This is a genomic window from Rhizobium sp. N731, assembly GCF_001664145.1.
Taxonomy (GTDB): domain Bacteria; phylum Pseudomonadota; class Alphaproteobacteria; order Rhizobiales; family Rhizobiaceae; genus Rhizobium; species Rhizobium esperanzae.
This window is the reverse complement of the sequence record NZ_CP013601.1, coordinates 3,760,068-3,872,865: the sequence shown is the minus strand read 5'-3', so window position 1 is coordinate 3,872,865 and position 112,798 is coordinate 3,760,068. Positions and strand designations below refer to the sequence as shown.

Here is a 112,798-nt window from a genome sequence, read left to right as displayed (position 1 = left end):
GTTCGCCGAGCGCGATCGGTGTCGAGGTATGGTTGACGATATCGCGCAACGCTTCCTTGTTCTCCGACAGCACCGGCTCCTCGATGAACATCAGCTTGTAGGGCTCGAGCTCCTTGGCGAGCACCTTGGCCATCGGCTTGTGCACGCGGCCGTGGAAATCGACGCCGATGCCGGTATGCGGGCCGATCGCCTCACGGATGGCGGCGATGGTCTCGACTGCCCTTTCCACCTTCTCGTTGGTGTCGACGATCTGCATTTCCTCGCAGCCGTTGAGCTTGATCGCCTTGAAGCCGCGGGCGACTACGTCTCTGGCATTGTTGGCGACGTCGGAAGGACGGTCGCCGCCGATCCAGGAATAGACTTTGATGCGGTCGCGGAGCTGGCCGCCGAGCAGGGAATGGATCGGCTGACCGAGCGCCTTGCCCTTGATATCCCAGAGCGCCTGGTCGATGCCGGAGATCGCGCTCATATGGGCCGCGCCGCCGCGATAGAAACCGCCGCGATACATCACCGTCCAATGGTCCTCGATCAGGAAGGGGTTCTTGCCGATCAGGTAATCCGCAAGTTCGTGGACGGCGGCCTCGACGGTCAGCGCGCGGCCCTCGACGACCGGTTCGCCCCAGCCGACGATGCCTTCGTCGGTCTCGACCTTCAGGAACAGCCAGCGCGGCGGAACGATATAGGTGGTGAGTTTGGTGATCTTCATCTTAGGTCTTAATCTCTTCTCGGATTTGCGATGGGACAGCGCGTCCACGGCTTTTCGTGATTGATCATTTCGTCCTGCCGATCGCCTTCTCTGCGGCGGCAAGGTCGCGTACCGCAAGATCGAGCATACGATTAGCGCATTCCCTCGCGCCTGCCTTGTCGCGCATGCGCAAGGCCTCGACCAGCTCGCCATGAACGAGCACCGCATCCTCCCGGTTTTCGACGGCGATGTTGGACGCATGCAGTGCATATTTCAGGGCAGCATGGATGGCGCTGGACAAACGCCGGAACACCTGGTTGTGGCTGGCGGTCAGCAGCACCGTATGAAACATCACGTCGGCGTCGGTGAAGCTTTCCGGATCGCCTGCGCTGTCGCGCATCTGCCGCCAGGCCTTATCGAGATCGGCGATCTCCTGGGCGCCGGCGCGTTCGGCGGCATATTCGGCGGCTGCCGGTTCTATGGTGCGCCGGGCTTCGAGAATGCATCCCAAAAGATCGAAGTCTTTGATGTAAGGCCCCATCCAGTCGAGCACCTCGGCATCCAGTATGTTCCATTCATCCCGATCGCAAACGGTCGTTCCGACCCGCGGCTTGCCACGGACAAGCCCCTTGGATTCCAACACTTTCAGCGATTCGCGAATGACGGTGCGGCTGACTCCGTAGAGTTCGCAGAGGTCGTTCTCGCGCGGCAGCGGCGAGCCCGAGGGATAGCGGTCCGCGCAGATGTCCTGAGCGATGGCCGCCGTCACGTTGCGGCGTACGCGCGGGCGGCGTTCGCTGCCGGAGCTTTCCATTCGGCCTTGTTCCTCAGTCGATTCCAACTTCACCTCTCCGCGCTCTCTCCCAGGCCAGCAACCGAACCTGATTAACCGAATTCGATCCAGTTTGCGACGGGTCCATCCGTCTCTCGCCGCTATCCTATTATTCTAATCATCATACATTGGCAATTGACTGGTATGATGATTTAACATAACTCATTGGGCGCTGCCTGGGAGGCAGTTGCTCGATTTCAGAGTTTTAGGGAGAGAGACATGCGCTTGTTCAAAGCAGCTATTCTGGCTGGCACTTTCGCCATTCTGACAGCCGGCTCGGCATTTTCCGCAGACGTCAAGATCGGTTTCATCGTCAAGCAGCCGGAAGAGCCCTGGTTCCAGGACGAATGGAAATTCGCCGACCAGGCCGCCAAGGAAAAAGGCTTCACCGTCGTCAAGATCGGCGCCGAAGATGGCGAGAAGGTCCAGTCGGCGATCGACAATCTCGGCGCGCAGGGCGCGCAGGGTTTCATCATCTGCACGCCCGACGTCAAGCTCGGTCCCGGCATTGTCGCCAAGGCGGAAGCCAACCAGCTGAAGCTGATGACGGTCGACGACCGCCTCGTCAGCGCCGACGGCAAGCCGCTGGAAGACGTGCCGCACATGGGCATTTCGGCCACCAAGATCGGCGAGGCCGTCGGACAGGCGATCGTCGACGAAATCAAGAAGCGCGGCTGGGACATGAATAACGTCGGCGCGATCCGGGTTTCCTACGATCAGCTGCCGACCGCCGTCGATCGCGTCGAAGGTGCGATCTCGGTCCTGAAGTCTGCCGGGTTCCCGGCCGAGAACATCTATGATGCGCCGCAGGCGAAGACGGATACCGAGGCAGCACTCAACGCGGCCACCACCGTCCTCAACAAGCATGCCGACGTGAAATACTGGGTGGCTTTCGGCCTCAACGACGAAGCCGTTCTCGGCGCCGTCCGCGCTTCGGAATCGGTCGGCATTCCGGCTACCAACGTGATCGGCGTCGGCATCGGCGGCGCGGAATCGGCGATCAATGAGTTCAAGAAGCCGGTCGCGACGGGCTTCTTCGGCACCGTCATCATCTCGCCGAAGCGTCACGGTTATGAAACGGCGCTCAACATGTACGACTGGATCGCCAACGACAAGGAGCCTGAAAAGCTGACGCTGACCTCCGGCTCGCTGGCGCTGCGCGGCGATTACGAGAAGGTCCGCAAGGATCTTGGCATCGAGTGATCATGCTTCCAAAATGATCAACCTCCGGCGGCCGCTCCGCGTGCCGCTGGATCCTTGTCGGCGGAGCGGCGATGGCGTTTCTCGAATTCAAACATATCTCCAAGGGTTATCCCGGCGTGCAGGCGCTGTCGGACGTCTCCTTCGCGGTCGAGAAGGGCGCCGTCCACGGCCTGATGGGTGAGAACGGCGCGGGCAAATCGACGCTGATCCGCGTATTGTCAGGCGATCAGGCCGCCGATGCCGGCAACATTCTCATCGATGGCGAAGAACAGAATTATGCCTCGGTGCGCGACGCATTCCATGCCGGCGTCATCGTCATCCATCAGGAACTGCAGCTCGTTCCGGAGCTGACGGTGGCCGAAAACCTCTGGCTTGGCCGCTTCCCCGGGAAGGGCGGAGTGATTAATGCAAAAACATTGATCGAGACGGTGCGATCGAAACTCGAAGAGATCGGCATCGATGTCGATCCGTCGGCCAAGGTCGCCTCGCTCTCGATAGGGGCGCGGCAGATGGTCGAGATCGCCAAGGCGGTGATGCTCGAGGCGCGGGTGATCGCGCTCGACGAGCCGACCTCCTCGCTTTCCTCGCGCGAAAGCGAAATTCTGTTTTCGCTCATCGACAGGCTGAAGGCGAAGGGAACGGTCATTCTCTACGTCTCGCACCGCCTCGACGAGATTTTTCGGCTTTGCGACAGCCTGACCGTGCTCCGTGACGGCAGGCTTGCCGCCCATCATCCTCGGATCGCCGAGACGACGCGCGAGCAGATCATTGCCGAAATGGTCGGGCGCGAGATCAGCAATGTCTGGGGATGGCGTGAGCGCCCGCTCGGCGGCGTCAGGCTCGAGGTCAAGGGCCTGTCGGGGCCGCGGCTGCGTATGCCAATCAGTTTTTCCGTCCGCCAAGGCGAGATTCTCGGCTTCTTCGGCCTGATCGGCGCCGGCCGCAGCGAGATGGCGCGACTGCTTTACGGCGCCGACAACAGACATCGGGGCGAGGTTACGATCGACGGCGTTGCCGTTTCGCCGAGCAATCCGAAAGCGGCTATCAGCGCCGGCATGGTGCTCTGCCCGGAGGACCGCAAGTTCGACGGCATCGTCCAGGGCCGATCGATCGAAGAGAATATCGCGATCTCGTCGCGCCGGCATTTTTCGCCCTTCGGCATATTGAACCCGAAGAAGGAGGCGGCGCTGGCCGATCAGTTCATTGCCCGGCTGCGGGTGCGCACGCCGTCGCGCAAGCAGGACATCATCAATCTCTCCGGCGGCAACCAGCAGAAAGTCATCCTTGGCCGCTGGCTCTCCGAGCAGGGCATCAAGGTTCTCGTGATCGACGAGCCGACGCGCGGCATCGACGTCGGGGCGAAGTCGGAAATCTATGAAATCCTTTATGAGCTGGCGGCCGGCGGCATGGCGATCGTGGTGATCTCAAGCGAGCTGCCCGAGGTCATGGGCATCTCCGATCGCATCATGGTGATGTGTCAGGGCAGGGTGGCAGCCAATGTCGCCCGCCCGGATTTCGACGAGCGCAGCATCCTGACGGCGGCACTCCCCGACAAGAACGCCGCGGGCATCATTTAAGACTGGGAACACGGACGATGACTTCGTTGAAAAAAATCCTTCTGGGCGAACAGGGGCTGGTGGTGATTTTCGCCGCCGCCTTCGTGATCGTCTCCCTCTTCGTTCCGAATTTCCTGACCGAGCGGAACATGCTGGGGCTGCTGCAATCGGTCGTCACGATCGGCATCGTCGCCTGCACAATGATGTTCTGCCTGGCGTCCCGCGATTTCGATCTTTCGGTCGGATCGATCGTCGCTTTCTCCGGCATGGCCGCGGTGATGGTCTCGAACGCGACAGGCTCCATTCCCGTCGGTTTGCTGGCCGCCCTGCTCTGCGGCGCCGTCGTCGGTTTCGTCAATGGCATCGTCATCGCCCGGTTCCGCATCAATGCGCTGATCACGACGCTTGCGACCATGCAGATCGTGCGCGGCCTGGCGCTGATCGCTTCGGACGGCCGCGCGGTCGGCATCAACGATCCGGCTTTCTACCAGCTTGCGTTGTCGCGATTCCTCACCGTGCCGACGCCGATCTGGATCATGCTCATCCTTTTCTTCTTTTTCGGCTTCGTGCTCAACCGCACCGTTTTCGGCAAGAACACGCTGGCGATCGGCGGCAATCCCGAAGCTTCGCGGCTTGCCGGCGTCAACGTCGTCACCATGCGGATCTGGATCTTTGCCCTGCAGGGTCTCGTCTGCGGCATTGCCGGCATCCTGCTTGCCTCGCGCATCACTTCCGGCCAGCCGAATGCGGCGACGGGGCTCGAACTCTCGGTGATTTCGGCCTGCGTCCTCGGCGGCGTTTCGCTGGCCGGCGGCCGGGCGGCAATGAGCGGTGTCATCGTCGGGGTGCTGATCATGGGCATTGCCGAAAACGTTATGAACCTGCTGAATATTCAGGCATTCTATCAGTATGTCGTGCGCGGGCTGATCCTGCTGATCGCCGTGTTGCTCGACAATTTGAGATCTTCGGCTGCGGGGCGACGCGGATGAGCCATGAGCGGGCAGGGGACGAAATCGAACTGAGGCACGGCGACCTCGCCGTTCGGGTCAGCCGCCGGGGTGCTGCCGTCACCGCCGCGACCTATCGGGAGACGCCCTTTCTCGTCGCGGCCGGCGGGCCGGATGGTGTTATGGCGAATTTTGCGATGGTGCCGTTCGGCAATCGTGTGGAAGGCAATGCCATGTCCTTTGCCGGACGTGCCTATACCTTCCAGCCGAATACTTCCGATCCGCTCTATCGGCACGGCGACGGCTGGCTCGGCTTCTGGCAGCTGGAAGAGGCCAGCGTGGAGCATGCGAAGTTCTCCTTTTCCCGCATCGCCGACAAGGTTTCACCTTATGCCTATCTGACCCGGCAGCAGATCCGTGTCGCCGGCGATAGCCTGGTGCTGACGCTTTCCGTGGAAAACCAGGGCGAAACCACACTTCCCTTCGGATTGGGTCAACATCCTTTCTTTGTTCGGACGCCGGAGACGAGGCTGACGATTGCGGCCGACCGCTACTGGAACGAGCGACTCGACCATCTTCCCGATGTGCCCGGCCCTGTGCCTGACGATTTCGATTTCAGGTCCGGCAAACTGTTGCCGCAGAAATGGATGAACAATGCCTTCGAGGGCTGGAACAGGCGGGCGACAATCGCCTGGCCGGAGCTAGGAATTCAGGCGGCGCTGAAAGCCGAGGGTGCGCTTGACCGCTTCATGCTCTATATGCCGACCGACCGGAACGACTGCTTCTGTCTCGAGCCGATGAGCCACCTTCCGAACGGCCATCACCTGCCCGAATTCGGCGGGCTGACGCCGCTTGCGCCGGGTGAAGCCTTTGCCGGCAAGATGACGATCGATCTGTCGGCGCTGCCGCTTCCATCGGAGGGGAGATAGATGAGCGATCGCCTGCAGGGCAAAAATATTCTGATCACCGGCGCTGCGCAGGGTATCGGCCTTGCGATCGCCAGGGCATTCCTCAGGGAGAATGCTGCGGTCTATCTCGTCGATCGCGATGGAGCGCTGCTGGCGCAGGCAGCGGCAGAACTCGCAAGCACCGGCGGCCAGGTTGGTTATCTGCCGGCCGACATAACCGATGCCGGGACGATCACCAGGGCGGTTGCTCATGCGAACGACGAGATCGGCCCATTGAATGCGCTCGTCAACAATGCCGGGGTCAATGTCTTTGCCGAACCGCTCCATACGACCGACGAGGAGTGGAGCCGCTGCTTCGATATCAATCTGAAGGGAGCATGGAATTGCTGCAAGGCGGTGCTGCCCGGGTTTATCGAGCGCGGCGGCGGCGTCATCCTCAACATTGCCTCCACGCACGCCTTCACGATCATTCCGCACACCTTTCCCTATCCGCTGGCCAAACATGCGCTGCTCGGCATGACGAAATCCCTGGGGCTGGAGTACGCGCCCCGCAATATCCGGGTCAACGCTCTGGCGCCGGGCTATGTCTCGACGCAGAAGGTGATCGACTATTGGAACAGCTTCCCCGATCCTGAGGCCGCCAAGGCCGAGACGATGAAGCTGCATCCCGGCGGGCGGATCGCAACGCCGGAAGAGATCGCCATGGCGGCGGTGTTCATGATCTCCGACGAATGCCCGTTCATGAACGCCACCTGCCTGACGATCGACGGCGGTCTCAGCGTGCAGCAGCATCCCGCCTGAAAGGGCTTTCTATTCCGCCGATTTTTACGAGCCTGTCGTCTTCTCAGGATAGAGCGTTATATTGTCTCGCGGGGAGCCTATCCAATCTCCCTCAGGCATGGAGCGGCGCCCTGCCGCTTCCTCAAAACCATCGAAACAGGAGGACGGCATGCAGATCAATCGCACGGCTTCGGCTCATTGGAGCGGCGGTCTCAAGGACGGCAAGGGCCTGATCTCGACTCAGAGCGGCGCCCTGACAGACTATCCCTACGGCTTTGCCAGCCGCTTCGAAGGTATTCCCGGCACCAACCCGGAAGAGCTGATCGGTGCTGCCCATGCCGGCTGCTTCACCATGGCGCTGTCGCTCATCCTCGGCGAAGCCGGTTTCACCGCCGAGCATATGGAAACCTCGGCCAAGGTGACGCTCGAAAGCGTCGAGGGTGGCTTCGCCGTCACTGCCATCCATCTTTCACTTTCCGGCCGCATCCCCGGTGCCGATGAGGCGACCTTCACCGAGCTGGCCAATAAGGCGAAGGCCGGCTGCCCGATTTCCAAGGCGCTCGCCGCCGTTCCGATCACGCTCGACGTCAAGCTCGCCTGATTTTTCTGCTGTCGCCGACGAAGTGCCGCGCGTCTGACGTCGCGGCACTTTCAATTGTGGCCGACGCTCATCGTCACATCATTTAGAATTCACCACGCTCAGCCGCTCGTGCAACGCAGGCGGCATTGACAAATGACGCCTGATATTTTATGAATGACGAAATTCGAAAATCGTCAGTCGTAACCCGAGGCACCAAAACTCATGAACGACATCGCGGAAAATACGCTCGACGTCACGCGGCAGGAGAATGTCACGCGCATTCTCGACGCGGCCGAGCGGCTGTTCCGTCACTACGGCTACAGCAAGACGACGGTGGCCGACATCGCCCGCGATCTCGGCATGTCTCCCGCCAATATCTATCGTTTCTTCGCCTCCAAGGTGGAAATCCATCAGGCGCTTTGTGGGCGCATGCTCACGACCTGCTATCAGCTTGCTTATGACATCCGCCACCAACCGCTCAGCGCCAGCGAGCGGCTGCGCCTCTATGTCGAGACCCAGTATCAATGGACGATGGATACGATGCTCGACGAGATGAAGGTGCACGAGATGATCGTGGTCGCGATCGAGCGCGACTGGCATGTCATCGAAAAACATATCGATCGCGTTCATGATCTCATTGCCGAAATCATCGCCGAAGGCATCGCCACCGGCGAATTCGCCGAGCAGGACCCGGTCGTCGCCTCGCGCTGTTTCGGCGCGGCGACGATCAATCTCTGTCATCCGCAGATGGTGGCGCAATGTCTTGCCAAAACCAACCGCGCAAGCGTCGACGAACTGATCGACTACGTCATCAGGGCGCTCAAGAAATAACCGACGGCAGCCGTCGTCGATCCCCCGAAACATTCCAGGAGTGCGGAAGATGTTTTCGCTCAAGACCCTCAGCAATCGCATGCCGTCCGTTGCCAGCCTCGCGCTCGTCGGCGCCATCGGCATCGGCCTTTCCGCCTGCTCGGAGGAAAAAGCTGAGGTCAAGGAAGTCATCCGGCCGGTGAAGGTCGTCGAAATCGCCAAGGCCGATGATACGCGCAAGCTCGATTATTCAGGGTCGGTCAAGGCGCGAACGGAGATGAACCTCGGCTTCCGGGTGGCGGGCAAGATCACCGAGCGTCTCGTCGATATTGGTGATCGGGTGACGCCCGGCGACGTTCTCGCCCGCGTCGACGCCACCGACTATCAGCTCGCGGTCAAGACGGCGGAGGCCAATCTCGCAGCCGCGGAAAGGGGCGTCGAAACCGCCGATCTCGCCAACAAGCGCGCCGAGCAGCTGTTCGACAAGAGCGTCGCCCCGAAGTCGCAGCTCGAACAGGCCGCGCTCAGCCATGACCAGGCGATCTCGCAGCGCGACGCAGCGCTCTCGGCGCTGGACCAGGCGAAGAACCAGGTGAGCTATACCGAGCTCAAGGCCGGGCAGAACGGCATCGTGACATCGATCAATGCCGATATCGGCCAGGTCGTCGGCTCCGGCAGCCCCGTCGTCACCGTTGCCGTCGACGGCGAGAAGGAAGTGCAGATCGCGGTTCCGGAAAACGACATTGCCGAATTCAAGCCCGGCAAAACCGTCAAGGCCAGTTTCTGGGCGGACGACAGGCTGGTGCTCGACGGCAAGGTGCGGGAGGTTTCCGGCAGCGCCGACCAGCAGTCGCGCACCTTTGCAGTTCGCGTGAGCCTGCCGAACGATCCTCGCGTGTTGCTCGGCATGACCGCGACGATCGAAGCCGATGTCAACAACGATAACAGCTATGTCTCGATCCCGCTCACCGCGCTGGCCGAGAAGGACGGCAAGCAAATGGTCTGGACGGTCGACCGCGACACGGCGATGGTACATGGCCGCGATATCAAGGTCGCCGATTTCACCGGCGACGGCGTGCATGTGACCGAGGGCCTCGATAGCGGCGATCTCGTCGTTGCCGCCGGCACCCAGTTCATGAGCGAGAACCTGAAGGTGAAGGTGCCGGATCAGCAATCGGCCCTGGTTGATACGGATCAGACCGTGCGCTGACCGCGTCGAAAGGAAACAAGACCATGGACGCAAACACCGAGAAGCGGCCCTTCAATCTATCGCGCTGGGCGATCGGACATCCGAGCATCGCGCGCTTCCTCTTCGGACTGATCATCATCACCGGTGTGCTCGGCCTGATGCGCATGGGCCAGCGCGAGGATCCCGAATTCACCTTCCGCGTCATGGTCGTGCAGGCGATCTGGCCAGGCGCTTCCATCCAGGAAATGGAAGATCAAGTCGTCAACAAGATCGAGCGCAAGCTGCAGGAGACGCCGCATATCGACTGGGTCAAGTCCTATACGCGGGCGGGCAGCGCCATCATCACCCTGCAGGTCAAGGGCGACACGAATTCGAAGGACGTGGCGGATGCCTTCTACCAGGTGCGCAAGAAGGTCGGTGACATCTCCAGCGAACTGCCGCAGGGGCTGCTCGGTCCCTATTTCAACGACGAATTCGGCGATACTTTCATCACGCTGCATTCGATCAGCGGTGAGGGTTATTCCTATCCAGAACTGAAGAAATTCGCGATCCAGGCGCGCGACATGCTGCTGACGACACCGGGCGTCGAGAAGGCCGTCATCATCGGCGACCAGCCTGAGAAGATCTATATCGACGTCTCGTCCAAGGCGCTTGCCGAGCGCGGCCTGACGATCCTCGACCTGCAGAACGCCATCAAGGGCCAGAACAATGTCGATCCGGCAGGCTCGGTCGATACCGGCCTGCGCTCGGTGCGCATTTCGGTCGAAGGCGACATGAAGAAGGTGGCCGATATCCGCGATCTCAGCCTTCGCGCCGGCGGCCAGGTGACCCGCCTTGGCGATATCGCCACCGTCAGTTCCGGGCTCGAGGATCCCTACCAGCGCAAGTACCGTTTCAACGGCCATGACAGCGTTCAGGTCGGCGTCGTCATGGCCAAAGGCTTCAACGTCACCGACGTCGGCAAGGGCGTCGAGGCAACCTATCAGCGCTTCGAAGAAGCACTGCCTTACGGTGTTGCGGTCGACCAGATCGCCAACCAGCCCGACGTGGTGACGGACGCGATCAGCGAATTCATGCATGCACTCGGCGAAGCTCTTGTCATCGTGCTTGTTGTCTCGTTCCTGTCGATCGGCTGGCGCTCTGGCCTCGTCATTGCCATCGCCATTCCGCTCGTGCTCGCCGCCACTTTCGCGCTGATGTACGAACTGGGCATCGACCTGCAGCGCATCTCGCTCGGCGCGCTGATCATTGCGCTCGGTCTGCTGGTCGACGATGCGATGATCGTCGTCGAAATGATGGAGCGAAAGCTGGAGGAGGGGCTTGTCAAGATCGAGGCGGCAAGTTTTGCCTATTCCTCGACCGCCTTCCCGATGCTGACTGGCACACTCATCACCACGGCCGGTTTTATTCCCGTCGGTTTCGCCGCATCGACCGCGGGCGAATATGTGCGCTCGCTGTTCTACGTCGTCGGCATCGCGCTTGTTACCTCGTGGTTCGTCGCGGTCTATTTCACGCCGTGGCTCGGCTACATGATCCTCAAGCAGCGCCATCATGCCGGCGAGCATCACGATGCTTTCGACACCCGCTTTTACCGCCGGCTGCGCGGTACGGTCGGCTGGGCGGTTCGCCATCGGGTCATCGTCCTGCTGTTGACGCTCGGGACCTTCGTTACCAGCCTCTGGGCCTTCCAGTTCATTCCGCAGAATTTCTTCCCGCAGTCGTCGCGGCCTGAGATTCTCGTCGATCTGTGGCTGCCCGAGGGCACCAGCATTAAAGAAGTCGAGGTGCAGGCAAAGGCGCTCGAAGCGAAGATGATGGATGATCCCGACAAGCGGTTCATCGCCACCTATATCGGCGAAGGCGCACCGCGCTTCTTCCTGCCGCTCGATCAGCAGCTGCGCAATCCGAATTTCGCCCAGCTGCTCGTCATGGCCAAGGACGAACCGGCGCGCGAACGCTTGATCGTCAAGCTGCGCACCATTCTTGCCGAAGACTTCCCATCGATCCGCGGCAAGGTCGACCGCCTGTTCCTCGGTCCGCCCACTGGCTGGCCGGTGCAGATGCGCATCATGGGACCTGACCGCCAGGAGGTGCGAGCGATCGCCGATCAGGTGAAGGCGCGGTTTACGGCCAACCCGATGCTCGGAGCCATCCACGACGACTGGCTGGAGCCGGTGCCGGCGATGAAACTGGTGATCGACCAGGATCGCGCCCGGGCGCTTGGTGTGACCTCGCAGCGCGTGCGTCAGATGCTGCAAACCGCCATGTCCGGGGCGCCGCTCGACGATTTCCGTGACGGCGAGGAGACGGTCTCGATCGTCGTCCGCGAGCCGGACGCCAGCCGCTCGCTGCTGTCGGCGGTGAATTCCGTCTATGTCCCGACGGATTTCGGCGGCTTCGTGCCGGTCTCGCAGGTCGCCAAGGTCGTGCCCGTGATGGAGCAGGGCATCGAATGGCGGCGCGACCGGCTGCCGACGATCACCGTGCGCGCGACGCTGCCCGATGGCGTGCAGCCGAACGACGTCGTGATGAAGATGTATGCCGACATGAAGGACCTGCGCGACAGTCTGCCGGCCGGCTATAATGTCGAGGTCCAGGGCGGCGCCGAGGATGCGGCGGAAAGCCAGATGTCGATCGCCGCCAAGGCGCCGATCATGCTCGCCGTCATCATCGTGCTGCTGATGGTGCAGCTGCAGCATTTCGGCAAGGCGATGCTGGTGCTCGCCACCGGGCCGCTCGGCATCATCGGGGCGGCGGCCGCCCTGCTGATCAGCGGCGCGCCTTTCGGCTTCGTGGCGATCCTCGGCGTCATCGCGCTGCTCGGCATCATCATGCGCAATTCGATCATCCTGGTCGACCAGATCGACCAGGACATCAAGGCCGGCATGCACCGGCAGGAAGCGATCGTCGGTGCGGCCGTTCGGCGTTTCCGGCCGATCATGCTGACGGCGCTGACCGCCGTGCTGGCGCTGATCCCGATCTCGCGCGGCGTCTTCTGGGGTCCGCTCGCCTTCGCAATGATGGGCGGCATCCTGGTTGCGACAGTGCTCACCATTCTGGTTCTGCCCGCCGGTTACGCCCTTTTCTTCGGCCGCGAGCCGAAGGCAAAGGACGAGCCAGGCCGGGATGCCGACGCCATCCAGGAAGAGGCGGATGACAGAGATCCGCCGGCGTTGGCAGCCGAGTGAGGACGGCGCGGCGAAAGCCGCGCCGTTTTCCTTGCAAGTCGCAATCTCGCGAATTCTCATCATTGTCCGCTTCGCCTCGACTCGCGCCGATTCCATTGCTGCCTGGAAAAAGCTAAGCTTTTGAAAGCACGCCGGGGCGCTAACGTGATCTCGGCCGTCCATTGACAGCGGAGGCGCGACCATGGCCGATTATCGTCTGGAAACAAGCTGGCGCCCCGTCGAAAGCAGTTTCGGGCGCTTGACTTTCACGCTCTTTAATCTTTCAGCCGAGCCGCTTTCCGGCTTCTCGCTCGCCTATACGTCGGAGACGCGGGTTGCCGACAAATATGTCTGCGATGGTGGCAGCCTGATGCGACAAGTCGCGCATCTGCATGAGTTCCGGCCGCCAGACGGGCTGAGCGTGCCGCCGGGTGGCCACTGGCGGTTCACCGTAGAGGGGCTGACCCGAGAACCGAAACATGTGACATCAGGGGTCAAATCGGCCTATCTGACACTTGGCGACGGGCGCCATGTTCCTGTCGGTTTCGGCGATCTCCTTCTCGAAGGCCGGGATGGCGGCATTTCGCCGCCGCTTCTGCCGCCGGGCCGGGTGGAGGAGCCTTATTCGCTGCTGCCCTGGCCGCTGGCGCTCGCGCTGAAGTCGGGAGAGCTGCCGGTCGTTCTTTATCCGGCCGAGAGCACACGACCCGAAGCGGTCAAGGCATTGTCCCTGGTTCTTTCGCTTTACCAGCGGCTCTATCCGGCCGAAAACGTGCCGTTCTCGCTCTGCGGCGTAAAGGGCGGGCGCGCTATTCGTTTCGTCACCGAATCATCGATCGCTGCGCTCGCCTATGAAATGCGATTTACCGCGCATGAGGTCGTGCTCTCCAGCGCGGATGCGACGGGTCGGCACTATGGCCTGATCAGTCTGGCGCATCTTATGCACGGCGCGCATGCCGATCGGGAGAGCTTCAGATTTCCTGATTTCGGCACGATCGCCGACCAGCCCCGTTATGACTGGCGCGGCTGCCATCTCGATGCGGCCAGACAGTTCCATCCGGTGGCTGACGTCATGCGGCTGATCGATATCCTCGCCTGGAACAAGCTCAACATCTTCCATTGGCATCTGACCGACGACGAAGCCTGGCGGCTGGAGATCAAGGCCTATCCCCAGCTTACGGAGATCGGCGCGCGGCATGGCCCGGACGAGGTGCTCGTGCCGCAGCTTGGTGACGGGGCGGAACCGCGCTCCGGCCATTACACGCAGGAGGACGTCAGGCGGATCGTCGCGCATGCCGCCGCGCTACATATCGAGGTAGTGCCGGAAATCGACGTTCCCGGCCACAGCACCGCGACGCTGTTCTCGCTGCCCGCGCTCGTCGACGGGCAGGAGGCGCCGGACAGCTATCGCGCCGTCCAGGGTTATCTCAACAATGCCCTCAATCCGGCGGTCGAATTCACCTATGAATTTCTCGGCAAGGTGTTCGACGAGATGGTCACGCTGTTTCCCGGTGAATATATTCATATCGGCGGCGACGAGGTCGCAAGTGGCGCCTGGCTTTCGTCGCCGCTTTGCAAGGCGCTGATGGAGCGGGAGAAAATTGCCGGCACGGCCGAGCTGCAATCCTATTTCCTGAAACGGATCAAGGCCATGTTGTCGGCGCGCGGCAAGAAGCTCGCCGGCTGGAACGAGGTCTCATATGGTGGCGGCATCGACCGCGACGGCACTTTGCTGATGGCTTGGGAAAAGTCCGCTGTCGGCATCGCGCTGGCGCAGCAAGGCTATGATGTGGTGATGACGCCGGGCCAAGCCTATTATCTCGACATGGCGCAGGCGGAAGCCTGGGATGAGCCCGGTGCGAGCTGGGCGGGCCACGCACCGCCGGAACATACCTATGCTTACGAGGCCGAGGGCGAGTTGTCGGAAGCATTGCGGGACAGGATGCGTGGGGTTCAGGCCTGCATCTGGACCGAAAATTTCCTTTCTCGCGCCTACTTCAACCGGCTGGTCTTCCCGCGCCTTCCGGCAGTCGCCGAAGCCGGATGGACGCCGTTGGAACGCAAAGACTGGAACCGGTTCGCAGCGATCGTGCGGATGTGGCCGGTGCTTTAGGATGCAGCGGCATCGGCTTTCAGTCCCAGCAGGGCTGCGCCGATCAGGCCGGGTTCGATGCGGCATTCGCTCGGCACCACCAGCGGACGGTCGAACTTGCGCAGGATGCGGGTACGCACCGCCTGGTCGAGCTCGGCGAGCAGCGGCGCGACATTGGAAAGCCCGCCGCCGACCGGCACGATGGTCGCGCCTGTTATGTTGACCGTCAGGGCGAGCGGCGAGGCGACGAGATCGACATAGACGTCGATGGTGCGCGTCGCCTTCTCCTCGCCGCGCCGCCACTGATCGATGATCTCTTCGCTCGCACGGTCGAGATCATGCAGCGTCTTGTGCAGGCGCTCCAGGCCGCGGGCGCCGCCGACGGTGTCGACACAGCCCTTCTGGCCGCAGCCGCAGGCATAGGCGGGAATGGCGACGGGCGGATTGCCGGCCGCCGATGCGATGATCGGGCCATGACCCCATTCGCCGGCAAAACCTCCGGCTTCGTTGACGAGGCGCCCGTCGGCGACCAGGCCGCCGCCGACGCCGGTGCCGAGGATGGCGCCGAACACGATACGGTGGCCGCGGCCGGCGCCGAGACCGGCTTCAGCCATGGCGAAACAGTCAGCGTCATTGGCGATCAAAACAGGCAGAGCAAGTTCGGCTTCGAGGTCGGCTGCGAGCGTGCGGCCGTGGATGCAGGGAATGTTGGCGCAGGTCAGCCGCTGGGTATCGGGATCGACGACGCCGGCGATCGACAGAGCAACGCGGCTCGGCTGTTCGCCGATTTCGGCGATGATGTCGCGCAGGGTCTCGACGAAAGCGGCAAAATCATCCTTCGGCGTCGGCCGGCGGCCGAGGGGGACGATGTCTGTCTCGGAGCGGGCGATGCCGCCCTTGATGGCGGAGCCGCCGATATCGAATGAAATAATCATTGCCTGCCTGCCGTTGCTCTGGCCTTCAGCGTCTGCTCGCACTGTTGGCCAAGAATTACAAGCCTTGATGCATCTGCCTGCCATGGGCTTGCGGCGCAAAGGAGCGATGGTCGAACGCAAATAGCCGCCGACAGGTCTTCTCATTGATTTCCTATCCCTTAAGTCATTCAATTGGCATATTGCGCGGCCAAACTCGGACCCTGCACTTCCATCATCTACCGGTATCATGAGCATCGAAAACGCCGATTCCAACAGACGCAGAAGACCCCGTCCGCCACGTCCCAAAGGCCGCCGCCTCTCAGCGGTCCTGCGGCAGCTGGCAGGCGACCGAAGCCGGGAGTGGATTTCGATCGGCGATCTGTTCGAGACGATGGGTGACAGGGCGATCAGTGCGCTGATGCTGATCTTCGCGCTGCCGAACGCCTTTCCCACCCCGCCCGGCACCTCGGCCGTGCTCGGCGCGCCATTGGTTTTTCTGGCGGTGCAATTGACCTTCGGGCTGAAACCCTGGCTGCCGAAGGCGATCGCAAACCGTTCGATGCGGCGGGAAGACTTCGAGACCATTGTCGGCCGCATCCACCGCTGGCTCGCCTGGGCGGAGCGCATGCTGAAGCCGCGGCTTGCGATCTTCGCCGAGCCGCCGGCGGAATATTTCGCCGGCCTTGCCTGTCTGCTGCTTTCGATCGTGCTCGTTCTGCCGGTTCCGCTCGGCAACATCCTGCCGGCAATCACCATTTCGGTGTTCGCTTTCGGCATTATGGGCCGTGACGGGCTCTTCGCGCTCATCGGCTTTATCATGACGACCGTGTCGCTCGTCATTGCCGGCAGTGTGATTTACGGTCTCGCCAAGGCGTCGATTTATTTCGTCATGCAATGGTTCGCCTGAGCGGTGGCGTCAACAGGCTCGACATTTTCGGGAATTTTGTTTTGATCTGGCGCATAGAGACTCACATCAAGCCGGCGGCGGCAAGCCGGCTCATTTTGCGCGGTAGGCAGTAGATGGCAAAAAGATCAGAGACCCCTGCACGGCTCGACGATGCAGCCCGTGCCGGCTGGCTTTATTACGTCGCCGGACGCACGCAGGATGAAATCGCTGCCGCGATGGGCATCTCGCGGCAATCGGCGCAGCGGCTGGTGTCGCTTGCGGTCGCCGAGCGTCTGATCAAAGTGCGGCTCGACCATCCGATCGCTGCCTGCCTCGAGCTTGCCAACCAGCTGCGGCGAAAATTCGGGCTGAAACATGTGGAGGTGGTGCCGAGCGATGCGGGTTCCTCGTCGACCACCGTCGGCATCGCCGAGGCGGGTGCGGCCGAGATCGAGCGCTGGCTGAAGCGGCCGGAACCGATCGTGCTGGCGGTCGGCACCGGCCGCACGCTGAAGGCGGCGGTCGATCAGCTTCCGGCGATCGAATGTCCCAATCACCGGATCGTCTCGTTGACCGGCAATATCGCGCCGGACGGTTCGGCCGCCTATTACAACGTCATCTTCAGCATGGCGGATGCGGTCAAGGCGCGGCACTATCCGATGCCGCTGCCGGTGCTCGTCACCTCGGCCGAAGAACGGGAGCTGCTGCATGGCCAGCAACTGGTGCGCTCGACGCTCGACATGAGCGCGCAGGCAGACGTCACCTTCGTCGGCATCGGCGAGCTCGGCATCGACGGGCCCCTCTGCGTCGACGGCTTTCTCGAGAAGGACGAAATGATGGAGCTTATGCGTGGGGGCGCCGTCGGTGAAATCTGCGGCTGGATCTTCGATGTCGACGGCAAGCTGCTCGACAACCCGATCAACGAGCGCGTCGCCTCGGCGCCGATCCCGTCCCGCGAGGCATCGATGGTCATCGGGCTCGCCAAAGGCAAACGCAAATTCAAGGCGATCAGAGCCGCCGTCGTCGGCCATCAAATCAACGCGCTGATCACCGACGAAGAGACGGCCGAATTTTTGCTCAAAAGCTGAGCAAAAAATATCGCAATTAAATCAAAAGGAAGACCGTTGTCTTCGGCATCGCAGCAACGATTGCCGATTGACTTTTTTCATGGAGTGGTGAGTAATTGCTCATGAGCAAAGCGAATGCTCACATCTCGTCTTCTGGGAGGAAGATATGACATTGAGAACTTTCCTGCTGGGCGCCTGCTCAGCACTGGCGTTTGCCGGCATGGCTTCGGCCGAGACGCTGACAATCGCGACCGTCAACAACGGCGACATGATCCGGATGCAGAAGCTGACGGATGATTTCAAGGCGAAGAATCCCGGCATCGACCTCGAATGGGTCACCCTCGAAGAGAACGTGCTGCGCCAGAAGGTCACGACCGACATCGCGACCAAGGGCGGCCAGTACGACGTTCTGACGATCGGCACCTATGAAGTTCCGATCTGGGCAAAACAGGGCTGGCTGCTGCCGCTCGACAATCTCGGCGCCAATTATGACGTCGACGACCTGCTGCCGGCGATCCGCAGCGGCCTGACCGTGGACGGCAAGCTCTATGCGGCGCCATTCTACGGCGAAAGCTCGATGGTGATGTACCGCAAGGACCTGTTCGACGCCGTCGGGCTGAAGATGCCCGACGCCCCGACCTGGGATTTCATCGCGGACGCAGCCCGCAAGGTCACCAACAAGGACAAGGAAATCTACGGCATCTGCCTGCGTGGAAAGGCCGGCTGGGGCGAGAACATGGCGTTCCTCACGGCCATGTCTAATTCCTTCGGCGCGCGCTGGTTCGACGAAAAGTGGAAGCCGCAGTTCGATCAGCCTGAGTGGAAGGACACTTTGGACTTCTACGTCAAGCTGATGAAGGATGCCGGCCCTCCGGGCGCCTCCTCCAACGGCTTCAACGAGAACCTGGCGCTCTTCCAGACCGGCAAGTGCGGCATGTGGATCGACGCAACGGTTGCCGCTTCCTTCGTCGCCGATCCGAAGCAGTCGCAGGTCGCCGATAAGGTCGGCTTTGCGCTCGCCCCGGACAAGGGCCTCGGCAAGCGTGGCAACTGGCTCTGGGCCTGGAGCCTCGCCGTCCCGGCAGGCTCGCAGAAGGTCGAAGCTGCCGAGAAGTTTGTCGCCTGGGCGACGAGCAAGGAATACACCAATCTCGTCGCCGAGAAGGAAGGCTGGCTGAACGCACCTCCGGGCACCCGCAAGTCGCTCTATGCGAACGCGGACTACCAGAAGGCGGCTTCGTTCGCCAAGATGACGCTCGACTCGATCAACTCGGCCGATCCGACCAAGCCGACCGTCAAGCCGGTCCCCTATGTCGGCGTTCAGTTCGTGGCGATCCCGGAATTCCAGGGTATCGGGACGGCTGTGGGCCAGCAGTTCTCGGCAGCCCTTGCCGGCCAGATTTCGGTCGATCAGGCGTTAAAGAGCGCACAGCAGCTGGCAACCCGGGAAATGACCAAGGCCGGCTACATTAAATAAACCTCCTGAGAAGAGGCGGATCCTTGACAATCCGCCCCTCTGGGCCGCCGATTGCCCAACCGCATCGGCGGCCTCTTTCCCAGATTAAAGCTGCCTTGCGGCCGCTCCCTGCATCAGATCAGATCGGTGATTGCCATGGCAACAACACATACTCGCTCCGCGGCGCGCCTGATGATTGCGCCCTCCGTGCTGTTCCTCTTTGCGTGGATGATCGTCCCGCTCGCGATGACGATCTATTTCTCGCTGCTGAACTACAATCTGCTCAGCCCCGGCATGGAGAGCTTTGTCGGCCTGCTGAACTACGAATATTTCCTGTCCGATCCGGCCTTCATCGCCGCGCTGATCAATACGCTGCTGCTTGTTGCCGGCGTTCTTGTCGTCACCGTCGTCGGCGGCATCGCCTTTGCACTGCTGCTCGACCAGCCGATGTACGGCCAGGGCATCGTGCGCATCCTTGTCATCGCGCCGTTTTTCGTCATGCCGACAGTGGCTGCACTCGTCTGGAAGAACATGTTCATGAACCCGGTCAACGGCCTGTTTGCGCATCTTGCGAAGGCGCTCGGCCTGCAGCCGATCGACTGGCTGGCGAATGCGCCGCTGGTTTCCGTCATCCTCATCGTCGCCTGGCAATGGCTGCCCTTCGCCACCCTCATCCTGTTGACGGCGCTGCAGTCGCTCGACGAGGAGCAGAAGGAGGCGGCTGAAATGGACGGCGCCGGCGCGATCTCGAAATTCATTTACATCATCCTGCCGCACATGGCGCGCGCCATCACCGTGGTGATCCTGATCCAGACGATCTTCCTGCTTTCGGTCTTCGCCGAAATCCTCGTCACCACCAATGGCGGACCCGGCACCGACAGCACCAACCTCACCTATCTCGTCTATGCGCAGGCGCTCCTGCAGTTCGATATCGGCGGCGCTTCGGCGGGCGGCATCGTCGCGGTCGTGCTTGCCAATATCGTCGCGATCTTCCTCGTTCGCCTCGTCGGCAAGAATCTGGAGGCTTGAGATGGCCAGAAAAGTCACAACGCAGCACAAGGTCATCGTCACCGCGATTGCCTGGACGCTCGGCATCCTGATCTTCTTCCCGATCCTCTGGACCTTCCTGACCAGCTTCAAGTCGGAAGCCGACGCCATCGCCTCGCCGCCGCAGTTCCTGTTCTTCCACTGGACGACGGAGAACTATGCGGAAGTGCAGAGCCGCTCGAACTATCTCAGCCACTTCATGAACTCGGTGGTCATTTCCTTCGGCTCGACGCTGATCGGACTGGTCATCGCCATTCCGGCCGCCTGGGCGATGGCCTTCGCGCCCACCAAGCGGACCAAGGATGTGCTGATGTGGATGCTCTCGACCAAGATGATGCCGCCTGTGGGCGCGCTGATCCCGATCTATCTGATGTTCCGCAATTCGGGTCTGCTCGACACACGTATCGGGCTGGTGATCGTGCTGACGCTGATCAATCTGCCGATCATCGTCTGGATGCTCTACACCTATTTCAAGGAAATCCCCGGCGAGATTCTCGAGGCGGCCCGCATGGACGGGGCGTCGCTGATGAAGGAGATCGTCTACGTGCTGACGCCGATGGCGGTGCCCGGCATCGCCTCGACACTGCTTCTCAACATCATCCTTGCCTGGAACGAGGCGTTCTGGACGCTCAACCTCACCGCCTCCAAGGCGGCGCCGCTGACCGCCTTCATCGCCTCCTATTCCAGCCCGGAAGGCCTGTTCTACGCCAAGCTCTCGGCGGCATCGACGATGGCGATCGCGCCGATCCTGATCCTCGGCTGGTTCAGCCAGAAACAACTCGTCCGCGGCCTGACCTTCGGCGCAGTGAAATAAGAAAAGGGAGACAAACATGGGCAGCATTACCCTTCAGAAGGTTTCCAAGGTCTTCGGCGAAGCCAAGGTCATCCCCTCGATCGATCTCGACATCAGGGACGGCGAATTCGTCGTCTTCGTCGGTCCATCCGGCTGCGGCAAGTCCACGCTGCTGAGATTGATCGCCGGCCTCGAGGACGTGTCCGGCGGCAAGATCGTCATCGACGGCAAGGACGCCACGGAAAAAGCGCCGTCGGAACGTGGCCTTGCCATGGTGTTCCAGTCCTATGCGCTTTATCCGCATATGAGCGTGCGCAACAACATCGCCTTTCCGCTGAAGATGGCGGGCGTCGACAAGGCGGAAATCGACCGCAAGGTGACCGACGCCGCCCGCGTGTTGAACCTGACCGACTATCTCGAGCGCAAGCCGCGCCAGCTTTCCGGCGGTCAGCGCCAGCGCGTCGCCATCGGCCGCGCCATCGTGCGCCAGCCTTCGGCCTTCCTCTTCGACGAACCGTTGTCGAACCTCGACGCGGCGCTGCGCGTCAACATGCGCCTCGAAATCAGCGAGTTGCACCAGCAGCTGAAGACGACGATGATCTATGTCACCCATGACCAGGTCGAGGCCATGACCATGGCCGACAAGATCGTCGTGCTGAACAGGGGCAATATCGAGCAGGTCGGCTCGCCGCTCGAGCTTTACAGCCGCCCGCGCAATCTTTTCGTCGCCGGCTTCATCGGTTCGCCGAAGATGAATTTCATCAAGGGCCAGAACGCGGCCGAGCTCGGCGCGCATACGATCGGCATCCGCCCAGAACATATCCTGCTGTCGATGGAGAGCGGCGACTGGAAGGGCAGGGTCGTGGTCGCCGAGCATCTCGGCTCCGATACCTTCCTGCATATCGAAATCGAGGGGATCGGCATGCTGACGGCGCGCGGCAGCGGCGATTTTGCCGCCAAGGCGGGCGATACCGTCTACCTGACACCGGACCGGTCGCGCATTCACAAATTCAACGAGGGCGGTCTTGCGATCTGAGCAGGCGGCCGGCTGGGGGCAGGCATGCGAGCCGGGCGATGGCGCCCGGCCGTCTCGGCAAGACCTTCAAGAGGACTGAAACATGACGTGCAAATTATCGCTGGCAACGCTTTCGGACGCGGCGCTCACTGCCGCAATCCCTTCCTATGACAGGGCGTCGCTGAAAGCCGGCATCGTGCACTTCGGCGTCGGCAACTTCCACCGCGCGCATCAGGCGATCTATCTCGACGATCTCTTCAATCAGGGCGCCGATCACGACTGGGCAATTATCGGTGCCGGCGTTCTGCTATCGGATGCCGCCATGCGCGAGAAGCTTGCGGCGCAGGATTTCCTGACGACGGTGGTGGAGCAGGACAACAACAAGACGGCGGCGCGGGTCACCGCCCCGATGATCGACATTCTGCCGGTCGGCAATCCCGCCGCCGTCATCGCCAGGCTTGCCGATCCCGAGATCCGCATCGTCTCGCTGACCATCACCGAGGGCGGTTATTTTATCGATGCTTCAGGCACGTTCAATCCGGCCCATCCTGCTATCGCCGCCGATGGACAAAATCCCGGTGCGCCGAAGACGGTCTTCGGTCTGATCGTTGCCGGCCTGAAGGCGCGCAAGGACAAGGGCATCGGACCCTTCACCGTGATGTCTTGCGACAACATTCCTCATAATGGCGTCGTCACCGCCAATGCCGTGATCGGCACGGCAGCCCTTTCGGATGCCGCCCTTGCCGACTGGATCCGGGCCAACGTCGCTTTCCCAAACGCGATGGTCGACCGCATTACGCCGGCGACCGGACAGCGGGAGATCGATTTCCTCAGGGACAATTTCGGTATCGAGGACAATTGGCCGGTTTATTGCGAAGAATTCAAGCAGTGGGTGCTCGAAGACAAGTTCACGGCCGGCCGCCCGGCCTTGGAAAAGGTCGGCGTAACCTTTGTTCCGGATGTCACGCCCTACGAGCATATGAAGATCCGCATCCTCAACGGCGGACATGCCGCGATCGCCTATCCGGCGGCGCTGATGGACATTCATTTCGTGCATGACGCCATGGAAGATCCGCTGATCCGGGCTTTCCTGGCCAAGCTCGAGAAGGACGAGATCATTCCGATCGTGCCGCCGGTGCCGAATACCTCGCTGACGGATTATTTTGCTCTCATCGAGCATCGGCTTCTCAATCCGAAGATCGCCGACACCATCCCGCGTCTGGCGCAGGACGGCTCGAACCGCCAGCCGAAATTCATCCTGCCGTCGACGCTCGACAATCTGCGCCAGGGCAGGGACGTCATCGGCCTGGCGCTGGTCTCGGCGCTCTGGTGCCGTTATTTCGCCGGCAAGACCGACAGCGGCAAGGATATCGTCTTCAACGACGCCAGCGCCGAGCGCCTGCACGCGGCGGCGCTGAAGGCAAAGGACGATCCGTCGGCCTTCCTCGTCTTCGATGATATTTTCGGCGAGGTGGCGAAATCGGACCTTTTCCGAAAACGTTTCGCTCGTGCTCTTAAAACCTTGTGGGAAAAGGGCACGCGGGAAACGCTACAGCTCTATCTCGACGGCAAGCTCGCAGTGTAAGGGAATGCGGGTGGCGGCATCGGCTGGCCATCCAATCACGTCTTGCGGACGAAGCGGGACAATCATGCGTCCGAATTGAAGTCAGGTTGGGTCTTTCATGGCTGATGCTGAACCACGGCTGGTCATTTTCGATTGCGACGGCGTGCTCGTCGACAGCGAACCGATCTCGATCAGCGTACTCGTCCGGGCGATGAGCGATCTCGGGGTTTCAATCACCGAAGACCAGGCCTATGAGCGCTTCCTCGGCCGCAGCCTGGCAACCCTCATCGATACGCTCGAAATCGAGTTCAATATTCACGCCGGCGAGGAATTCCTCGAGCGCATCCGCACCGATCTCTACGCGCGGTTCCGCACCGAGCTGAAGCCGATAGACGGCATCGCGGCGACGATAGACGGGCTCGGCATTCCCTGTTGTGTCGCTTCTTCAAGCCAGATGGAGCGAATCCGGCTGTCGCTGTCCATCACCGGACTTCTCGACAGGCTCCCCGACATCTTCAGCGCGACGATGGTCAAGCGCGGGAAACCCGCGCCCGATCTCTTCCTCCACGCGGCGCGGCAGATGCATGTCGAGCCCGGATCCTGCCTTGTCATCGAGGACAGTCCGGCTGGCATTGCCGCCGCCAAGGCGGCGGGCATGACGGTCTTTGCCTTCACCGGCGGATCGCATGCGAATTTCGCTGGATACCGCGCCGAACTCGACCGACTTTCGCCTGATGTGGTGTTTGACGCCATGCCGGATTTGATACACCTTGTCCGCAACCATAAGCTGGACGGGACTGCGATTTGATGCGTGATCATGTGGTTGCGGTGGATGTCGGCACCGGCAGTGCGCGCGCCGGCGTCTTCGATGCCAGCGGCAGTCTGCTGGCCAAGGCCGAACATCCGATCGTCATGAACCGGCCGCGTGAAAACCACGCTGAGCACGATTCCGAAGACATCTGGTCGGCCGCCTGTACGGCGGTGCGCAGGGCGATGGAGCAATCCGGTATCGCTGCCGCCTCGGTCGGAGCAATCGGCTTCGACGCGACCTGTTCGCTCGTCGTCCGCGACGTCGAAGGCCGGCAGATCAGTGTGTCCACAACAGGCGAGCGGCGTTTCGACACCATCGTGTGGCTCGATCATCGGGCGCTGAAGGAAGCCGACTTCTGCACGGCGACGGAGCACAGGGTGCTCGAACATTCCGGCCACGTCATGTCGCCGGAAATGGAAATGCCGAAACTGATGTGGCTGAAGAAGAAGCTGCCGGCGACGTGGGAAAAGGCGGGCTATTTCTTCGATCTCGCCGATTTCATGACCTGGAAATCAACTGGGTCGACTGCTCGTTCTCGTTGCACGCTGACGGCAAAATGGAACTATCTCGCCCATCTCGAAAAGGGATGGCAGCAGGATTTCCTGCAGCGGATCGGGCTCGACGATCTTCAGGCCCGCGGCGGGCTGCCGGACGAGACTGTGCAGGTCGGCGGCAGTATAGGCCGGCTGACGGCCGATGCGGCCGAGGCGCTGGGGCTGACAACGGAGTGCCATGTCTCCGCGGGAATGATCGACGCCTATGCCGGGGCACTCGGGGCGCTCGGCGGTTATGCCGCCGATCCCGTAACACGCGAGCGCCAGCTGGCACTGATCGCTGGAACATCGAGCTGCATCGTCGCCTTCTCGCAAGAGTGCAAGCCGAGCCACGGCATGTGGGGGCCTTATTACGAGGTTGTCTTCCCGCAGTCCTGGCTGGTCGAGGCCGGGCAATCTGCGACCGGTGCGCTGCTCGACCATATCGTGCGCATGCATGCGGCCGGCGGTGAGCCGACGGCGGCGCTGCACCGGAAGATCGTCGCGCGCATCGCCGAATTGCGGGCAGAGGAGGGCGATGTTTTCGGCGAGCGGATTTTTGTGCTGCCGGATTTTCACGGCAATCGCTCGCCGCTTGCCGATCCGCATGCCGTCGGTGTGATCAGCGGGCTGACGCTCGACACCTCCTTCGACGGGCTCTGCGCGCTCTATTGGCGGTCGGCGGTGGCGATCGCTCTCGGCATCCGCCATATCCTGGAGACGATGAAGGAATATGGCTACGTGCCCGATACGCTGCATATCGCCGGCGGACACGTCAAGAACCCGGTGCTGATGGAACTCTATAGCGACGCCACCGGCTGTAAGGTCGTGGTGCCGAAGATGAACGAGGCGGTGCTGCTGGGCACGGCGATTGCGGCATCAGTGGCCTGCGGCCTGCATGAGGATCTGGCGGCAGCCGGCGAGGCGATGTATCCGGGCGGCGACGAACGGCTTCCCGACAAGGCGAAACAGGCGCTTTACGACCGCGACTACCGCCGTCTTCTGACCATGCATCGGCACCGTGCCGAACTGGAAGCGATGTTCTGAAAGCTCACATCTAGTGGTTTGCGGTTTCACCGAGCACGGTCGCAAATTCCAGCATGCGGCGGCGGCGGAGGGCTGCCTCCTCTCCGACTTCGAGAATGACGGATTCGGACAGGCAATCGAGCAGCGCGATCAGCGGCGGAAGATTGTCGAGATCAGGGGCGCGTGCCGGCGGCAAGGACAGCATGACGTTTGACTGATCTGCCATCCAGTCTGCTTGCTGAGGCGAAATCAGCACGACCTTGTAGCCGTAGCGCCGGGCGGTTCTGGCAAGCAGCCGTGCCTTGGCGAAACGGCGGCAGTCGATGATGACGAGCAAAGCGTCGTCGACGGCCTGCCGGGCGAAGAGTTCGGCAAAACGGTTGTCGGTGGCATCGAGCGTGCGAACACCATCACGGGCTTGCGTCAGCCGCTGGCAGAAATGATTGGCAAGGCTTGCGAGCCGCGCATGCGTGGCGATCGATACTTCGCGGGCCGTGCTGATCAGGCGGACGGCTTCGGCCCAAAGCGGCTGCGCCGTCAGATGATAGATGTGATGCAAGGCCTGGATCTGCTCGGCAACCAGCACGGCAAGCGGCTTGCCCTCCGCGGCGTCCGCGTGCAGTTCGCTCATGGCGCTCTGCAGCTGCGCTGGCGATGTGGTCACGGTCTCGCGAATTTCCACCTTGACGCTGTCCAAACCCTGGTAGCCGAGCGCGCGGAGGAAGCGCCCGACGGTCATCGGCGAGAGATCCAGCCTGTCGGCGACAGATGCTGCCGTCTCAAACGGCAGGTCGTTCAGGTGCTCGGAGAAATATTTCGCAATGCGACGCTCGGCCGGTGTGCCGCTTTTTACGTATTGCCTGAGTTTGTGCACAAAGTCTTCCACATCAGCCTCCCCGTATTTCCTCAGAGGCGTTCCGTGGATGCGCTAACGCGCCCCTTTGTCTTTGCAACTATTTTCGGAAGCTGCTTCTCAGGCTCGTATTTCTGCGTCTGATAATATTATATTCGTTCTAATATTGCGACAAGTTTCTATTACAGCCTGCAATTTTATTCTCTCTTGTCGGTAGCATTCGCCTTTCCTACATCTTCTGCGTAACCGGAGACGCTGAAGAAATGATTCTCGATGCCGCACGCCTTTCGCTCGCCAATCTGTTCGCGCCGGAGACACGCTCGGTCTTCTGGAAAGTGCTCGGCCTGACGCTTCTCGTGCTCGTCGGCCTTTGGTTCGCGCTACGCGGGGCCTTCATGGCCTTTCTCTTTCCCTGGCTCACCAGCTTCTTTCCCGATATGCCGGATTGGGCCGGATGGTTTGCTCTGGTCTTCGCAATCCTGGCCGGGATCGGCCTTGCGCTCGTGCTGGCGCTGCTGCTTTCTCCGGTCACGGCGCTGATCGCAGGCCTTTTCCTCGACGATGTCGCCGACGTTATCGAAAAACGTGACTATCCCGCCGACGCGCCGGGCGCCGCCATGCCGCTCGGCCCGGCGATGGCGAGCTCGATCAAATTCCTCGGAGTGGTGATCCTTGGCAATATCGTGGCCTTGTTGCTGCTGTTCATTCCCGGCGTCAATCTGGTCGCTTTCTTTCTGGTGAACGGCTACCTGCTCGGACGAGAATTCTTCGAATTCGCCGCCATGCGCTTCCGTCCGCCTCATGAGGCACGGCTCTTCCGCACCAAACATGCGCCGACGGTCTTTCTCGGCGGGCTGGTGATCGCCCTCTTTCTGGCGATCCCCGTGGTCAACCTGCTGACGCCCCTCTTTGCGGCGGGCATGATGGTGCATCTGCACAAGCTGATTTCCGCAAAGGACGCCGGTTTCCGCGTCTGAGGCTCAGCCAGCTAAGGCTGAAGTCTCGTACATTAGCGCGAACTTGGCGCCCGGAATCGGCGTGATGAGGTCGATCATCGTGGCGGGCGCCGAACGGCGGAGTGACGAGCAGGCGATCACTGTTCTACTCGACAGCCTCGCCGATCGCTTGCGGCGGAAGTTCGACGAGAGGGGCCGGCACGTCCGAGCTTTTCTCCGGCGATTTGCAAATATCGGCGATGACGCAGCGCTCGCATTCGGGGCGGCGTGCCTTGCAGGTGTAGCGCCCGTGCAGGATCAGCCAGTGATGAGCATGGTAGAGGTAGTGTTTCGGTACCACTTTCATCAGGCGCGCTTCGACCTCATCAGGCGTCTTGCCGGGAGCAAGCCTGATGCGATTGGCGATCCGGAAGATGTGGGTGTCGACGGCCATGGTGGCCTGGCCAAAGGCCATGGACAGCACGACATTGGCAGTCTTGCGGCCGACGCCGGGCAGGCGAACCAGTTCCTCGCGCGTTTCCGGCACCTTGCCGGCGAAGTCGTCGACCAGCATTTGCGAGAGTGCGATGACGTTTTTCGCCTTGGTACGGTAAAGGCCGATCGTCTTGATGTAATCGCGAAGCTTGTCCTCGCCGAGATCGAGCATTTTCTGCGGCGTATCGGCCACCTTGAAGAGCGCCCGCGTCGCCTTGTTGACACCGGCATCGGTGGCCTGGGCGGAGAGAGCCACCGCCACGACAAGGGTGAAAGGGTTGGTGTGCTCCAGCTCGCCCCGCGGCTCGGGCCGCTGCACCGAAAAGCGACGGAAGATTTCCTCGCGTTCAGCCGGCGAATAGGCGGTCTTGACCGCCGCCGCCGGTTTGCGGCGGGTGATCACATTCGTGCCTTGCGGCAGGGATTTGAGTTTCGGATTCGCCATAGAAACTCTATACTCAGCGGTCATGACGGAAAGCAACGCCAACAGCTCCAACGAGCAGCCTGTTTTCGCCGCCGAGCTCTTCCCCCACCGGTCGCTTGGCCGCCGGGGCTTCAAGGTGCTGCTCATTCTGTCCGGCGCCGTCTGCTTCCTCTATGGGATGTTCTTCATCGCCACCGGCGCCTGGCCGATCGGCTTCTTCTTCGGATTGGATTTCGCGCTTCTCTACGGCGCCTTCTGGCTGAATTACCGCTCCGGACGGGTGCGCGAACAGGTCACCGTGTCGCGCACGGACGTATCGGTGCGCAAGTTTGCCCCATCGGGGCGGATGGTGGAGCATCATTTCAACCCGTTCTGGGCGCGGTTCCTCGTGCGAAGGCACCAGGAGATCGGCATCCTCTCCATGCATATTTTCGGCGAGGGCCGGCGCACGGATATCGGCTCCTTCCTCAATCCTGACGACCGCGAAAGTTTCGCCAAGGCCTTCAAGGGCGCGCTCGCCACCGTCAAGCAGCGTATCTGAGCGTATCAGGCGAGCGCGCAAGAATCGGGTGGTTTACGCTCCGCCTATTGATTATCTCCTTGTTACAAGGAGAAAGACCATGGATATGATCGCGAACCTGCAGACCGACATCACGCCTGACGGCCCTGATTACGATATCGTCCGTCGGGTCATCGAACTCATCACCGAGGATTATCGCGACCAGCCGTCGCTGGAGGCGATCGCCGCTAGGCTCAACCAGTCGCCGACGCAGCTGCAGAAGACCTTCACCCGCTGGGCTGGCCTCTCGCCGAAAGGTTTTCTGCAGGCGGTGACGCTCGACCACGCCAAGCGGCTGCTGCGCAAGGAAGACATGCCGTTGCTCGAGACGTCGATCGAAGTCGGCCTCTCCGGGCCGAGCCGCCTGCACGACCTTTTCGTGACCCATGAGGCGATGTCACCCGGCGAATGGAAGGCAAAAGGCGGCGGCCTCACCATCCGCTACGGTTTTCACATCTGCCCCTTCGGCGTGGCGCTGATCATGGTGACCGATCGCGGTCTTGCCGGCCTTGCCTTCAGCGATTCCGGCAGTGAAAGGGCTTGCCTCGAGGACATGACCTGTCGATGGCCGAATGCCGAATACATCGAAGACCTGCAGGCGACGATGCCCTATGCCGCCCGCATCTTCCAACCCGGAAAATGGTCGTCCGAGCAGCCGCTCCGCGTTGTGCTGATCGGCACGGACTTCCAGGTGCGTGTCTGGCAGAGCCTCATGAAGATACCGTTCGGCAAGGCGGTCACCTATTCCGACATCGCCAACGATATCGGCCGGCCGACGGCGCAGCGCGCCGTGGGCGCTGCGGTCGGGGCAAATCCGATCTCCTTCGTTGTGCCTTGCCACCGGGCGCTCGGCAAGAACGGTGCGCTGACGGGCTACCACTGGGGCCTCACCCGCAAGCGGGCGATGCTCGGCTGGGAATCGGCGCATGCGTAAAGCATGCCGTGCAAAAAGCACGGCATGAGGCACGGAAAGCCAATCTGAAAGATCACGGCGCGCTTCAGGCCTGTTCGGCCAGATCAAGCAATGCTTGCGCGGCACCTTCATCGGTGATCAGGGTGTTGCAGCCGATGCGCTTGATCGTGGCGCGGATGGCGGTGGCCCGGTGGGCGCCGCCGGAGGAAAGCACGATGTGCTTGGCCTCTTTCAACATATCGAGGTCGACGGACATCACGCGCTGGTTGATCGAGTGATCGACCGAATTGCCGTCCTTGTCGAGGAAGTTGAACATGGTGTCGCAGACGCAGCCGGCATTGATCAGTTCCTGCAGCTCGGCCTTCGATATCCAGCCTTCCGATAGCGAGGTCGAGTGCGGCCCGATATCACCGCAGCTGACGATCGCGAGATCGAGATTTTCGGCTAGACGGTAGATCGTGTCCAACCCGCATTTGTCGATCAGATTGCGTTTGGTTTCAATCGAATCGACGAGAAGCGGCGCCAGGAACATGTAGCATTCGGCGCCGAGCTGATTTGCCAGCCGCCAGGTGTAATCGATCGGATTCGTCTGGTGCACGGCAACGATACCGCCCAGCAGCGAGACGACCTTACAATTGGCGCGGCGTGGCGGCCGGAAGCTTGCCAGCGAGGCGGTCATGGTGCGGCCCCAGCCGACACCGATCGTATAGTCGTCAGGAATGGCTTCGGAGAGGAACTGGCCAAGCGCCAGACCGACGTTTTTTGCCAGCGAATCGACGTCGCAATGAACCGGCGCAGGCACGACGATCGCCTCGTCGAGCCCATAGGCACGCTCCAGCTTGACCGAAAGCTCGACGCAATCGCCGATCGAATCATTGATCCAGATCTGGACCTCGCTGCGTTTCATCGACTCGTCGAGCAGGCGGATCACCGTTGTCCGGCTGATGCCGAGCTGTTCGGCGACGTCTTTCTGGGTCAGGCCTTCATTGTAATAGAGCCATGCGGCCCTCAGCCGCAGCGAGGATGCCTCGGAATAGGCGGTATGGGTGCCGCGTTTGAGCTTGACCACGTCTCCTCCCGCAGGATTTTCGCCTAAATCCCTGGTGGGACGAAAGGCTGCGCCTGTGCGTTTGTCTCCGGGATAATGACGGGTGTGACACTTATGTCAATCGGAATGCACAAATGTCCTTGACTTTTCCTTGCGCGAACGGCGATAGTCCTCGCGACACGAAGTCGTCCCTGTCCCGTCCGAGGAGGACATAGTGCGGGCATGCCGAAAGTCACGACCGGTCCCCGAGCCGCATGCCGCCCTGCTTGCGTTCGAGAATCCGTTTGACTGCATCAGGAACATGGCCAGTGTGCTTCACGTTTATGAATCATCCGTGACGGATGCGCCCGTTGTTCACCGCTGAATGCAGGCCGTCTGTCCCAAGATCACCCTTGCCGGGCGGAACGCGCCGACCCTGCAGCCCAAGTTCAAACAAGGATTATTGATCATGACATCCAAGCTTGACCAACTTCGCGAGATCACCACCGTCGTCGCCGATACCGGTGACATCGAAGCCGTCGCGCGCCTGAAGCCGGTCGATTGCACGACGAACCCGAGCATCGTGCTGAAGGCGCTCGGCACGCCGATGTTTGCCGACGCCATCAAGGAAGCCGTCGTCTGGGGCAAGAAGCAGGGCGGCAATCCGGAATCCGTTTCCTCGGCCGTGGCCGATCGCCTCGCCATCTCCGTCGGCGCCGCGCTGGTGAAGCTCGTCCCAGGCCGCGTCTCGACCGAGGTCGACGCCGATCTCTCCTTCGATACCGAGGCTTCGCTTGCCAAGGCACGTTCGATCATCGCCGCCTACAAGGACCGCGGCATCGATCGGGATCGCATCCTCATTAAGCTCGCTTCCACCTGGGAAGGCATTCGCGCCGCGGAAGTGCTGCAGAAGGAAGGCATCGACTGCAATCTGACGCTTCTGTTCAGCAAGGCCCAGGCGATTGCTTGCGCCGACGCCAAGGTGTTCCTGATCTCGCCCTTCGTCGGCCGCATCCTCGACTGGTACAAGAAGTCGACCGGTAAGGACTACACCGCCGAGGAAGATCCGGGCGTCATCTCCGTCCGCGAGATCTACAATTACTACAAGGCGAACGATATCAAGACGATCGTCATGGGCGCCTCCTTCCGCAACGCCGGCGAAATTGAAGCCCTTGCCGGCTGCGACCGGCTGACCATAAGCCCGGCGCTGCTCGACGAACTTTCCAAGGATAACGGCAAACTGGAGCGCAAGCTCTCGCCGGAAAGCCGCAAGCCCGATGCAAAGGTCTCGGTCGACGAAAAGACCTTCCGCTGGATGATGAACGAAGATGCGATGGCGACGGAAAAGCTCGCGGAAGGCATCCGCGCTTTCGCCAAGGACCTGTCGACGCTGCGCACCATGGTGCAGAAGGAACTGCAGCTCGCCGCCGCCTGATAGAGCACGCCAACAATCGAAGGCGCGGATGCCGGCTGGCAACCGCGCCTTTTTCATGCTCTTATCAATGACATATGCTGTCGGAGACCGATATGGCGGATGAGGAACCGGCAAGTTCGCTTGTGGCACTTGCCCGCAAGCACGCAAGCTTCATCATCGCCGCGGTTGCCGGACTGGTGGTCTTCCTGTTTCTGACCTCGCGGGAGGTCAGCGCCGGCAATATCCTGTTCGGCTGGAATGTCAGCGCCATTGTTTTTGTCGCGCTCAGCTGGCGCAAGATGCTGCGGGCGACGGTCGAAACGATCCGGAAACGCTCCGCCGATCTCGATTTTTCCGATACCGTTTTGTTGGCCCTTTCGATCGGTGCTGCGCTTGCGAGCATCGCCGGCATCGGCACCGAGCTTCATTCGATCAAGGAGGCACCATCTGACGTCGCGCTGACGCGGGCGGGTGCCGCGGTGCTGACGATCCTGATCTCCTGGATTTTTCTGCATACGCTTTTCACCATCCACTATGCCCATTACTTTTATGGCGGGACGGACGAAGAGAGCGGCCTCAAATTTCCCGACGGAATCGAAGAGCCCGGCTACTGGGACTTCCTCTATTTCTCCTTCACCATCGGCGTTGCCGCGCAGACCGCGGATGTTGCGGTCAGTTCGACCAGCATGCGCAAGCTGACGCTGCTGCATGCCGTGCTGTCGTTCCTTTTCAACACGACGATCCTGGCGCTGGCGATCAATGTCGGGGCAAGCCTGCTTTAACCCCTTGCCGCCTTCCTGAAGAGCGCCTCGAACTCGGCCAGGTCGCCGGCGGCGACATCCGAAATCGCTGAGAAAATGAGCCCGCCATCCGACCATTGCTCCATATTGTAGCCGTCATGCACGGCTGTCGTCTCTGCGGCCGATCCTGCGGGCCAAACGAACAGGTTGATGACATGGCCGTGGCGCCGGTAGACGAGGGCCGCAACGGCGCGCCCACCGAGATAGTCGACACGCCCGCCGATCAGGGGAAAGCCGTCCTTGGAGAGGTCGCTGACCGGCGGCGAAAAATCGAGCTTGCCGTTGAACCACGGTTTTACCGTATGCTGATCCGAGGTCAGCACGTCGGTCAGATGGTCGGCCATCATCGACCTGATATGGCTTGAAAGGATCTGTTCCTGCAGAAGCGCGGTCTGAGACGGTGCGTTGACGAACAGGAAGGCGCCGGCCGCCAACGCTGCGAGTGAAGGAACGAAGCTCCATTGCCGGATGAAAACCAGGGCGCGGCGCCAGCCGGGCACCTGGCGTGGCAACGGCAGGCCGGATGTCGTCGCCTGTTCAAACGACAGCATCGACAGGACATGTGAACGCAGCGCTTCGGACGGTCGCCATTTGACGCCATCTTGGTCGATGATCTCGCTCACGGCCTGAACTCTTTCCATCTCCGCCCTGCAATCCGTACAGGTAGCAAGATGATCCTTGAATTGTGCCGCGTGGACCGAATCGAGTTCGCCATCGACAAAGCCATGCAGCATGACACGCCATTCCGGGCAGCCTTTTTGGTGCGCGTCGCTCATCCTGCAGTCTCGCCTTTGTCGCATGTGTGCCAGGCTTCACCAAACTCACGCCGCGCCCTGGCAAGCCTCGACATGACGGTGCCAATCGGCGCGTCGATGATTTCGGCGATCTGCCGGTAGGAGAGATCCTCAAGCTCCCGCAAGACGAGGATTTCCCGCATTGCCTCGGGGAGCCGGCTAATAACAGCGCGTACGCGCTGCTGTTCGCTTCGCCGGATCGTCGCCGCCTCCGGCGAATCCTCCTCCGAGGCGATCTCGTTCTCACCTGTTTCGTCGCCGTCGCCATCACTCAGATGCCGCTCGAACCGCGCCTTGCGGCGATCCTGCTGGCGCCAAGCATGGCAGCAGTTCCTCACGATGGCAAAGAGCCAGGCGCGCGGATCGCCACCGCGATAGCTATCGAAGTTGCGGAAAGCACGCAGGAATGCATCTTGGACGATATCTTGTGCCGCATCCGCGTCGCGGCTGAGGAACCGGGCAAAATTATAGGCAGCGTCAAGGTGCGGAACGACAATGTTCTGAAAGCGCTGCATGAGTTCATGCTGCGCGGTCGCATCGGCCGCCGAAGCAACCCGCTCGCCGCTCGCCTTTTCCGAGACCATGGGGTGGAACAACCGCGCTGCGCTGTCGAGAAGCACGGCCAGCGGCGATGGTCGAAGACGGTCCTTCCAATGTCGCCACGCCAGCGGCAACCACTCGTTTGATCCGATGGGATAGGTGATCTGAGCGTTTGTCATCATCCTCCCTGCCTCAATAGTACCCGAATTTAAGAGCGAGATCCGCAGGCATGGAGTGCGGTCCCTTGCCGTCTAGACCGACCGGCACGCAGTTTTATTCCAACCGAAGCCAATTTATTTGCACGCGGCCGGATAGCCGGCCGCGGACGATAGAAATGACGATGTCTTTTCAAGCGCTTGAACAAATGACGCTCGAGATCGGGAATAAGTGAGTCCGGCTGGCGATCTAGTTCGTCAGCGAGGGCATCCGAACAGTTGCGGTCCTCGCCAGCTGAAATCTCATCGACAAGAGGAGGCATATCCATGTTTACCATGTCACGTCGCGCCGTCCTTGGATCGGCTGCCGCGGCAGCTGCATTCGGGCTGTCGTCGAAGCTCGAATTCGTCGGGTCGGCGCTCGCCGCAACAACGCTGGAGCCGACCGTCGGCTTCTACAAATATCAAGTCGGCGATGTCGAGGTCACGGCGGTCTACGACGGAATCTGGAAAAAACCGCATGACCCGACCTTTATCAAGAATGCCTCGATCGAGGATACCAAGGAAGCGCTTTCCAAGGCAGGGCTTACGACCGAATTCATGCCGATCCCGCTGACGGTGGTCGTCCTGAAACTCGGCAACCGGCTGATCATGATGGATGCCGGCTCGGGCGTCGGTCAGTGGCAGGCAAATGCCACACATCTGCCGGCGAATATGGCAGCCGCCGGCATCGATTATAAGAGAATCGATACGATCATGCTCTCACATTTCCACCCGGATCACGTCTGGGGATTGATGGAAAAGGGAACGAACGATCCTGTCTTTCCGAACGCCGAACTCATCGTCAATGCCATCGAATATAACTGGTGGACGGAACCTGGTCGGGTCGAGAAACTTGCGGAAGGCCGCAGACCCGCAGGCAAACGCCTCGCCGAGGTCTTCCCGAAATGGAAGAACTGGAAACTGGTGGACGATGGTGCCGAGGTTGCGCCCGGAGTTCGGCTTCTTGCAGCGCCAGGCCATACACCGGGTCATTCGACCTATCTTGTCGCCTCCGGCAGCAAGCAACTGCTTGTCTCGGCCGATATCATGTACGTGCCGGCGCTGCTTGCGCCGCACCCCGACTGGCAGGGCAGTTATGATCAGGATGGGCCGGCGGCCATCGACACGCGCCGCCGTCTCATCGACCGCATCATTGCCGACAATATCGCCATTTGCGGCTCGCATTTCCCCTTCCCCGGCTCGGGCACTTTCGTCAAGGACGGAAGCGCCTACGGCTTTACGCCGACAGTCCAGGCCTGAAAGGCCGAATGGAGATCATCATGATGAAATATCTAATTCTCGGATTCATCTGGCTCTGCGCCATATCCGCCGGTTTCTCCGCGGTGACGGCGCTTCCCGCTTTTGCTGTCGACAATATGGAATCGACGGAAGCTCCCGATTTGACGTCGGTGCGCGCCAAGATCGATGCCAAGGATTATGTCGGCGCCCTGGCGGAGCTTCGCGGTCTTGCCGAAGACAACCAACAGGCAGATGTCTATAATCTCATGGGGTATACGCTGCGCAAGACCGGCGACTACAGAACGTCGCTGACCTACTACACCAAAGCACTTGAGCTTCAACCCGATCACAAGGCTGCGCGTGAATATCTCGGCGAGCTCTATGTCGAAACGGGCGAGATGGCAAAGGCGGAGGAGCAGGTATCATCGCTGAAGCAACTTTGCCCAAGCGGCTGCGAAGAACTTGAAGACCTGCAAAATGCCATCGCTGCCAAAGGTGGCAACTGACCAAAACATAAACGCGAGAACAGGCCGCCAAGCCGCCTGTTCTCTGCAAATCGGAGGGTGTGATGGATAGCGCCTCAAGCTGGTCTCAACTGGCCGATTTCATTCTTGTCCTTGGCAGGCTGCTCCTGTCGCTGATCTTCCTGCATGAAGGTTCGGTGCTCGCATCAGATATCAGCACGACCGTCGACACTTTCGCAAAACTGGGACTTGCCGCGCCGGTTGCATTTGCTGTCATAGCACTTCAGCTCGCCGCCGGCCTTTCCGTTGCCGCGGGTTTCCTCAGCCGGCTTGGCGCATTGGCGCTGGCCTTCTTCTGTCTGGCGACCGCCTTGCTCTTTCACACGAATTTTGACAGCCAGAACGAGCTCCTGCATTTCGAGAAGGATCTGGCGATTGCCGGCGGCATGTTCGTCCTGGTGGCTTCGGGGGCGGGGTCGATATCGATCGACAGCCTGCTGAGAAAGCGGGGTAGCAGCCTTCATCCCTGGCTGAGGGCAATGATGTAGCCAATTGGCCACAAGCTCCGCGGCTTTCCCGAGCCGCGGAATTGCTCCGGCTTGTGCGGCGCTCGCTTACAAGACCGCCTGGCCGGCCATCAGCGCCAGAACCAGGAAGATCAGGAAGATCACCAGCGCGATACCGAAGAGCACGCGGGCGATGGTCGCGGTGGCGGCGGAAACGCCGGAGAAGCCGAAGAAGCCGGCGATGATCGAAATAACGAAGAATATCAGAGCCCATTTCAGCATGACACATCATCCTTTGCGTTTGTCTGAAAAGACGCGGCAACCGGGAAATTGTTCCACGTCGCGCGAAATTGGACGGCGTTATCTGCTGTCGGCGTTCTATATCCTTCCGGTTTCACGGTCAGCCATGATTGATCATCACGTGACGCACGGCGGTATAATCCTCCAGCGCATAGACCGACATGTCCTTGCCGTAGCCCGACTGTTTGAGGCCGCCATGCGGCATCTCGTTGACCAGCATGAAATGGGTGTTGATCCAGGTGCAGCCATATTGCAGGCGGGCGGCGGTCTTCATGCCGCGGCCGATATCCCTGGTCCAGACCGAGGAGGCGAGGCCGTAATCGCTGTCGTTCGCCCAGGCGATGGCGTCATCTACTTCAGAGAAGCGGGTGACCGAGACGACCGGGCCGAAGACCTCACGGCGGACGATCTCGTCGTCCTGCAGGGCGCCTGATATGACGGTCGGGGTGAAGAAGAAGCCCTTGTCGCCGGAGCCCTTGCCGCCGGTGGTGATTTCCATGTGCTTGTGCTCGGAAGCGCGGGCGACGAAGCTTTCGACGCGGTCACGTTGGCGCCTGGAGATCAGCGGACCGATCTCGTTTTCGGTATCGTCGGCCTGATTGAAGCGGATGCTGGCGACGGCCGAAGAGAGATCGGCAACGAAATTGTCGTAGACCTTGGCGTCGGCATAGATGCGGCAGGCCGCGGTGCAGTCCTGACCGGCATTGTAATAGCCGAAGGTGCGGATGCCAGCGACGACGGCATCGATATCGGCATCGTCGAAGACGATGACCGGGGCCTTGCCGCCGAGTTCCAGATGAGTGCGCTTGACGGTCTTGGCGGCGGCCTGCAGCACCTTCTTGCCGGTGGCGACATCGCCTGTTATCGAGACCATGTTGACCTTGGCATGGTTGATCAGCGCATTGCCGACGCTTTCGCCGCGGCCGAGGATGACGTTGACGACGCCTTCAGGAAGGATGTCGGAAAGCAGCCTCGCCATCTTCAGCGCGGTCAGCGGCGTCTGCTCAGAAGGCTTGAAGACGACGGTATTGCCGCCGGCGATTGCCGGCGCCAGTTTCCAGGCCATCATCATCAACGGATAGTTCCACGGCGCGATCGAGCCGACGATGCCGATTGGATCACGGCGGATCATCGAGGTGTGACCGGGCAGGTATTCGCCCGCGGCCGGTCCGTGCAGGTTGCGCACGGCGCCGGCGAAGAAGCGGTAACAATCGACGATCGCCGGGATTTCATCGTTCAGCACTGAATTGATCGGCTTGCCGCAGTTCAGCGCTTCCAGCGCGGCGAAACCGGCGGCATCCTTCTCGATAGCGTCGGCGATCTTCAGCAGGTAACTCGAGCGTTCGGAAGGTGTCGTCTGCGACCAGCTCTTGAAGGCTTTTTCGGCGGCATCGACGGCGGCGTCGACCTGAGACAGCGAGGCCTCGGGAAGGTCGGTCACCGTCTCGCCGGTCTTCGGGTTCAGGATGTGCTCTTCCGTCTCCGTGCCTTTTTCGAAACGGGAACCGATCAGCATTTGCGTATCCATGATGTTCTCCCTGTTATTTGCCGGCGCCGGCGATCTGGTCGCCGTCGCGGGTGAGGTAATAGGCTGCCAGGATCGGCAGGAAGGTGACGAGCACCACGACCATGGCGACCACATTGGTGACGGGGCGCTGGCGCGGGCGGATGAGCTCTTCGAGCATCCAGATCGGCAGGGTCGATTGCTGGCCGCCGGTGAAGGTTGTGACGATGACCTCGTCGAAGGAAAGGGCAAAAGCGAGCATGCCACCGGCCAGAAGTGCGGTGCCGATATTGGGCAGGATGACATGGCGGAAGGTCTGGAAGCCGTCGGCGCCGAGATCCATCGAGGCTTCGATCAGCGAGCCGGAGGTGCGGCGGAAGCGGGCGACGGCGTTGTTGTAGACGACCACCACGCAGAAAGTGGCGTGGCCGAGCACGATGGTCCAGACCGAGAACGGGATGTCGAAGAGACTGAAGGCGGAGCGCAGGGCAATGCCGGTGATGATGCCGGGAAGGGCGATCGGCAGGATGACCAGCAGCGAGATCGCCTCGCGGCCGAAGAACTTCGTCTGGCTGACGGCCGCCGCACAGAGCGTGCCGAGGACGAGCGCGATCGCGGTGGCGATGACGGCGACCTGCACGGAAAGGCCGAGCGCCGACCAGACGTCCGGCCGGTTCCAGGCAACGGCGAACCATTGCAGCGTCAGGCCGGGCGGCGGCCACTGGTAGCTCTTCTCTTCCGTCGTGAAGGCATAGACGAAGATCAAGAGGATTGGCAGGTGCAGGAAAAGCAGGCCGCCGGCGGCGGCGATCTTCAGAGGCAGCGGCGATGTCTTGAGGTCAGAGCGCATCGAAGGCCCCCATGCGTTTGGCGAGCGTCAGATAGAACGCCATGATGACGATCGGCACGACGGAAAAGGCGGCCGCCAGCGGCACGTTGCCGGCCGTTCCCTGCTGGGCATAGACGGCCTGGCCGATGAACAGCCGGGACGAGCCGATGATCTGCGGGATGATGTAATCGCCCAAGGTCAGCGAAAAGGTGAAGATCGACCCGGCGACGATGCCTGGCAGCGCCAAGGGCAACAGCACGGTGCGGAAAGTCTGGCTCGGCGTGGCGCCGAGATCCGCGGAAGCCTCGATCAGGTTGCTGGGCACACGCTCGAGGGCTGCCTGCGTCGGCAGGATCATATAGGGCAGCCAGACATAGACGAAGACAATGAAGGTGCCGAGATAGCTGACCGAAAGCGAATTGCCGCCGACGACCGGTAGGTTCAGGATGCCGTCGAGCAGCCAAGCGAGATGGAGCTTCTCGAAGATCCAGGTGAGGATGCCTTCCTTGGCAAGGATCAGCTTCCAGGCGTAGATCTTGATGAGATAACTCGACCAGAGGGGCAGCATGACGCCGAGATAGAAGAGTGCCTTCCACTTGCCCCGAGCGTAACGCGCCGCGTAGTAGGCGATCGGAAAGGCGATCAGCGCGGAAGCGACAGTCACCAGTGCGGCCATGACGACAGTGCGGATGATGATGTCGAAATTCGTCGGGCTCAGAAGCTGGGCGTAGGTCGCAAGGGTGAATTCGTAGTTCACCAGTCCGGAAAAATCGTCGATCGAGAAGAAACTCTGCAGAAGCAGGGCGACCAGCGAGCCGATATAGATGATGCCGAGCCAGAGCAGGGGCGGTGTCAGCATCAGAAAGAGTAAGAGCTTCGGGTGCCGCCAGAAGGCATCCGACAGCCGGCCGAAGACGCCGCTGCGTCCCGGAAGGATCGATGTCTTGCCGTCGGAGATGATGAGTGCCGTCATGCAGCATCGTCCATGTAGTGGATATCGGCGGGCTGCCAGGCGAGGCGGATGCCGGCGCCGACATCCGGCACGAGCGCGCCTGCCGGCAGCGTGACATGCAGCCGGCTACCTCTGAGGTCGACGCTGAGACGGGTGGCGGCGCCGAGGAAGCTCGCATGCTCGACCTTCGCCTCGATGCCGTCGCTTGTCAGCCGGATCGCTTCGGGGCGCAGGCTCGCCCAGCGTTTCTCGCCGCCGAGCGCGGCCATCAAATCAGGTGCGATCACATTGGACGAGCCGACGAAGTCGGCGACGAAGCGGGTCTTCGGGCAGCGATAGATATCCTGCGGCGTGCCGTGCTGGACGATATTGCCATTGTTGAAGACCGCGACGCGATCGGCCATCGACAGCGCTTCGCCCTGATCATGGGTGACGAAGACAAAGGTGATGCCGAGGGCGCGCTGCAGGCTCTTCAACTCCTCCTGCATCTGCTCACGCAGCTTCAGGTCCAGCGCACCGAGCGGCTCGTCGAGCAGCAGCACTTTGGGCTTGTTGACGAGGGCGCGGGCGAGCGCCACGCGCTGCCGCTGGCCGCCGGAGAGCTGGCCGGGGCGGCGGCCGCCATAACCCGGCAGTTTGACGAGTTCGAGGGCATCGCCCGCCGCCTTCATCCGCTCCGCTTTGCCAACGCCCTTGACCATCAGCCCATAAGCGACGTTGTCGAGAATGTTCAGATGCGGGAAGAGTGCATAATCCTGGAATACGGTGTTGACGTTGCGGCGATAGGGCGGAACGCCGTCGGCCGTGTCGCCGAAGATCTGGATATGGCCTGATGTCGGCTGTTCGAAACCGGCTATCAATCTGAGGCAGGTCGTCTTGCCGGAACCGGACGGCCCGAGCATGGCGAAGAACTCGCCCGGCGCGATCTCCAGATCGACGCCGTCGACGGCGCGCACCTGGCCGAAATGGCGCGATACCTGTTGGAAACGGACGGCTGGGGTCATTGGAAGGCTCCGGGGTCTATGTGCTCAACAGAGGGTGTCGGTCGTGGCTCAAAAAGGACCCGGCCCCAAGCCCCTCCCCACAAGGGAGGGGCTTAATCTGCCGCACCCTCGCGAATTCGGCGTTCAGCGAGGAGCGAGGCGGTGCCACTTATAGCCCCTCCCCCTTGTGGGGAGGGATTGGGGAGGGGTCTTCAACCACACAAGCCGACTTGGCTATTACCGCCCGCCGATCACGCCGATGTAATCCGATACCCAGCGATGATAGGGCACGCATTCGCTTTGCGTGGCGCATTTGGCGACCGGGGTTTTCCAGAACTTGATCTTGTCGAAGTGATCGAAGCCGTTGGTGGCGCAGCCGGTATCGCCCATCAGTTCGTTGCCCTTGCAGGCGGTGGGAACGGAGGGAACGGCGCCGAACCAGGCGGCGGCGTCGCCCTGGACCTTGGCCTGCAGCGAATGTTCCATCCACATATAAGCGCAGTTCGGGTGTTCGCTGTCGGCGTGCAGCATTGTCGTGTCGGCCCAGCCGGTGACGCCTTCATCCGGGAAGGTGGAGGCGATCTTCTGCTTGTCGGCCTGCAGCAGGTTCACCTGGAAGGGCCAGGAGCCGGAAGCGACGACGCCTTCGTTCTTGAAGTCGTCGATCTGGATCATCGCGTCGTGCCAGTAGCGCGAGATGAGCTTGCGCTGGCCGCGCAACAGGTCGAGGGCCGCCTTGTACTGGTCTTCAGTGAGTTCGTACGGGTCTTTGATGCCGAGATCCGGCTTGTGGGCCATCAGATACATGGCCGCATCGGCGATATAGATCGCGCCGTCATAGGCCTGGACGCGGCCTTTGTTCGATTTGCCGTCGGGCAGCGTCTCTTCCTCGAAGACGACATTCCAGCTGGTCGGCGCCTTGTCCTTGAAGGCATCGGTATTGTACATCAGCACATTCGGGCCCCAGAGGTAGGGCACGCCGTAATGTACGCCGCCGACCGTATACCAGGCGCCGTTCTGCAGGCGCTGGTCGACATTCTTGAAGCTCGGGATCAGATCGGTGTTGATCGGCTGGACACGCTTGCCGGCGATGAGGCGCAGCGACGCATCGCCCGATGCGGTGACGAGGTCGAAGCCGCCCTCGTTCATCAGCGAGACCATTTCATCCGAGGTGGCGGCGGTCTTGACGGAAACCTTGCAGCCGGTCTCCTTTTCGAAGCCGGTGACCCAGTCGTAATTCTTGTCGGTTTCTCCGCGCTCGATATAACCGGCCCAGGCGACGATGCTGACCGCACCCTCGCCCTTGCCCAGCGCCTTCAATGGCTCGGCCGCAATCCCCTGCGTCGCGAAGCCCAGGCAAGCGAGCGCTGCCGTGCAGGATTTCAAGAGATTCGTCATCATCCGTCTCCCGGTTTGGTGCCACTTTTTGTGGCGTTCGTTCCCTGAGAAGAAGGTGATCCCAAAAAGCCGCTTTCGCAAATTCATTTATCAGAAAGGCGATATCGGAAATTCCGATATCAGCGCATGCGGCCGGAGCGCATGCTTTCGGCGATGCCGACGAAGTCGCGCGCCGCCTGCGGCAGGCTGGAGCCCTTGCGCCAGACCATGCCGACCTGGACCACCGGCAGCGAACCGGAGACGTCGCGGCTCTCGATGCGGTCGCCTTCGAGCGACCACGGGCGGTAGACGAGGTCGGGAAGCAGGGCGATGCCGGCGCCCGTCGCGACCAGGCTGCGCACCGCCTCCACCGAGCGGGTGCGGAAGGCGACATGCGGGCGGGCGCCGAGCGCCGACAGCAGCTTGCCGGTATTCTCCTCGATCTCGTCGACCGTCAGCATGATCAGCGGTTCGCGGGCGATATCGGCGACCGAGATGATGTCGGCCGAAACCAGCGGATGGCCCATCGGCAGCCATAGCCGATAGGGCGAGGTTTCGAGGATTTCCGCCTGCAGCGCCATGCGGTCGCGCAGGTTCGATATCACCATGACCGCGACATCGAGTTCGCCGCCGACCAGGAGATGCTCGAGATAGCCGCCATTGTCCTCGATGGCGCTGACCTCGATGCCCGGACAGGCGCGCCGGTATCGCGCCAGCAGATCGGAGAGCACGTAGCCGGCGACAAGCGAGGTGACGCCGATATTCAACGTGCCGGAGAGGGTGCTCTGCTGGCCGGAGAAGCTGGTCCGCGCATCGGAGACGGAGGCGAGGATCTTGGTCGCGTGACGGAGAAACTGATGTCCGTTGTGGGTGATCGTCAGGCCGCGCGGATGGCGCTCGAACAGTTCGACGCCAAGATCGGTTTCGAGCTCCTTCAGCGCTTCCGTCACCGAGGACTGCGAGATCGACAGGTTCTGCGCGGCTCGTGTCACTGAACCTTGTTCGGCGACGGCAACGAAATATTGGATCTGGCGGAGCGTGAAGGCCATGGGCGTATAGAGCATGGTGGGATGCGCCGTGGCAAGCGGTTGAAAAAGGCGGACCTTTTTTGGACTTTTTCAAAATGGGGCGGGCTTGGCTTGTTCACTTAAACTTTCGGAAACGTCATTTCCCTAGCATTCTCGGCACCTGTCCTGCGTTGGAGTTTGAGATGGCGGAGCAGTTGGCGTGAAGGCCTTACTGCGCATGTTCCGGCCTTCCCGGAAATTGGCAATGATCATCGGCGGAGTCGCGCTTCTGGCGGGCGTTTCCGGCGGTGCGGCCGTCTATGTCGGCAAGGACAGACTGATGGGTGTGGCCGGTGGCGGCGACGGGCTCGAATGCAGCGACGTCAACCTGGTGACGATCCGGAAGCAGGATCACGTCTGGGTGCGCAAATACATCAAGACCGAACCGACCGACGGGATGACACGCGTCAAGACTGCGCTTCGGGTCGCCCAGGCCGTTTATGCCGCGCAGAAGCCGGATCTGGTGCAGGTGGTGGTGCTCGACGAGAACGGTCCGACCCTCCGCTCCGACATTCGCGGCCGGGCGATCGGCGCCGACGTCGTCTATATCCCGCATCCCGACAAGGCCGTTCCCGGCCTCGACGACAAGCCCTATACGGCGCGCTACTATGACGGCAAGGCCAGCGAAAACGGACTGTTCTTCGGCGAGCGAATAGAGTTGCCTCTCGACGAAATCGCCATGATCAGCAGCGCCTTCAAGGATCCTGAGGATTGCGTCGACCCGGTCGCTGTGGGCTCGACGAAGAACGGCGAAAAGGCCAAGGAAACGAAGGCTGCGGGCGGCGCGCACGGCGCAGCGCCGGCGGCCGAAAGCGAAGCCGCGCCTGCTCATGAACCTGCGCCAGCCAGAGAAGGCGCGAGTGCCGATGTGGTAGCGGAGGCTCCGGCCGAAGAGCCTCCGGCGGAAGGCGCCGAGACCCGCTGAATCACCGGCATGAAAAAGCGGAGCGCCGGCCGGCACTCCGCTTCGTTTTTCTCACGTTCTGTCTGTCAGTCGGCCTTGTTGCGGCGGGCCGGGAAGAGAATGACGTCGCGGATCGACGGAGCGTTGGTCAGAAGCATGATCAGGCGGTCGACGCCGATGCCGAGGCCACCGGCCGGCGGCATGCCCTGGTCGATCGCGTCGAGGAATTCGTCGTCCAGCTGCTTTTCCTTTTCGCCGCGGGCATGCGCCTGTTCCAACTGCTCGACCATGCGGCGCCGCTGTTCCTCGGGATCGTTAAGTTCCGAGAAAGCGTTGCCGAGTTCCCAGGCGTTGCAATAGGTCTCGAAGCGCTCGACCAAACGCGGTTCGCCCGGCACTTCCTTGGCGAAGGGCGAGATGTCCTTCGGGAAATGCGTGACGTGCGACGGCTGGATCAGGGTGGATTCAACCTTTTCTTCGAAGATGAAGGCAAGGCACTCGCCCCAGGTCCAATCCTTCTCGACGGCGAAGCCGGCGGCCTTGGCGGCGATGCGCGCTTCCTCATCGGTCTTGATGGCGAGGAAATCGATGCCGGTGGCTTCCTTGACGGCAGCAGGCATCGGCACGCGCTTGAACGGCCCCTTGAAGGACAACCGCTTGTCGCCGAAGTCGAATTCCGTCGTGCCGTGAATGGAGAGCGCCAGGGTCTCGAACAGCCGCTCGACGAGGTCCATCATATCCTCGTAATCCGCATAGGCCCAGTAACACTCCATCATGGTGAATTCGGGATTGTGCCGGGTAGAGACCCCTTCGTTGCGGAAGTTGCGGTTGATCTCGAAGACCTTGTCGGTCAGGCCCGAGACCAGCGTGCGCTTCAGGAACAGTTCCGGCGCGATGCGCAGATACATGTCGAGCTTCAGCGTGTTGTGATGCGTCTTGAACGGCTCGGCGGTGGCGCCGCCATAGATCGATTGCAGCATCGGCGTCTCGACTTCCATGAAACCGTCATTTTCCATGAAGCGGCGGATGCCGGAGACGATCTTCGAGCGCTGCTGGAAGCGCAGCTTCGAATCCTCATTGGTCATGATGTCGAGATGGCGCTTGCGGTAACGCAGCTCGATGTCGGAGAGACCGTGCCACTTCTCGGGCATCGGCAGCAGCGACTTCGTCAGCATTTCGATCTTGTGGGCGTTGATCGTCAGCTCGCCGCGCTTGGTGCGGCGCACGATGCCGGTGACGCCGATGATGTCGCCGATATCGATCATCGGCAGCAGGCCGCGGGCCTCTTCCGGCGTCGTGTCCTTGTGGCTGAAGATCTGGATCTTGCCGGAAGCGTCATGGATATCCATGAACATACCGGAGTTGCGCGAGGAAAAGACCCGGCCAGCGACGGTGACGATGTCCTGCGTCTCGACATCGGGTTCCAGACCCTCGTATTTCGTCGCAAGCTCGGCATTGGTCAGGCTCCGGTGAAAATGCGCCGGATAGACATCGCCGATCTGCTCGCGCAGCAGCTTCAGCTTCTGGGCGCGCACCTCGGTCGCGTCGGAGGAAAGGGTGTTTTCGGTCTTGTTGTCAGCCACTGTCGAAATCCTCTGACTATGCTTACTTCGAGCCGACGAGGGCGGCGACCGCCTGGGCCGCGAGCTTCAGGCGCTGGCGCACGACAGAGCGGCCGAGGAGCGCCATGGAATCGAAGAGCGGCAGCGAACGCGACGAGCCGGAGACGGCGACGAAGAGCGGTGCCACCACGACCTTCAGCTTCTTGCCCAAGCGATCAGCGACGGCGCGCAGCTCCGCCTCGATCGTTTCGACATTCCATTCCAGGATCTTTTCGAGGTCCGGCTGGACAGTGTTGAGGATCTCCAGGATCTCTTCCGGCGGTGATTTGATCTTGGCGAAGTCGGACGGCTGCAGGCCGAGATCGGACTTCAGCAGGAAGCTGGCGAGATCGGGTAGCTCGCCGAGCTTGGAAATGCGGGTCTGCGACAGGCGCAGACCCGCCATCAGGCGGTCGTTTTCCATCGCCCAAGTCAGGACGCGCGCCCGGAATTCGTCTTCGGAGAGCTTTTCACGGATCCAGCGGCCGTTCAGCCAATCGAGCTTCTGGATATCGAAGATCGCGCCTGCTTTGGAGAGATTGTCCGGATCGAACTTTTCGGACAGTTCTTCCATCGTCAGAAGCTCTTCGCCCTCGGCGATCTGAATGAAGAACAGGCCGAGGAAATTCATCAGCGCTTCGGGGATATAACCGAGCGCAGAATAGTAGGAGATCGAGGTCGGGTTCTTGCGCTTCGACAGCTTCGATTTGTCGGCATTGCGCATCAGCGACAAATGCATGAAGACCGGCTGCTCCCAGCCGAAATAGCGATAGAGCAGGATGTGCTTGGGCACAGAAGCCAGCCATTCCTCGCCACGCGCCACATGGGTGATCTTCATCAGATGGTCATCGATGACGTTGGCCATGTGATAGGTCGGCATGCCGTCGGCCTTGATCAGCACCTGCATGTCGACGGAATCCCACGGGATGGAGACATCGCCATAGACGCCGTCAGTGAAGTCGCAGGAGCCTTCGGTCGGGATCTTCATGCGGATGACGGTCGTCTCGCCGGCTGCCATGCGCGCGGTGACTTCCTCGGCCGTCAGATTGAGGCAGTGGCCATCATATTTCGGCGGCTTGCCGGCGGCGCGCTGCGCCTCGCGCATCTGTTCGAGGCGCGCGGGCGTGCAGAAACAGCGGAAGGCATGGCCATCGTCCAGCAGCTCCTGTGCATAGGGCTGGTACATCGGCTTTCGGTCGGACTGGCGATAAGGGCCGTAGGGGCCGCCGATATCGGGGCCCTCCTTCCATTCCAGCCCGCACCATTTCAGCGCATCCAGGACCTTCGTCTCGAATTCCGGCGTCGAGCGCGTCGCATCGGTATCCTCGATGCGCAGGATGAACTCGCCGCCGTGCTTCTTGGCAAAGAGATAGTTGAAGAGAGCGATGTAAGCGGTGCCGACATGCGGCTCGCCGGTCGGCGAGGGAGCGATGCGGACGCGGACGCCGGAAGCTGTCCCGGAATTTGTCATTGTATGTGCCCATCAATGAATGCCGGACTGCTTTCACGGGAAAGCGAGGTTCGGCCGGAAGGATGCAGATATCTTCATCGGCAAACCGGCCGAAAAGGGCATTCGCCCGCACCATCCGCCGATCGTCCGTTCGGCTGGCCTTAGGCCATATTCAACCGGGCGCGTCAAGAAAAACCGCGTCCGCAACGGCTTTCCGGCACTTGAGAGGGTGCGCTGGTCGTCGCGCGCCCTCCCGCATCAGCCTCAATGCGCTCCTTCGCGTTTCCGCTTGCGGGCGTTGCGCGCGAACATGTTCAGCACCTCGACCAGCGCCGAGAAGGCCATGGCGGCGTAGACGTAGCCCTTCGGCACGTGGAAGCCCATGCCTTCGGCGATCAGCGTCGTGCCGATCATCAGCAGGAAGGCGAGCGCCAGCATGACGATCGTTGGATTTCTCTCGATGAAGTTGGCGAGCGGGGTCGCGGCAACCAGCATGACGGTGACGGCGGCGATAACGGCGATCACCATGATCGGCAGATGCGGCGTCATGCCGACGGCGGTGATGATGCTGTCGACGGAGAAGACCAGGTCAAGCAGCAGGATCTGGCCGATGGCCGACGCAAAGCCCGTCGTGACGGACTTCGCGATGAAATCCTCCTGATGATCCACCGGGTCGACCGTGTGGTGAATTTCCTTGGTGGCCTTCCAGACGAGGAACAGGCCGCCGGCGATGAGGATCAGGTCCTTCCAGGAGAAGCCGTGCCCGAAGGCCGTAAACAGCGGTTCGGTCAGCTGCACGATCCAGGCGACCGTGCCGAGCAGCGCCAGGCGCATGACGAGGGCAAGGCCGATGCCGATCCGGCGGGCTTTCTCGCGATGCTCGGGCGGCAGTTTGTTGGTGAGAATGGAAATGAAGATCAGGTTGTCGATCCCGAGAACGACTTCCATCACCACCAGTGTGATGAGCGCCACCCAGGCGGCCGGGTCCTGAATGAGCGTCATGATTTCCTGCATCAGCCTATACCCTCTTTGCGTCACATGATGAAACGACGCGCAATGTAATGGCGCCTGCCTGCCAGACAAGCGCCACAAGCCGGTATACGAAACTGATATGACTTTTATTCCCTAGAACCGGATGATTTAAGGCCGGGTCGGCCTTAAATTTGAATCCTGTTTCCAATTAAAGAGTTAGGGCATGATTTCGTCCGAAAATCGCTTACACGTTTCGGCATCATGCTCTAATCGGCAGCCAGATTTCGGTGACGCCCATGCCGGTATAGGGATCGAAGCGCTCGTCGTAACGTTCGAACATGTCAGGTGTCTCGCCATGTTCCAGGCCCGACGTTGGCCACCATGTGCCGAAAATCCGGTGCATGGTTAGGGAAATGCCGGAGACATGGCCGCGATGGGTGAAGACGGCGTAGCGCTGTCCCGGAAGCTTAAGCGTCGTAAAATCCGCGGGCAGGTCGCTGGCATCGGAAATTTCGGCTGCGGCCATGTAGCGGAATTTCTCCTCCTCGCCGATATGCCTGCAGATGCCATAGGCGACATTGCCTTTCTGGCCAGGAATATGCCCGAAATAGGTATTGAACTTCTGCCAAAGCGAGGGGATGGCGGCGTTGTCGCCATAAGCGTAGGTCTCCTGCAGGCCGGCAAAGAGCATTGGTTGAAGGGTCTCGAAACGGGGTGGTTCGAGGTCGTTGAGATGGTCGGTATCCATTCGGATCGGCTCCAGTAAAACAAGGTTGCGGGCGTGCCCCTGTCTGCGCACCGCATCCGGCGTCATGCCGAACTGGTCGCGGAAGGCACGGGTGAAAGCTTCGTGCGAGCCGTAGCCCGCGCAAAGCGCAACCTCGAGAATGGTGGATGAGCCGCTGACCAATGCAGGCACGGCGCGGCTGAGGCGCCGTCCTCTCATGTAGCTGCTGATCGAATGGCCGGTGACGAGCCCGAAGACGCGCGACAGATGATAGCGCGACAATCCGGCTGCTTCCGATATCTCTTCCAGCGATATATCGCTTTCGAAATGGCTCTCTATGAACCAGATCGCCCGTGCGATGGCGTTCATCTTCATTCCCCTGGTTGCGGCTTCTTCTTAGAAAAAAGCTGGCAGCCGGGTTTGATCGTTCTTGCGGAGTTTTGGCCGAAGGAGAGCGGCAGTCAAGGATGCGGGGTTAGGCAGTCTCGTGCCGGCGCACGCCGTAGGCTGCCATGAAGACCTTGATCGCACCGCGGATGACGCGGTCGATTTCCTCGCGAGTCGGCGGTTCTTCCATGCTGCCGAACAGGCGGAGCTTGAAGAAACTGCCGCTGGCAAGATCGAGAAACTGGCCGGCGGCAAGATCGATGTCGTCGATCTCGAGCCGGCCTTCGGCGATATGCTGTTCCAAAAAGTCGCGCATGATGGTGCGCAGGTTTACCGGGCCTTTGAAGAAGCGTTGACAGAGCACCGGCATGCGGTCGCGAACGCCGAGAACGGTGCGCATCGCGCTGATGACCTTTTCGTCGGTCATGTGGGTGACGAAGCTCATCCCGAATTCGTACAGGCCGGATTCGGGGTCGTCATGCTCGGCAAGCGCCGTGCGCACGGCCGCCATGAAAGCGGCGCGCTCGTTCTCGATCATTGCCGAAAACAGTTCTTCCTTGTTGGTGAAATAGACGTAGAGCGTGCCCTTGGAGACTCCGGCTTCGCGCGTCACGTCGTTCATACTGGCGGCGTCGAAGCCCATCTTCATGAAGACGCGCTTGGCGCCGGCAAGAATTTGCTGGCGCTTGGCCGGATCTTCGCCAGCGGCAAATCGGCCTCCTCCAACAGGTGGGCTGAAGACGGCGGCATGGTCGGGCTTTAGCGTCATATCTCCTTAACCGTGTTCACGGTTTCGTACTTTCTTTAAAGAAATCGAACCGATTGGTTCTATACATCTTGATATGACGATAAAACAGGTTTATGTCAACTGAACCGAACCGTTCAGTTCGATTATTACTCCAAGATCGGTAAAGTGGCTATGTCGAGCAACCAGAAGAGCAACGTCGCGCGTATCGTCAGCGAAAACGCCGAGGTCGAAGAGGCAAAGGTCGCGGTCGTTGCCGAGGCTCCGACGGCGGAAGCCCTGGAAAAGCCGGCTGCTCCTGCACAATCGGCGCCGGCCCAAGCCCCGGTTGCTCCTCCTGCGGCAAAGAAGCGCCGCAGCCCGGTGCTGCCGATCGTCGTGCTTGCCCTGCTTGCGGGCGGCGGCTGGTATGGATACGAATGGTGGATGAACGGCCGGTTCATGGTGTCGACCGACGACGCCTATATCGAAGGCGATATCGCGACCATCTCACCGAAGGTGACCGGCTATGTCGCGAAGGTGAATGTTGTCGCCAACCAGGAAGTCAAGGCAGGCGACGTTCTCGCCACCCTTGATAACGGCGACTACCAGAATGCCCTCGATCAGGCGAATGCCCAGATCGCGACCGAGCAGCTTTCGCTAAGCCGTATTGATGCGCAGATTGAAGGCGCCAAGGCGAGCCTCGTGCAGGCCCAGGCTCAGAAGACTGCCCTCGAAGCCACGGTTCGTGGCGCGGAAATCAAGCAGAAGCGTCAGAGCGACCTGCAGGCAAAGTCGGTCGGCACCACCGCGGATCTCGATGATGCCAATACCGCACTCGATCAGGCCAAGGCCAATCTTGCCGGCGGCGACGCCAATATCGTGGCGGCGCAAGCCAATATCGCCATCCTCGAAGCCCAGCGCAGGGAGGCGGAAGGTTCCGTCCGCACGCTGGAAATCCAGCGCGACAAGGCCGCCCGCGACCTCTCCTTCACCGTGCTCAAGGCGCCCTATGACGGCATCGTCGGCAACCGATCTGTCCAGGAAGGCGATCTGGTCTCGCCCGGCCAGCGCCTGATGGCGCTCGTTCCGGTGCGCCAACTTTATATCGACGCCAATTTCAAGGAAACGCAGATTCAGCATCTCGTTCCTGGCTCGAAGGTCAACGTCCATGTCGATGCCTATGACGACCATCCGATCGTCGGCACTGTCGAATCGATCTCGCCGGCTTCCGGTTCGGTCTTTTCGCTGCTGCCGCCGGAAAATGCCACGGGCAACTTCACCAAGGTGATTCAGCGCGTGCCGGTGCGCATCGCGCTGCCGCAGGATGCGCTCGACAGTGGGCGTCTGCGCGCGGGCCTCAGCGTCGTCGTCGACGTCGATACCCGCACGGCGCCGAACAAGTAAACCTTCGGAGCAATTCCAGCAAAAGGAAAGGCGGAGGTGGTCCGATGGCCGGGAGCGCGACAGCAACAGCGGGAACGATGCCGGCGGCGCCTGCCCACGCCGCGGATCGCATGGATCCGAGAAAGCTCATCGCCTTCTTCGCGATGGTGCTCGGCATGTTCATGTCGATCCTCGACATCCAGATCGTCTCTGCTTCGCTCGCCGAAATCCAGGCCGGCCTGTCGGCCGGTTCCGACGAAATCGGCTGGGTGCAGACCGCCTATCTGATCGCGGAAGTGATCATGATCCCGCTTTCGGGAACACTGGCGCGCATCATCTCGACGCGCTACCTCTTCGCGATCTCGGCCGCCGGCTTTACTATGGCGAGTGCGCTTGCGGCGACGGCGACGAATATCGACCAGATGATCGTCTACCGCGCCATCCAGGGTTTCATCGGCGGCGGCATGATCCCATCGGTCTTCGCGGCCGCCTTCACCATTTTCCCGCCGTCGAAGCGCAGCATCGTCTCGCCGATCATCGGCCTGATTGCTACGCTTGCGCCGACCATCGGCCCGACCGTCGGCGGCTATCTCAGCCACGCCTTCTCCTGGCACTGGCTGTTCCTCGTCAATATCGTTCCGGGCATCATCGTCACGCTGGTTACCTGGAACTTCATCGACTTCGACAAGCCGGAACTGTCGCTCTTCAAGAAGTTCGACTGGTGGGGGCTGATCTCGATGGGCGTCTTTCTCGGCGCGCTGGAATATGTGCTCGAAGAGGGCAACTCGAACGATTGGTTCAACGACAATTCCATTGCGCTGGCTGCCGTCGCCTCCGGCGTCGCGGCCATCGTCTTTTTCTATCGCGCCTTCACGGTGGAGTTTCCCGTCGTCGACCTCAAGGCCTTTGCGAACAGGAATTTCTCCTTCGGCTCGGTGTTTTCCTTCGTCATGGGCATCGGGCTCTACGGCCTTACCTATATCTACCCCGTCTATCTCGGGCGTATCCGCGGCTATGATTCATTGATGATCGGCGAGACGATGTTCGTCTCCGGGCTTGCGATGTTCTTCACCGCGCCGATTGCCGGGCGGCTTTCGACCAAGATGGACCTGCGCCTGATGATGGTGATCGGATTCATCAGCTTCGCCGCCGGCACATACATCATGATCCACCTGACGGCGGATTGGGATTTCTACGAGCTGTTCATCCCGCAGATCCTGCGCGGCTTCGGGCTGATGATGTGCATGGTGCCGATCAACAATATCGCGCTCGGTACGATGCCGCCGTCGCGCATTCGCGGCGCGTCCGGCCTGTTCAACCTGACCAGAAACCTTGGCGGCGCCGTCGGCCTCGCGGTCATCAATACCGTGCTCACCAGCCGGCAGGATGTGCATTACGAGCGGCTGCGGGAGAATATCGACTGGGGCAATTCGGCGGCGATCGACCAGATGAACAACATGGCCGCCAATTTCAACAGTTACGGCATGGACGGCACGTCAGTCGCAATCAAGCAGATGGTCGGCCTCGCCACCAAGCAGGCGGTCATCCTTTCCTTCAGCGATGTGTTCCTGATCCTGACCGCGCTGTTCGTTGCGATGATCCTCGGTGTCGCCATGATCAAGAAACCCGCGCCGCAAGGCGGCGGAGGAGGTGGCGGCGGCCACTGACCTCCGGCCCCGTCCCTCGAAAAGGCCCTCTCCGGAGGGCCTTTTTGTTGTGGTTTCCCAGCCTCTGTGTCATCAGATGGGGGATCGCTGATCGAATCGACGCTAGCGGGCCGGCGATGCCGGAGAAATAATGCGGAAATCGCCCCGCTGGTTTTTTTGATTTACGTACATCAAATTTGGCGCTAATGGTCTCGTCAGGAGGAATGATGAGGCCAACTGTTCACGATATCGCCGCTGCGGCGGGCGTCAGTCTCGCGACTGTCGACCGGGTTCTCAATCAGCGCCCTGGTGTGCGTCATGTCACGCGGGAGAAGGTCGAGACCGCAATCCGCGAACTCGGTTATGTCAGGGACGTCGCCGCCGCCAATCTCGCCAAGGGTCGCACCTATCCGCTGGTCTTCATCCTGCCGGCCAGCGACAATTCCTTCATGCACGGGCTCAATGCCGAAATCCGGCAGGCGATCCTCCGCTCGCCGGCCGAACGCACGGATATTCGCACCATCGAGGTGCCTGCCTTCGATTCGGCCGCTCTCGTCGCCGTGCTCGAAGGGCTTTCCCGCGGAAAGCCTTGCGGCATCGCAATGGTTGCGACCGATGCGCCCGACGTGCGTGCCGTCGTCGACAGGCTGGTGCATGCGGGCTTTCCCATCGTCACGCTGGTGTCCGATCTTACCGGATCGCTGCGCCATCACTACGCCGGCGTCGACAATATCGCGGCAGGCCGCACGGCGGCCCGTCTGCTCGGCCGGTTCCTCGGGCCGCGAAAGGGCAAGATCGCCGTGCTCGCCGGCTCCATGCTGGTGCGCGACCATCGCGAGCGGCTGGAAGGGTTTACCTCGGTCATGACAGAGGAGTTTCCCGATCTTGCGATCCTTCCGGTTCTGGAAGGCCGCGACGATCCGGAGATCGCCCATATGCTCGTCGCAGAGGCACTCGGGAAGGCCGACATTATCGGCATCTATAGTCTCGGCGCCGGCAATCGCGGCCTTATCCGGGCGCTGAAGGAGAAGGCCGTCGATCGGACGCTGACAGTCATTGCCCACGAACTGACCGCCCACACGCGGGCGGCGCTCATCGACAACACGGTTGATGCGATTCTCAATCAGAATGCCGGTCATGAGGTGCGCAGCGCCATCCGGGTGCTGAAGGCCAAGGCGGACGGGCTCGCCGTCATCGACGCGCAGGAACGCATCCGCCTCGACATATTCCTGAAGGACAATCTGCCGTAACGGCAAAGGGAGAATGCCACATGTATCTCGGTCTCGATCTCGGTACCTCCGGCGTCAAGGCGATGCTGATCGACGGGGACCAGAAAATCGTCGGTTCGGCCAACGGTGCGCTCGACGTCTCGCGCCCGCATTCCGGCTGGTCGGAACAGGAACCGGCTCACTGGGTGCGCGCGACCGAGGAGGCCGTCGCCGGGCTCAAGGCAAAACATCCAAAGGAGTTCGCCGCAGTCAAGGGCATCGGCCTTTCCGGCCAGATGCACGGCGCCACGCTGATCGATGCGAGCGACAAGGTATTGCGGCCCTGCATTCTTTGGAACGATACACGCAGCCACGTCGAAGCCGCCGAACTCGACGCCGACCCGCGTTTCCGGGTGCTGACCGGCAATATCGTGTTTCCCGGCTTTACGGCGCCCAAGCTCGCCTGGGTCAGGAAGCATGAGCCTGAGACTTTCGCCAAGGTTGCCAAGGTGCTGCTGCCGAAGGATTATCTGCGTCTCTGGCTGACCGGCGAATATATTTCCGAAATGTCGGATTCCGCGGGCACCTCCTGGCTCGATACCGGCAAGCGCGGTTGGTCGTCCGAACTGCTTGCCGCCACCGGCCTTTCCAGGGAGCAGATGCCGGCGCTTGTCGAAGGCACCGATCAGGCCGGCAGACTGCGGTCCGACCTCGCGGCCCAGTGGGGCATATCAGGCTCGGTCGTCGTTGCCGGCGGCGCGGGCGATAATGCAGCCTCGGCCTGCGGCATGGGCACGGTCAGCGATGGCGCAGCCTTCGTCTCGCTCGGCACATCGGGCGTGCTTTTTGCCGCCAACGGCTCCTATCTGCCGAAGCCGGAAAGCGCCGTGCATGCGTTCTGCCATGCGCTGCCCAACACCTGGCATCAGATGGGCGTCATCCTCTCGGCCACCGATGCGCTCAACTGGCATTCCGGTGTGACCGGCAAATCGGCCGCCGATCTCACAGGCGAACTCGGCGAGACGCTGAAGGCGCCTTCCGGCGTCACCTTCCTGCCCTATCTCTCAGGCGAGCGTACGCCGCACAATGACGCTGTCATACGCGGCGCCTTCATCGGCCTCGGACATGAGAGCAGCCGCGCGGTGCTAACCCAGGCCGTGCTCGAAGGTGTGGCTTTCGCCATCCGCGACAACCTCGAAGCGTTGCGTTCGGCCGGCACCCGCATCGCGCGCGTGACCGCAATCGGCGGCGGTTCGCGCTCGCACTATTGGCTGGCGTCGATCGCCACCGCGCTCGGCGTTCCGGTCGACCTGCCGGCTGACGGCGATTTCGGCGCGGCCTTCGGCGCTGCTCGTCTCGGTCTGATCGCGGCGACGGGTGCCGATCCGATCGCCGTCTGCACGCCGCCGATGACAGCAGGCACGATCGAACCGGTCGCAGCGCTGAAGGACGCTTACGAGGACGCTTACAAGCGCTATCGGGCGCTCTATCCGGCGATCAAGTCGCTGGCGCGTTGAGAACTGGAGCCGGCGGCCCCCTCATCCACCTGCCGGCACCCTCTCCCCGAGGGGAGAAGAGACTCGCTGGAGCGCCCCATTCCCCTTCTCCCCTCAGGGAGAAGGTGGCCCGAAGGGTCGGATGAGGGGGCTGGTGGCACGAACGATAAGACTGAACGACGAACCCAAGGAGACCCCAACATGAGCACCGGATTTTTCGGCGATATCCAGAAGATCAAATATGAGGGCCCAGACAGCACCAATCCGCTGGCCTTCCGCTATTACAAGCCGGACGAGATCGTCCTCGGCAAGCGGATGGAAGACCATTTGCGTTTTGCGGTAGCCTACTGGCACACCTTCACCTGGCCGGGTGGCGACCCCTTCGGCGGCCAGACCTTCCTGCGTCCCTGGTTCGAAGATACGATGAAGGCGGCCAAACTCAAAGCCGATGTCGCTTTCGAATTCTTTTCGCTGCTGGGCGCACCCTACTATTGCTTCCATGACGCCGATGTGCGCCCGGAGGGCAAGAATTTTGCCGAAAACACCAGGAACCTCAATGAGATCGTCGATTATTTCGCCGAGAAGCAGGCGGCGACCGGCGCCAAGCTGCTCTGGGGTACGGCGAACCTGTTCTCCAACCGCCGCTACATGTCGGGTGCGGCGACCAACCCCGATCCAGACGTCTTTGCCTTCGCCGCTGCAACGGTCAAGACCTGCATCGACGCCACGCAGAAGCTCGGCGGCGAGAACTACGTGCTTTGGGGCGGCCGCGAAGGTTACGAGACGCTGCTCAACACCGATCTCAAGCGCGAGCTCGACCAGCTCGGCCGCTTCCTCAACCTCGTCGTCGAATACAAGCACAAGATCGGCTTCAAGGGCACGATCCTGATCGAGCCGAAGCCGCAGGAGCCGACCAAGCACCAGTATGATTACGACGTCGCGACCGTCTACGGCTTCCTCAAGAAGCACGGTCTCGAAAACGAGGTGAAGGTCAATATCGAGCAGGGCCATGCAATCCTTGCCGGCCATTCCTTCGAGCACGAGCTGGCGCTTGCCAATGCGCTTGGCATCTTCGGCTCGATCGACATGAACCGCAACGACTACCAGTCCGGCTGGGACACCGACCAGTTCCCGAACAATGTTCCGGAAATGGCGCTTGCCTATTACCACGTTCTGGCAGGCGGTGGCCTCAAGACCGGCGGCACCAACTTCGATGCGAAGCTGCGCCGCCAGTCACTCGACCCGGCGGACCTCCTGATCGGTCATATCGGCGGCATGGATTGCTGTGCCCGCGGCCTGAAGGCGGCTGCCAAGATGATCGAGGACAAGGCCCTGTCGCAGCCGCTCGCCGATCGTTACGCCGGCTGGGAATCGGCCGAGGCGCAGAAGCTCTTCCGCGGTGAGTATTCGCTGGATGAGATCACCAACTGGGTCGAGAGCCACGACGTGAACCCGCAGCCGAAATCCGGCAAGCAGGAACTGCTCGAAAACGTCGTCAACCGTTACGTTTGATAAAACGCGCCGGCGGCCAGCGGTCGCCGGCGTCACCCCTCTAAATTATTCCCGGCTCAGCGCTTCAACCAGTTGCGTGAGGGCGCGGAGACGGAGTTTCGCACCACCAGATCCGGCCTCAGCAGGATTTCCGTCTCGGCCGGGCGGCCGTCGGACAGAAGTTCCAATAGCAGTGCCATCGCCTGTTTGCCGATCGCGGTTCTCGGCTGGCGGATCGTCGTCAGCGATGGGGATATGAAGACGGCCTGCGGCACGTCGTCGAAGCCGGTCACCGAGAAATCTCGCGGAATATCATAGCCTCGCGCGCCGAGCCCGATCATGACGCCGATCGCCGTCTGATCGTTCACGCACATGAAGGCTGTGGGAAGCGTGTCGCGCATGAAAAGCTGCTCGACCGCGTGCCGGCCGCTTTCGATCGTGCCGTCGCCCTCGAGCACGATCCGCAAGTCGGGCGGAATGCCAGCAGCATCGAGACCGGCGTCGTACCCCATGCGGCGCCTGGCATAGGCGAGCCGGGTGCGGGAATCGCCGATGAAGGCGATCTTGCGATGCCCTTCCGCCAGCAGCAGGTCCACCGCTTTCCGAGCGCCCTCGGTATCGTCGACGCCGACATAGGGAATGCCGCCGTTGAAGACCGGTTCGAAAACCCCGACGCTCGGCGGCAGCCGCGCCGTCATGGTCTGATGACCGAAGGGCAGGATGCCGGTGAAGAGGATGAGTCCGGCCGCCTGGTTCGAGTTGAAGAATTTCAGATATTCCAGGCCGCGCTGGGCATCGTTCTGGGTGTGGCCGATCAGGACGCCGTAGCCGTGGGCGCGGGCCTCGTTCTCCAGTCCGACGAGAATATTGGAAAAATTGGGATCGCCGATATCGGGCGCCACCACGAGGATCATGTTGGAGCGGCCGAGCCTCAGGCTGCGCGCCATGGCATTGGTCGTATAACCGGTGATGGCGATCGCCTGGTTGACCTTGAGCCGCGTCGAGTTGGCGACCTTCTCCGGCGTGTGGATTGCCCGGGAAACCGTCGCGATGGAGACCTCGGCGATCCGGGCGACGTCTTCGATGGTTGCGGGCGTGGAATTCGACACTGCGCTCTGCCTTGGGGCTGTCTTCGCCGCGACACTACACAGACTTGCCGAGAGGTCAAAGGCAAGCGTCAACTGATCTGTGTTAATCCACGATGTAAACCTTTACATGCCTTATGTAAAGGTTTACATAAGGCTCGAAGCGGACGGGAGCCGCGTGCGCGTGCCTGTTTGAGGGCCTGAGGCGGTTTTCAGAAGGAAAATGTGCGCTAGTTCAAAACGGAGCGTTGCCGGAGTGCGGCGCTCTAGGGGGAGGGCATAATGACCGTGGAGATCGCCGACACCGCACCCGTGGTGCTGTCCGCCAGGCGCATATGCAAATCCTTCAGCGGCGTGCAGGTCCTCTTCAGCGTCAACTTCGATCTCCGCGCCGGCGAAATCCATGCGCTCATGGGTGAAAACGGCGCTGGCAAATCGACGCTCGTCAAGGTGCTCTCAGGTTTCGAACAGCCAAGTTCCGGCGAGATCCTGCTTGACGGCAAGCCTGTGGTGCTGCCGCCGAATGGTGCCGCGGAAGCGCTCGGCATCGTCATCATTCACCAGGAATTCAACCTCGCCGACCATCTGACCGTGACGGAGAGCCTTTTCCTCGGTCGCGAAGTGACGCGTCTCGGCGTGCTCGACCGCAAATATATGCGCGCCGAGACGCGCAAGGTTCTCGACGTGCTCGGTTCGCATGTCGATGAGAATGCTTTGATCAGCACGCTTTCCATCGCCGACAAGCAAATGGTCGAGATCGCCAAGGCGATCAGCCGCGATGCGCGCGTCGTGTTCATGGACGAGCCGACCGCCGTGTTGTCGCGGGAAGAGACCAATATGCTGTTCAAGCAGGTCCGCAAGCTGCGCGACCAGGGCACGAGCTTCGTCTTCGTGTCCCACAAGCTCGACGAGGTGATGGAACTGACCGATCGGGTGACGGTGCTGCGCGACGGCCAGTGGATCAAGACGTCGCCGACCTCCATTCTCGATGGGGAATCGATCGCACAGCTGATGGTCGGCCGCGAACTTTCCAGCCTCTATCCCGCCAAAGTCGAGCCCGATGTCGACGAGGAGGTCGTCTTAAGCGTTTCCTCGGTGTCGACGGGTTATGTCAGGGATGCAAGCTTCGAAGTACGCAAGGGCGAGATCATCGGGTTTTCCGGCCTGATCGGCTCCGGCCGTACCGAGTTGATGGAGGCGATTGCCGGGCTGCGGCCCCGCCTCGAGGGCGAGGTGGTCATCAAGGGGCAAGCGGTCCCCTCCGGCGACGTGCACGCGGCCAATCGCTGCGGTCTTGCCTATATGACCAAGGATCGCAAGTCGAAGGGTCTATTGCTGCGCTCCGGCATGGCGACCAATCTGACGCTGCAATCGCTCGGAAGACATTCGCGCCACGGCTATCTCAGCCCGAGCAGCGAGGCGGCCGCACTGGCGAAAGCCAAGCGTCGTTTCGACATCAGAGTTCGCGACACCAATATCGTCGCCGGTCGCATGTCGGGCGGAAACCAGCAGAAGCTGCTGCTCGCCAAAGTCATGGAGACGGATCCTGACATCATCATCATCGACGAGCCGACGCGCGGCATCGATGTCGGCACCAAGCAGCAGATCTATCATTTCATTTCGGCGCTCGCCCGGGACGGCCGGTCAATCATCGTCGTGTCGTCGGAAATGCCCGAAGTTATCGGTCTCTGCACAAGAGTGGCCGTGATGCGCGAAGGACGGATTGTCGGCGTGCTCGAGGGCGACGAGATTTCCGAGCAGGAGATCATGCGTTACGCCGCCGGGCTCAAAAAGAAGGTGGCTGCGTGAGGCCGGAGCGAGACTTCGTCGACGCGGACAATAGCTAGGATGCCCAGACGAACTGGGACGGGAGGTTGGTTTTGGACATGAGCATTAACGAGGAGACCAGGGCGATCCGGCGCAGGTCCTGGCGTGACGTTGATCTGCGCGCGGTTGCACCGTTTGCCGCCTTGGCCTTGCTCCTGATTGTCGGCGCACTGGTCAACCCGAATTTCATCGGCATCACCAATCTTGCCAACGTCGCGACACGCTGCGCTTTCATCGCCATTATCGCGGTCGGCGCCACCTTCGTGATCTCGGCCGGAGATCTCGACCTTTCCGTTGGCTCGATGGTCGCCTTCGTCGCCAGCCTGATGATCCTGCTCATCAATTCGGGCGTCATTGCCGATCCGGTGCTGATGCTGACGGCCGCGGTGGTGTTTACGGTGATTGCGGGGGCTCTTTGCGGCCTCGCAAACGGCCTCATCACCACCGTCGGCAAGATCGAGCCTTTCATCGCCACACTCGGCACAATGGGCATTTATCGCGGCTTGACCACCTGGCTGTCGCAGGGGGGCGCGATCACCTTGCGCTCGACTGAAATCCAGACGCTCTACCGTCCGGCCTATTTCGGCAATATTCTCGGTATTCCCGTGCCGATCGTGGTGATCCTCGTCGTCACCGCGATTGCAGCCTTCATCCTCTACCGCACCCGTTACGGCCGCCACGTCGTGGCTGTCGGTTCGAACAGTGACGTCGCGCGCTATTCGGGCATTGCCGTCAACCGCGTGCGCACCATTGCCTTCGTCATCCAGGGCCTCTGTGTGGCGATTGCCGTGCTGCTCTATGTGCCGCGTCTCGGATCCACCTCGGCAACGACCGGCATCCTGTGGGAGTTGCAGGCCATCACCGCCGTCGTCGTTGGCGGCACGGCTCTCAAGGGTGGCGCCGGCCGGGTCTGGGGCACCATCTGCGGCGCCTTCATTCTCGAACTCGTCGGCAACATCATGCTGCTTTCGAACTTCATCAGCGAATATCTCATCGGCGCGATCCAGGGTGCAATCATCATCATCGCCATGCTGGTGCAGCGGTCGCTGGTTCGCAAATCCTAAGGCAAAAAACTTCTCGGATTGGCCGGGCTTGACAGGGCACCCGGTTCGGATTGGACAAGTCCCTGATATTTTTGGGAGGAAATAGCATGCGCAAGCTCATGTTGGGTCTGGCGGTTGCGGGGGTGGCTTTTGCCGGTGCAGCCTACGCCCAGGACAAGAACTACACGATCGGTGTGTCCATTCCGGCCGCCGATCACGGCTGGACATCCGGCGTCGTGTTCCATGCCGAGCGTATTGCCAAGAAGCTGATGGCCGAGCATCCGGGCCTGAACGTCATCGTCAAGACCTCGCCGGATGCCGCGACGCAGGCAAACGCCGTGCAGGACCTCGATACGCAAGGCATCGATGCACTCGTCATCCTGCCGTCGGATCCGGATCCGCTTGTCAACGCCATCAAGGAAGTCAAGGACAAGGGCAAGTTCGTCGCGCTTGTCGACCGCGCCCCGTCGAACAACGACAATTCCGTGCGCGATCTTTACGTTGCCGGCAACAACCCGGCGCTCGGCGAAGTCGCCGGCAAATATATTGCCGAAAAGACGCCGGAAGCCGAAGTTGTCGTTATCCGCGGTCTGCCGATCCCGATCGATCAGCAGCGCCAGGACGGCTTCGACAAGGGTATTGCCGGCTCCAAGGTCAAGGTTCTCGACCGCCAGTATGGCAACTGGAACCGCGACGACGCCTTCAAGGTGATGCAGGACTATCTGACGAAGTACCCCAAGATCGACGTCGTCTGGTGCCAGGACGATGATATGGCCGTCGGCGTTCTTCAGGCGATCGAGCAGGCCAAGCGCACCGACATTCAGTATGTCGTCGCCGGCGCCGGCTCCAAGGACATGGTCAAGAAGGTCATGGATGGCGACAAGCTGATCCCGGTCGACGTTCTCTATCCGCCGGCGATGGTCGGTACGGCAATGGAGTTGACAGCAGCGGCGCTCTACGACCAGGTCCCGGTTCACGGCAACTACATTCTCGACGCGACGCTCGTCACCAAAGAGAATGCCAAGAACTTCTACTTCCCGGATTCTCCGTTCTGATCACCCGATCAAGAGGGTGCGCCCATTCGCAAGGATGGGCGCATTTTTATGCCCTCACGCGGCGGACGGCGAAAATGCTGCACGTACCTCTTGCCCGCCACAGCCCATCATGATTAGGTCGCAGCCATACCGCATCTGGCCTCGCGCCAAATCCGGCCGCAAGTGCGAGGAGGCACCTTGCTCCCGCCGAAATGCGTGCTACAAGTTCTTCAGAAACGTTTACGGTCGATATTCAGGGAGGAATCTGACATGAAGACGATCAAGGGTCCCGGCCTTTTCCTTGGCCAGTTTGCAGGCGATACCGCGCCTTTCAATTCTTGGGACGCGATCACCAAATGGGCGGCCGACATCGGCTACAAGGGGGTTCAGGTTCCGACCTGGGCGAGCCAGCTGATCGATCTGAAAAAGGCCGCAACCTCCAAGGATTATTGCGACGAGTTCGCCGGCAAGGCCCGTGAAAACGGCATCGAAATCACCGAGCTTTCGACCCATCTGCAAGGCCAGCTGGTTGCCGTTCACCCCGCCTATGACGAAGCATTCGACGGATTTGCGGCGCCCGAGGTGCGCGGCAATCCGAAAGCTCGTCAGGAATGGGCGGTCGAGCAGGTCAAGATGGCGCTGACGGCATCGAAAAACCTCGGCCTCAAGGCGCATGCGACCTTCTCCGGCGCGCTTGCCTGGCCCTTCATCTATCCCTGGCCGCAGCGTCCCGCCGGTCTGGTGGAGACGGCCTTCGACGAGCTTGCCCGCCGCTGGACGCCGATCCTCAACCATGCCGATGAGAACGGCATCGATGTCTGCTACGAGATCCATCCGGGCGAGGACCTGCATGACGGCATCACCTTCGAGATGTTCCTGGAACGCGTGAAGAACCATTCGCGCGCCAACATGCTCTACGATCCCTCGCATTACATCCTGCAATGCCTCGACTATCTCGAGAACATCGACATCTACAAGGACCGCATCAAGATGTTCCACGTCAAGGATGCTGAGTTCAATCCGACCGGGCGCCAGGGCGTCTACGGTGGTTACCAGGGCTGGGTGGAACGCGCCGGCCGCTTCCGATCGCTCGGTGACGGTCAGGTCGATTTCGGTGCGGTCTTCTCGAAGATGACGGCCAATAATTTCGAAGGCTGGGCCGTGGTCGAATGGGAATGCGCGCTGAAACATCCGGAGGACGGCGCCCGCGAGGGGGCCGAATTCGTCGCCGCCCATATCATCCGCGTCACGGAAAAGGCTTTCGACGATTTTGCCGGCAGCGGCACCGATCAGGCGGCCAATCGGCGGATGCTCGGGCTTTAAATAAAAGGCGTGCCGTGAGGCTGCCCCTCACCCTAACCCTCTCCCCGTTTTGACGGGGAGAGGAACTTGCCACGCCGGGCGACGGAGTTGGCATCGACGTCGGCGCATATGCCTTCTCCCCGCGAGCGGGGAGAAGGTGGCGGCAGCCGGATGAGGGGCGCATCCGCGCCAAGATCAAATTCCAGGAGGACAAAATGGCAATCGAAGCATCATCCGAACAGACCCGCGAGCCGCGCATTCGACTCGGCATGGTGGGCGGCGGCGCGGGCGCGTTCATCGGTGCGGTGCACCGCATCGCGGCCCGCATCGACGATCAGTACGATCTTATTGCAGGCGCGCTGTCGTCGACACCTGAGAAGGCGGTTCAGTCCGGACGCGATCTCGGGCTAGACCCGTCGCGGACCTATTCCAGCTATCGCGAGATGGCGATCCGGGAGGCGAAGCTGAAGAACGGCATCGAGGCGGTGGCGATCGTTACCCCGAACCATGTGCATTACGACGCGGCCAAGGAATTCCTGAAGCGCGGCATTCATGTCATCTGCGACAAGCCGCTGACGTCAAACCTGGCGGATGCGAAGAAGCTGAAAAAGGTGGCCGACGAGAGCGGCGCGCTGTTCGTGTTGACTCATAATTACACCGGTTACCCGATGGTTCGTCAGGCGCGCGAGATGATCGCGAACGGCGAACTTGGGGATATAAGAGTCGTCCAGGCCGAATATCCGCAGGATTGGCTGACGGAAGCGGTCGAGCAGACCGGCCAGAAACAGGCTGCCTGGCGCACTGATCCGGCCCAGTCCGGCGTCGGCGGGTCCACAGGCGATATCGGCACGCATGCGTATAATCTCGCCTCCTTCATCACCGGGCTGGAACTCGACAGCCTGGCCGCCGATCTCGACAGTTTCGTTCCCGGCCGCCGGCTGGATGATAATGCTCATGTCATGCTGCGCTTCAAGGCAAAGGGTTCGGAGAAGCCGGCCAAGGGCATGCTCTGGTGCAGCCAGGTGGCGCCGGGCCATGAGAACGGCCTGATGGTGCGTGTCTACGGCAGCAAGGGCGGGCTGGAATGGACCCAGAAGGACCCGAACTACCTCTGGTACACGCCGTTCGGCGAACCGAAGCGGCTGATCACCCGCGGCGGCGCCGGCGCCGGAGCGGCAGCCGGTCGTGTCTCGCGCGTGCCGTCGGGGCATCCGGAAGGTTACCTCGAGGCGTTCGCGACGATTTATACGGAAGCTGCGCATGCGATCAACGCCCGCAAGAAGGGCAAGGACGTGGACAAGGCAGTGGTCTACCCGACAGTCGACGATGGCGTGAAGGGCGTGGCCTTCGTCGAGGCCTGTGTTGCCTCGTCCAAGAAAAACGGCGCCTGGGTCAAGCTCTGAGCTTTGGCGATCGCGCCTCGATGGCGCGGAGTCGCGAGAAATGCCGAGGCAGTTTTGGGCCGCCTCGGCTTGTCCGTCATGCGTCAGGCCGTATCGCGGTTGCGCTGCATGAGCGCGTCGACGCTGAGCAGCCCGGCGCCTGCCGCCACCAAATAGAGAAACACGAAGCAGAACAGGATCGCGGCGACGCCGCCGTTCTGCGCGGGATATAAGCTCTTTCCCGCATGGCCGATGAAATAGGCGAAAGCCATCAGGCCCGAGAGCACGAAGGCTGCGATGCGCGTCTGGAATCCCACCAGGACGAGAAAGCCGAGAGTGAGTTCGATCAATCCGGCAATCCAGGAGAGCGAGCCCATCGGCGGCACGCTTGCCGCTGCCGGAAAGTGCAGGATCTTCTGCGTTCCATAGCTGAAAAGCACGAGCGACGAGACGATGCGCAGCAGGCTCAGCAGATGCGGCTGCAGCAGATGGATCGAAGACAGCATTGGATTCCTTTCATGCTTGCGAATATCTCCGCTGTGTAGTGATCATGGCCCCTGCAGCAAATCACGACTGCTGACATTCGCGTTATGAGAGCAATTGGAGGCGAAAAATGCTGCAGGTCGAGGCGGCTGACCTGCGCCGCCGCCGCTCGGCCGCCCAAACTGTAACGTTGCAGTTTTTCTCCTGCCCGGCCTGTACTTTGCTTGCCGGCTTGGCTAAATCCGACCCCCACGGTCAATTCAGATGCTGAGAGACGGGATTTACAGATGATCGACGCGAAGACGCTTGCAAGCCGCTTTCCCGGTGATTTCACCTTCGGCGTTGCCACCGCCGCCTTCCAGATCGAAGGCGCCGGCAAGGCCGATGGCCGCAAGCCGTCCATCTGGGATGCCTTCTGCAATATGCCCGGCCGCGTCCATAACCGCGACAACGGCGACATTGCCTGCGACCACTATAACCGCCTGGAGCAGGACCTCGATCTCATCAAGGATATGGGAGTCGAGGCCTACCGTTTTTCCATTGCCTGGCCACGCATCATCCCGGAGGGCACTGGCCCGGTAAACGAGGCGGGCCTCGATTTCTATGATCGGCTTGTTGATGGCTGCAAGGCGCGCGGGATCAAGACCTTCGCGACGCTCTACCACTGGGACCTGCCCCTGCTGCTCGCCGGCGACGGCGGCTGGACGGCGCGTTCGACCGCTTATGCCTACCAGCGTTACGCCAAGACTGTCATGAGCCGCCTCGGCGATCGCCTCGACGCCGTCGCGACTTTCAACGAGCCGTGGTGCATCGTCTGGCTGAGCCATCTCTACGGCATCCATGCTCCCGGTGAGCGCAACATGCAGGCTGCCCTTCACGCCATGCATTATATGAACCTTGCCCATGGCCTCGGGGTTGAGGCAATCCGTTCGGAAGCTCCCAATGTGCCGGTCGGGCTCGTGCTCAACGCCGCCTCGGTCATCCCGGGTTCCGACAGCCCGGCCGATCTGGCAGCCGCCGAACGGGCGCATCACTTCCACAACGGCGCCTTCTTTGATCCTGTCTTCAAGGGCGAATATCCGAAGGAATTCGTCGAGGCGCTCGGTGACCGCATGCCCGTCATCGAGGATGGCGACCTGAAGCTGATCAGCCAGAAACTCGACTGGTGGGGCCTGAATTACTACACGCCCGAGCGCGTCACCGACGATGCCGAGCGAAAGGGCGATTTCCCCTGGACGATGAAAGCTCCGCCGGCAAGTGACGTCAAGACCGATATCGGCTGGGAAATCTATGCGCCGGGCTTGAAGCTCCTGGTCGAGAACCTCTATCGCCGCTATGACCTGCCGGAATGCTACATCACCGAGAACGGCGCCTGCGACAATAGCGGTGTTGTCGATGGCGAGGTCGATGATAGGATGCGCCTCGATTATCTCGGCGATCATCTCGATGTCGTGGCCGACCTCATCAAGAATGGCTACCCCCTGCGCGGCTATTTTGCCTGGAGCCTGATGGACAACTTCGAATGGGCGGAAGGCTATCGCATGCGCTTCGGTCTCGTCCACGTCGATTATGAGACGCAGCGGCGCACGGTGAAGAAGAGCGGCAAATGGTATCGCGAACTGGCGGCTGAATTTCCGAAAGGCAATCACACGCCGGCTCAGCATAGCAAACTCAAAAAATAGACCAGCGGCAAGCTGCGACAGGCGGTTGCTTAAACGTTTCTGAACCCTTGACTGGCAAACTCCGCTGGTCAGGGAGCCGGAATGCAAATACTCCAAAAATTGCAGGGCAGGGGATCGGGCATAGGCCGTCACATCACCGTCACGGGCGTGCTGTTCTCCTTTGCCGTCATCGTCGCCGTCGCCACCATCATGGTGTTGACGGCAATCGAACGCGTGGCTGAGAACGCCAATGTGCTTGATGACGAGCGCTCGCGCGAAACGACGATCGGCGCGTTGAAGACCTTCGAGGATCAGCTCGGTGCGACTCTCGACGATTACGCCGCCTGGGACGACGCCGCCGCCAATGTCTATGCGCCCGATGGCATGGCATGGACGGTCAGCAACTACGGCGAAATGTCGGTCAACAGCTCGCTGTTCGACATGGCGATTGTGATCGATGATGCGAAGAATTCGATCATCGCCTATCGCGACGGCAAGCCGATGGAGGAGCCGCTCGCGGATTTCTTCTCGCCGTCGCTCTGGAAATTGCTCGACGCGGTGAAGGCGGCCGGCCCGGCCGATACTCCGCAGGCGGTTGGTTTCATCACTACCAAACGCGGCATTGCCGCTGTCGGCGTGGCATTGGTGCGGAAGAAATCCGGCGCGCTTGATGCACCCGCCGGCCAGCACCGTTATCTCATTTTCGCCCGGCATCTCGATGACGACAGGGTGGCTGGACTCGGCCAGACCTATGTGATCGGCGGACTGAGGCTGGCGCCGCCGAGTTTCGCGGCCGAATATCTCGTCTCGATCGACGATCCGACGGGGGCAACGATCGGCAAGCTCGTCTGGAATTCGCGCTCACCCGGCAATATTGCCTACGCGCAGGTGCGGCCGATGGTCATTCAGGCACTCGGTCTCGTCGGGCTTTTCTTCGTGGTTCTGCTGGCCATCGGCTGGTTGGCCGGCCGACGCCTGAAGGCGGAGGAAAACAGCGCACGAGAAGAGGCGCTGCGCGACAGGCTGAGCGGCCTTTCCAATCGCGACGGCCTCGGGCTCGCCGTCGATCGTTATGTCCTCGAAGCGCGCCAGAGCAAGCGCAACGTGCTGCTCCTCTATCTCGACCTCGACGGTTTCAAGGAAGTCAATGACAGCTATGGACATGGCACGGGCGATCAGTTGATCCGCGCGGTCGCGGCGGGCCTCAAGGTATTGATTCCGCAAGGCGCGGTTCTCGCCCGCATCGGCGGAGATGAATTTGCGATCGCCTTTCTCTCCGATGGCGAGAACGCCGCCGCCCTGCAGCTTGCCGAGCAGATCCTCGATTTTCTCGTCGAGCCGCTGGAGATCGGTCGCCGTGTCGTCGTCGTCGGCGCCAGCATCGGCATCGCCATGTCGCCTGCCGGCGCACTCGATCGCGAGGAGCTGGTGCGCCGTTCCGACCTTGCCATGTATAAGGCGAAGGAGGCGGGCCGTGCGCGCATGACGCTCTACGATCCGTCGATGGACGCGGACCGGCAGCAGCGCAATGCACTGGAGCTCGATCTCAGAATCGCCATCGAAAGCGGCGACCTGACCCTTGCCTATCAGCCGTTGGTCGATGCGGGCACGCATGCGCTGACCGGCGTCGAGGCGCTGGTGCGCTGGAACCGTCCGGGCCACGGCCCGGTTTCGCCCGAGGTGTTCATTCCGATCGCCGAGACCAGCGGCCTCATTGAATCGCTCGGCCTGTTCGTGCTGCGCAAGGCCTGCGAGACAGCCAAGCAGTGGCCGGAACTGAACGTCTCGGTCAATGTCTCGCCCGGCCAGTTCCGCAATCCCGCCTTCACCGACTATGTGCGCTACGTGTTGAAGCAGACGGAGATCGAGGCCAGCCGCATCACCCTCGAGATCACCGAAGGTTATATGATTCAGAATCCGCAGCGTACCCGCCAGTCGATCGAACGGCTGAAGGGGCTGGGGGTCAAGGTGGCGCTCGATGACTTCGGTTCCGGTTTCTCCTCGATCGGTTATCTCAGGCAGTTCGGCTTCGATCGCATCAAGATCGACCGCTCGCTGGTCATGGGCGTCAACGAAGACAAGCGCCAGCGCGAAATGCTGCAGGCGACGGTGGCGCTCGCCCGCTCGCTCGACATACCGGTGACGGCGGAAGGCATCGAGACCGAGGGGCAGGCGGTCGCCATGCGCCTGTTCGGCTGCGACTGTCTGCAGGGCTATTTGTTCGGAAAGCCTCTGGCGGCCGAACGAATTACCGAGATGCTCAACGAGCTTCGTACTGCGGAGCAGCCAACCCGGCGCCGCCTCGGCGCGGCCTGACGGCGAGATTCCCGGGGCGCGAGCTCATCAGCTGCCGATATGCCGTTGGCCGCGTTTTTTCGCCAGCGCGATCTGATGCTGCCGCTGACGGTAGCGCAGGCGGTCTTCCTCTGTCCGCATGTCATAACAGTGGCTGCAGGAAACGCCTTCCTCATAAAGCGGCGAGGCAATTTCCTCTGATGTGATCGGGTTGCGGCAGGCGTGGCACAGCCGGTGCTCACCTTCCTTCAGGCCGTGTTCGACGGATACACGCTCATCGAACACGAAGCAGGCGCCCTCCCAAAGGCTTTGTTCCTGCGGCACTTCCTCCAGATATTTCAGGATGCCGCCCTTCAGATGATAGACCTCGTCGAAACCTTCGGCCTTCATGAAGGCCGTGGCCTTCTCGCAGCGTATGCCGCCGGTGCAATACATGGCGACTTTCGGCTTGTTGTGCAGCCCGGTATTCCGGCGCACCCAATCCGGAAATTCGCGGAACGTCTTGGTCTTGGGGTCGACCGCGCCGCGGAAGGTACCGATTGCCGTCTCATAGTCGTTGCGGGTGTCGATGACGATCGTATCGGGATCGGAAATCAACGCGTTCCAGTCCTGAGGCGCCACATAGGTGCCGACCACCTTGTTGGGGTCGATGTCTTCGACGCCCATGGTGACGATTTCCTTTTTCAGCTTCACCTTCAGGCGCAGGAAAGGCATCTTCGAAGCGCGGCTTTCCTTGTGCTCCAGGCTCGCAAATTCCGGTTGGGCATGCAGGAAGGCGAGCACCGCGTGAATGCCGGCGTCCGATCCCGCGATCGTACCGTTGATGCCCTCATGCGCCAGAAGCAGCGTTCCCTTGACGCCGTTTTCCTCGCACAGCGCCTGCAGCGGGGCCTGCAAGCTGGCAAAGCGCGGCACGGATACGAAATGATAGAGCGCCGCTACGAGGAACGGGCCCGTGTGTGTCAGGCTGTCGGTCATGGGCGGGAAATACAGAAAATTGACCGGTCGCGCAATTGCCTTCCGCGCAGGCGGCCGGCCGTCTCCAGGATCGCCCTGCTATCGCTCAATTTGCAGCCATCAGCCAGAGAAGCTCGATACGCTCCGATTCCTCGTCGGGATCATCGGCGAAGACGGTTTCGGCTTTGAGGAGAGCTTGCCGCCGGTCTTCCTGCTGGCGGAAGATGATCGCGTCAAGAAGATGCGCCAGATCGTCGTTGCGGGTGAAGAGCTGCGGCTCGGCTTCGACCAGTTCACAGAGCACGGCGAGGTCATGGATGTGGCCGAGATCCTCGACGAGCTCCTTGGCCGCATCGCGCTTGGCCTTCATCGCGCCCGGCCAGATGTCCCGCAAAAGACCGTGGTAGAGCCGATAATCGTAGGTGCGTTTGCGCAGATCATGGAAATCCCCGGCCGATGCATCGCCGTGGCACCTGGCAAGTGCAGCCTTGGCCTTGCGCGCGGTGCGGCGCCAGCTCTTCGCCAGCATGCGGGCATTCTTGCGGTGACTGCCATCGAAGAAAATGCCATCCAAAGCGGCGATCGCCTCCTTCAGTACGCCTGGGGTTTCCATCAGCCGCTGTCGCAGGCCACTCTCGGCCTCCGCCATCCAGTCGCGGCGCCCCTCGAGAATGGTGACGATCCGGCCGAGCGCCTCGCTTTCCTCTTTCCCGCGGGCTGAATGCTGCAGATATTGCGCGGTGCCGATAAGCGCGGCGGCGTCGCGGATGGCCGAAAGCGAGCGCGCGGCATCGCGCAGCCTTGCATTTTCCTGCTCCTGGAAATCCGGCACCTCGCGCGCGACAAGCCGGTAGAGCGAGCGCAATCGCTTCAGGTTTTTTCGGAAGGAATGGATCGCCTCGTGCGTACCGTCCGGCCGCTCTTCGAGAAAGGTAATGGCGCCTTCCAGCTGCTCGGTCGCGATGCTCCGGAATGCCTCAGTGAAATCGACGTCAGGCCGAATGCGATAGGCCATGCCTGTCGTGCCCGTATTCTGTGGCAAGGGCCTGGTTGGAGTAGCGGAAATCGCCGGTCACTTCGCGGCCAAGCCAGGTGGGCAGGACGGGTTTGTCGGTTTCCGCCGTCATCTCCACTTCGGCAATCACCAGCCCGCGATGCTCGCCGGCAAAGACGTCGACTTCCCAGACGAAGCCTTGATGCGGAACGCGGTAGCGCGTCTTCTCGATGACGACGCCGATCGCGCTCTGCAACAGCTCCTCGGCATCGGCAATCGGGATGTCATATTCGAATTCGTCACGGGTGATGGCACTGCGGCCGATCTTGATCGTCAGCTTCGCTTTCCTGCCGTCGAGGATGCGAACGCGGACGGAACGGTCGTCCATCGAGGCGATGTAACCTTGCCTCAGGACAGACTTGCTCTCGACGGCGGAACGCCATCCATCGCCGCGTACAAGAAACTTCCGCTCGATCTCTTTCGCCATGTCGGTGAACCTTTTGTGACGATCGCCGCACGGTAGACCAATTTCCAGGCATTTCATACCCTTCTTCTCACGCAGCCGGGTTTTATCTCGACAAGGTTCGGCGAGGGCGTTATTCGGGATGCAAATTTCAATCGTTTCAAGGAGGTCGTGCGACCATGGGCGAGAAAACAGAGAAGCTCCTTTCCATCCTGAAACTCCAGCCGGTCGTTCCGGTCCTGATCGTTGACGATGCCAGGTCGGCGGTGCCGCTGGCCCGCGCCCTCGTCGCAGGCGGCCTGAAAGCAATCGAGATCACCATGCGCACGCCGGCGGCACTCGAGGCCGTGCGCGCCGTCGCCGCCGAGGTCGAGGGCGCCGAAGTCGGCGCCGGCACCATCCTGAATGCCGCCCATTGGGAAGCGGCTGTCGAGGCCGGCTCGAAGTTCATCGTCAGCCCGGGAACGACGCAGGAGCTGCTTGATGCCGCTGCCGATTCCGACGTGCCGCTGCTTCCGGGAGCTGCGACCGCCAGCGAAGTCATGGCGCTGCGTGAGGAAGGCTATCAGGTGTTGAAGTTCTTTCCGGCCGAGCAGGCCGGTGGCGCTGCTTATCTCAAGGCGCTCTCTTCGCCGCTCGCCGGCACGCTGTTCTGCCCGACCGGCAGCATTTCGCTGAAGAACGCCAGGGATTATCTTTCGCTGCCGAACGTCGTCTGTGTCGGCGGTTCGTGGGTTGCGCCGAAGGAACTGGTCGCAGCCGGCGACTGGGCTGGCATTACCAAGCTTGCGGCGGAGGCCGCCGCTCTGAAGGCCTGAGGTTGCATGGGCGGGGCATGAGCGCCAGGCAGCCCCACGCCCAATATTTGTATTTCAGCCGTCGCAAACCTATGTTCTCCTCCGGCCTCAAACAGGGAGACGACGAGGAATGTTCGACGCAAAGAAGCTTCTCGACCAGTTCTTGGGTTCGCAGGTGCCGGGTCTCGGCGGTTCAGTCCGCGACAGGGCGGGCGAGGCCATGCAGACGGCAAAGAACAATCCGATGAAGATCGGCGCGATCGCAGCCGTGCTTCTCGGCACCAAAACCGGCCGCAGTATTGCCGGCAATGCATTGGCGATCGGTGGTCTTGCCGCTATCGCCGGCCTTGGCTATCAGGCTTACAAGAACTATCAGGCGGGCCAAGCGCCCGCGGCCCCCTCGGATGCGCCGTCGGCTAACAATCCGGTACTCCTGCCGCCACCCGTCGAATCCGGTTTCGGACCGGCATCGCCTGCCGGCAGCAACGAATTCGTGCTGGTGCTGATCCGGGCGATGATCGCCGCAGCCAAGGCCGACGGCCATATCGACGACGCCGAACGCGCCCTGATCATGGACAAGATCAAGGCCGCTGACGTCAGCGGCGAGGCCGCTGCTTTCATCGAGGGCGAACTTGCGTCACCGACGGACATCGATGCGCTCGTGGCTGCGGCGGTGACGGAAGAACAGCGCGTCGAGCTCTACACCGCCTCGCGGCTGACCATCGATCCGGATTCGCGCGCCGAGCGCGGTTATCTCGATCTGCTCGCCGGCCGGCTCGGCCTCGCCGATCAGCTGGTCGACCATATCGAGGCGACGGTGTCATCCGCCAAGACGACCTTGTCACAGTGACATCCAGGCTGGTTGCGTTTATCGGGCGACTGGCCTATCCACTCCCGGAGCCTTCCCCGGTTAAATTGACGCTTTCGTCAATTTAACCGGGGAAGGCTCTGGAATAGGGGAGTGAACATGCGCGATCTTGCAAATTTCAAGGGCTGCCCGGCGCCGAAGCCGGTTACGCTGAAAGGCCGTTTCGTCACCGTCGAGCCCTATCGCCGCGAGGAACATCTCGAAGCGCTGTGGGACGGGCTCGGCGGCATGGGCATCAACCCACTGCTTCTTTATTTTTCGCAGGATGATTTCTCGGGCATCGAGGACTTCGCCAACTGGCTGGAAAACATCTACACCAAATCCGGCTGGCTCACCCATATCTTTCGTGACAACGCCACCGGCAAGGTTGTCGGCATGGCGAACTACATGCGCGCCGACCCGGCAAATGGCGTCGTCGAAATCGGCGGCGTGGCTCATGGTCCCGACATGAGCCGTTCGCCGCTGTCCACCGAAGCGCACTACCTGATGGCCAAACATGTTTTCGAGGATCTCGGCTATCGCCGCTACGAATGGAAATGCGACAATAAGAACGAGGCGAGCAAGACGACGGCACTGCGCTACGGCTTCAGCTTCGAAGGGGTGTTCCGTCAGCACATGATCTCCAAGCATCGCAACCGCGACACCGCCTGGTTCTCGATGATCGACGCCGAATGGCCGCTGATTAACGATGCTTTCGAGGCCTGGCTTTCGCCCGAAAATTTCGACGCGGCCGGCAATCAGATCCGCCGCCTGCAGGATATTCGTGCGGATCTGGAGAAGGAAAGGCTGGCGTGAGCCCGGAAAGCCGCTCGCAGGCGATCGCCGCCGCTGTCATCCTGCTCGGCGCCGGCCTCGTCCTTTATTTTCTGCCGACCATCGTTCTCTGGGTCGGCAATTTCTCGCCGACGCTGGGGATCCTCGTCGGCATCTGCCTGATCATGGCGTTTTTTGCGGTTTTCTGGCTGCGGGCGCGCTATCAGCGTCGCAGAGGAAAATAGTCTATCCTTGCAGGGAGGCCCCGAGCAGGACGGCGCCCATCAGGATGACGAGCAGGGCGCCGAGGATTTCAATGGCGTTGCCAACCCAGACCGAAGCCGTCGAGCCTCGTCCGGAGAGGCGGACTGCCGCGCCCTTGGCGGTGACGGCAAGCGTCGCGAGCACGGAAACGGTGATCGCCGTGCCGAGCGACATGGCGGCGACCGAAAGCGCGCCGCCGAGATAGAGGCCGTTTAGCAGCGAGAAAGTCATGACAAGCAAAGCCCCGGAGCAGGGTCGAAGGCCGACGGCTATGATCGCCGACCAAGCCTCGCGGACGCTGAACCTGTCGCCGGCGAGCAGAGCAGGATCAGGCACGTGCGTATTGCCGCAGGTCTCGCAGACCATGCCGGGAACGAAGCTGTGGCCGGCCTTCACGGCCTGTGCCTTGCCGTTGAAGGCATAGGACTGGCGTTCGGCTGCGTTATCCTTCCAATCCAGCATCATGGACACCGGACCGGCCGACGTCGCCACCAGCCGGCGGCGCGGCAGATTGCTTGCCATCGAACGCAGTTTGCGGAACAGCAGCCAGCCGCCGAAGAGGATCACCATGACGAAGCTTATGATTTCCATGGCATGAGTGGCTGTCGTCAGCGTAATGCCGGTGCCGCGCAGCACCAGCCAGGCGCCGCCGACCAGCGCCACGGCAACGACGCCCTGGATGAAAGCCGAAATGAAGGAAATAACCACGCCGCGTTTCAGCTCGACCTCGTTGGCGATCATGTAGGAGGAGATCACCGCCTTGCCGTGGCCGGGGCCGGCGGCATGGAAGACGCCGTAGGCGAAGGAAAGGCCGACCAGCGATGTCAGCTGCCACGGATCCTCCCGCATTCCCTTCAACGCACCGGTCAGCGCCCGATAGAAGGCCTGCTGTTCATAGTTCACATAGAGCAAAAGCGGCGCGAAAGGCCCGCCCGTCGGTTGAAAACTCGGTTCGGCCGTGCCGATGCCGAGCGGCGATTGCGCGTGGGCGAGGCTTGCCGCCGTCATGAGCGCGAGCAGTGCTGCGGAAAGGACGAGCGACGGGCGTTTTATCAGCATGTGAGCTCCAGCCGTGTGGCGAAGAGTTTGGACATGTTGGTGCCGGTGGGATCGTTGAAGAAGGCGTCCGTCAGCGACTGCTTGTTTTGCGAGATCACCTCGTCGGCATCCGGCCTTACCACCTGGTGTTTGCAGGCCTTTAAGCCGTCGCCCACCGTTGCCAGCTCGTTGTCTGTGGGAAAATCGATCGACGTATAGAGCGTCGGATCGTAGACGCCGAAGGTAAGCCTGCCCTTGAGCGGCATCTTCTCCGCCGGCTTGACCGCAAAGAACATCAGGAGCTGGCCGTTCTTATAGTCGACATGGATGATGTCCGGCTGCTGGACGGTGATGCTCTTCCCGTTGATCGTCAGGTTCATGTAATAGTCGTAATCGGCAAGCGATTGCTTCACCGTTTTGCCGACCTCCGCGAGTTCGTTCGGCTCCAGCTTCAGATCGGTGTTCTTGTCGAAATCCATGACGACCGAGGAGGAGAAGACCTCGTCGAAGCGCCAGACATTGCGCAGTTCCTCGACGCTGCCATCAGCGCCGGCCACGACTTCGAGCCGCGCCTCCACGAAGATGTGCGGATGCGCAAGGGCAACTGCCGGTGTGAGCGAAAGAAGTGCGGTCATCAATGCTATGGATTTGTTCATGCGTCCCGCTGCCATATTCGCTCGACCCGAGTTCTTGCCAGAAATTGGGACGGAATTGGGACCAGTTTGCCGGTTGAGTTCTGATCGGCTCCACTCCATCGTCCGGCCGGGCCGGTCTTGCCGTGCAGATCTCACGGATGCTTCTTGAACCAGTTGTGCAGGTAATCGACAAAGATCCTCACCTTGGCCGGCAGGTAGCGCCGGTGCGGGTAGACGGCATAGATGCCGCGGTCGGTCGGAATGTAATCGTTGAATAGCGTCACCAGCTCGCCGCTTTCGATCGGCTTACGGGCGATGAAATCGGGAATGAGGGCGATGCCGATGCCGGCGAGGGCAGCGCGGAGTGTCGCGTGCGGGCTGTTGACCTCGATCGGCCCCGAGACGGCGACGGCGAAGGTTGTGTTGTCAGGATTGTGGAAGCGGATGCTGCCCTGGGTGCGTGAATTGGTATCGACGATAAAGGGAAGATTGGAAATGTCGCTTGGATGCTCCAGATCGGGATGACGCTCGAGAAAATCCGGGGTGGCGCAGAGATGGACGCGGAAATCGGAGATCTTGCGGGCGATCATGCCGGAATCTTCGAGCTTGCTGATGCGGATCGCGACGTCAAAGCCTTCCTCGATCAGATCGACGAACCGGTCATCGGCGGCGATCTCCAGCGAAAGGTCCGGGTTTTCGCCGGCGAAATCGATCAGCGACTGGCCGACGTCGGCGTCGACGAAGGTGCGGGGAACGGAGACGCGCAACCGTCCCTTCAGCTGTGCATTGTTTTCGCGCACGAGATCGGCAAGGTTGTCGATCTCTTTCAAAATATCGGAGGCGCTGCGATAATAGGTGTGGCCGGCCTCCGTCATGGAGAACTGCCGGGTCGTGCGGTTGAGCAGCAACGCGCCGAGCTCGTCTTCCAGTTCGCGCACATATTTGGACAGCAGGGCCTTCGAGCGGCCGGTGCGCCGGGCGGCGGCGGAAAAGCCCTCAGCCTCGACGACATCGATGAAGGCGCGTATGCGGGTCAAGGTGTCCATGAAATCCCCACAGGTGTTTTGGAATATTGAACAAATCGGGCCGTTTTGTTCAATTATTTTTTGGCCGCAAGATGAAAAAAACGCTTGATTATGAAGGCGAATATTCTTATCTCCCAGTCAGCCCAAAGTCGCACGTGCCCATGGGTGTCCGCCGAACCCTCGAATTGGTGAGGAAATCGGTAAGGTACCTGGAATTAACCCCTCCAGTCGCTATTCCGGCCAACCGGAAAATGCGAGGACGCCTGAAGCAACGACGGTGCGGGCCTTTTTGTTCTCTCCCTGCTTTCCATCAGCGGGGGTTACTGAAGAGGCACACCATCATTGCCGGAAGTGCGGTTGGGACTCTCCCTCCAATCCATGGCAGACAAAGCCGAACTTACACCGCGTTTGCGGCGTTGGTTCATTATCCGCGCATCAAGCGCTTGCTATGGTTCCGGGGTCTCCACCGGCTGGTTCCAATGCGAGTTCTCGTATGCCCTTTGTCCTCCGGTTCATGCCGGAGCTCTGGAACTGGAAGAGGGAACTGATATGACCACCCAGCGCATCCGCGACTTTCTCGCAACCCGACGTCCCGACGGTCCCTGCCTCGTGGTTGACCTCGATGTTATCAGAGACAATTTCCATGCCTTCCGTCATGCCATGCCGGATAGCGCCATCTACTACGCCGTCAAGGCCAACCCGGCTCCTGAGGTGCTGAAGCTGCTCGCCGGCCTCGGTTCCAATTTCGATTGCGCATCCGTTGCCGAAATCGAAATGGCGATGGAAGCCGGTGCGACCGCCGCCCGCATCTCCTATGGCAACACTATCAAGAAGGAGCGTGATGTCGCTCGCGCTCATGCGCTCGGCGTCAGCCTCTTTGCGGTCGACAGCCACGAGGAAGTCGAGAAGATCTCGCGCGCCGCTCCCGGCGCCCGTGTCTTCTGCCGCGTGCTCACCGATGGCGAAGGCGCCGAATGGCCGCTGTCGCGCAAGTTCGGCTGCGTTCCGCAGATGGCGGTCGACGTTCTCGTCTACGCTCATCAGCTCGGCCTGCAGTCCTACGGCGTCTCGTTCCATGTCGGTTCGCAGATGACCAAGGTCGATGCCTGGGATTCGGCTCTTGCCGATGCCAAGCGTGTCTTCGTTCAGCTTGCCAAGCAGGGCATCCACCTGCAGATGGTCAACATGGGCGGCGGCTTCCCGACCAAGTATCTGCGTGACGTTCCGTCCGCGGAAGCTTACGGCAAGTCGATCTACCAGGCGCTGCGCACGCATTTCGGCAACCAGATCCCGCAGACGATCATCGAGCCGGGCCGTGGCATGGTCGGCAATGCCGGTGTCATCAAGGCGGAAGTCGTGCTGATCTCCAAGAAGTCGGACAATGACGACGCCCGTTGGGTCTTCCTCGACATCGGCAAGTTCGGTGGTCTCGCCGAAACCATGGACGAGGCCATCCGTTATCCGATCCGCACCGAGCGCGACGGCGATGAGATGGAGCCCTGCGTGATCGCTGGCCCGACCTGCGACTCGGCCGACGTGCTGTATGAAAAGAACCTCTATCCGCTGCCGCTGTCTCTGACGATCGGCGATGAGGTCCTGATCGAAGGCACCGGCGCCTATACGACGACCTACTCGGCAGTCGCTTTCAACGGCTTCGAGCCGCTGAAGGCCTACGTCATTTAAGGTCTTGTCCCTGCTAGTCCCGTAACCAGCCGGGGCGGCAAATCCACAATTCTCCGAAGTCACCGTCTGAAACGGTTTTGAGTGCGGGAGGCCACGATGGCCGCTGTTCTTGATTCTGTCCGCGCATTCTTTGCGCCCTCCATTTTCACCATCGACGCCGAAAATCCGTCGGATGTCGTCGCGCGTGAAAACCTGCTCGATCGCGTCATGGGCACTGACCGCCGCAAGAAGTCGTCGGAGAAAATCCGCCGCAACCGTATTCCGGCCGAAGGACTTGCGCTGGTCGCGCGTGACCGCGACGGCCATCTGATCGGCACGGTGCGGCTCTGGAACGTCGAGGCCGGCGTCAACGCCGAAGGCACGCCGATCAACGCGCTGCTGCTCGGTCCGCTGGCCGTCGATTGCCGTCACGGCGGCAAGGGCGTCGGCTCGGCCCTGATGCGCGCGGCGATCCTCGAGGCGAAGAACCGCGGGCATGGCGCCGTCCTGCTCGTCGGCGATGCCGCCTATTACGAGCGCTTCGGCTTCTTCGCTAAAAAGGCTCGCCATCTTGTCATGCCGGGTCCGTTCGAACGCTCGCGCTTTCTCGCGCTTGAGCTCACCGAAGGCTGGCTTGACGGCGCGGCTGGCATGATCGTCCCCTCGGGACGCATGCTGGCCAGCGCGCCGGTTCGCCGCGCAGCTTGAGCTGCGCGCCGCCGGCAAGTGGGGAATCTCTTTCCCAGGCCGGCGACGTCCGCGCCGCTTGATCATGCAGGCAGGCGGGTCTGCCATGGTTGCGGCGCGGATTGTCTTTCCGTGGCAGGGCGGTGAGGCGTGCGAATAATCGGCTCACCAGCAGACACGATCGCGTGAAAAGTGCCATGGGCACACGAAGATGCTGCGGCGATACCCTATCATGCGCCGCATGATCCGGATTTTTTCCCTTCTGCTTTTCTTCTGCCTGCCGTTTGGCGCAACAGGCCTGGCGTCCGCCCAGAGCACGGCGTCCGCCGCCGGGCTTGGTCCGCGTCTCGACCAAGCGGCGAGCGATCCGGCGCTGCGACCGCTCAAGACGGTGGTCGTCGCTCGCAACGGACGCGTTCTCACCGAACGCGGCTTCCACGGTCATTCGCCGTCGGAAACGACCAATATCAAATCCGCTTCGAAATCGATCATTTCGGCGCTTGTCGGTATCGCGATCGGCAAAGGACTGCTGGATGGGCCGGACCAGAAGATCGCGCCGATCCTGAAGGCCGATCTTCCCTCATCGCCCGATCCGCGCCTCAACGACATCAGCATCGGCAATCTTCTCTCCATGCAGGCGGGACTCGATCGCATGTCCGGACCGAATTATGGCCGCTGGGTCTCGTCGCGCAACTGGGTGCGCTTTGCCCTTTCGCAGCCTTTTGTCGATCAGCCCGGCGGAGAGATGCTCTATTCCACCGCATCCACGCATCTGCTTTCGGCCATTCTAACCAAGGTCAGCGGCAGGTCGACCCTGGCGCTGGCGCGCGATTGGCTCGGCCCAATCGAGGGTTTCCGCATCGGCGCATGGGAGCGCGACCCGCAGGGCATCTATCTCGGCGGCAATCAGATGGCGATGAGCGCACGCTCCCTGCTTGCTTTCGGCGAGCTTTATCGCAATGGCGGGCGCACAGCGGAGGGAGTGCAGGTGGTGCCCGCCGACTGGATCGTGCAATCCTGGCAGCGCCGCACCAATTCACGCTTCTCCGGCGACGAATATGGCTATGGCTGGTTCACACGTGAGATCGGCGGCGAGCAGGTGCATTTCGGCTGGGGTTATGGCGGCCAGATGCTCTACATCGTGCCGTCGCTCGATCTGACCGTTGTCATGACCTCGGAAGAGAGCGGCCCTTCGGCCCGAAACGGCTACCGCGATTTGCTGCACGGTCTGCTGGCCGACATTATCGGCACGGTGCGGGCGGCTTGACCACAGCGGCGCAGGGAAAACCGCCTTTCGTTCAATTCTTAACGAAGGCTCCAATCAAACCGCAAAATGCTTGCTGTAGGTTCCCGCGACCAGAACCTCGGAAAAGCACCATGCTACCGGATCTCAGGACGATCTATTTCATTGTTGCCGTAAGCTGCTTCGTGCTGGGCATTCTCCAGCTTGCAGCCTATGCGACGGGGCGCTTCGAGAAGTGGCCGCTTTGGTGGGGCTTGAGCAACCTCTTCGTCGGTGTCGGTTCCTTCCTCGTCGCGCTGCGCAATCTCGTTCCCTATGCGGTTTCGGTCGACGGCGGTAACGTCGTCACCATCATCGGCTATATGCTGATGTTTTTTGCCGTGCGCGTCTTTTCAGGACGGGTTCTCGACCAGCGCACTTTCTGGTTTGCCATCGTTCTCGTCAGCGTGCCTGTCGTGCTTATCGTCAGCGATCCCGCAGCGGTCTCGGCAAGGCTCCTCTACGTCTCCGTCATCTGCTGCCTTTGCGATCTTGCGGTCGCAAGGGAGGCGATCAGCATCGTCTGCCGCGAGAAGCTCTATTCAGCCGGTCTGCTCGTCGGCCTCTATGTCTGCACCGCCATGATCTTTGCGGTGCGCAGCATGCTCGCGGCAACCGGTGAGATCGGCGGGCCGGATCCATTCGGCGGCAGCGTGGTCCATAGCTGGATGGCGGTATCGGCGGTGGCTTTCATCATGCTGCGCAGCATGGCCATGGTGCTGATGGCGGCCGAGCGCAGCCGCAATCAGCTGACCGAACTCGCCCATCACGATTCGCTGACCGGCGCGCTCAATCGGGGCGGCCTTGCCCAGCATTTACCCGCTCTCGCTTCCCAGCAGATATCACTGCTGATCATCGATATCGATCATTTCAAACAGCTGAACGACAGGCACGGCCACGCCGCTGGTGATGACATCCTGCGGCTTTTTGCCAGCCTTTCCAAGGGCATCATGCGCTCAAGCGATCTGCTCGCCCGCCAAGGCGGGGACGAGTTCCTGGCGGTGCTGAAAAACATCTCACAGGAAGATGCGATGGCGATTGCCGAGCGCATCCGTCTCGACTTCGCCGCCGCCGCCATGCAGCGGCCGGATCTCGCCGTCTTTCCGACGCTCAGCATCGGCGTCGCCACGCGGGAAGGCGGCGGAGATTTCGAACGGCTCGTGCACAAGGCCGATGAGGCGCTCTATCGCTCGAAGCGCGAAGGCCGAAATCGCGTTGAAGCCTTTTGGGAAAACCAGCAAGCGGCATAGCGCGTGGGCTCGACCCTGTAGGGATTACCTAAATATTCTGATCCATCGTCTCGGCCGGGATTTCGTCGGTACGGTGGATACGAACGACGGCGGCCGGCACGCCGGCGACCGTGCAATGTTCGGGGACCGGCTTCAGCACGACACTGCCGGCGGCGATTTTGCTGAAGGCGCCGATTTCGATATTGCCGAGGATCTTGGCGCCCGCGCCGATCATGACGCCGTGGCGGATCTTCGGATGACGGTCGCCCGTCTCCTTGCCGGTGCCGCCGAGCGTGACGTTCTGCAGGATCGATACTTCGTCTTCGATCACCGCCGTTTCGCCGATGACGATGCCCGAGCCATGGTCGAGCATGATGGCGGCGCCGATCTGGGCTGCCGGATGGATATCCGGGCCGAAGACCAGCGAGGCCAGATTGGCGAGCCATGTGGCGATTTCCGGGCGGCCGCCGTTCCAGAGCGCATGGGCGATGCGATGGGTCTGCAGCGCATGGAAGCCCTTGAGGTTCAGAAGCGCGTGCAGAAACGTCGTGCAGGCGGGATCACGCTCGCGCACGGCAGCGAGATCTGCCTCGACTTTCCGCATGATGTCGTCATCAAGCGTGGACAGGATGAGGTCGAACAAATCGCCCGTTTCAACTTGCGGCACCGAAAGCCGCGCGGTCAGCACACGGGCGAGGATCTCATGGCTGCCGGCAGCGTCCGTCACCTGCTCGGCAAGCAGTCGCTGCAATATCGGCTCGCGCACGGCAAGCTCGCCCGCCTCGGCGCGGATCACGGCCCAGATGGATACGCCGCCCGAGGATTGCGGCTGTTGCTCGGCCAAGCCGAGGCCGGTCGATTTCGGCATTGACGTTTCCTCTGTCAGCCACGGCGCAGGCAATGCCTGCGTGGATTTTCATGTTTCGCCCGGCCAAGGCATTTGGCAAGCCCGATCTTCTAATCGGACGGTTTCAGGCTGAGCGTCGGTTTGGGAAGACGGCGCCAATGATAGAGCACGTCAGGCTCTTTTTCCTCGTTGTCGGCGCCGTCGGTCTCTTCCTCGGCGGTGAAGCCATGCCGCTCGTAGAAAGCGCGTGCGCCCGTATTGCGCTGGAATGTCCAGAGCCGGATCTCATTCATCTCCTCCCTGGCGCAGCCGAGGAGGAGGGAGCCGATGCCCATGGCCTGGAAGTCGGGGAGAACGTAAAACTGCTCTATCCAGTTATCGCCATGGGCGATGACGCCGACGAGTTTGTTTGCCATGGCGGCGCCGAGGATCGTGCAGTTCGGCAGGAGATGCATGCGCCAATACTGCTCTTCTTCCTCAGGCGTGTGCAGAACGGGCAGCCAGGGCAGGCGCTGCCAGAGCGCCACGCGCCTGATCTCAGCCGCAGCCCGCATGTGGTCGGCGCCGAGCGTCACGAGTTCGGGTTCCGTCAAGGCGCCATCCATTGCCGGCAACGCGGCCTCAGGCCGAAATGTCGACGACGCCGCAATCGCCGGCTTCCGAGGCGAAAGCAAGCAGCTTGCCGTCCCTGCTCCAGCTCATCGCCGTGATCGCGCCCTTGCCGGGGCGGCGCAGCAGCGCTTCCTTGTTGTCGGCAACGCGCACAGCGAGGATCATGCCGTCAACGAAGCCGATGGCGAGGATATCTTCCAGCGGATGGAATTTCACCGAGGTCGCCATGATGTTGGCGCGGGTGCCGAGTTCCAGCGGCGCTTTGCCCATCGGCCCGTCCTTGCCCTGGAAAGGCCAGACGATGGCCGCCGGGGCGCCCGAGGAGGCGAGCCATTTGCCCTTGACCGACCAGGAAAGGGATTTCACTTTGGCGGGATAGCCGGTCATGCGCATGTGGCGGGCTTCGGCGCCGGGCTTGCTATCGAGCTTCCAGCCGTGCAGCGCGTTTTCCTGCATCGAGGTGACGAGGAAATTACCATCCGGCGAGAAGGTGACGCCGGTATGCGCGCCCTTCCATTCGAGATCGACCGGCTTGGCGCTCATACCGACCCAATGCAGCGACACGCCGTTGTAACGGGCAGCGGCGATGCGTAGACCCTTCGGCGCGAAGGCGAGGCCTTCGACGGTGCGCTCCTCGGGAAATTCCTTGGTCGTGCCGTCGGCAAGGCGCACGAGCGAACTTTTGCCGTAAGAATAAGCGATGGCGCCTTGCGGGCCGGCCGCGACCTGCGAAATCCATTTGCGCGGTGCGGTCGCGAGTTCGCTGACGCTGCCGTCGGCGGCGATGCGCAGGACCTTGCCGTCCTCGCCGCCGGAGATCAGGCTGTCGCTGTAGGGATCGCGGATCGCGGTGAGCATGCCCTGATGGGCTTCTGAAACCCTCTCGCCGCCGTCCAGCCGGTGAAACGTGCCGTTTGCGTTTGCGAAGAAGGGAACATCACCTAAAAATTCGACGGCCAGAATGTGGCCGTCGAGATCAAGCGGCGCAACTGTCGGCATCAGGCGGCTGCCTCGCAGGCCTTGAACGAAGCCTCGAGTTTTTCGCGGTCGAGATCGCGGCCGATGAAGACGAGACGGCTTTCATGCTTCTCGCCATCCTTCCACGGCCGCTGGTGATCACCCTCGATGATCATGTGCACGCCCTGGACGACGTAACGCTGGGGATCGTCTTTGAAGGCGATGATGCCCTTGAGGCGAAGAATGTTCGGGCCCTGCACCTGGGTGACTTTCTGAATCCACGGGAAGAAGCGCTCGGGATTCATCTCGCCGCCGCGCAGCGACACCGACTGCACCGTCACATCATGGATCGCGGACATCGCGCCATGATGATGGTCGTGCCCATGATGATCGTGATCATGGCCATGATGGTGGTGGTCGTGATCATGGTGATCATGATCGCAATCCGGGCCGCAGACGTGGTCGTCATGGCCGTGTTCCAGGAAATGCGGATCGTTTTCGAGCGCGCGCTCCAGGTTGAAGGCGCCCTGATCGAGCACGCGGGCGAGATCGACGCCGGAGCGGCTGGTCTTGTAGACGCGGGCAGCCGGGTTGATGGCGCGGACAATATCTTCGATCACATCCAGTTCTTCCGGGGTCACGAGGTCGCTCTTGTTGATGACGACGACGTCGGCGAAGGCGATCTGGTCTTCGGCCTCGCGGCTGTCCTTCAGGCGCAGCGGCAAGTGCTTGGCGTCGACGAGGGCGATGACGGCGTCGAGCTCGGTCTTGGCGCGAACGTCATCGTCCATGAAGAAGGTCTGGGCGACCGGTACCGGATCGGCAAGGCCGGTCGTCTCGACGATGATGCCGTCGAAACGGCCGGGGCGGCGCATCAGGCCTTCGACGACGCGGATCAGGTCGCCGCGCACCGTGCAACAGACGCAGCCGTTGTTCATTTCGTAGATTTCTTCATCCGACTCGACGATCAGGTCGTTGTCGATGCCGATTTCGCCGAACTCGTTGACGATGACCGCATATTTCTTGCCGTGGTTTTCGGAGAGGATGCGGTTGAGCAAGGTCGTCTTTCCGGCACCGAGATAACCGGTGAGCACGGTAACGGGAATAGGCTTCTGGGTGGAGATCGCGTCGGTCATGAGAACCTCTAAATTAGGCGTACGGCCGAACGGCGTAGGATCGGCCGCTTGAGCGGTTGGTCTCATATAATGGCATGGGCACGGCAGTTCAAAGGATTTTATATGTTATAAGATCACATCGCCGCCCGATGCGGATGATCGCTTTTCAACGGAGCTCACCGAGGTCGAATGCATCGACATCCTCCAGAAGTTCCACCAGCCCCTTCACCACATGGGCAATCAGCGCCTCGCCCTTTTCGGCCGTCGCAACCGCGGCATTGCCTGCGACACCCGATTTATTGAGATCCGACATCTTCCAGCCGAAGGCATGCGGGCCGTAGGCGCGCAAGTGCTTGAAGCGGGTGGCGAATTCCGTCTGCCGCGAGGGAAAATCCTCAGCCTTTGCCATGTCTACCTTGTCGGGGTGAAGCGCCAGCATGACCGAGGTCTCGATATCGCCGCCATGGATACCGATCGCCTTTTCCTCCGGTGCAATCACGCCATCCGGCAAGCCGAAACGGGTCCAGCTCGTCGCCACAGCCAGCATGGCAAAGCGGACCCGCGCCTCGGTCGCGACGACTGATATCAGAGGCGAATTGCCGCCATGGGCGTTCAGCATCACGAATTTGCGAATGTCTCTCTTCGCCAGCCTTTCGGCAATGCCGAGCCAGCGGTTGACCGCTTCGTCGAAGGCGAGCGTCTTCGTTCCTTCAACATCCATGTGCTCTATGGAATAGCCGACCGATTCGGCGGGCAGGAAGGTGACCGGCAGGCCGGCGGGCAGGGCCGCCTTCAATCGTCCGGCGATGCCTTCGGCAATCAGCGTGTCGGTTTCGAAGGGCAGGTGAGGGCCGTGCTGCTCATGGGCGCCGAGCGGCAGCACGGCGATCGGGCGGCGTGCGCCGGGGGCGCGAACCGAGCCGCTGTCGTCGAAGCGGGGCGAAGGCGTCATCATCCGGTCGTTGCCTCTTGTTTATGACGAGATCATGGGCAATGTCATATCGCAGCGGCGTCGGGGCTTAAAGATCAAAGGGATGGCTATGGGAAAGAAGCATAAGGACGGCAAGAAGAGCAAGTCCAAGAAGAAGGACCAGACGGAGTACACGCTTGTCGATCTTTCTCCGGCGCTCACCCAGGCGGCCCGTTCCATGCGCACGGTGCTCTCGCGCAACCTGTTCGAAAGCGGTCTCTATGCCGGCCAGGACGGCGTCATTCTCTCGCTTGCCGAGAGCGATGGCATGACGGCGGGCGGTCTTGCGCAAAAGCTCGGCGTCAAGGCGCCGACGATGACACGGACGATTGGCCGCATGGAGGCGCAGGGCTTTCTCGAGCGCAAGCCCGATGCCGAGGATGCGCGCCTCACCAAGGTCTATCTCACTGCGCTCGGCCGTGAGAGCGTGCGGGCGATCGAGATGGCGGCCTCGGCCTGCGACAGGCTGGCGACGCAGGAATTTTCAGAAAAGGAAATCCGCAATCTGGTTCGCCTGCTGAGGGCGATCGACGCCAATCTGCAGGCCGAAGCGCATGCCATCGAAGAGCCGGACGAAGACTGAAATTTCTCTTGAAAGACGAATTGCCTCCGCCGGTTAAATCTTTTAATTAAACAGTTTAAGGGCCGCGCCGGTCTCCGGCGTGGTCTTGCTGTCTTGCGTGCTGCCTGGAGGAGGACACGTGGCCCAGAAGATCAAGCTTTCGACAATTGCCGAGACGCTCGGCATTTCAACGGCCACCGTGTCGCTCGCCTTGCGCGACAGTCCGCTGGTTGCCGGCAATACGCGGGAGAAGATCAAGGAGCAGGCGCGGGCGCTTGGCTACATCTACAATCGCCGTGCCGCCAGCCTGCGTACCTCGCGCTCCGGCATCATCGGCGTCGTTGTCCACGACATCATGAATCCGTTCTACGGTGAGATTCTGAAGGCGATTGAAAGCGAGCTCGATCGCAGCCGCCACACCTTCATCCTTTCCAATCACTACGACAATGTCGAGAAACAGCGCACCTTCATCGAGACGCTCCTGCAGCTCGGCGGCGACGGCGTCATCATGTCGCCGGCGATCGGCACGCCGCCTGAGGACGTGCAACTGGCGGAAGAAAACGGTATGCCGGCGATCCTCGTTGCCCGCTCGATGGAGGGGCAGGACCTGCCGACCTATCGCGGCGACGACAGCTACGGCATCTCGCTTGCCACCAACCACCTGATCGGCCTCGGCCACCGCTCGATCGCCATGATCGGCGGTACGGACCAGACATCCACCGGCCGCGACCGCTACCAGGGCTATGTCAACGCCCTGCGCAAGGCGGGCATCGAAGTCGATCCGAATCTGCGCATTCCGGGACCCCGCTCGAAGCAGGGCGGTTTCGAGGCGGCGGTGCATTTCCTCTCGCTGCCGCAGAAGCCGACGGCGGCCGTTTGCTGGAACGATCTCGTCGCGATCGGCCTGATGAACGGCATTGCCCGCGCCGGCCTGGTGCCGGGCCGGGATATCTCCGTCACCGGTTATGACGATCTCGAGGAGGCCTCGATTGCCACACCGGCGCTGACAACCGTCTGGAACGGCCAGACCGAAGTCGGCCGTCTGGCCGCGCGCGCGCTTCTCGACCGTCTTGCCGGCAGCCACGAACCGGACGGCATGCATTTGATCAAACCGGAAATGCGCATCCGCCAGTCGACCAGTCCCCATCGGCCCCGCGCCTGAACCAGACTCTGTCCAAGAGGAAAGCCATGTCCCACATCGCCATTCTCGTTCCCGGGAAGATACACGAACGTGTTCTCGAAAGGCTGAAGGATCGTTTTGAAATCATCGCTGTCGCCCGCGAGGAAAAGCTGGCGCTCGACAGCGACACCGCCGGCCGCATCCGCGGCGTCGCCGTCTCCGGCGCTTTTCCCGGCACCTGGATGGACCAGTTGCCTGGTGTCGAGGTGATCGCCAGTTTCGGCGTCGGTTATGACGGCATGGATGTGAAGCGTGCGGCCGAAAAGGGCATCGTCGTCACCAATACGCCAGACGTTTTGAACGACGAGGTTGCCGATACGGCGATCGGCCTGCTCCTGAACACGGTCCGCGAATTGCCGCGGGCCGAAGCCTGGCTGCGTGCCGGCAACTGGAAGCCGGGCACGGCTTATCCGCTGTCACGGTTCTCCCTCAAGGGCCGTCATGTCGGGCTCTACGGCCTTGGCCGCATCGGGCTCGAGATCGCCAGGCGGCTGGAGCCGTTCAAGGTGAAGATCAGTTATCACACACGTTCGCGCCATGCGGACGCGCCCTACGATTATCACCCGACGTTGAAGGGATTGGCGGAGGCGGTGGACACGCTGATCGCCATTGTTCCGAAGACGCCGCAGACGCATAAGACGATCGATGCCGATATCCTGGCCGCTCTCGGTCCGAACGGAATTCTCGTCAATGTCGGCCGCGGCTGGACGGTTGATGAAGAAGCGCTGAGTGCCGCCCTCGCGTCAGGCGCGCTCGGTGCTGCCGGCCTCGACGTCTTTTACGAAGAGCCGAGCGTGCCGTCCGGACTGTTGGAGCCGGCCAACGCCGTGCTGCTGCCGCACGTTGCCTCGGCCTCCGTGCCCACGCGCATGGCGATGGCCGACCTGGTCGCCGACAATCTTATCGCCTGGTTCGAGAGGGGGGCGGCGCTGACGCCGGTGCCGGAAACGCCGCAAAAGTTCGACCGAGACTGAGTTCAGCGGCCTCCGAGACCGTCGTGCGTCCCTGAGGACGCACAAAAGGACGCTTGTTCTTTCCGGAAATCGGCACCGATGTTCGATGCGCTAGGCGATCGCCTGCGCGGCGACAGCCGCCAGTTTGCCGGCCGCGTAGCCGCGGACGGCGTCGCCGAAGGCGGCAAACAGCCGGTTCGACGCCTTGTCGGTTTCGGCCCAATATTCCGGATGCCATTGTACGCCGACGGCGAAGGCCCCGGCATCGATGACGGAAACGGCCTCCACCGTGCCGTCTTCGGCGGTCGCTTCCACCTGCAGGCGCGGCGCGGTTCTGGCGATCGCCTGGCGATGCAGCGAATTCACGCGGATATCGCCCGGGCCGAGAATGCCTGATATGCAGGAGCCTTCCTTGACATGGACGGTCTGGCGGATGGCGTACATGCCGTCGCGGTCGACGCCCTCCGGCCGGCGATGGTCCCAGACTCCGGGCTGCTCGTGGATCTCGCTTGCCAGCGAACCGCCGAGAGCGACGTTCAGTTCCTGAATGCCGCGACAGATGGCGAGTAGCGGGATGGCGCGGTCGATGGCGCGGCGAATGAGCGGCAGGCTGGTGGCATCGCGGGCCGGGTCGAAGGGGCCGTCCCGGTCGGTCGCCTCGGCGCCGTAAAGCGAGGGATGCACATTGCTGGCTGAGCCCGATACGAGCAGACCATCGACGCGGTCGAGCACCGCGTCGGGATCGTAGCCTGCCTCGAAGGCAGGGATCATGAAGGCCATGACGCCGGCCGCATTCAATGCGGCACTGAGATATTGATGCTGGACGGCATGCCAGGTCGCGCCGTCGAAGCTGCGGATATCGGCAGGAATGGCAACGATCGGTTTCGTCATGTTTGCACCGGTAAAATCTTCTGCTCGTCGTTTTTGCCGCCAGAACCACCGTGAAGTCAACGCCTGGTTTTGTCCGATGACCCATTGCGCCGCAAACGACGCCGCGGCTCCGGGGCTCGCGCTAAGCTGCTGATTTTGATGGGCGCCTCGCGCACTCCCTATTGCTATCCTGATGCCAAAGGCTAATAGACTAAAGCTTGAATCGCGGCCCCCTCCATGCTTAGCTCTGCCCTCGCTGCGGGTAGGGATGAAGATTGGCCGCGCAGTGCCATCTATACGGGAGGTTTTTTGATGGATCGTCGTTCGTTTTTCAAGAAGGCGGGAACCGCCAGTGCCGGCGCGGTTGCCGCAACGGCGCTGGCAGCGCCTGCGATCGCGCAAGAGAATCCAAAGATCGCGTGGCGCATGACGTCGTCGTTTCCGAAGAGCTTGGATACGATCTATGGCGGTGCCGAAGACATCGCCAAGCATGTTGCCGCCGCGACCGACGGCAATTTCACCATCCAGCCTTTCGCGGCCGGTGAAGTCGTGCCGGGCCTGCAGGCTGTCGATGCGGTGGCCGCCGGGACCGTCGAGGCAGCCCACACCACCTCCTATTATTTCGTCGGCAAGGATCCGGCCTATGCCTTCGGAACAGCCATCCCGTTTGGATTGAACAGCCGCCTGACCAACGCCTGGTTCTACGAAGGCAACGGCAATACGCTGATGAACGAGTTCTACGCCACGCAGGGCATGTATGCCCTGCCGGCCGGCAATACCGGCGCACAGATGGGGGGCTGGTTCCGCAAGGAAATCAATACGCTTGACGATCTGAAGGGCGTGAAGATGCGCATTGCCGGCCTTGCCGGACGCATCATGGAGAAGGTCGGCGTCGTCCCGCAGCAGATCGCCGGCGGCGACATCTACCCGGCGCTTGAAAAGGGCACGATCGATGCGGCTGAGTTCGTCGGTCCCTATGACGACCTGAAGCTCGGCTTCCACAAAGTGGCGAAATACTACTATTACCCGGGCTGGTGGGAAGGCGGCCCGACGGTGCACGCCTTCTTCAATCTGGATAAATGGAGCAACCTGCCGAAGCATTATCAGGCAGCGCTCACCGACGCCTGCGCCTTCGCCAACACCAACATGCTGGCGAAATACGACATGAAGAACCCGACGGCGCTGAAACAGCTCGTTGCGGAGGGTGCGACGTTGCGTCCGTTCAGCCAGGAGATCATGGAAGCCTGCTTCCAGGCGGCAATGGGCATCTACGGCGAAATCTCGGCCAACAACCAGTATTTCAAGAAGATCTACGAGGACCAGACCGCCTTCAAGCGCGACGCCTATCTGTGGATGCAGCTTTCGGAATACACCTTCGATACGTTCATGATGATCCAGCAGCGGGCCGGAAAGCTCTAGGCTTTCCGCGACCGGCATCGACGCTTTAGGCGAATGCAAGCAAAAACCCCGGATCGTTGATCCGGGGTTTGTTTTTGGTGGGCTATTTGGCTGGCGCCGGCGGAGCCCCCGGCAGGCCGTTCAGCGGCGGCAGGGAGAGCCCCGGTATCTGCGGCGAGCCGTTGCCGCCGCCGCCCACCGGCGGCAGGCCGAGCTGGCCGCCGAAGCCGGGCACTTCGATCTTGATCGAGTTCGGATCGACTTTCGGGCCATGGTCCAGCCAGTAGGTGACCGATTGCGGCCAGAAGATCACGATCGCAACCAGGATGATCTGCATGCCGACCCAGGGTAGGGCGCCCATGTAGATATCGGAGGTCTTGACGTCCTTGCTGGCGATCGAGCGGAGGTAGAACAGCGCGAAGCCGAAGGGCGGATGCATGAAGCTGGTCTGCATGTTGACGCAGATCAGGACGCCGAACCAGATCAGGTCGATGCCGAGACTGGAGGCGACGGGGGCGAGCATCGGGATAACGATGAAAGCGATCTCGAAAAAATCGAGGAAGAAGGCAAGCACGAAGATGAAGATGTTGACGAAGATCAGGAAACCGACCGGGCCGCCGGGAATGCCCGACAGCATGTGCTCGATCCAGCGCGAACCATCCATGCCCTGGAAGACGAGGCTGAAACAGGTGGAGCCGATCAGGATCATCACCACCATTGACGTAATATGGGTGGTCGATGTCATTGCTTCGCGGATCAGCGGCCAGGTGAGACGGCGGTTCATGGCTGCCAGCGCCATGGCGCCGACGACGCCGAGTGCGCCGGCTTCCGTTGGCGTGGCAAGGCCCATAAAAATCGTACCGAGCACGAGGAAGATCAGCACGATCGAGGGCACCATGCCCATCAGCACTTTCGCTAAAAGCGCCCAGTTGAAATCGCCGCGCACCTCTTTCGGCAGCGGCGGCATCGATTTCGGCTGGATGATCGACATCACCAGGATGAAGAGCACGAAAATCGTCACCTGCAGGATCGAGGGGCCGATGGCGCCGAGATACATGTCGCCGACCGATCTGCCCAGCTGGTCGGCGAGAACGACGAGCACGAGCGAGGGTGGGATCACCTGGGTTATGGTGCCGGAAGCGGCGATGACGCCGGTGGCAAGGCGCGGGCTGTAGCCGTAGCGCAGCATGATCGGCAGCGAGATCACCCCCATGGTGATGACGGAGGCGGCTACCGTGCCGGTGATGGCGCCGAGCACGGCGCCGACGAGGATGACGGCATAGGCGAGGCCGCCGGGAATGCCGCCGAAGAGCTTGCCGGTGCCTTCGAGCAGATCCTCGGCAAGGCCGCAGCGTTCTAATATCGCTCCCATGAAGGTGAAGAAGGGAATGGCGAGCAAGAGGTCGTTGGAGACGATGCCGAAAAAGCGCAGCGGCAGCGCTTGCAGAAAGGCTTCGCTGAAATGGCCGGTAACGATGCCGATGATGCCGAAGAACATGCCGACGGCGGCAAGCGAAAATGCGACCGGAAAGCCGTAGAGCATGAAAATGACCATGCCCAGGAACATGGCCGGCGGAATGATGCCGAAATCAAACAAAACCGTTCCCCCCAGGCGCGCTACTGCAGCGGCTTTTCGTATTTGGTGTCGATGCTGATTTGGCCGGTCAGCGCTGCGATCCGCTTGATCAGCTCGGAAACGCCCTGAAGGGAAAGCAGCGCGAAGCCGGCGACGAGGATCAGCTTGACGGGCCAGCGGATCAGCCCACCGGCATTGCCCGATATTTCCCCCTGCCGGTAGGAAAGCGCGAAGAAGGGCCAGCAGAGCCAGGTCAGAAAGACGCAGACGGGGATGAGGAACAGGATGAGGCCGACGATGTCGATCCAGATCTTCGCCTTCTCGGACACTGCGCCATAAATCAGGTCGACACGAACGTGCTCATTGTTGCGCAGCGCATGCGAGGCGCCGAGCATGACGACGAAGGCGAAGAGGTACCACTGGATCTCAAGCCAACCGTTCGAACTGTAGTTGAAGGTGTAGCGGACGATGGCATTACCGGCGCTGATGAGACAGCAGAACAGGATCATATATTCGGAAAGTTCGCCCATGATCCGACTGACCGAATCAATCAGCCGGCTTGCCGCCAGAAGTCTCGACATTCGTTTCCCTTATTTTTTGTCCTGCCGTTTTTCGGCAGCTTTCCCTCTTTGGAATCGGTGTAGACCACGGCTTTTGAAATTGGAAGGATAAATGCCTCGCGTTGGAGCATAGTCTAAGTCGCAACAGGCAGCCTCTATGGTCCGCCAATGTTTTAACAACCCAAGCGTGGATAAATTATTTTCTGAATCTCGCCAGTAGGATGCATTATCTCGCGTAAGCTGTGGTGTTCATCCGCTGGTTTTAGAAAATTTGACCAAATGTTTGATTCGATTGAAATCAATTTTTAAAGGGTTGGGCTTAGAATCCCCGCGCACAGGGAAAGTGTGGATGAAGCCAGATAACCCGAACAGGGTCCCTATTGATGTGTATTTGTCGTTTGTGAGCTCCCTTTCCGGGAACCGCATGACGCTTCTCGTCGGCGTGATCGTCCATGTCGCGACATGCCTTGCGGTGGCTGCCAAGACGCAATACTCCATCTACATCCTGCTGTCGGTCGCCTTCCTTCTGGTCTTCAGCGCTCGCATGGCCATCTTCCGGCAGTTCGATCGTGTCGACAAGCAAAGCCTGTCGCGCGCCGGAATCGAGCGTTGGGAGCGGGTTCTCGTTGCCGCTGGATCCTGCACCACCGCTCTTCTCGGCTTCGCCAGCGGCTACGCCATCTTCGTCGTGCATGATTCCTTTGCGGAGCTTGCCTGCATTTCCGTCACCATGGCGACCATGGTTTCCGTTGTCGGGCGCAACTACGGCTCGCGCTTCGCAGTCGACCTCCAGACGTTCTTCTGCTGCCTGCCGATGATCGTCTGCAGCCTGTTGGCGCTGGATTTCTATCGCGGCGTCCTGTCGATCTTTCTCATCCCCTTCTGGCTGACGACGCGGGCGATGGCGAACGGCGTGCGCGAATTCCTGTATGAGAATGTTATCGCGCGCCGGGAAATCACCATCATCGCCGACCGTTTCGACACGGCGCTCAACAACATGCCGCATGGCCTCGTCATGGTCGATGCCGAAAACCGCATCCAGGTTGTCAACCGCAAGGCCTGCGAACTGCTGAAAATCGGTGCGCCGGAGCGGCTGAAGGATCGCGATCTTGGCGCCGTGCTGCGCTATGGCGCACGCTACAGCTTCATGGACGCCTCACAGCCGGAGCTCATCCTGCGCCAGCTCACCCAGGTGGCCGAAGGCAACCTGTCGCGCACGCTCGTTCATTTTCCCGAGAGCCTGTCGCTCGAATTCTCCGCCAGCCGCAGGGCCGACGGTGGCGCGGTGCTGATCTTCGAAGACGTATCCAGCCGTGTGAAGGCCGAGCAGAAGATCATGCACATGGTCCGCTTCGATGCGCTGACCGGCCTGCCGAACCGCGAATATTTCGGCCAGCTGGTGCAGGAGTATCTCGCCAAACATTCGAGGAAATCGGGGCCACTCGGCTTTATGGTCCTCGATATCGATGAGTTCAAACATGTCAACGACATGCGCGGTCACGTCACCGGCGACCATCTGCTTTGCGCCATCGCCGCCCGCATCAAACAGGTCTGTGGCAACGCGATCCTCGGCCGGCTGATGGGCGACCAGTTCATCCTGTTCTTCCCGCATGCGAAGGAGCCGGCCTCACTCGACCTCGAGATCCGCCGCGTGCACGCTGCGATCCAAGGCCATTATGAGGTCGATGAGCTGACCTTCCTCATTTCGCTCAGTGCTGGTTACGCCATTCTTGAAAGTTCCGCTTTCGCGATGGACGAATGGAGCGTCAAGGCGGATCTTGCGCTGTTCGAGAGCAAGTCGCGCTTCAGGGGCGGCATATCAGGCTTCGAGCGCGAGATGGACGGGCGCTATATCGAGCAGCAGAAGCTGAAAGCAGACCTTCGCGAGGCGGTCTCTGCCAAGGCGCTGCATCTCGTCTTCCAGCCAATGTTCCGAGCCGACGGCTCGCGCATCGAATGCGCCGAGGCGTTGGCGCGTTGGGTGCATCCGGAGAAGGGCTCGATTCCGCCTGATGTCTTCATTCGGCTCGCCGAGGATATGGGCATCATCTCGGACATCACCCGTTTCGTGCTGTTCAAGGCCTGCAGCGAATGCATGACCTGGCCGGAGCACATCGCCGTCTCAGTCAACCTCTCGGCGCGAGATTTGCGCGATGCCGACATTCTGTCGGTGGTCGCCGACGCGCTTGCCCATTCCGGGCTCGACGCGGCGCGGCTGCATCTCGAAGTCACCGAAAGCTGCCTCATCGACGAGCCGCAGGCTGTGCGCGCCATCCTGGCGGAACTCAGAGCCCGCGGCATCACCATCGCGATCGACGATTTCGGCACCGGCTTCTCCAGCCTCAGCTATCTCGACACGCTGCCGCTCGATATCGTCAAGATCGACCGTTCCTTCGTGCGCAATATCGTCGAGGATACCCGTCGCCTCAAGCTCTTGCGCGGCACGGTCAATCTTGCGCGCGAGCTCGGCCTCAAGATCGTCATCGAGGGGGTCGAGACCGAGGAGCAGCTCGCTCTGCTCAACAAGCACCGCAGCACCGATCTGGTGCAGGGCTATGTTTTCTCGCAGCCGGTGCCTTCCCAGAACATCCCGCTCCTGCAACAGGGCGTCGGCCGCCGCGCCGTCCAACGTCGCCGCAACAAGGTCGCCTGAGCACTCGGCAGCCGCCGATTGTCCTCGTGACGTCCCCGCCGTTAACCTTAATAGTTTATAAACGGTCCGAATTACCGGATTTCCTTGCCTAAATTTCGCTGCTGTATGATTAATGATCCGTTAACGAGTGGATCAAAATATGTCAGACACACTGTTCACGCGTAGTGATTTCAGTACGAAAATTTTGGAAATTCTGGATCATGTCGAATATCGCCGTGTCGAAAGCAGCGAAGACATGGAGGAGGTGGAGCGGCTGCGCTACAAGGCCTACAAGGCCCACGGCGCGCTGTCGCTTGCCCCGGAAGGCCTATTGGACGATGTCGATTTCGACAGCCATGCCTATATCTTCGGTCTCTACTATTATGGCGAACTGGTCAGTACGATCCGAATTCATTATGTGACGCCGGAGCATCGTATCAGCCGGTCCGGAGAGGCCTTTCCCGAGGCGATGAATGAGCTTTTGGACGCCGGGCTGACCTTGATCGACCCGGCGCGTTTCGCGGCCGATCCGGAGCTCACCGCCAACATGCCATGGGTTCCCTATCTGACGCTGAGACCCGCCATCGTCGCGGCAGCGTATTTCCGGGCTGACCGCGTCATTCAGTCCGTCCGGCCCCCGCATGCCGCCTTCTACAAGCGGGTCTTCTATGCCGATACGATCGTGCCCGGCCGACTGGCGGAGAGTTACGGGGTTGATGTGACGCTGATGGCGACGAATGTGGTGGAGGTCGGGCGCAAGCTGTTGACGCGCTATCCCTTCTTCATCTCCAGCGCCAGCGAACAGCGCATGATGTTTTCGCGCACTCCCCACGATACGCTGCCGCCGCTTACCATCATTCCGACGGCGCGCTTCGTGCCGCAAGGTGAACTCGGCACCGACCTGCCGCTGTAATTTCTCCTGCTCTGCGAATGAGGAGAGGTTATGCAGCGGTGACAAAATCCGCAGCCGGCGCCCTCACGTTTTTCCTTGCGGAAGAAGGTGGTTTGGAACCGCGGCTGCGGCATTCTCATGCATTGCGCTTTCGCCTGTCATTGTGTAATTCCTGCAGGCAGGGACTTCCCTCGGCCTAAGAGGGAATCAGGCAGCGCAAAAGCATTTCAGGGAGACGATATTTATGGCCGAACATCATACCGGACCGGTCGAGACCGGCGCGCCGATGGATTACAAGGAACATGAGCAGACCTACAACATGTTCATTGCCGGCACGAAATACGGCACGATGCTTCTCGTTGTTCTCCTGCTCGCGATGACCGCCGGTTTCTTCGGCGGCGCCGGCCTTCTCGGTGGCCTCTTCGTCTTCATCGTTCTTCTCGCCGCCGGCATCTTCCTGTTCCGCTGATCGGCTGGCGCATCGGCCCTGAAAATCGCAATCGATTTTCGGCAAACACGATGTGTCTATTCAGGGAGTTGGAGCGTCTTTGTGCGTCCGGGGGGACGCAGGTGCTCTAAGGGGAGGGGAGGCTTCTCCGAAGCCTTCTGAATTAGATGCTTGGCCTGCGCAGGCGAGCCTGCGGCGGTCTGGCTGACCCGGAGGAGGGGGCAGTTGGGCAATATTGTTTTCGTTGCAAAGGAAGTCACGGACGGGGAGGCGCGTGTCGCGGCCTCCACCGAGACCGTGAAGAAGATGAAGGGCTTCGGCTTCGACATCATCGTGGAGGCGGGCGCCGGTGCGGCTTCGCGCATTCCGGACGCTGAGTTCGAGGCCGTAGGCGCCAGGATCGGCAGTTTTGCCGATGCAGCCTCCGCCGACGTGGTGCTCAAGGTGCGCCGCCCGAGCCCATCGGAAATCGCGGGCTATAAGAGCGGCGCTGTTGTCATCGCGATCATGGACCCCTACGGCAATGACGAGGCGATTGCCGCACTCGCAAGTGCCGGGCTTTCGGCTTTCGCCATGGAGCTGATGCCGCGCATCACCCGCGCCCAGTCGATGGACGTGCTCTCCTCTCAGGCCAATCTCGCCGGCTACCAGGCCGTCATCGAGGCGGCCGCGGTCTATGACCGCGCCATGCCGATGATGATGACGGCGGCAGGCACCGTGCCGGCTGCCAAGGTCTTCGTCATGGGTGCCGGCGTCGCCGGTCTGCAAGCGATCGCCACGGCGCGGCGCCTCGGTGCTGCGGTCTCGGCCACCGACGTTCGCCCGGCCGCCAAGGAGCAGGTTGCCTCGCTCGGCGCCAAGTTCATCGCCGTCGAGGACGAGGAGTTCAAGGCGGCGGAAACGGCCGGCGGTTATGCCAAGGAAATGTCGGCCGATTATCAGGCGAAGCAGGCGGCGCTCGTGGCCGAACATATTGCCAAGCAGGATATCGTCATCACCACGGCACTGATTCCCGGCCGCGCTGCGCCGCGTCTCGTTTCGCGCGCCATGCTCGCCTCGATGAAGCCGGGTGCGGTGGCCGTCGACCTTGCCGTCGAGCGCGGCGGCAACATCGAGGGCGTCGTTGCCGGTGAGATCGCCGATGTCGAAGGCGTGAGCGTCATCGGTTTTGCCAACATGCCGGGCCGGGTTGCGGCCAGCGCCTCGGCGCTCTACGCCAAGAACCTCGTCACCTTCCTCGAGACCATGGTCAACAAGGAAACCGGGAGCGTCGTCGTCAACCTCGACGACGAGCTGGTCAAGGCGACGATGCTGACCTATGCCGGCGACGTGGTGCATCCCGCCTTCGGCGGCGCGAAGAAGGGAGACATGTGATGGCCAGTGAAGCAATGGACAGAGCGCTGCAGCAGTTGAACGACGCCGTGACGGCCGTCGCCACCGCAGCCGCGCATGCCCCCGAAGCGGCAAGTGCGGCAACGGGCGGGGCGATCGATCCCTTCGTCTTCCAGCTGGCGATCTTCGTCTTGTCGATTTTCGTCGGCTATTACGTCGTCTGGTCAGTGACACCGGCGCTGCATACGCCGCTGATGGCGGTGACCAACGCGATCTCCTCGGTCATCGTCGTCGGCGCGCTTCTGGCGGTCGGCATCTCCACGAGGGGGCTTGCGACCGGCTTCGGCTTCGTTGCCCTGGTGCTGGTCTCGGTCAACATCTTCGGCGGCTTCCTGGTCACTCAGCGCATGCTTTCGATGTACCGCAAGAAGGACCGGTGAGGGATCGATGACCAATATCGCAGCTTTCCTCTACCTCGTTTCCGGCGTGCTCTTCATCCTGGCGCTGCGCGGCCTGTCGCATCCGGCCACCAGCCGCAAGGGCAATCTCTACGGCATGATCGGCATGGGGATCGCCATCCTGACGACGCTGGTGTTGGCGACCCCGAACTTCGGCGGCTTCGTGCTGATCATCCTCGGCCTTGCCATCGGCGGCAGCGTCGGCGCCTATGTCGCTCGCACCATCGCCATGACCTCGATGCCGCAGCTCGTCGCCGGTTTCCACTCACTGGTCGGCCTCGCCGCCGTGCTGGTGGCCGCCTCCGCGCTCTATACGCCCGCCTCCTTCGGCATCGGCGAGATCGGCCATATCCACACCGAGGCGCGCATCGAAATGGCGCTGGGCGTCGCGATCGGGGCGCTCACCTTCACCGGCTCGATCATCGCCTTCCTGAAGCTCGACGGGCGCATGTCCGGCAAGCCGATCCTGCTGCCCTACCGGCATTTGATCAATGCAACCCTGCTGGCGCTGATCGTGCTCTTCATCATCGGCCTTGCCGCTAGCGAAAGCCATTTCGACTTCTGGGCCGTCGTGGCGCTGTCGCTGGCGCTCGGTGTCCTGCTGATCGTGCCGATCGGCGGCGCCGACATGCCCGTCGTTGTCTCCATGCTGAACTCCTATTCCGGCTGGGCTGCGGCCGGCATCGGCTTCACCCTCGGCAATCTGGCGCTGATCATCACCGGCGCGCTCGTCGGCTCCTCCGGCGCCATTCTCTCCTACATCATGTGCAAGGGCATGAACCGGTCCTTCGTCTCGGTCATTCTCGGCGGCTTCGGCGGCGAGACGGCATCCGGCGGGCCGGACACATCAGACAAGACGGTCAAGCTCGGCTCGGCCGAGGATGCGGCCTATCTAATGGCCAATGCGTCGAAGGTCATCATCGTGCCGGGATACGGCATGGCGGTGGCCCAGGCCCAGCATGCATTGCGTGAACTCGCCGACAATCTGAAGAAGAATGGCGTCGAGGTGAAATATGCGATCCATCCGGTCGCGGGCCGCATGCCCGGCCATATGAACGTGCTGCTCGCCGAAGCCAATGTTCCCTATGACGAGGTCTTCGAGCTGGAGGACATCAATTCGGAATTGGCGCAGGCTGATGTCGCCTATGTCATCGGCGCCAATGACGTCACCAATCCTGCCGCGCGCGACGACAAGACCTCGCCGATCTACGGCATGCCGATCCTCGATGTCGATCGGGCGAAGACCTGCCTGTTCGTCAAGCGCTCGCTTGGTTCGGGTTATGCCGGCATCGACAACACGCTGTTCTACAAGGACGGCACGATGATGCTGCTCGGGGACGCCAAGAAAATGACCGAAGACATTAATAAGGCGATCGCGCATTGAGCCGATGAGCCGCCCTTTTTGGGCGGCTTTTCTCATATCTCGCCCGGCGCCAGCGTCATCTTCTCGACGCCGATCGCCAGGTTCAGCCCTTCCTGCGCCTGGACATTCAGCGGCTGCAGCATGAAAGCCTTATTGGTGCCGCCGGCGATCACTTTGGCGCCGGCGCCCGCACCGATGCTCGCATCGGCGCCGACACCGTAATATTCGCCGGCAAGGGCGAATTGCGGCATATCGGTGCCGGTCTTTGCCAGGACCTGCCAGATCATCACGCTCTTGCCCGTCTGGCCGATGTCGAGGCCGAACTTCTCGATTTTTCCGGCATAGACGGCCTTGGCGCCGCCGGATGCCGGCGTATAGGTGCAGATGAGGTTCTTCTGCGAGGTGACGATCAGGCCCTGACCGCCATCCGATCCGCAGACCAGACGGCCAAGCGTCACATAACTTTCCGCACTCGCCGGGCTTGCCAAGGCAGCGGCAACCAGTGCCGCGGCGGCGATCATCGTTTGCTTGAACATGGTCCTTCTCCTTGGAAACGACCTGTTCGAAACGGGTTGCGGTGGCGATTGTTCCTGGGTTATTCCCGCTCCAGCGCGGCGCGCTGGGCTATCAGCACCCATAACAGGCCTTCGGGCCGGAAATCGACCTGAACCGTGCCTCGGAAGGCGGAAGCGGCATGCGCCTTGATGACGGTCGTGCCGAAGCCAGAGCGCGAGGGCTCTGTGACCGGCGGGCCGCCGCGCTCTTCCCAGGTGAAGCGGAGCAGGGCATCCGCCTTGTCTTCGTCCCTGACATCGTGCCAGTTGAAGCGGACGCGGCCCTGCGGGACGGAGAGCGCACCATATTTCACAGAATTGGTGGCGAGCTCATGCAGGGCAAGGCCGAGATTCTGCACTGCATCCGGCTTCAGGACGAAATCATCGCCGGTGATTTCGATCTGTTCGCGCGATTGCGGGAAGGCCTGCAGATGGATGTCAACGACCCGCCGGAGCGACACGCCTCCCCATTGCTCGCTGGTCAGAAGCTCGATCGAACGCACCAGGCCCTCAAGGCGGTCGGCGACGGCGGCTTGAAAGGTTTCGACGCTGTCGGCCTGTTTGGCGAGCTGGCGCATCATGGCCTGAGCAAGCGTGAGAAGGTTCTTGGTGCGGTGGACGAGTTCATGCATGACGAAGCGCAACCGGTCTTCGGTCTGGCTGCGATCGAATGAGGCATTCGAAAGAGCGATCGCCACCTGGTTCGCCTCGATGACGCTCGTTTCAACGGGTGAGACGATATGGCCCTGGCCCATGCGGTTCGCCATGTCGGCGATCTCGCGGATGGTGGTGCGGACCTGTCTCGCGACGGCATAGGCGGCCAGCACCGCGACGAGCACGAGCGCGACGCCGCCGATGATGAGGAAACGCCAGGTGCTGAGAATCGAAGCCTGCGCCACCGGCCCCCAGATCACCGTCTTCCAAGACCAGCCGGGAATTTGTGCATAACCGAGAAGCATGTGCGGCAGGATCGACTTATCTTCGAAGACCCCTCGGGAAAAACCAAGCGCCGGCAGGATGCGCGGATCGAAGGGGGTGCCGGGCTTGAGGGCGGCGGGACCTGCGGCAACGACCACGTGGCCGCTTTGGTCGAGAACGGCGGCCGACCAACCGGGGGCAAGACCCTGGGTCGTCACCAGCCGGCCGAGATCCCTGGCGTCCTGGGTGATGATGAGGGCGGCGACAGGATCGCCCTCTCTTGGCAAAGTGACGTTGTAGACCCACTCGCCGCTGGTTCTGCCGCGAAAAACATCGGACGCCTCGATTTGGCCGGATTTCATTGCGGCATCGAGGGCGGCGATGTTTGCCGTCTTTCCGAGCGGAGTGCCGAAAGGCCGGCGCGTGTTCAGCAGTTGCTGACCATTGCGGTCGACGGCGAGGACATAGAACGCATTGTTCCGCAGAGCCGTTTCTGTGCGTTCGTGGAAGGAGGCGAGGTCGCCGTTTTCGAGCTCCGGGGAGCTCGACAGCAGCCGCAACGTCGTCGCCATGTCCTGAAGCTGGCGATCGATGATGCGCGAAAGGGCAAGCGCGTCCTGCGCCGTCTCGCGCTTCAGCGTCGAGCGCTGGTTGTCCTCCAGCTGCAGCAGAAGCAGCGCCACGAAGGCGAAGATCGGCAGCGCGATCGCCACCGCCATGGCGACCAGATAGGTGCCGATCGAGGCTTTGGGAAAAAACAGTGCGACGATCTTCATTTATTGCGCGCCGCCGCTACAAGTCCCGGTATTGCCGCGTCCTTTGTGCGTCCTGAAAGACGCGCGGCGCTGCTGTGCGCGCTTCCGCAACAGTTTTCGTCTGCGGTCAGGAAAGCAAAGATCCGCATCTCTCGCAAACCGCCCTCACCATGTTTTCGCACACCCCGATAGCGGGCTATCGAAGCAGCCGCATGTTAGGGGGAGCAAAAGCAGGTTGCAACATCGTATGACATGCCATCGAAGACCGCAGCGGGGTTTTCCGCCCCTCTTTTCAAAGCGATGCGGCCGCCTTCATGACGGCACGCTCGCGCTGTCCGTTGTTGCGCGCGCACCGGCCCGGTCATCGATTAAGCGGTTGCCGGAGATTTTCTTGCAATGCCAAGGTTCTGGGGCGTCCGATGTTCCGGCCGCCCCAATTCACATCCTTAGCCGGCTGGAGCGCCGACTCGGGCGAGACCATCGCGGGCCGGCTGGTATTTCGGGTCAAGCCCGACCGCATGGCGATAGGAGCGGGCAGCCTTGGCCTTGTCGCCGCGGCGTTCGTAGACAAGAGCCTGGTTGGCCCAAGATTCGGCGATGTTGCCGTTGAGATCGATCGCGTGATTGAAATCGGCAAACGCATTGTCGTCGTCATTCAGCGCGATGTAGGAGATGCCGCGGCCATTATAGGGCTCGGGCGAATTCGGCGCGAGCGAGATGGCCTTCGAGAAATCGTCGATGGCCTTGTCTTGCTGATTGCGCTTCTGGTAGATCAGGCCACGATTGTGATAGGCGCGGCCATCGGTCGTGCCGAGCTGGATCGCCTTGCTGAAATCATTGAAAGCTGCATCGTCCTGGCCGGCCATGCGATAGACATTGCCGCGGCCGATATAGGCGACGTCGTAGCTCGGATTGATCTGCAGGGCGGCATTGTAGTCGGCAATCGCCTGTTGCTGCTGGCCCATGTTGCGATAGACGAGCGCGCGATTGGCGTAGGCCTGGAAGAAGCGCGGATTAATCTGCAATGCCGTGTTGAAATCGTTCAGCGCCTGGCGGAACTGGCCGCCACGGCCGTAGGCGGAACCGCGGACATTATACCCTTCGGGATCCCTCGGATTGGCGTTGATAACAGCCGTCAGCGACGCGATGTTTTCTTCCGAGCCCTGGGCCTTGTCGATGCGGATTACGGCATCCGTCGTATTGGTCGTCTCGCAGCCGGCGAGACCGACCATGGCCGCCAGCGTCAAAGCCGGCAGGAATGCGGTTTTCTGAAAGCGCCAGGCGCGGGACGGATTGAAGGTGGTATCAGCCATTCGGGCTCGCTTTCCCCATGCGGCATATCCAACACTGGGATATGCTGATCTTCAGCGGCAAACTAAAAAGGCGGCGGCGAACCCATCGCCCCCGCCACAATGCATCTGAAAACGTCGAAAAAACGACGGCAACGCTTAGCGTGCGACCAGACCTTCGCGCTGGGCGCGCTTGCGGGCCAGCTTGCGAACGCGGCGAACAGCCTCGGCCTTTTCGCGAGCACGCTTCTGCGACGGCTTCTCGTAGTAGTCGCGCATCTTCATTTCGCGGAAAATGCCTTCGCGCTGCATCTTCTTCTTGAGAGCGCGGAGAGCCTGATCGACATTGTTATCGCGGACAAGTACCTGCACGAGAATCACGTTCCTTTGGTTTGGTTGATGCCTGAGGCAGCGCAGCGCCAGGGGCAAAAATATAACGTTCGCGCGGCCGCAGCCTTGCGATTGGTGATGCGGGATAGCAGATCGAGTAGGGGAAGTCCAGATGGATATCGGAGGCAGCTGGAAAAATCACATCTGCCCGGCATCCTGTCTCAAGCGAGCCGCTTCCGGCAGAGCGTCGTCCAGGGCGGCGATTGCCTCCTTGAGCGCCGTTCTGACCCGGAGTCGATCGGCAGGCTCCAGCCGGCTCATATCCAGATGCAGGTCGAGACCCGAGAGATGTTCGCTCAGAACCCGGCTCTTGTGGTCGGCGCCGAGCGTCAGTCCATCGACGGCATAGGGCACGACCTCGCGCTGGATGCCCTTCATGGTGATCGGCGGCAAAGGGTGAGCGTCGACGATCTCGTTCACCAGCGCATAGGTTTCGTAGCTGATGACGATTTCTCCGCCCTGGGCGATCGACTGCAGCCTGGCCGCGAGATTGGCCTCCGCGCCGATGATCGTATAGTCCATGCGATCGCTGCTGCCGAAATTGCCGACGTTGCAATAACCGCTGTTAATTCCCATGCGCACGACGAAAGGCTCCTCGGTGCCGTTTCTGCGCCATCTGTCTTTGAGCTCCCCGAGGCGGCGCTGCATGTCGACGGCCATTCGCAGGCAGGCTTTCGCATCTTCCTCCGGACCCTTCGTTTCCGGGTCGCCGAAGAAGACCAGCATGGCATCGCCGATGAACTTGTCCACTGTGCCGCCATGGGCGAGGGCAATGTTCGACATTTCGGTCAGATATTCGTTGAGCATCTCCGTCAGCGCTTCCGGCTGCAGCCGCTCGGTGGTCGCGGTGAAATCCTTGATGTCGGAGAAGAAAATCGTCAGGCGCTTGCGTTCGGTATGGACGACGACGTCTTTCTGTCCGCTGAAGATGCTTTTGTAGATCTGCGGCGAGAGATAACGCGAAATCTTCAGGGAAACGCTCGCCAGAAATTCGTTCGCCGCTTCGAGATCGCGATTGGCGCCGTGGATCGCGCGGGCCTGCTGGCGCTGCAGCAGAATGAAGCTGAGGCCGATGATAGCGACAAAAAGAAAATAGCAGAGCAGATATTTGAAGGCGAAGACGTTGCTTGCGTAGGGCTGCTTGATGACCACTTCCTGAATGCCGCGCACATCGCCGACCTTCCAATCGGTCTTCGGACTTTCCGGGTGGCTGTTGTGACAGGCAACGCAGGCCTGGCCCATGACGACGGGCGTGATGAACCGCAAGGTATCGGTCAATCCGACGCGGTTGAGGTCGCTCAACGTCTGCTGCGGATTGGCGCGCAACGCGGCAAGCGCTCGTTTCTCGAAATCGTCGAGCTCGTGGGAAGCGCGGCTTTTGAACGGTAGATCGGAGACGAAGCGGTATGTGATGTTGGCCTGCTGCTCCCTGATGACGTCGCCGAGTTCCAGCGAAAGTGTTGCCGGCAGTGGGATGGCGCCTGGGATATTGGTGTAGTTGTGAGAGACGACCGTGCCTGCGGTCGCGCCGCTGGCGTGCGCGGCCAGAACGCGTCCGACGACATTGGCGGAATAATAGGAGCGGATGCTCGATATCAGCGAGCTCATATCGCGCGCTTGGCGTCTGAGGGTATTTCCGGAGAGATCGCTGATGTCGAGCCAGACGGCAAGCGGCAGTCCTGCAAGCATCGCCAGCACGACGACGATCAGCCAATAGCCGCTGCGGCGCACGGCGGTTTCGGAAATCACGGGAGCCCCTCACTCTTCCATCTAAAAGCACTAAAAGCATTCGCGCTTCGCGCCGTTACAAGAACATTTCACCGCGCGCCCGGCAAGATCGAAGCCATGTCGTCCAAGCAAAAGCGTGGCCGAACTGACGGCGTCGCCGAATTTGAAGGCGCCGTTGCGCCGACCGGCGGGAAGCCGGAGGCTGGAAAGCGAAAAGAAGCGCCGCAAGCGCATGGGCGAATGGCGTTCGGATAGAAAGCGGCGTAGCCTGTCGGTTGGCAGGGGGACACCGGTTGGGATGATGACGCGCGTGCAGCAAATCGGTGTCGTTATCGGCCTGGTGATCGTGGCTGCCCTGACGATGCTGCGGGCACACGATCCCGGGATCTTCAAGCTGATCCGTGGCGTGACCTTCGACGAGTATCAGCGCCTGCTTCCGAGAACATTCGAGCCCATGCCCGTCCATGTGATCGATATCGACGAGGCGTCGTTGCGCGAATTCGGTCAATGGCCGTGGCCACGGGACCGGTTGGCCCTGCTGGTGGACCGGCTTTCCGACATGGGCGCGGCGGCCATCGCCTTCGATGTCCTCTTTTCAGAGCCGGACCGGCTGTCGCCGCGCAACGTGGTGCGCGAGGTCGCGGGGGTTGATCCATCCCTGGCCGAGAAGTTTCCCGACAATGACGAGATCTTTGCCCGCTCGATCTCCGGCAAGCCCGTCGTGCTCGGCTTCGGGCTTTCCAACGAGGGCAGTTACCGGCCACCTGTCAAGGCGGGCTTTGCTTTCACCGGGGAAAGCCCAGTCTCGGCTCCGCCCTACCTTGCCGCATCGACGCCGCTCAGGCCGCAACTGGAAGCCAATGCCGCAGGGCTCGGCCACATCAGCCTCAATCCCGGCAATCCTTCGCCGGTGGTGCGGGCGGTGCCGTTGTTCCTGACCGACGGCGTGCAGCTCTATCCCAATCTCGCGGTGGAAGCGCTGCGCGTCGCGCAGGGTGTATCGACGTATGTATTGACCGGGGCGCCCGATCGCGCCGGCGTGATGACATCGGCAAAGATCGGCGATTTCGTCGTGCCGCTGACGGCGGCGGGCGAATTCTGGCTCTATGTCAGCCCCGACCGGGCCGAGCGCTATATCTCCGCCCGCAAGGTGCTCGCCGCCGGAGGCGCCTCTCCCGAGGTCGCTGCCGCCATTGACGGCAGCATCGTCTTCGTCGGCACCTCGGCGGCAGGCCTGCAGGACATCCGTGTCACGGCGCTCGGCGAGAATGTTCCCGGCGTTTCGATGCATGCGCAGGCCGTCGAACAGATTCTCTCCGGCCGTTTCCTGTCGCGGCCCGATTGGGCGGACGGGCTGGAAATCCTCACGATCGCGGTGCTCGGATGCCTACTCGTCGTGGTGACAACCTTCGTCAGTCCCGCCGTCGCATTGGTCTGCGGCCTGCTCATTACCGCAATGGCGCTCGTGGCCTCCTGGTTCTCCTTCCTCTATGCGGGGCTTCTTCTCGATCCGTTGGCTCCGATCATCAGCGGATCGATCACCCATTTTGCGGCAACCTCGTTCCGCATTCTGGTGATCGACCGGGAAAGGCGCGAGGTGCGGCGCGCCTTCGGACATTATCTTTCTCCGTCACTGCTCCATCGCATCGAACATAACCGCGATGCCTTGCGCCTCGGTGGAGATGACCGGGAGCTGACGGTGATGTTCGTCGACGTCAGGAACTTCACCGAGATCAGCGAACGGCTGGCGCCGACTGATGTCGTTGCCTTCCTGAATACATTGCTCGACGCGCTGAGCCGTCATGTCGTGGCTAACGAAGGTACTCTCGACAAGTTTATCGGCGATTCGATCATGGCATTCTGGAATGCGCCGGTTGATGTTGCGGATCACGAAACCAAGGCGGTTCGCACGGCGCTCGCCATGCGTGAGACACTCGCCGAACTGAACGCCAGCGACGCCTTCGGCTTCGGACCCGGTCAGGAGGTCGGCATCGGCATCGGCATCCATACCGGCGTTGCTTGCGTCGGCAATATGGGCGCCAAGACCCGCTTCAACTATTCGGCAGTCGGAGATGCGGTCAACGTCGCAGCCCGCATTGAATCGTCCTGCAAGGAAGTCGGCTTCGATATTCTCATCTCCGACAGCACCGCACGGTCAGTGCAGGGAATGGCGCTGATCGAAGCGGGCGCCCTTGCGCTCAAGGGGAAGAGCAGCCGGACACAGATCCTTGCCGTCGTCGGCGATGAACGGATGGCGGTATCCCAAGAATTCGCCGCGCTTGAGGTCGTTCACCGGCAGCTGATGCAGGCCCTGCAATCGCATTCCAGGAACAGCCGGAAGCTTATCGGTACGGCAAAGCTCAGGGCAGTGCAGGTGATCGGCGGTTTGTCGGAATTCTACCAGCGCATATCTGGAAGGACCGATCATTTCCGCGAAGTGCCAGAGGGGATCGAAAAGAGCGCTGCAGACTGACGGCATCAGCGCCCGCGATTGAAATTCCGATCCCTGTCGTGGTTGCGATCGTTGTCGTGATCATGATCATGATTGTGATCGCGATGTCCATGATGATCGCGGTCGTGCCCGCGATGATCCTCGCCGTGATTTCCGGGCTTGCCGTCATTGTCATGCCGGCCATGGCCATCATGTTTGTCCGGTCTATCCGGCTTGTCATGATGGGGCCTGTCATGGTCATGATGGGGCTTATCGGGCTTGCTCGGTCGCTCCTTTTGCGGCTCGGCCTGTCTCTGCGGCGGATCCTGTCTTTGTGGCGCTGGGGCAATTGCCGGCGGAGGTCGCAATCTGTCTTTTCTTTCCGGTGCAACCGAGGCCATATTGCAGCCGCCGAGCATGCCGATGCCGCCTGCAAGCCGCTGGTTGCCGGAGAGGAAGGGGAGGGCGCGGGGATTTCCGAGCGTATCGAGAACGCTCGGATCGACCCGGCGGGCCGGCGACATATCGCCGTTCGGCTTGGCGACGACGCAATCGCAGCGCTGCTGCAACTGGCGGCAGCCGCCCGGGCCGCAGAAGCTGGCCGCACCGTTCAGCAAGACGACGGCGGTGGTGCCGTCTTGGCCCACGTAGAAATCGAATGCGGTGCCGCGCACGCCGATTGTGCCGGCGGGCGTCAGAATCTGGTAGGCCGAGGATTGGGAATTGCCGCTGATCCAGCGAAAGGTACCTTTCGCTGCCTTAATGGTGAGTTTCTTGACGGATTGTGAATCGTCGAAGACATATTTGTCGATGACGACCGAAGAGCCCCAGCCGACCGCCAGCTTGGTACCGTCGCGAAACAGGAATTGGCCGAGTCCGGATTGCGATGTCCGGATACGCTCGTCGCGGTGAACGCTGGTGTTGACCTCAATCGGCCCGCCTTGTCCCGTCACCTCCGTCCTGATGACGACAGCCTGGCCGACCGGTTCTGCGGCGGGCGCCGGCAGCGCGCTGGGAAGCACGATGCAAAGCGCCGCGAGTAATGTACGCCGACCCCACATGATACATGTACCCCGGGAACACCGGGTGAATTAACATTTTAGCAACAGCATGTCTTCTCGCCCACTTGGGCTAGGGCGCGGCGGCGATCGACCGACGTGCGGCTTTTGCGTCATCTTCCGACGTCGGCTGAGATCCGCAGAATGGCTCCGGAAATGGCGCAGTTTCGGCATCATGTCGCATAGTGTCAAAACCAAAGCTCTTGCGCGTCGCAAAAGAGCCGTTGTGCCGCATTTGGATTTGCGATTTGTATGGGCGCGAGAACAGCCCTTGCCCGAAGGAGAAGAAGGCGGATGCGGAAATATTCGGTTTTTGCCGTGGCGCGGGAGGCCCTTCGCGGCCACAGAGGTTGGGAGAAGCAGTGGACTTCGCCGGAGCCGCGCGCTGAATACGACGTCGTTATCATCGGCGCTGGCGGACATGGCTTGGGAGCCGCCTATTACCTTGCCAAGGAGCACGGCATCACCAATGTGGCGGTGATCGAGAAGGGTTGGCTCGGCGGCGGTAATACCGGGCGCAATACCACCATCATCCGCTCGAACTATCTCTATGAAGAGAGCATGCACATTTACGAGCACTCGATGAAGCTCTGGGAAGGGCTTTCACAGGAGCTCAACTACAATGTGATGTATTCGCCGCGCGGCGTGATGATGCTCTCGCACAATATTCACGACCAGCAGTCCTTCAAGCGACACATCCACGCCAACCGGCTCTACGGCATCGACAATGAATGGCTGACGCCGGAGCAGGCGAAGGCCTATTGTCCGCCGCTCGACATCTCCGCCAGCGCGCGCTATCCGATCAACGGTGCGGCGCTGCAGCGGCGCGGCGGCACGGCGCGGCACGATGCGGTGGCCTGGGGATATGCGCGGGCAGCCTCCGATCGAGGCGTGCACATCATTCAGAACTGCGAAGTGACCGGCATCCGGCGCGGTCCGGACGGACGGGTGACCGGGGTCGAGACCTCGCGCGGCTTCATCGGCGCCAGAAAGGTCGGCGTATCGGCCGCGGGCCATACATCGACAATCATGAAGATGGCGGATGTGCGCGTGCCGCTGCAATCGAGCCCGCTGCAGGCGCTGGTCTCCGAGCCGTTGAAGCCGATCTTCCCCTGCGTCGTCATGTCGAACACGGTGCATGCCTATATCTCGCAGTCCGACAAGGGCGAGCTCGTCATCGGCGCCGGCACCGACCAGTATAATTCCTATTCACAGACCGGCGGGTTGCAGATCATCACGCATACGCTCGACGCCATCTGCGAACTCTTCCCGATGTTCCGGCGCGTCAAGATGATGCGGCAATGGGGCGGCATCGTCGACAATACGCCGGACCGTTCGGCGATCCAGTCGAAGACGCCGGTTCCGGGGCTTTACGTCAATTGCGGCTGGGGCACCGGCGGCTTCAAGGCGACGCCGGGCTCGGCCAACCTCTTTGCGCATCTGATCGCCCGCGATGAAGCGCACAAGTTCAATGCCGGCCTGACGCTGGAACGCTTCCGCAGCGGCCGGCTGATCGATGAAGCGGCGGCTGCGGCGGTGGCGCACTGATGATGAACGTGTTCGCTCAGATGCTCGCTTCTTTTGTTATTCACGCCCTCATCCGCCTTGAAGGCACCTTCTCCCTGCCGGGGAGAAGGGGAGGAGAAGGAAAACTCACATGCTGCTGATCCATTGCCCTTATTGTCAGGAAGAGCGTTCCGAGCTCGAATTCCGCGGCGCGGGTGACGCGCATATCGTGCGGCCGGCCGATATCGCCTCGATCTCGGACGAGGAATTCGAAGAGTATTTCTTTCTGCGCGACAACCCGAAGGGGCTGATCTTCGAGCGCTGGCGGCATATTCACGGCTGCGGCCGCTTCTTCAACGCGGCGCGCGATACGGTGAGCGACAAGTTCATCATGACCTATAAGGCAGGCGAACCGAAGCCGCGGATCGGTGCCGAGGCCGAACAGCACGGGCCTGTCGAGACCTATGAAGCCGTGGAAGGAGAGGCGCAATGAGCGGCGCAAATCGTATCGTCGGCAAGGGGCGTCTGACGCCTGCAAAGACCGCGCGCTTCAGCTTCGACGGCCAGAGCTATACGGCGCTCGAAGGCGATACCGTGGCCTCGGCGCTGATCGCCAATGGCATTCATCTCGTCGGCCGTTCGTTCAAATATCA

105 protein-coding genes (2 of these 105 only partly in view) are annotated in these 112,798 nt (G+C 61.4%); 63 read left to right on the top strand and 42 right to left on the bottom strand.

Features of this window, described 5'->3' with window-relative positions:
- Both dgoD and AMK02_RS18760 read right to left on the bottom strand, forming a co-directional pair.
- Positions 1-706, bottom strand: the 5' portion of a protein-coding gene (gene dgoD / locus AMK02_RS18765) for a galactonate dehydratase (protein ID WP_064805134.1). 443 nt of this gene lie to the left of the window's left edge; 706 of the gene's 1,149 nt are visible here — the first part of the coding sequence; the start codon lies at positions 704-706; the stop codon falls past the left edge of the window.
- Between the two features lie 64 nt (positions 707-770).
- The gene (locus AMK02_RS18760; RefSeq protein WP_123876225.1) at positions 771-1,499 is read right to left on the bottom strand and encodes a FadR/GntR family transcriptional regulator; all 729 of its coding nucleotides are present in this window, start codon (positions 1,497-1,499) and stop codon (positions 771-773) included.
- 237 nt (positions 1,500-1,736) lie between these two features.
- On the opposite strand from AMK02_RS18760, the gene AMK02_RS18755 reads away from it, so the two are divergent.
- The 11 genes from AMK02_RS18755 to AMK02_RS18710 all read left to right on the top strand — a co-directional run bounded on the left by AMK02_RS18755 (position 1,737) and on the right by AMK02_RS18710 (position 14,770).
- On the top strand, positions 1,737-2,720 hold the full coding sequence (locus AMK02_RS18755) for an arabinose ABC transporter substrate-binding protein (RefSeq protein WP_064805130.1): 984 nt from the start codon (positions 1,737-1,739) through the stop codon (positions 2,718-2,720).
- A 71-nt stretch (positions 2,721-2,791) separates the two neighbouring features.
- Positions 2,792-4,297 (top strand): L-arabinose ABC transporter ATP-binding protein AraG, encoded by a 1,506-nt coding sequence (gene araG, locus AMK02_RS18750; protein WP_064805128.1) that lies wholly within the window; start codon positions 2,792-2,794, stop codon positions 4,295-4,297.
- A 17-nt stretch (positions 4,298-4,314) separates the two neighbouring features.
- A complete protein-coding gene (gene araH, locus AMK02_RS18745) occupies positions 4,315-5,265 on the top strand; it encodes an L-arabinose ABC transporter permease AraH (protein ID WP_064805126.1) in 951 nt (316 codons plus the stop codon).
- Positions 5,262-6,152 carry an aldose 1-epimerase gene (locus AMK02_RS18740; RefSeq protein ID WP_064805124.1) on the top strand — a complete coding sequence of 297 codons (891 nt, stop codon included), beginning with the start codon at positions 5,262-5,264 and terminating at the stop codon, positions 6,150-6,152. The genes araH and AMK02_RS18740 overlap by 4 nt, the downstream gene beginning before the upstream one ends.
- Positions 6,153-6,932: an SDR family oxidoreductase gene (locus AMK02_RS18735; RefSeq protein WP_064805122.1), complete on the top strand. Its 780-nt coding sequence runs from the start codon at positions 6,153-6,155 to the stop codon at positions 6,930-6,932. It begins immediately after the preceding gene.
- A 148-nt stretch (positions 6,933-7,080) separates the two neighbouring features.
- On the top strand, positions 7,081-7,512 hold the full coding sequence (locus AMK02_RS18730; RefSeq protein WP_011426902.1) for an OsmC family protein: 432 nt from the start codon (positions 7,081-7,083) through the stop codon (positions 7,510-7,512).
- Positions 7,513-7,713: 201 nt separating this feature from the next.
- On the top strand, positions 7,714-8,322 hold the full coding sequence (locus tag AMK02_RS18725; RefSeq protein ID WP_064805121.1) for a TetR family transcriptional regulator: 609 nt from the start codon (positions 7,714-7,716) through the stop codon (positions 8,320-8,322).
- Positions 8,323-8,371: 49 nt separating this feature from the next.
- Positions 8,372-9,511 carry an efflux RND transporter periplasmic adaptor subunit gene (locus AMK02_RS18720; protein ID WP_064805119.1) on the top strand — a complete coding sequence of 380 codons (1,140 nt, stop codon included), beginning with the start codon at positions 8,372-8,374 and terminating at the stop codon, positions 9,509-9,511.
- 23 nt (positions 9,512-9,534) lie between these two features.
- Positions 9,535-12,678: an efflux RND transporter permease subunit gene (locus AMK02_RS18715; protein ID WP_064805117.1), complete on the top strand. Its 3,144-nt coding sequence runs from the start codon at positions 9,535-9,537 to the stop codon at positions 12,676-12,678.
- On the top strand, positions 12,644-12,802 hold the full coding sequence (locus AMK02_RS31795) for a hypothetical protein (protein WP_164517808.1): 159 nt from the start codon (positions 12,644-12,646) through the stop codon (positions 12,800-12,802). Before AMK02_RS18715 ends, AMK02_RS31795 begins: the two co-directional genes overlap by 35 nt.
- A gap of 57 nt (positions 12,803-12,859) precedes the next feature.
- Entirely contained in the window at positions 12,860-14,770 is a 1,911-nt protein-coding gene (locus AMK02_RS18710; RefSeq protein ID WP_064805115.1) for a beta-N-acetylhexosaminidase, read from the top strand.
- Here the strand turns inward: AMK02_RS18710 and AMK02_RS18705 are convergent.
- On the bottom strand, positions 14,767-15,684 hold the full coding sequence (locus tag AMK02_RS18705) for an ROK family protein (RefSeq protein WP_064805113.1): 918 nt from the start codon (positions 15,682-15,684) through the stop codon (positions 14,767-14,769). The genes AMK02_RS18710 and AMK02_RS18705 overlap by 4 nt on opposite strands.
- Before the next feature lie 307 nt (positions 15,685-15,991).
- Between AMK02_RS18705 and AMK02_RS18700 the strand changes: the two genes are divergently transcribed.
- From AMK02_RS18700 to AMK02_RS18660, 9 genes are all read left to right on the top strand, one after another.
- A complete protein-coding gene (locus AMK02_RS18700) occupies positions 15,992-16,570 on the top strand; it encodes an exopolysaccharide biosynthesis protein (RefSeq protein ID WP_170965855.1) in 579 nt (192 codons plus the stop codon).
- Between the two features lie 113 nt (positions 16,571-16,683).
- Entirely contained in the window at positions 16,684-17,637 is a 954-nt protein-coding gene (locus tag AMK02_RS18695; protein WP_064805109.1) for a sugar-binding transcriptional regulator, read from the top strand.
- Positions 17,638-17,782: 145 nt separating this feature from the next.
- Positions 17,783-19,093, top strand: a complete 1,311-nt coding sequence (locus AMK02_RS18690; RefSeq protein WP_064805107.1) for an ABC transporter substrate-binding protein — start codon at positions 17,783-17,785, stop codon at positions 19,091-19,093.
- Positions 19,094-19,228: 135 nt separating this feature from the next.
- A complete protein-coding gene (locus AMK02_RS18685; protein WP_020922334.1) occupies positions 19,229-20,101 on the top strand; it encodes a carbohydrate ABC transporter permease in 873 nt (290 codons plus the stop codon).
- Between the two features lies 1 nt (position 20,102).
- Positions 20,103-20,933 carry a carbohydrate ABC transporter permease gene (locus AMK02_RS18680; protein ID WP_064805105.1) on the top strand — a complete coding sequence of 277 codons (831 nt, stop codon included), beginning with the start codon at positions 20,103-20,105 and terminating at the stop codon, positions 20,931-20,933.
- 16 nt (positions 20,934-20,949) lie between these two features.
- Complete coding sequence (locus tag AMK02_RS18675; protein WP_064805104.1) at positions 20,950-21,948, top strand: ABC transporter ATP-binding protein; 999 nt, start codon at positions 20,950-20,952, stop codon at positions 21,946-21,948.
- Between the two features lie 82 nt (positions 21,949-22,030).
- On the top strand, positions 22,031-23,512 hold the full coding sequence (locus AMK02_RS18670; RefSeq protein ID WP_064805102.1) for a mannitol dehydrogenase family protein: 1,482 nt from the start codon (positions 22,031-22,033) through the stop codon (positions 23,510-23,512).
- 97 nt (positions 23,513-23,609) lie between these two features.
- Positions 23,610-24,299 carry an HAD family hydrolase gene (locus AMK02_RS18665; protein WP_064805100.1) on the top strand — a complete coding sequence of 230 codons (690 nt, stop codon included), beginning with the start codon at positions 23,610-23,612 and terminating at the stop codon, positions 24,297-24,299.
- On the top strand, positions 24,299-25,882 hold the full coding sequence (locus AMK02_RS18660; protein ID WP_064805098.1) for an FGGY-family carbohydrate kinase: 1,584 nt from the start codon (positions 24,299-24,301) through the stop codon (positions 25,880-25,882). The genes AMK02_RS18665 and AMK02_RS18660 overlap by 1 nt, the downstream gene beginning before the upstream one ends.
- 10 nt (positions 25,883-25,892) lie before the next feature.
- Here AMK02_RS18660 and AMK02_RS18655 read toward each other — a convergent pair whose 3' ends face one another.
- On the bottom strand, positions 25,893-26,747 hold the full coding sequence (locus tag AMK02_RS18655) for a MurR/RpiR family transcriptional regulator (protein WP_011426888.1): 855 nt from the start codon (positions 26,745-26,747) through the stop codon (positions 25,893-25,895).
- 230 nt (positions 26,748-26,977) lie between these two features.
- Between AMK02_RS18655 and AMK02_RS18650 the strand changes: the two genes are divergently transcribed.
- The gene (locus AMK02_RS18650; protein WP_064805096.1) at positions 26,978-27,691 is read left to right on the top strand and encodes a sulfate transporter family protein; all 714 of its coding nucleotides are present in this window, start codon (positions 26,978-26,980) and stop codon (positions 27,689-27,691) included.
- A 124-nt stretch (positions 27,692-27,815) separates the two neighbouring features.
- Here the strand turns inward: AMK02_RS18650 and nth are convergent, their stop codons facing one another.
- A complete protein-coding gene (gene nth / locus AMK02_RS18645; protein WP_189636980.1) occupies positions 27,816-28,613 on the bottom strand; it encodes an endonuclease III in 798 nt (265 codons plus the stop codon).
- Between nth and AMK02_RS18640 the strand changes: the two genes are divergently transcribed.
- Together AMK02_RS18640 and AMK02_RS18635 are read left to right on the top strand one after the other, a co-directional pair.
- The gene (locus AMK02_RS18640) at positions 28,612-29,109 is read left to right on the top strand and encodes a DUF2244 domain-containing protein (protein WP_064805092.1); all 498 of its coding nucleotides are present in this window, start codon (positions 28,612-28,614) and stop codon (positions 29,107-29,109) included. The genes nth and AMK02_RS18640 overlap by 2 nt on opposite strands.
- Before the next feature lie 79 nt (positions 29,110-29,188).
- The gene (locus AMK02_RS18635) at positions 29,189-30,061 is read left to right on the top strand and encodes a methylated-DNA--[protein]-cysteine S-methyltransferase (protein ID WP_064805091.1); all 873 of its coding nucleotides are present in this window, start codon (positions 29,189-29,191) and stop codon (positions 30,059-30,061) included.
- A gap of 64 nt (positions 30,062-30,125) precedes the next feature.
- On the opposite strand, the gene AMK02_RS18630 is transcribed toward AMK02_RS18635, so the two are convergent.
- Complete coding sequence (locus AMK02_RS18630; protein ID WP_064805089.1) at positions 30,126-31,109, bottom strand: sugar-binding transcriptional regulator; 984 nt, start codon at positions 31,107-31,109, stop codon at positions 30,126-30,128.
- A 427-nt stretch (positions 31,110-31,536) separates the two neighbouring features.
- On the opposite strand from AMK02_RS18630, the gene tal reads away from it, so the two are divergent.
- Together tal and AMK02_RS18620 are read left to right on the top strand one after the other, a co-directional pair.
- Complete coding sequence (gene tal, locus AMK02_RS18625) at positions 31,537-32,502, top strand: transaldolase (protein WP_064806358.1); 966 nt, start codon at positions 31,537-31,539, stop codon at positions 32,500-32,502.
- Between the two features lie 92 nt (positions 32,503-32,594).
- Positions 32,595-33,263 (top strand): DUF1345 domain-containing protein, encoded by a 669-nt coding sequence (locus tag AMK02_RS18620; protein WP_064806356.1) that lies wholly within the window; start codon positions 32,595-32,597, stop codon positions 33,261-33,263.
- Here the strand turns inward: AMK02_RS18620 and AMK02_RS18615 are convergent.
- Together AMK02_RS18615 and AMK02_RS18610 are read right to left on the bottom strand one after the other, a co-directional pair.
- Positions 33,260-34,057 carry an anti-sigma factor family protein gene (locus tag AMK02_RS18615; protein ID WP_064805087.1) on the bottom strand — a complete coding sequence of 266 codons (798 nt, stop codon included), beginning with the start codon at positions 34,055-34,057 and terminating at the stop codon, positions 33,260-33,262. The genes AMK02_RS18620 and AMK02_RS18615 overlap by 4 nt on opposite strands.
- A complete protein-coding gene (locus AMK02_RS18610) occupies positions 34,054-34,797 on the bottom strand; it encodes a sigma-70 family RNA polymerase sigma factor (RefSeq protein WP_064805085.1) in 744 nt (247 codons plus the stop codon). Before AMK02_RS18610 ends, AMK02_RS18615 begins: the two co-directional genes overlap by 4 nt.
- A gap of 300 nt (positions 34,798-35,097) precedes the next feature.
- Here AMK02_RS18610 and AMK02_RS18605 point away from each other — a divergent pair, with 300 nt between their 5' ends.
- From AMK02_RS18605 to AMK02_RS18595, 3 genes are all read left to right on the top strand, one after another.
- The gene (locus AMK02_RS18605; protein WP_064805082.1) at positions 35,098-36,072 is read left to right on the top strand and encodes an MBL fold metallo-hydrolase; all 975 of its coding nucleotides are present in this window, start codon (positions 35,098-35,100) and stop codon (positions 36,070-36,072) included.
- A 20-nt stretch (positions 36,073-36,092) separates the two neighbouring features.
- On the top strand, positions 36,093-36,557 hold the full coding sequence (locus AMK02_RS18600; protein ID WP_189636979.1) for a tetratricopeptide repeat protein: 465 nt from the start codon (positions 36,093-36,095) through the stop codon (positions 36,555-36,557).
- Positions 36,558-36,619: 62 nt separating this feature from the next.
- Positions 36,620-37,063 (top strand): DoxX family protein, encoded by a 444-nt coding sequence (locus AMK02_RS18595; protein WP_064805081.1) that lies wholly within the window; start codon positions 36,620-36,622, stop codon positions 37,061-37,063.
- A 66-nt stretch (positions 37,064-37,129) separates the two neighbouring features.
- On the opposite strand, the gene AMK02_RS18590 is transcribed toward AMK02_RS18595, so the two are convergent.
- The 7 genes from AMK02_RS18590 to AMK02_RS18560 form a co-directional block, all read right to left on the bottom strand.
- Positions 37,130-37,303, bottom strand: a complete 174-nt coding sequence (locus AMK02_RS18590) for a DUF1328 domain-containing protein (protein ID WP_004678026.1) — start codon at positions 37,301-37,303, stop codon at positions 37,130-37,132.
- A gap of 118 nt (positions 37,304-37,421) precedes the next feature.
- The gene (locus AMK02_RS18585; RefSeq protein ID WP_064805079.1) at positions 37,422-38,849 is read right to left on the bottom strand and encodes a gamma-aminobutyraldehyde dehydrogenase; all 1,428 of its coding nucleotides are present in this window, start codon (positions 38,847-38,849) and stop codon (positions 37,422-37,424) included.
- Positions 38,850-38,862: 13 nt separating this feature from the next.
- Positions 38,863-39,675, bottom strand: coding sequence for an ABC transporter permease (locus tag AMK02_RS18580; protein ID WP_018072710.1), 813 nt, complete (start codon positions 39,673-39,675; stop codon positions 38,863-38,865).
- A complete protein-coding gene (locus AMK02_RS18575; RefSeq protein ID WP_064805077.1) occupies positions 39,665-40,627 on the bottom strand; it encodes an ABC transporter permease in 963 nt (320 codons plus the stop codon). The genes AMK02_RS18580 and AMK02_RS18575 overlap by 11 nt, the downstream gene beginning before the upstream one ends.
- Positions 40,624-41,610 (bottom strand): ABC transporter ATP-binding protein, encoded by a 987-nt coding sequence (locus AMK02_RS18570; RefSeq protein ID WP_064805075.1) that lies wholly within the window; start codon positions 41,608-41,610, stop codon positions 40,624-40,626. The genes AMK02_RS18575 and AMK02_RS18570 overlap by 4 nt, the downstream gene beginning before the upstream one ends.
- Before the next feature lie 216 nt (positions 41,611-41,826).
- Positions 41,827-42,987: an ABC transporter substrate-binding protein gene (locus AMK02_RS18565; protein ID WP_064806353.1), complete on the bottom strand. Its 1,161-nt coding sequence runs from the start codon at positions 42,985-42,987 to the stop codon at positions 41,827-41,829.
- 119 nt (positions 42,988-43,106) lie between these two features.
- Positions 43,107-44,015: a LysR family transcriptional regulator gene (locus AMK02_RS18560; RefSeq protein WP_064806351.1), complete on the bottom strand. Its 909-nt coding sequence runs from the start codon at positions 44,013-44,015 to the stop codon at positions 43,107-43,109.
- A gap of 178 nt (positions 44,016-44,193) precedes the next feature.
- Between AMK02_RS18560 and AMK02_RS18555 the strand changes: the two genes are divergently transcribed.
- Complete coding sequence (locus tag AMK02_RS18555; RefSeq protein ID WP_064805073.1) at positions 44,194-44,958, top strand: hypothetical protein; 765 nt, start codon at positions 44,194-44,196, stop codon at positions 44,956-44,958.
- A gap of 65 nt (positions 44,959-45,023) precedes the next feature.
- Here AMK02_RS18555 and lysS read toward each other — a convergent pair whose 3' ends face one another.
- The 5 genes from lysS to AMK02_RS18530 form a co-directional block, all read right to left on the bottom strand.
- Positions 45,024-46,520 carry a lysine--tRNA ligase gene (lysS, locus tag AMK02_RS18550; RefSeq protein WP_064805071.1) on the bottom strand — a complete coding sequence of 499 codons (1,497 nt, stop codon included), beginning with the start codon at positions 46,518-46,520 and terminating at the stop codon, positions 45,024-45,026.
- Positions 46,521-46,542: 22 nt separating this feature from the next.
- Complete coding sequence (gltX, locus tag AMK02_RS18545) at positions 46,543-48,009, bottom strand: glutamate--tRNA ligase (protein ID WP_064805069.1); 1,467 nt, start codon at positions 48,007-48,009, stop codon at positions 46,543-46,545.
- Between the two features lie 243 nt (positions 48,010-48,252).
- The gene (locus AMK02_RS18540) at positions 48,253-49,002 is read right to left on the bottom strand and encodes a TerC family protein (RefSeq protein ID WP_064805067.1); all 750 of its coding nucleotides are present in this window, start codon (positions 49,000-49,002) and stop codon (positions 48,253-48,255) included.
- Positions 49,003-49,219: 217 nt separating this feature from the next.
- Positions 49,220-50,056 carry an AraC family transcriptional regulator gene (locus AMK02_RS18535; protein ID WP_064806349.1) on the bottom strand — a complete coding sequence of 279 codons (837 nt, stop codon included), beginning with the start codon at positions 50,054-50,056 and terminating at the stop codon, positions 49,220-49,222.
- Between the two features lie 106 nt (positions 50,057-50,162).
- Complete coding sequence (locus tag AMK02_RS18530; RefSeq protein ID WP_064805065.1) at positions 50,163-50,843, bottom strand: TetR/AcrR family transcriptional regulator; 681 nt, start codon at positions 50,841-50,843, stop codon at positions 50,163-50,165.
- A gap of 150 nt (positions 50,844-50,993) precedes the next feature.
- Here AMK02_RS18530 and AMK02_RS18525 point away from each other — a divergent pair, with 150 nt between their 5' ends.
- The 5 genes from AMK02_RS18525 to xylA all read left to right on the top strand — a co-directional run bounded on the left by AMK02_RS18525 (position 50,994) and on the right by xylA (position 58,046).
- Positions 50,994-52,205, top strand: a complete 1,212-nt coding sequence (locus tag AMK02_RS18525) for an HlyD family secretion protein (protein ID WP_064805063.1) — start codon at positions 50,994-50,996, stop codon at positions 52,203-52,205.
- A gap of 44 nt (positions 52,206-52,249) precedes the next feature.
- The gene (locus AMK02_RS18520; protein ID WP_064805062.1) at positions 52,250-53,851 is read left to right on the top strand and encodes a DHA2 family efflux MFS transporter permease subunit; all 1,602 of its coding nucleotides are present in this window, start codon (positions 52,250-52,252) and stop codon (positions 53,849-53,851) included.
- A 206-nt stretch (positions 53,852-54,057) separates the two neighbouring features.
- A complete protein-coding gene (locus AMK02_RS18515; protein WP_064805060.1) occupies positions 54,058-55,080 on the top strand; it encodes a LacI family DNA-binding transcriptional regulator in 1,023 nt (340 codons plus the stop codon).
- A gap of 20 nt (positions 55,081-55,100) precedes the next feature.
- Positions 55,101-56,555, top strand: coding sequence for a xylulokinase (xylB, locus tag AMK02_RS18510; RefSeq protein WP_064805058.1), 1,455 nt, complete (start codon positions 55,101-55,103; stop codon positions 56,553-56,555).
- Between the two features lie 180 nt (positions 56,556-56,735).
- Positions 56,736-58,046, top strand: a complete 1,311-nt coding sequence (gene xylA / locus AMK02_RS18505) for a xylose isomerase (RefSeq protein WP_064805056.1) — start codon at positions 56,736-56,738, stop codon at positions 58,044-58,046.
- Positions 58,047-58,102: 56 nt separating this feature from the next.
- Here xylA and AMK02_RS18500 read toward each other — a convergent pair whose 3' ends face one another.
- A complete protein-coding gene (locus AMK02_RS18500; protein ID WP_064805054.1) occupies positions 58,103-59,134 on the bottom strand; it encodes a LacI family DNA-binding transcriptional regulator in 1,032 nt (343 codons plus the stop codon).
- Positions 59,135-59,392: 258 nt separating this feature from the next.
- On the opposite strand from AMK02_RS18500, the gene AMK02_RS18495 reads away from it, so the two are divergent.
- The 5 genes from AMK02_RS18495 (at position 59,393) to AMK02_RS18475 (ending at position 65,719) form a co-directional block, all read left to right on the top strand.
- Positions 59,393-60,919, top strand: coding sequence for a sugar ABC transporter ATP-binding protein (locus tag AMK02_RS18495; RefSeq protein WP_064805052.1), 1,527 nt, complete (start codon positions 59,393-59,395; stop codon positions 60,917-60,919).
- A 77-nt stretch (positions 60,920-60,996) separates the two neighbouring features.
- Positions 60,997-62,001 carry an ABC transporter permease gene (locus AMK02_RS18490; protein ID WP_064805050.1) on the top strand — a complete coding sequence of 335 codons (1,005 nt, stop codon included), beginning with the start codon at positions 60,997-60,999 and terminating at the stop codon, positions 61,999-62,001.
- Between the two features lie 86 nt (positions 62,002-62,087).
- Positions 62,088-63,035 carry a substrate-binding domain-containing protein gene (locus tag AMK02_RS18485; protein WP_011426857.1) on the top strand — a complete coding sequence of 316 codons (948 nt, stop codon included), beginning with the start codon at positions 62,088-62,090 and terminating at the stop codon, positions 63,033-63,035.
- Between the two features lie 249 nt (positions 63,036-63,284).
- Complete coding sequence (locus AMK02_RS18480; protein WP_064805048.1) at positions 63,285-64,337, top strand: sugar phosphate isomerase/epimerase family protein; 1,053 nt, start codon at positions 63,285-63,287, stop codon at positions 64,335-64,337.
- Between the two features lie 194 nt (positions 64,338-64,531).
- A complete protein-coding gene (locus AMK02_RS18475) occupies positions 64,532-65,719 on the top strand; it encodes a Gfo/Idh/MocA family protein (protein ID WP_064805046.1) in 1,188 nt (395 codons plus the stop codon).
- An 83-nt stretch (positions 65,720-65,802) separates the two neighbouring features.
- On the opposite strand, the gene AMK02_RS18470 is transcribed toward AMK02_RS18475, so the two are convergent.
- The gene (locus tag AMK02_RS18470) at positions 65,803-66,204 is read right to left on the bottom strand and encodes a DoxX family protein (protein ID WP_064805044.1); all 402 of its coding nucleotides are present in this window, start codon (positions 66,202-66,204) and stop codon (positions 65,803-65,805) included.
- A 264-nt stretch (positions 66,205-66,468) separates the two neighbouring features.
- On the opposite strand from AMK02_RS18470, the gene AMK02_RS18465 reads away from it, so the two are divergent.
- Positions 66,469-67,863 carry a GH1 family beta-glucosidase gene (locus AMK02_RS18465; protein ID WP_064805042.1) on the top strand — a complete coding sequence of 465 codons (1,395 nt, stop codon included), beginning with the start codon at positions 66,469-66,471 and terminating at the stop codon, positions 67,861-67,863.
- Between the two features lie 81 nt (positions 67,864-67,944).
- Positions 67,945-70,158 (top strand): bifunctional diguanylate cyclase/phosphodiesterase, encoded by a 2,214-nt coding sequence (locus AMK02_RS18460; RefSeq protein ID WP_064805040.1) that lies wholly within the window; start codon positions 67,945-67,947, stop codon positions 70,156-70,158.
- 27 nt (positions 70,159-70,185) lie between these two features.
- On the opposite strand, the gene trhO is transcribed toward AMK02_RS18460, so the two are convergent.
- The 3 genes from trhO to AMK02_RS18445 all read right to left on the bottom strand — a co-directional run bounded on the left by trhO (position 70,186) and on the right by AMK02_RS18445 (position 72,575).
- Positions 70,186-71,115 carry an oxygen-dependent tRNA uridine(34) hydroxylase TrhO gene (gene trhO, locus AMK02_RS18455; RefSeq protein ID WP_064805038.1) on the bottom strand — a complete coding sequence of 310 codons (930 nt, stop codon included), beginning with the start codon at positions 71,113-71,115 and terminating at the stop codon, positions 70,186-70,188.
- 85 nt (positions 71,116-71,200) lie between these two features.
- On the bottom strand, positions 71,201-72,109 hold the full coding sequence (locus tag AMK02_RS18450) for a CHAD domain-containing protein (RefSeq protein ID WP_064805036.1): 909 nt from the start codon (positions 72,107-72,109) through the stop codon (positions 71,201-71,203).
- Complete coding sequence (locus tag AMK02_RS18445) at positions 72,087-72,575, bottom strand: CYTH domain-containing protein (RefSeq protein WP_064806347.1); 489 nt, start codon at positions 72,573-72,575, stop codon at positions 72,087-72,089. The genes AMK02_RS18450 and AMK02_RS18445 overlap by 23 nt, the downstream gene beginning before the upstream one ends.
- Before the next feature lie 155 nt (positions 72,576-72,730).
- Between AMK02_RS18445 and AMK02_RS18440 the strand changes: the two genes are divergently transcribed.
- The 4 genes from AMK02_RS18440 to AMK02_RS18425 all read left to right on the top strand — a co-directional run bounded on the left by AMK02_RS18440 (position 72,731) and on the right by AMK02_RS18425 (position 75,214).
- Positions 72,731-73,369, top strand: coding sequence for a 2-dehydro-3-deoxy-phosphogluconate aldolase (locus AMK02_RS18440; RefSeq protein ID WP_064805034.1), 639 nt, complete (start codon positions 72,731-72,733; stop codon positions 73,367-73,369).
- A 109-nt stretch (positions 73,370-73,478) separates the two neighbouring features.
- The gene (locus AMK02_RS18435) at positions 73,479-74,198 is read left to right on the top strand and encodes a tellurite resistance TerB family protein (protein WP_064805032.1); all 720 of its coding nucleotides are present in this window, start codon (positions 73,479-73,481) and stop codon (positions 74,196-74,198) included.
- A gap of 117 nt (positions 74,199-74,315) precedes the next feature.
- The gene (locus tag AMK02_RS18430; RefSeq protein ID WP_064805030.1) at positions 74,316-75,011 is read left to right on the top strand and encodes a GNAT family N-acetyltransferase; all 696 of its coding nucleotides are present in this window, start codon (positions 74,316-74,318) and stop codon (positions 75,009-75,011) included.
- On the top strand, positions 75,008-75,214 hold the full coding sequence (locus tag AMK02_RS18425; RefSeq protein ID WP_064805028.1) for a hypothetical protein: 207 nt from the start codon (positions 75,008-75,010) through the stop codon (positions 75,212-75,214). The genes AMK02_RS18430 and AMK02_RS18425 overlap by 4 nt, the downstream gene beginning before the upstream one ends.
- Before the next feature lies 1 nt (position 75,215).
- On the opposite strand, the gene AMK02_RS18420 is transcribed toward AMK02_RS18425, so the two are convergent.
- The 3 genes from AMK02_RS18420 to AMK02_RS18410 all read right to left on the bottom strand — a co-directional run bounded on the left by AMK02_RS18420 (position 75,216) and on the right by AMK02_RS18410 (position 77,952).
- Positions 75,216-76,292: a nickel/cobalt transporter gene (locus AMK02_RS18420; protein ID WP_064805026.1), complete on the bottom strand. Its 1,077-nt coding sequence runs from the start codon at positions 76,290-76,292 to the stop codon at positions 75,216-75,218.
- A complete protein-coding gene (locus AMK02_RS18415) occupies positions 76,286-76,927 on the bottom strand; it encodes a DUF1007 family protein (protein ID WP_064805024.1) in 642 nt (213 codons plus the stop codon). The genes AMK02_RS18420 and AMK02_RS18415 overlap by 7 nt, the downstream gene beginning before the upstream one ends.
- A 131-nt stretch (positions 76,928-77,058) precedes the next feature.
- On the bottom strand, positions 77,059-77,952 hold the full coding sequence (locus AMK02_RS18410) for a LysR family transcriptional regulator (RefSeq protein ID WP_064805022.1): 894 nt from the start codon (positions 77,950-77,952) through the stop codon (positions 77,059-77,061).
- Positions 77,953-78,480: 528 nt separating this feature from the next.
- On the opposite strand from AMK02_RS18410, the gene odc2 reads away from it, so the two are divergent.
- The 4 genes from odc2 to AMK02_RS18390 all read left to right on the top strand — a co-directional run bounded on the left by odc2 (position 78,481) and on the right by AMK02_RS18390 (position 82,812).
- A complete protein-coding gene (odc2, locus tag AMK02_RS18405; protein ID WP_064805020.1) occupies positions 78,481-79,614 on the top strand; it encodes an ornithine/lysine decarboxylase in 1,134 nt (377 codons plus the stop codon).
- A gap of 96 nt (positions 79,615-79,710) precedes the next feature.
- Positions 79,711-80,301: a GNAT family N-acetyltransferase gene (locus tag AMK02_RS18400; protein ID WP_064805018.1), complete on the top strand. Its 591-nt coding sequence runs from the start codon at positions 79,711-79,713 to the stop codon at positions 80,299-80,301.
- Between the two features lie 220 nt (positions 80,302-80,521).
- Positions 80,522-81,547, top strand: a complete 1,026-nt coding sequence (locus tag AMK02_RS18395) for a serine hydrolase domain-containing protein (protein WP_064806345.1) — start codon at positions 80,522-80,524, stop codon at positions 81,545-81,547.
- A gap of 110 nt (positions 81,548-81,657) precedes the next feature.
- Positions 81,658-82,812 (top strand): GGDEF domain-containing protein, encoded by a 1,155-nt coding sequence (locus AMK02_RS18390; RefSeq protein WP_064805017.1) that lies wholly within the window; start codon positions 81,658-81,660, stop codon positions 82,810-82,812.
- Between the two features lie 28 nt (positions 82,813-82,840).
- Here the strand turns inward: AMK02_RS18390 and cysE are convergent, their stop codons facing one another.
- From cysE to AMK02_RS18365, 5 genes are all read right to left on the bottom strand, one after another.
- Positions 82,841-83,659, bottom strand: a complete 819-nt coding sequence (cysE, locus tag AMK02_RS18385; RefSeq protein WP_064805015.1) for a serine O-acetyltransferase — start codon at positions 83,657-83,659, stop codon at positions 82,841-82,843.
- Positions 83,660-83,748: 89 nt separating this feature from the next.
- Entirely contained in the window at positions 83,749-84,243 is a 495-nt protein-coding gene (locus AMK02_RS18380) for a GNAT family N-acetyltransferase (protein ID WP_064805013.1), read from the bottom strand.
- Positions 84,244-84,259: 16 nt separating this feature from the next.
- Positions 84,260-85,249 (bottom strand): WD40 repeat domain-containing protein, encoded by a 990-nt coding sequence (locus AMK02_RS18375; protein WP_064805011.1) that lies wholly within the window; start codon positions 85,247-85,249, stop codon positions 84,260-84,262.
- A complete protein-coding gene (locus AMK02_RS18370; RefSeq protein WP_064805009.1) occupies positions 85,249-86,343 on the bottom strand; it encodes a CobW family GTP-binding protein in 1,095 nt (364 codons plus the stop codon). The genes AMK02_RS18375 and AMK02_RS18370 overlap by 1 nt, the downstream gene beginning before the upstream one ends.
- A 145-nt stretch (positions 86,344-86,488) precedes the next feature.
- Positions 86,489-87,277: a creatininase family protein gene (locus AMK02_RS18365; RefSeq protein WP_064805008.1), complete on the bottom strand. Its 789-nt coding sequence runs from the start codon at positions 87,275-87,277 to the stop codon at positions 86,489-86,491.
- 85 nt (positions 87,278-87,362) lie between these two features.
- On the opposite strand from AMK02_RS18365, the gene AMK02_RS18360 reads away from it, so the two are divergent.
- From AMK02_RS18360 to AMK02_RS18350, 3 genes are all read left to right on the top strand, one after another.
- A complete protein-coding gene (locus tag AMK02_RS18360) occupies positions 87,363-87,875 on the top strand; it encodes a MarR family winged helix-turn-helix transcriptional regulator (protein WP_064805006.1) in 513 nt (170 codons plus the stop codon).
- Between the two features lie 118 nt (positions 87,876-87,993).
- A complete protein-coding gene (locus AMK02_RS18355) occupies positions 87,994-89,016 on the top strand; it encodes a LacI family DNA-binding transcriptional regulator (protein ID WP_064805004.1) in 1,023 nt (340 codons plus the stop codon).
- 26 nt (positions 89,017-89,042) lie between these two features.
- The gene (locus AMK02_RS18350) at positions 89,043-90,008 is read left to right on the top strand and encodes a 2-hydroxyacid dehydrogenase (RefSeq protein ID WP_064805002.1); all 966 of its coding nucleotides are present in this window, start codon (positions 89,043-89,045) and stop codon (positions 90,006-90,008) included.
- Positions 90,009-90,098: 90 nt separating this feature from the next.
- Here the strand turns inward: AMK02_RS18350 and AMK02_RS18345 are convergent, their stop codons facing one another.
- Entirely contained in the window at positions 90,099-90,878 is a 780-nt protein-coding gene (locus AMK02_RS18345; RefSeq protein WP_064805000.1) for a gamma-glutamyl-gamma-aminobutyrate hydrolase family protein, read from the bottom strand.
- 291 nt (positions 90,879-91,169) lie between these two features.
- Between AMK02_RS18345 and AMK02_RS18340 the strand changes: the two genes are divergently transcribed.
- Entirely contained in the window at positions 91,170-92,276 is a 1,107-nt protein-coding gene (locus tag AMK02_RS18340; protein ID WP_064804998.1) for a TRAP transporter substrate-binding protein, read from the top strand.
- An 82-nt stretch (positions 92,277-92,358) separates the two neighbouring features.
- Here the strand turns inward: AMK02_RS18340 and AMK02_RS18335 are convergent, their stop codons facing one another.
- Positions 92,359-93,852, bottom strand: a complete 1,494-nt coding sequence (locus tag AMK02_RS18335) for a TRAP transporter large permease (RefSeq protein ID WP_064804996.1) — start codon at positions 93,850-93,852, stop codon at positions 92,359-92,361.
- Between the two features lie 20 nt (positions 93,853-93,872).
- Positions 93,873-94,412 (bottom strand): TRAP transporter small permease subunit, encoded by a 540-nt coding sequence (locus AMK02_RS18330; RefSeq protein WP_064804994.1) that lies wholly within the window; start codon positions 94,410-94,412, stop codon positions 93,873-93,875.
- Positions 94,413-94,740: 328 nt separating this feature from the next.
- Between AMK02_RS18330 and AMK02_RS18325 the strand changes: the two genes are divergently transcribed.
- From AMK02_RS18325 to AMK02_RS18300, 6 genes are all read left to right on the top strand, one after another.
- Positions 94,741-97,044 carry a putative bifunctional diguanylate cyclase/phosphodiesterase gene (locus AMK02_RS18325; RefSeq protein WP_064804992.1) on the top strand — a complete coding sequence of 768 codons (2,304 nt, stop codon included), beginning with the start codon at positions 94,741-94,743 and terminating at the stop codon, positions 97,042-97,044.
- 139 nt (positions 97,045-97,183) lie between these two features.
- Entirely contained in the window at positions 97,184-97,936 is a 753-nt protein-coding gene (locus AMK02_RS18320; RefSeq protein ID WP_064804990.1) for an N-acyl amino acid synthase FeeM domain-containing protein, read from the top strand.
- Positions 97,937-98,159: 223 nt separating this feature from the next.
- Positions 98,160-98,384, top strand: a complete 225-nt coding sequence (locus AMK02_RS18315) for an aa3-type cytochrome c oxidase subunit IV (RefSeq protein ID WP_011426827.1) — start codon at positions 98,160-98,162, stop codon at positions 98,382-98,384.
- A gap of 204 nt (positions 98,385-98,588) precedes the next feature.
- On the top strand, positions 98,589-99,737 hold the full coding sequence (locus AMK02_RS18310) for a Re/Si-specific NAD(P)(+) transhydrogenase subunit alpha (RefSeq protein WP_064804988.1): 1,149 nt from the start codon (positions 98,589-98,591) through the stop codon (positions 99,735-99,737).
- Entirely contained in the window at positions 99,737-100,135 is a 399-nt protein-coding gene (locus AMK02_RS18305) for a proton-translocating transhydrogenase family protein (protein ID WP_064804986.1), read from the top strand. Before AMK02_RS18310 ends, AMK02_RS18305 begins: the two co-directional genes overlap by 1 nt.
- A 7-nt stretch (positions 100,136-100,142) precedes the next feature.
- Positions 100,143-101,537: an NAD(P)(+) transhydrogenase (Re/Si-specific) subunit beta gene (locus AMK02_RS18300; RefSeq protein ID WP_064804984.1), complete on the top strand. Its 1,395-nt coding sequence runs from the start codon at positions 100,143-100,145 to the stop codon at positions 101,535-101,537.
- A gap of 32 nt (positions 101,538-101,569) precedes the next feature.
- On the opposite strand, the gene AMK02_RS18295 is transcribed toward AMK02_RS18300, so the two are convergent.
- From AMK02_RS18295 to AMK02_RS18275, 5 genes are all read right to left on the bottom strand, one after another.
- Complete coding sequence (locus tag AMK02_RS18295; protein ID WP_064804982.1) at positions 101,570-102,052, bottom strand: DUF992 domain-containing protein; 483 nt, start codon at positions 102,050-102,052, stop codon at positions 101,570-101,572.
- A gap of 59 nt (positions 102,053-102,111) precedes the next feature.
- Positions 102,112-103,764, bottom strand: coding sequence for a sensor histidine kinase (locus tag AMK02_RS18290; protein ID WP_064804980.1), 1,653 nt, complete (start codon positions 103,762-103,764; stop codon positions 102,112-102,114).
- Positions 103,765-104,189: 425 nt separating this feature from the next.
- Positions 104,190-105,056 (bottom strand): tetratricopeptide repeat protein, encoded by an 867-nt coding sequence (locus tag AMK02_RS18285; RefSeq protein ID WP_064804978.1) that lies wholly within the window; start codon positions 105,054-105,056, stop codon positions 104,190-104,192.
- A 135-nt stretch (positions 105,057-105,191) separates the two neighbouring features.
- Positions 105,192-105,404: a 30S ribosomal protein S21 gene (rpsU, locus tag AMK02_RS18280; RefSeq protein WP_003585885.1), complete on the bottom strand. Its 213-nt coding sequence runs from the start codon at positions 105,402-105,404 to the stop codon at positions 105,192-105,194.
- A 156-nt stretch (positions 105,405-105,560) separates the two neighbouring features.
- Positions 105,561-107,111 carry an adenylate/guanylate cyclase domain-containing protein gene (locus AMK02_RS18275; protein ID WP_237358355.1) on the bottom strand — a complete coding sequence of 517 codons (1,551 nt, stop codon included), beginning with the start codon at positions 107,109-107,111 and terminating at the stop codon, positions 105,561-105,563.
- 340 nt (positions 107,112-107,451) lie between these two features.
- Between AMK02_RS18275 and AMK02_RS18265 the strand changes: the two genes are divergently transcribed.
- Complete coding sequence (locus AMK02_RS18265) at positions 107,452-109,623, top strand: CHASE2 domain-containing protein (protein WP_064806342.1); 2,172 nt, start codon at positions 107,452-107,454, stop codon at positions 109,621-109,623.
- Between the two features lie 5 nt (positions 109,624-109,628).
- Here the strand turns inward: AMK02_RS18265 and AMK02_RS18260 are convergent, their stop codons facing one another.
- Positions 109,629-110,642: a FecR family protein gene (locus AMK02_RS18260; protein ID WP_064804972.1), complete on the bottom strand. Its 1,014-nt coding sequence runs from the start codon at positions 110,640-110,642 to the stop codon at positions 109,629-109,631.
- Positions 110,643-110,933: 291 nt separating this feature from the next.
- Here AMK02_RS18260 and AMK02_RS18255 point away from each other — a divergent pair, with 291 nt between their 5' ends.
- The 3 genes from AMK02_RS18255 to AMK02_RS18245 form a co-directional block, all read left to right on the top strand.
- A complete protein-coding gene (locus AMK02_RS18255) occupies positions 110,934-112,187 on the top strand; it encodes a sarcosine oxidase subunit beta family protein (protein WP_011426818.1) in 1,254 nt (417 codons plus the stop codon).
- A gap of 109 nt (positions 112,188-112,296) precedes the next feature.
- Positions 112,297-112,638, top strand: a complete 342-nt coding sequence (locus AMK02_RS18250; RefSeq protein WP_064804970.1) for a sarcosine oxidase subunit delta — start codon at positions 112,297-112,299, stop codon at positions 112,636-112,638.
- A protein-coding gene (locus AMK02_RS18245; protein WP_064804968.1) for a sarcosine oxidase subunit alpha crosses the window boundary here: on the top strand, positions 112,635-112,798 show its start. 2,830 nt of this gene lie beyond the right edge of the window; the window shows 164 of its 2,994 coding nt (coding positions 1-164); it begins with the start codon at positions 112,635-112,637; the stop codon falls past the right edge of the window. The genes AMK02_RS18250 and AMK02_RS18245 overlap by 4 nt, the downstream gene beginning before the upstream one ends.

What these genes read in the sequence shown, in the direction of transcription:
- AMK02_RS31795 (WP_164517808.1), top strand. Translation starts at nt 12,644, where the DNA reads ATGACAGAGATCCGCCGGCGTTGGCAGCCGAGTGAGGACGGCGCGGCG.
- AMK02_RS18380 (WP_064805013.1), bottom strand. Translation starts at nt 84,243, where the DNA reads ATGGATGGCGCCTTGACGGAACCCGAACTCGTGACGCTCGGCGCCGAC.
- AMK02_RS18610 (WP_064805085.1), bottom strand. Translation starts at nt 34,797, where the DNA reads ATGATGACAAACGCTCAGATCACCTATCCCATCGGATCAAACGAGTGG.
- AMK02_RS18740 (WP_064805124.1), top strand. Translation starts at nt 5,262, where the DNA reads ATGAGCCATGAGCGGGCAGGGGACGAAATCGAACTGAGGCACGGCGAC.
- trhO (WP_064805038.1), bottom strand. Translation starts at nt 71,115, where the DNA reads ATGACCGACAGCCTGACACACACGGGCCCGTTCCTCGTAGCGGCGCTC.
- AMK02_RS18485 (WP_011426857.1), top strand. Translation starts at nt 62,088, where the DNA reads ATGCGCAAGCTCATGTTGGGTCTGGCGGTTGCGGGGGTGGCTTTTGCC.
- AMK02_RS18590 (WP_004678026.1), bottom strand. Translation starts at nt 37,303, where the DNA reads ATGCTGAAATGGGCTCTGATATTCTTCGTTATTTCGATCATCGCCGGC.
- AMK02_RS18735 (WP_064805122.1), top strand. Translation starts at nt 6,153, where the DNA reads ATGAGCGATCGCCTGCAGGGCAAAAATATTCTGATCACCGGCGCTGCG.
- xylA (WP_064805056.1), top strand. Translation starts at nt 56,736, where the DNA reads ATGAGCACCGGATTTTTCGGCGATATCCAGAAGATCAAATATGAGGGC.
- AMK02_RS18350 (WP_064805002.1), top strand. Translation starts at nt 89,043, where the DNA reads ATGTCCCACATCGCCATTCTCGTTCCCGGGAAGATACACGAACGTGTT.
- AMK02_RS18410 (WP_064805022.1), bottom strand. Translation starts at nt 77,952, where the DNA reads ATGGACACCTTGACCCGCATACGCGCCTTCATCGATGTCGTCGAGGCT.
- AMK02_RS18585 (WP_064805079.1), bottom strand. Translation starts at nt 38,849, where the DNA reads ATGGATACGCAAATGCTGATCGGTTCCCGTTTCGAAAAAGGCACGGAG.
- AMK02_RS18275 (WP_237358355.1), bottom strand. Translation starts at nt 107,111, where the DNA reads ATGCTTGCAGGACTGCCGCTTGCCGTCTGGCTCGACATCAGCGATCTC.
- AMK02_RS18690 (WP_064805107.1), top strand. Translation starts at nt 17,783, where the DNA reads ATGACATTGAGAACTTTCCTGCTGGGCGCCTGCTCAGCACTGGCGTTT.
- AMK02_RS18320 (WP_064804990.1), top strand. Translation starts at nt 97,184, where the DNA reads ATGTCAGACACACTGTTCACGCGTAGTGATTTCAGTACGAAAATTTTG.
- AMK02_RS18580 (WP_018072710.1), bottom strand. Translation starts at nt 39,675, where the DNA reads ATGCGCTCTGACCTCAAGACATCGCCGCTGCCTCTGAAGATCGCCGCC.
- AMK02_RS18340 (WP_064804998.1), top strand. Translation starts at nt 91,170, where the DNA reads ATGGATCGTCGTTCGTTTTTCAAGAAGGCGGGAACCGCCAGTGCCGGC.
- AMK02_RS18480 (WP_064805048.1), top strand. Translation starts at nt 63,285, where the DNA reads ATGAAGACGATCAAGGGTCCCGGCCTTTTCCTTGGCCAGTTTGCAGGC.
- AMK02_RS18290 (WP_064804980.1), bottom strand. Translation starts at nt 103,764, where the DNA reads ATGAAGATCGTCGCACTGTTTTTTCCCAAAGCCTCGATCGGCACCTAT.
- AMK02_RS18430 (WP_064805030.1), top strand. Translation starts at nt 74,316, where the DNA reads ATGCGCGATCTTGCAAATTTCAAGGGCTGCCCGGCGCCGAAGCCGGTT.
- AMK02_RS18450 (WP_064805036.1), bottom strand. Translation starts at nt 72,109, where the DNA reads ATGGCCTATCGCATTCGGCCTGACGTCGATTTCACTGAGGCATTCCGG.
- AMK02_RS18475 (WP_064805046.1), top strand. Translation starts at nt 64,532, where the DNA reads ATGGCAATCGAAGCATCATCCGAACAGACCCGCGAGCCGCGCATTCGA.
- AMK02_RS18725 (WP_064805121.1), top strand. Translation starts at nt 7,714, where the DNA reads ATGAACGACATCGCGGAAAATACGCTCGACGTCACGCGGCAGGAGAAT.
- AMK02_RS18490 (WP_064805050.1), top strand. Translation starts at nt 60,997, where the DNA reads ATGAGCATTAACGAGGAGACCAGGGCGATCCGGCGCAGGTCCTGGCGT.
- AMK02_RS18635 (WP_064805091.1), top strand. Translation starts at nt 29,189, where the DNA reads ATGGATATGATCGCGAACCTGCAGACCGACATCACGCCTGACGGCCCT.
- gltX (WP_064805069.1), bottom strand. Translation starts at nt 48,009, where the DNA reads ATGACAAATTCCGGGACAGCTTCCGGCGTCCGCGTCCGCATCGCTCCC.
- AMK02_RS18315 (WP_011426827.1), top strand. Translation starts at nt 98,160, where the DNA reads ATGGCCGAACATCATACCGGACCGGTCGAGACCGGCGCGCCGATGGAT.
- AMK02_RS18460 (WP_064805040.1), top strand. Translation starts at nt 67,945, where the DNA reads ATGCAAATACTCCAAAAATTGCAGGGCAGGGGATCGGGCATAGGCCGT.
- AMK02_RS18565 (WP_064806353.1), bottom strand. Translation starts at nt 42,987, where the DNA reads ATGACGAATCTCTTGAAATCCTGCACGGCAGCGCTCGCTTGCCTGGGC.
- AMK02_RS18710 (WP_064805115.1), top strand. Translation starts at nt 12,860, where the DNA reads ATGGCCGATTATCGTCTGGAAACAAGCTGGCGCCCCGTCGAAAGCAGT.
- AMK02_RS18515 (WP_064805060.1), top strand. Translation starts at nt 54,058, where the DNA reads ATGAGGCCAACTGTTCACGATATCGCCGCTGCGGCGGGCGTCAGTCTC.
- AMK02_RS18250 (WP_064804970.1), top strand. Translation starts at nt 112,297, where the DNA reads ATGCTGCTGATCCATTGCCCTTATTGTCAGGAAGAGCGTTCCGAGCTC.
- AMK02_RS18705 (WP_064805113.1), bottom strand. Translation starts at nt 15,684, where the DNA reads ATGATTATTTCATTCGATATCGGCGGCTCCGCCATCAAGGGCGGCATC.
- AMK02_RS18415 (WP_064805024.1), bottom strand. Translation starts at nt 76,927, where the DNA reads ATGAACAAATCCATAGCATTGATGACCGCACTTCTTTCGCTCACACCG.
- AMK02_RS18670 (WP_064805102.1), top strand. Translation starts at nt 22,031, where the DNA reads ATGACGTGCAAATTATCGCTGGCAACGCTTTCGGACGCGGCGCTCACT.
- AMK02_RS18325 (WP_064804992.1), top strand. Translation starts at nt 94,741, where the DNA reads ATGAAGCCAGATAACCCGAACAGGGTCCCTATTGATGTGTATTTGTCG.
- AMK02_RS18305 (WP_064804986.1), top strand. Translation starts at nt 99,737, where the DNA reads ATGGCCAGTGAAGCAATGGACAGAGCGCTGCAGCAGTTGAACGACGCC.
- AMK02_RS18600 (WP_189636979.1), top strand. Translation starts at nt 36,093, where the DNA reads ATGATGAAATATCTAATTCTCGGATTCATCTGGCTCTGCGCCATATCC.
- AMK02_RS18470 (WP_064805044.1), bottom strand. Translation starts at nt 66,204, where the DNA reads ATGCTGTCTTCGATCCATCTGCTGCAGCCGCATCTGCTGAGCCTGCTG.
- AMK02_RS18720 (WP_064805119.1), top strand. Translation starts at nt 8,372, where the DNA reads ATGTTTTCGCTCAAGACCCTCAGCAATCGCATGCCGTCCGTTGCCAGC.
- AMK02_RS18650 (WP_064805096.1), top strand. Translation starts at nt 26,978, where the DNA reads ATGATTCTCGATGCCGCACGCCTTTCGCTCGCCAATCTGTTCGCGCCG.
- AMK02_RS18295 (WP_064804982.1), bottom strand. Translation starts at nt 102,052, where the DNA reads ATGTTCAAGCAAACGATGATCGCCGCCGCGGCACTGGTTGCCGCTGCC.
- AMK02_RS18715 (WP_064805117.1), top strand. Translation starts at nt 9,535, where the DNA reads ATGGACGCAAACACCGAGAAGCGGCCCTTCAATCTATCGCGCTGGGCG.
- AMK02_RS18375 (WP_064805011.1), bottom strand. Translation starts at nt 85,249, where the DNA reads ATGCCGACAGTTGCGCCGCTTGATCTCGACGGCCACATTCTGGCCGTC.
- AMK02_RS18300 (WP_064804984.1), top strand. Translation starts at nt 100,143, where the DNA reads ATGACCAATATCGCAGCTTTCCTCTACCTCGTTTCCGGCGTGCTCTTC.
- AMK02_RS18615 (WP_064805087.1), bottom strand. Translation starts at nt 34,057, where the DNA reads ATGAGCGACGCGCACCAAAAAGGCTGCCCGGAATGGCGTGTCATGCTG.
- AMK02_RS18535 (WP_064806349.1), bottom strand. Translation starts at nt 50,056, where the DNA reads ATGAACGCCATCGCACGGGCGATCTGGTTCATAGAGAGCCATTTCGAA.
- AMK02_RS18695 (WP_064805109.1), top strand. Translation starts at nt 16,684, where the DNA reads ATGGCAAAAAGATCAGAGACCCCTGCACGGCTCGACGATGCAGCCCGT.
- AMK02_RS18665 (WP_064805100.1), top strand. Translation starts at nt 23,610, where the DNA reads ATGGCTGATGCTGAACCACGGCTGGTCATTTTCGATTGCGACGGCGTG.
- AMK02_RS18330 (WP_064804994.1), bottom strand. Translation starts at nt 94,412, where the DNA reads ATGTCGAGACTTCTGGCGGCAAGCCGGCTGATTGATTCGGTCAGTCGG.
- AMK02_RS18605 (WP_064805082.1), top strand. Translation starts at nt 35,098, where the DNA reads ATGTTTACCATGTCACGTCGCGCCGTCCTTGGATCGGCTGCCGCGGCA.
- AMK02_RS18260 (WP_064804972.1), bottom strand. Translation starts at nt 110,642, where the DNA reads ATGTGGGGTCGGCGTACATTACTCGCGGCGCTTTGCATCGTGCTTCCC.
- xylB (WP_064805058.1), top strand. Translation starts at nt 55,101, where the DNA reads ATGTATCTCGGTCTCGATCTCGGTACCTCCGGCGTCAAGGCGATGCTG.
- AMK02_RS18390 (WP_064805017.1), top strand. Translation starts at nt 81,658, where the DNA reads ATGCTACCGGATCTCAGGACGATCTATTTCATTGTTGCCGTAAGCTGC.
- AMK02_RS18440 (WP_064805034.1), top strand. Translation starts at nt 72,731, where the DNA reads ATGGGCGAGAAAACAGAGAAGCTCCTTTCCATCCTGAAACTCCAGCCG.
- AMK02_RS18755 (WP_064805130.1), top strand. Translation starts at nt 1,737, where the DNA reads ATGCGCTTGTTCAAAGCAGCTATTCTGGCTGGCACTTTCGCCATTCTG.
- AMK02_RS18420 (WP_064805026.1), bottom strand. Translation starts at nt 76,292, where the DNA reads ATGCTGATAAAACGCCCGTCGCTCGTCCTTTCCGCAGCACTGCTCGCG.
- AMK02_RS18675 (WP_064805104.1), top strand. Translation starts at nt 20,950, where the DNA reads ATGGGCAGCATTACCCTTCAGAAGGTTTCCAAGGTCTTCGGCGAAGCC.
- AMK02_RS18495 (WP_064805052.1), top strand. Translation starts at nt 59,393, where the DNA reads ATGACCGTGGAGATCGCCGACACCGCACCCGTGGTGCTGTCCGCCAGG.
- AMK02_RS18265 (WP_064806342.1), top strand. Translation starts at nt 107,452, where the DNA reads ATGACGCGCGTGCAGCAAATCGGTGTCGTTATCGGCCTGGTGATCGTG.
- AMK02_RS18400 (WP_064805018.1), top strand. Translation starts at nt 79,711, where the DNA reads ATGGCCGCTGTTCTTGATTCTGTCCGCGCATTCTTTGCGCCCTCCATT.
- cysE (WP_064805015.1), bottom strand. Translation starts at nt 83,659, where the DNA reads ATGCCGAAATCGACCGGCCTCGGCTTGGCCGAGCAACAGCCGCAATCC.
- AMK02_RS18370 (WP_064805009.1), bottom strand. Translation starts at nt 86,343, where the DNA reads ATGACCGACGCGATCTCCACCCAGAAGCCTATTCCCGTTACCGTGCTC.
- AMK02_RS18255 (WP_011426818.1), top strand. Translation starts at nt 110,934, where the DNA reads ATGCGGAAATATTCGGTTTTTGCCGTGGCGCGGGAGGCCCTTCGCGGC.
- AMK02_RS18345 (WP_064805000.1), bottom strand. Translation starts at nt 90,878, where the DNA reads ATGACGAAACCGATCGTTGCCATTCCTGCCGATATCCGCAGCTTCGAC.
- odc2 (WP_064805020.1), top strand. Translation starts at nt 78,481, where the DNA reads ATGACCACCCAGCGCATCCGCGACTTTCTCGCAACCCGACGTCCCGAC.
- araH (WP_064805126.1), top strand. Translation starts at nt 4,315, where the DNA reads ATGACTTCGTTGAAAAAAATCCTTCTGGGCGAACAGGGGCTGGTGGTG.
- nth (WP_189636980.1), bottom strand. Translation starts at nt 28,613, where the DNA reads ATGACCGCTGAGTATAGAGTTTCTATGGCGAATCCGAAACTCAAATCC.
- AMK02_RS18685 (WP_020922334.1), top strand. Translation starts at nt 19,229, where the DNA reads ATGGCAACAACACATACTCGCTCCGCGGCGCGCCTGATGATTGCGCCC.
- AMK02_RS18395 (WP_064806345.1), top strand. Translation starts at nt 80,522, where the DNA reads ATGATCCGGATTTTTTCCCTTCTGCTTTTCTTCTGCCTGCCGTTTGGC.
- AMK02_RS18760 (WP_123876225.1), bottom strand. Translation starts at nt 1,499, where the DNA reads ATGGAAAGCTCCGGCAGCGAACGCCGCCCGCGCGTACGCCGCAACGTG.
- AMK02_RS18445 (WP_064806347.1), bottom strand. Translation starts at nt 72,575, where the DNA reads ATGGCGAAAGAGATCGAGCGGAAGTTTCTTGTACGCGGCGATGGATGG.
- AMK02_RS18620 (WP_064806356.1), top strand. Translation starts at nt 32,595, where the DNA reads ATGGCGGATGAGGAACCGGCAAGTTCGCTTGTGGCACTTGCCCGCAAG.
- AMK02_RS18730 (WP_011426902.1), top strand. Translation starts at nt 7,081, where the DNA reads ATGCAGATCAATCGCACGGCTTCGGCTCATTGGAGCGGCGGTCTCAAG.
- AMK02_RS18570 (WP_064805075.1), bottom strand. Translation starts at nt 41,610, where the DNA reads ATGACCCCAGCCGTCCGTTTCCAACAGGTATCGCGCCATTTCGGCCAG.
- AMK02_RS18680 (WP_064805105.1), top strand. Translation starts at nt 20,103, where the DNA reads ATGGCCAGAAAAGTCACAACGCAGCACAAGGTCATCGTCACCGCGATT.
- AMK02_RS18465 (WP_064805042.1), top strand. Translation starts at nt 66,469, where the DNA reads ATGATCGACGCGAAGACGCTTGCAAGCCGCTTTCCCGGTGATTTCACC.
- AMK02_RS18540 (WP_064805067.1), bottom strand. Translation starts at nt 49,002, where the DNA reads ATGCAGGAAATCATGACGCTCATTCAGGACCCGGCCGCCTGGGTGGCG.
- AMK02_RS18575 (WP_064805077.1), bottom strand. Translation starts at nt 40,627, where the DNA reads ATGACGGCACTCATCATCTCCGACGGCAAGACATCGATCCTTCCGGGA.
- AMK02_RS18660 (WP_064805098.1), top strand. Translation starts at nt 24,299, where the DNA reads ATGCGTGATCATGTGGTTGCGGTGGATGTCGGCACCGGCAGTGCGCGC.
- tal (WP_064806358.1), top strand. Translation starts at nt 31,537, where the DNA reads ATGACATCCAAGCTTGACCAACTTCGCGAGATCACCACCGTCGTCGCC.
- AMK02_RS18365 (WP_064805008.1), bottom strand. Translation starts at nt 87,277, where the DNA reads ATGATGACGCCTTCGCCCCGCTTCGACGACAGCGGCTCGGTTCGCGCC.
- AMK02_RS18560 (WP_064806351.1), bottom strand. Translation starts at nt 44,015, where the DNA reads ATGGCCTTCACGCTCCGCCAGATCCAATATTTCGTTGCCGTCGCCGAA.
- AMK02_RS18530 (WP_064805065.1), bottom strand. Translation starts at nt 50,843, where the DNA reads ATGACGCTAAAGCCCGACCATGCCGCCGTCTTCAGCCCACCTGTTGGA.
- AMK02_RS18640 (WP_064805092.1), top strand. Translation starts at nt 28,612, where the DNA reads ATGACGGAAAGCAACGCCAACAGCTCCAACGAGCAGCCTGTTTTCGCC.
- AMK02_RS18435 (WP_064805032.1), top strand. Translation starts at nt 73,479, where the DNA reads ATGTTCGACGCAAAGAAGCTTCTCGACCAGTTCTTGGGTTCGCAGGTG.
- araG (WP_064805128.1), top strand. Translation starts at nt 2,792, where the DNA reads ATGGCGTTTCTCGAATTCAAACATATCTCCAAGGGTTATCCCGGCGTG.
- AMK02_RS18360 (WP_064805006.1), top strand. Translation starts at nt 87,363, where the DNA reads ATGGGAAAGAAGCATAAGGACGGCAAGAAGAGCAAGTCCAAGAAGAAG.
- AMK02_RS18520 (WP_064805062.1), top strand. Translation starts at nt 52,250, where the DNA reads ATGGCCGGGAGCGCGACAGCAACAGCGGGAACGATGCCGGCGGCGCCT.
- AMK02_RS18595 (WP_064805081.1), top strand. Translation starts at nt 36,620, where the DNA reads ATGGATAGCGCCTCAAGCTGGTCTCAACTGGCCGATTTCATTCTTGTC.
- AMK02_RS18285 (WP_064804978.1), bottom strand. Translation starts at nt 105,056, where the DNA reads ATGGCTGATACCACCTTCAATCCGTCCCGCGCCTGGCGCTTTCAGAAA.
- AMK02_RS18525 (WP_064805063.1), top strand. Translation starts at nt 50,994, where the DNA reads ATGTCGAGCAACCAGAAGAGCAACGTCGCGCGTATCGTCAGCGAAAAC.